The organism is Kitasatospora sp. NPDC048365 (assembly GCF_043200835.1).
GTDB lineage: Bacteria > Actinomycetota > Actinomycetes > Streptomycetales > Streptomycetaceae > Kitasatospora > Kitasatospora terrestris.
Genome location: NZ_JBICYJ010000021.1, coordinates 1 through 112640, shown reverse-complemented (window position 1 = coordinate 112640; position 112640 = coordinate 1). Strand labels below are relative to the sequence as shown.

The window sequence follows — 112640 nt, the reverse complement described above, 5'->3', positions numbered from 1 at the left end:
CACCTGGGCCAGGCCGGTCAGCCCGACCGGGACGCGGTGCCGGTCGGCGTACTCGGGGTACGCCTGGCCGAACCGCATCACGAAGTACGGGCGCTCCGGCCGGGGGCCGACCAGGCTCATGTCGCCGCACAGCACGTTCCACAGCTGCGGCAGCTCGTCCAGCGAGGTCTTGCGCAGGAAGTGGCCGACCGCGCCCATCCGGTGGTCGTGCGAGATGTTCCAGCGGGTCGCCGACTCGTGCTCGTTGCTCGGGCGCAGGGTGCGGAACTTGAGGACGGTGAAGACCTTGCCGTCCAGGCCGGTGCGCTGCTGACGGAAGAGCACCCCGGGGCCGGTGTCGAAGCGGACCGCCAGCGCGCACGCGGCCAGCACCGGGGAGATCAGCAGCAGGCCGAGCCCGGCGGCGGCGATGTCCAGCGCCCGCTTGGCCAGCCAGGTCGGGCGGCGCAGTGCCGGCCGGTCCAGTCGCAGGCAGGGGAAGCCGTAGAGGTGGTCGACCGGGAAGCGGCTGACCGAGCTGTACTCGCGCAGCGCCGGGACCAGCCACACCTGGCAGCCGAGCCTGGCGGCCAGCCGCAGCGAGGCGGCGGTCTCCGCCTCGTCGGTGGCGCCCTCGGTGGCCACCACGTGGTGGATCCGGTGCCGGCGGACCACCTTGTGCAGCGCCTCCCGGCCGCCCAGCACCGGCAGTTGACTGCCCGGCGGGAGCAGCACCGGATCCGGGTCGAGGAAGCCGACCGGGCGCATGCCGTACTCGGCGCGCTCGCTGAGCACGGCGGCGATCCGCTGGCCGAGCTGCCCCGCGCCGAGCACCAGCACCGGGCTCGGGCGGCGCCGCCGGGCCCGGCGGGCGAGGCGGTAGGTGAACCCGCGGCCGAGCAGGGTGAACAGCAGCATGCCGGCCAGCAGCGCGGCCAGTCGCAGCGCGCCGCGCGGACCGCTCGGGTCGAGGGCCGGCGAGCCGCCGTCCAGGCAGGCGCCGACGGTGACCACGACCGCGGTGGCCACCACCGCGCGGGCGGCGAGGGCCGGGAACTCGTCCAGCACGGAGAGGGTGAGCCGGCTGCGGTACAGGCCGCCGGCCAGGTTGAGCGGCACCAGGACGGGCAGCAGCAGGGCGGCGGCGGCCAGCGGGTGGGCGGCGGCGGGCGCGGTCAGCGCGGCCGCACCGGCGGCGGCCGCCACGTCCGCGGCGACCAGGCCGCCGGGCAGCGCGACCCGGGAGTGCAGCCGCCTGCGGTGGCGGCCGGGGGCGGCGGCGGGCCGGGCGGGCGCGGATCCCGTCGGCCGGTCCAGTGTCGCCGTCCGACGCGGGCTCGACAGGGGTCTGCCCGGCCTCGGCACACTCTCGTGGTCAATGGTCATCAGCGCACGAACTCCCCTGCTGTGTACCCGCCGGGGCGGGACAGCCGGAGCCGGACAGGTGGTGCCGGCGCGGCGACCCCGGCCCGGTGGACGCGGTCCAGGTAAGCACCTGCTGCCGTGGTGGCGATCCGCCATTTGTCTTTCAAAATGGGAATGAAGCAGGCAAAATCAGACAGTACCGAACACTGCCGCCATTGCCGGAAGTCGACTTGCCACTTCATTCCACCCGCCCATTAATCAGACTTTCGGAAATATGGCCGCACCGTCACGGGGCGAGCATCCTCTGCCTGACAAACGATCAGAACCGCTGCGGGACACGGCTCCCACGGCTCACCGGGACCTCGGCCCGGCGCGCCAGGGCCCGGTAGAGCCCGTCCACCTGGGTGATCACGCCGCGAATATCATGATGTTCCGACACGTGTTCCCGTGCCGCCGCACCAAGTCGTTCGCACTCGATCCGGTCACCCAGGATCGCGGACATCCGTTCGGCCAGCGCCACCGGGTCACCGGGCGCGACCAGGGCCACCGGACGGTGCGCCGGCGGCAGGCACTCACGGGCCCCCGGCACATCGGTGAGGAGCACCGGGCGGGCCGCCGCCATCGCCTCCAGCGGGGCCAGCGCCATCCCCTCCCAGCGGGACGGCAGCACCACCAGGTCCGCCGCCGCCAACCACGGCCGGGGATCCGGCACGTCCCCCGCCAGCCGCACCCGGGACGGCCCCGGCAGCGCCCGGACCCGCTCCGCCACCGCCGGCGCGTCCGGCCCGCCGCCGACCAGCGCCAGCCGGGCACCCGGGATCCGGCCGACCACCCGCGGCCACGCGTCCAGCAGGACGTCCTGGCCCTTCTGCCGACACAGCCGGCCCACGCAGACCGCGAGCGGCGCGGCCTGGTCCAGGCCCAGCACCATCCGCGCGTGGCGGCGCGCGGCGGAGTCCGCGGGTGCGAAGTGGCGGACGTCCACCCCGTTCGGCACCACCTGCCAGCGGGCCTCCAGACCCGCCGCCACGCCGTCCGCGCGCTCCTGCTCGCTCACGCACAGCACGCGGTCCGCCCAGCGGGTCGCGAACCGCTCCCAGCGCAGCGAGGCCTCGGCGAGCCGGCCCTCCACGGCGGTGAAGGACCAGGCGTGCGGCTGGAAGACGGTCGGGACCGAACCGCGGGCCGCCAACCGGCCCGCCAGGCCCGCCTTCGCACTGTGCAGGTGCAGCACGTCGGGCGCGGCCCCGCGGACGATCCGGCGCAGCCGCAGCGACTCGGCGGCGGTGGACGGCCCCGGCGAGCGCTCCGCCGGCCACTCCAGCACCCGGGCGCCGGCCGCCAGCACCTCCGCCGTCAGCCGCCCGCCCGGCGGGCACGCCACCAGCACCCGGCACCCCGCCTCGCGCTGGCCCTTGACCAGGTCCACCACCACGCGGGCGACACCGCCGTCGACGGGCTGGGAGACGTGAAGGATCGTCATCTGCACCCGGCGGAGCCTAGATCCGCGTCAGTGCCGCGGGGCCCCGCGTTCACCCGTCCCGGGGAACGGGTGCACTCGCACGAGCGACAGCGGGGGCGTCGGGCGCCCCCGCGCCGCCGATCCGCGTTAGAGCTGCTCGGCCAGGTTGGCGAGCACCTGGTCGTGGATGCGGTTGAGGCCCTTCGGCGCGAAGGTGCGCTCGAAGAAGCCGCCGATGCCGCCCGCGCCGGTCCAGCTCGCCTCGACGGTGACCCTGGCCTGCGCCTCGCCGACCGCCGACACCGTCCAGGTGATCACCATCGAGGAGTTGGCGTCGGTCTCCACCAGCTTCTCCGGGCTGGGCGCGGAGACGGTGAACAGGCAGTCCCGCACCCGCTTCTCGGTCGCCTGGAGCTTCCAGTGCACCTGCGTCCCCGCGCCGGTGCCGCCGGCCCGCACCTCGTACTCGCTGTACTGCGCGGGCAGGATCTTCGGCCGGGTCCCCGTGTAGTCGGCCAGCGCCTCGTACACCCGCGCCGGCGCGGCCTGGTAGACCCGCTCGGTGGTCGCGTACACCTTGCCCATCAGTGGACTCTCCTCGCTCGTTCCTTCGGTGCCCCGTCTCGGGTCCAAGCCAACCACCGCGCCCGGACGCCGCCAAACCGGGGGCCCGGGTTGCCCGGGCCGCTCGGGCTAGAGTGGCCGGATGCTCGAAAAGGTGACCGCCGTCCGGTACGTCGACCCGCTGCGGGCGGGCGGCTCGGTGCCCGGCGTGGTGGAGACCGACGACCTGGGTACCTACGTGGTGAAGTTCACCGGTGCCGCGCAGGGCCTGAAGGCGCTGATCGCCGAGGTGATCGTCGGTGAACTGGCCCGCCGGCTCGGGCTGCGGGTGCCGCCGCTGGTCCTGGTCGACTTCGACCCGGCGGTGGCTGCGGCCGAGCCGGACCAGGAGATCCAGGACCTGCTGCGGGCCAGCCGCGGCGTCAACCTGGGCATGGACCTGCTGCCCGGCGCCCGCGACTTCCGCCCCGGCATGATCGAGGTCGCGCCGTCGGAGGCCGGCCGGATCGTCTGGCTGGACGCCCTCACCGGCAACGTCGACCGCACCGTCCACAACCCCAACCTGATGGTCTGGCACGGCCGGCTCTGGCTGATCGACAACGGCGCCGGGCTGATCTTCCACCACCGCTGGTCCGGCGCCCACGCCTCGCTGCTCAAGGCGTACGACCTCAGCGGGCACGCGCTCGGCGCGCACGGGCCGGACGTGGCCGCCGCCGACCGCGAGCTCGCACCCCGGGTGACGGCCGAACTGCTGCGCGAGGTGGTCGCGCTGGTCCCGGACGCGTGGCTGGCCGACGAGCCGGGCTTCGGCTCCCCGGACGAGGTCCGGGAGGCGTACGTGGGACACCTCGCGGCCCGCGCCGCCGGGTCCGCGCACTGGCTGCCGACCTGCTTCGCCACCCCCGAGGAGCTGCGGGCCGCCGAGGAGCGGAAGGCCGCCGCCACGCTGGCCGGCCGGCCGGCGTGGCTGAAGCAGGTGCCCAACCGGGCCGGCCTCGCCTCCGTCGAGCAGGACTGGAGCCGACACGTCGGGGATTGACCCCGGGGTGGGTCCGGCCCCGATACTCGTTCAGGTTTTCGGACGATCCGAGGGGAACGCATGCGCGGGGGCAGGGTAGCCGTGGTCGGCGGCAGCATCGCGGGATGTGCGGCGGCACTCGCCGCCCGGCGGGCGGGCGCCGCCGAGGTGGTGGTGTTCGAGCGGAGCGCCGAGCGGCTCCAGGACCGGGGCGTCGGCCTGGTCCTGCACAACGACCGGTACGCGGAGCTGGAGGCGGCCGGGCACCTGGACGCCTCCATGCCGTGGCTGCCGATGGAACGCCGCCCGTGGATCGTCCGGGACGGCGAGGACCGGGCCGGACGCACGGTCGGCGCACTGGAGTTCCCGTTCCGCGCGTACGGCTGGAGCTCGCTCTGGAGCGGCCTGCGCGACCGGCTGCCGGACGCCGTGGACCACCGGACCGGCGCCGCCGTCACGGAGGTGCTGCCCGAGCCGGACGGCGCGCGGGTGCGGCTGGCCGACGGCACCGAGGAGCGCTTCGACCTGGTGGTCGGCGCGGACGGCTACCGCTCGACGGTCCGCAGCGCCATGTACCCCGGGCTGGAGGCCGAGTACGGCGGCTACGTCGCCTGGCGCGGCACCCTGCCCGCCGCCGACCTGCCCGGGCCGGCCGACGCCTTCCCCGAGCGGGACGCGCCGACCATCGTGTACCCCGGCGGGCACATGATCATCTACCGGATCCCCGGAGCGACCGGGGTGGACGTCAACTGGGTCCTCTACGCCACGCCGCCGAGCGCGGCCGACGCCCCGCCCGGACGCGAGCTCACCGACGAACTGCGGGATTTCCAGCAGGACCTGATGGACCGGCACTTCCCGCCGTTCTGGCGCGAGACGGTGCGGCGGACGCCCGCCGAGGCGGCGTTCGTCCAGCCGATCTACGACCTGGCGGTCGAGCACGTCGCCCGGGGGCGGCTGGTGCTGCTGGGCGACGCCGCGGCGATAGCCCGGCCGCACACCGGCAGCGGCGCGATCAAGGCGCTGCAGGACGCCGCCGTGCTGGAGGAGGCGCTGCGCGCGGACGGCGACCTGGACGCGGCGCTGGCGGTGTACGACGCCAAGCGGGCGCCGGTCGGGCGGGCCATTCTCGGCCTCGGCCGGAGCCTCGGGCGGGCGCTCGTCCAGCAGACGCCGGACTGGGCCGCGCTGGACCAGGCGGCGCTGGACACGTGGTGGAACACCACGGGCGGGCAGACGGGCGGGGTGGCGCTGCTCTCGCCGGGCCGGCGGTAGCAACGGCGAAGGGCGCGGGGACCGCGGCTCCCGGCCGGACCCACGAGAGTGGGTGGCCGGTCGCGCAGGTCCCCGCGCCCCTGGTGGGCAGGGTCAGCGGACGGCCTTGGCGGCGTTGATGATGCCCGCGCCGTAGAAGCCGTTGTAGGCGGTGATGCCCTCACAGGTGGCCTTGAAGGCCCCGTCGCCGCTCGGGTCGAAGCTCGCCGGGCAGGCGTGGGCGTCCGCCTGGGCCATCAGCAGGGCGCGCAGCACGTCCGGCCCGGCCCACGGGTGGGTGGAGGCGAGCAGCGCGGCGACGCCGGCGGCGTGCGGGGAGGCCATCGAGGTGCCCTGCATGTAGGCGTAGCCGCCGCGCACAGTGGAGAGGATCCGGCCGTTCTGGTCCGGGGTGTCCGGGATCTGGTAGCGGCGGTCGCCGCCGGGGGCGGCCACGGTCGCCTTGCCCAGCCCGTAGCTGGAGTAGTAGGACTTGTCGCCCTTCACCCCCACCGAGGTGGTGACCACGACGCCGGGCAGCTCGGTCGGCAGCGACAGGCAGTCGTTGTTGATCTGCCGCTCGACCGGGGTGGTGTCGTCGGGGCTGGAGGTGTCGGTGGTCTTGTGGGCGAGGTCGTAGTTCTCGTTGCCCGCCGCGGCAACGTTGAGCACGCCGCCCTGCCGGGAGAACTCCACCGCGCGCCGGACGCCGGTCATCACGGCGGCCTGGTCGGGGTCGTTGGCGCAGTTGAACAGCCACGGGTCGATGTAGTAGCTGTTGTTGGTCACGTTGAAGTGGTGCTGGCCGGCCCAGACGAAGCCGCAGATCGCGTACTCGGGGTAGATGAAGCCGCCGTCGTCGACGACCTTCACCGCGGCGATCCGCACGTTCGGCGCGATGCCCTCGATGCCCTTGCCGTTCTTGGCGGCGGCGATCGTCCCGGCGACGTGCGTGCCGTGGTCGCTGCTGGTGGGCTGCCAGGCGGCCCAGGTCTGGTCCGCCTTGCCGCTGAGGCAGGAGGCGGAGAGCGCGGGGTCCACGTTGGCCGCGAGCTCCTCGTGGGTCGCGTCGACGCCCGAGTCGAGCACGCCGACCACGACGTTGCGGCTGCCGAGGGAGGTCTGGTGGGCGCGGTCGACGCCGATCTGGCGCATGTCCCACTGGTTGGCCCAGAGCGGTTCGCTACCGTCGGACGGTGCGGCGGCGGGGGTGGCGACCCGTTCGACCGCGGAGTCCATCTCGGTGGCGAGGATGCCCTTGGTCCGGCTGGCGCCGACCGACTGCACCGCGTTGGACTTGCGCAGGGTCGCGGCGAAGCCGGGGTCGTCCGAGCGGGCGATCACGACGCCGATCTGCTCGTACGAGGCGACGACGGTGCCGCCCGCGGCGGCGATCTCGCGCTCGGTCTTCTGGACCTGGCCGTGGTTGGCCTTGGTGTTGACCACGTAGCTGAGCAGTGGCCCGGCCGCCTGGGCGCCCTGGGGGGCCGCCGCGGCGGTGCCGGCCGGCAGGGCGACGGCGCCGGCGGTGGCGAGCGCGAGGCAGGCCGCCGCGATCCGGGTCCGGCGTATCCGAGGAACACTCATAGGGGTTGACCCTCCCGAGTCTCGTCGTGCGTCCCGGTGTGGTGACAGGGACACGTGAGTTGATCGGACGCTAGTGAACGCGCGTTATCCGCCGCAAGGGTCGTGCACACGTTTTCGACACATGGACGGGTGCCCGGTCCGCTGTCAGGCCGGACCGGGCACCCGGGTCTATCTGATGGGACATCAGCCCCCGAAGAGCTCACCGTAGGTCGCCATCGCGGTGGCGATGTCGGCCTGCGCCCAGAAGCGGTGGTAGGTGAAGACCGGCGCCGCGCCGCCGTCCAGGTAGGCCTGGACCTTGGCGAAGGCGGGGTCGTTCTTGTACCAGGAGCGGATGGACAGGAAGGTGGACGCGGAGCTGATCGGGTCGCCGTTCGGCATCGTCCCGGTCCAGCCGGACGGCACGGACAGCGAGTCCTTGAACCGGCTGTAGTCCGTGCGGGTCTCCGGAATGGAGATGCCCAGCGCGTCCTGGTTGTTGCCCCACATGCCGTCGAGCAGCTTCTGCGCGGCCGTCTTCGCCGCGGCGTTGCCGGACTTGGCGGCGTAGTAGGAGAGCAGCTTGGCGTAGGAGCCGGCCACGCCCACGTCCTGGGTGTAGTCGACCACCGACACGTGCAGGCCGGTGTTGCCGCCCGGCGTGGTCGCGTTCCAGGTGTCCGGCTTGCCGCTCCAGGCGAGCGTGGACGGGATCTGGTAGCTGCCGTCGGCGTTGAAGGTGGTCTTGGACAGCGCCCAGGTCACCCACTTGTCCAGGACGGCCTTGGCCCGGGTGTCGCCGCTGGCGTAGTAGTACTCGGCGACCCGCTCCAGGCCCCAGGCCTGGAAGCCGAACCACTGGTTGGACGGCGGGTCGTGGTAGACCGGCGCCTCGTCGTAGTACATGCCGTAGAAGGTCGGGGTGCCGGCCGGCGGGGTGGCGTAGCTGCCGTCCCAGCTGTTGGTGGCACCGCCCGCGATCGCGCCCTCACTGGACTGCAGCCACTGCACGAACTCGACCTGGCGGCCCAGGCTGGTGGTCCAGTCGGCCTTGCCGGTGGCCGACTTGGGCGCCATCGTGGCGTCGTTGACCAGGGCGTAGGCGGCCATCGGGTTCTGGTAGCCGCCGTGCGCGGCGCTGTCGCCGATCCGCCAGGCCCAGCCGGCGCTCGTGTCGGTGGCGCCGCCCCAGGCGTAGTACCAGGACAGCAGGTAGTGCGAGGAGTCCTTGCCGGTGCCCGCGGCGCAGGTGGAGGCACCGACGCAGTTGCCGACCTTCTTGAAGTACTTGTCGAACATCGCGTACCGCAGGTAGTCGCCCATCTTGCCCGCCTTGGCGACGGTGGTGGCGACCTGCGAGCCGTTGCCCTGCGCCTTGGCCCAGGTGTCGGCCCAGTACGCGGCCTGGATGGCGCGCGCGTCGGCGTCCGGCGCGTCGGTGTACTTCCACTGCTTGGCGTAGGAGCTGTCCTTGATGAACAGGTCCAGGTAGCCGTTCTTGCCGCCGTAGACCATCTTGTCGCAGGTGGGCTGCGGGATGGTCTCCCACACCGACTCCTGCGCGCCGCGCTGGTAGGTGTTGATGTAGGACGGGCCGGTGTCGCTCGGGCCGGCCTCGCACTTGCCGGGCGAGTTGCCGTAGCCGTAGACGTTGTCGACGTCCTGCAGCCAGTGCATGCCGTAGATGTCGTCGGTGCCGTAGGCGCTCTTCAGCTCGCCGGCGATCGGGTCCTGGCCGGCGGTGACCGAGGTGTCCAGGGCGGCCGGGTAGTCGCTGGGCAGCGGCCGCTCGGGCGCGTAGGTGGCCGGCTTGGAGGCGTTGTAGAAGGAGTTGGTCGGCTGGTCGGCGTGGGTGGGGATCATGTAGGTCTCCATGAGCGTCCACGCCGCGTTGAACTTCGACCAGTCCTTGGTCACGCGTCCGTACTGCGCCTCCAGCCACAGCAGGTAGCTGTACGCCTCGGAGGTGGTCTCGTGGCCCTGGTCGGGGGCCTCGACCAGCAGGGTCTCCACCGAGTGGTAGGGGATGCCCTCCGGCGAGAAGTAGCCGTTCGCCGGGTCCTTGATCTTGTTGTAGAGCTGCAGGAAGCGGTCGTTGTACACGCCGGTGCCCGCGGCCAGCTCGGTCACCGACACGCTGGAGGCGGTGTAGCCGGTGGCGGAGGAGGTGAAGGTCGCCGAGCCGGTCGAGCTCGCGTCCGCGGTGAGCGTGACGGTCTGCGGGGTCGACCAGTTCGCCGGGGTGAAGGTCAGCGTGGCGCCGCCGGTGACGCTCAGGCCGGTGTTGCCTGCCGAACGGGCGGTGGTGACGGTCACGTTGGCGGCGGGCTGGGAGGACAGCTTCAGGGTGAAGGTGCCGGTCTTTCCCTGGGTGACCGACAGGCTCACCGGGGTCGCGGTGATCTGCGGCCCGGCGGCGACCGTGATGCCCGCGGGGGTGGACTCGCTGGAGGCGCCGAGGCTGTCGTACGCCTTGGCGTAGATCGAGTGGCTGCCGGACGCGGCGCCGGTCCAACTGAAGCTGTACGGCGCGGTGGTGGCGGTGCCGATCAGCGTGGTGTTGTCGTAGAACTCGACCTTGGAGACGGTCGCGCCGTCGCTGGTGGTCGCCGTGGCGGTCAGCGGAACGGTCGCGCCGGCGGCGTAACTCGCGCCCGCGGCGGGGCTGGTGAGCACGGTGACCGGCGCCGCGTGGGCACCGGTGCAGGCGGTGCCGTTCACCGAGAACGCGGTCGGCTTGGCGTTGGTGCCGCTGTACGCGAAGTTGGCCCCGGCGGAGACCGAACCACCGGCCGCGACGGTCCCGTTGTACGCGGCGTTGGTGACCGAGACGTTCTTGCCGGACTGCGACCAGGTGCCGTTCCAGCCGGTACCGGACAGCGTCTGGTTGCCGGTGTAGGCGTACGCGAGCGTCCAGCCGTTGATCGCGGCGGTGCCCTTGTTGTTGATCGCGACGTTGGCGGTGAAGCCGCTGCCCCAGTCGTTGACCGAGTAGTCGACGGTGCACTGCAGGGCGGCGGCGGAGGCCGGAACGGCGACCGCGGTGGTGAGTCCGGTGGCCAACAGGGCCAGCGCGGCGGTCAGCGCGGAGACGCGCGGTGGGGACATGACGGCTCCAGTCGGGTGGGGTGTGGGGGAACCGGAACTGTGGGAGCGCTCCCAAATATCGGGAGGCGGCCAGCGGCTGTCAAGAGATTGTGCAGGACTCGGTGTTGGCAACTCCCTTGAGCGTGGCTATGGTTCGGGGCGGGCCTGTGGGAGCGCGCCCATTTTTGCCACTTCGAGGAGCGGGACATGTCCCTCCGCACCACCGCCCTGGCGACCGGAGCAGCGCTCGCCGTCGCCGCCGCGGCCACCCTGTCGTTCTCCGGGGCCGGCGCCGCCTCGGCCGCCACCACCGCCTGTACCGTCGACTACTCGGTCAACGACTGGGGCAGCGGCTTCACCGCCAACGTCAAGATCAACAACCTCGGCACCAGCGCCCTCAACGGCTGGACGCTGACCTACAGCTACACCGGCAACCAGACCCTCTCCGGCACCGGCTGGAACGGCACCTGGTCGCAGTCCGGCAAGAACGTCACCGTGGTCAACGCCGCCTACAACGGCACGGTCGCGGCCGGCGGCTCGGTCTCGGCCGGCGCCAACTTCGCCTACAGCGGCAGCAACGCGGCCCCGACCGCGTTCGCGGTCAACGGCGCCGCCTGCACCGGCGCGCCGGTCTCGCCGACGCCCTCCCCCTCCGCGTCCGTGTCGACCTCGCCGTCCCCCAGCGCGTCGAGCTCGCCGCCGCCCAGCGCGTCGACCTCGCCGTCCCCGTCGCCCTCGGGCTCGACCACCACCCCGCCGCCGAGCGGCGCCGCGCCCGCGCTGCACGTGGCGGGCAACTCCCTGGTGAACGACGCCGGTTCGCAGGTGGTGCTGCACGGCATCAACCGCTCGGGCACCGAGTTCATGTGCGTCCAGGGCTACGGCTTCTTCGACGGCCCGACCGACGCGGCGGCGATCGCCGCGATCAAGAGCTGGAAGGGCGTCAACGCCGTCCGTATCCCGCTCAACGAGGACTGCTGGGTCGGCACCTCCAACGTCAAGCCCGAGTACGCGGGCGCCAACTACCGTGCGGCGATGAAGACCTGGGTGGACGCGGTACGCACCGCCGGACTCACCCCGATCGTCGAGATGCACTGGAGCCGCGGCCAGTACACCGGCAACTCCTCGGGCTGCGCGGACGTCAACGCCACCTGCCAGAAGCCGATGCCGGGCGCCAACGCGGTGCCGTTCTGGAGCTCCGTCGCGGACACCTTCAAGGGCGACAACGCGGTGGTGTTCGACCTGTTCAACGAGCCCTACCCGGACCGCGCCGAGTCCTCGATCGCCCAGGCCTGGCTGTGCTGGCGCGACGGCAGCTGCCCGGGCATCCCGTACCAGGTCAGCGGCATGCAGAAGCTGGTCGACACGGTGCGGGCCACCGGCGCGAAGAACGTGATCCTGCTCGGCGGCCTGGCGTACTCCAACGACCTCGGCCAGTGGCTGGCCCACAAGCCGACCGACCCGACCGGCAACCTGGGCGCGGCCTTCCACGTGTACAACTTCAACACCTGCTCCAGCGTCTCCTGCTTCGACTCCACGCTCTCCCCGGTGGCCGCGCAGGTGCCGCTGATGCTCGGCGAGATCGGCGAGAACGACTGCGCCCACGGCTTCATCGACCAGGTGATGGCCTGGGCCGACGCGAAGAAGCTCTCCTACCTGGGCTGGACCTGGAACACCTGGAACTGCGGCTCCGGCCCGTCGCTGATCAGCTCGTACGACGGCACGCCGACCTCGTTCGGCGCCGGCCTGAAGGACCACCTGGCGACCCTGGGCTGATCCCCCGCACGAGATGGCCGGTTGTGGTCACAACCGGTAGAGGCGGCGGGCGTTGGCCCCGGACGTCCGGCGGGTGATCCGGCCGGCGTCCGCCGCCGTGCACGCGCCGTCCTGCTGCCACCCGGCCAGCAGGACGGCCAGCGCGTGCCGGAACTGCGCCGCGCCGGCCAGGTACAGCTCGGGCAGGCCGTACGCGTCGGTGGAGAACAGCACCTGGTCGAACGGGGCCACCTCCAGCACCTCGCCGAGCACGGCGGCCGCCCGGGCGCCGGTGTGCGACAGGGTCAGCCCGACGTCCACGGACACGTGCGGGAAGCAGTGCGCCAGCCACGCCGCCGTGCGGTGGTACGGGTAGCAGTGCAGCAGCACCACCGGCACGCCGCGCGGCCCGGCGGCCCGCAGGAAGTCGGCCAGCAGCGCCGGGTCGCCGTCGGCCGGGCGCAGGTCCGGATCGCCGAAGCCGGTGTGGAACTGGATCGGCAGCCCGCAGTCCAGCGCCGTCCACAGCAGGTGCCGGCCGAGCACCGGGTCGGCGAGGCGGGTGCGCGGGCCGCGCAGCCACTCCCCCGCCGCGCGCAGCACCTCGGCGGCGGACGGCGGTTCGGGCGGGACGGCGAGGCCCGAGCGGTACGCCAGCACCGACTTGAACGCGACCGCGCCGCCCGCGACCGCGCCGTGCAGCGCCTCGGCGGTGGCCGCCAGCCAGCCGGCCGGGTCGGCGGCGTCCCGCGCGGTGCGCTCGGCCACCGACTCCAGGCGGACCACCTCCCGGACCTGCGCGCCCGCCGCGGCGCCGAGGTCGGCGAGGGGGAGCAGCGGCCGGCCGCCCGCCGCGGTCAGTCCGGTATCGACCAGCAGCGTGTCCAGCCCCGCGGCGCGCAGCAAGGTGCCCGCCGGGTCCGGGAGTTCGCGGCGGCGGGCCAGGTAGTCGGCCGGCTCGGCGAGCGCGGGCAGCCCGAGCGCCGGTGCGCACCAGCGGCGGACGGCCAGGCCGATCGAGCTCTCCCAGCGGGAGGTCCCGGGCGCGGGCGGGAGGTCCGACTCGGTGAGCAGGGCGGCGAACGCCGCGCCGTCGAGGTCGCCGGCGAGCACGCTGTGGCAGTGCTGGTCGATCATCGCTCGGCCGCGCCGGTCAGTAGCGCCAGCGGGTGGCGTCGATGATCTCCTCGGGGGTGCGGCCCTCGAAGAGCTCGCTCTCCGCCTCGCGGACGGCGAGCACCGCCGCGTGCAGCTGGGGGCCCATGGCCTCGCGCAGCACCTCGGAGTCGCGCAGCGCGGCCGCGGCCTCGGCGAGCGTGGCGGGCAGCCGCTCCACCCCGTCGGCCGTCGCGGGGTCGCCGGGCACCTCGGGCGGCAGCCGCAGCGCCCGGTCCAGCCCGGACAGCCCGGCGGCCAGCACCCCGCCGACCGCCAGGTACGGGTTGGCGGCGGCGTCGAAGCACTTGACCTCGGCGTTCGCCTGCTCGCCCGTCGAGCCGGTGATCAGCCGCAGCGCCGCCTCCCGGTTCTCCAGCCCCCAGCACCGGTACGGCCCGGACCAGCGGGCGGGGACCAGGCGCAGGTAGCTGGCCGCGGACGGCGCGCCGAGCGCCAGCAGCGCGGGCAGCTCGGCGAGGACGCCCGCCAGGAACGCCTCCGCCTCCCGGGTCAGCCCGTGCGGGCCGAGGCCGCCGTGGCCGAGGTTGCGGCCGTCGCGCCACAGGCTGAGGTGCAGGTGCCCGCCGTTGCCGACGCCGAACGGGGTGACCGCCGGGGCGAAGGTCGCCCGCAGGCCGTGGCGTTCGGAGACGGCGAGGACGGTGTGCCGGACCAGCAGCGCCAGATCGGCGGCCTCCACCGGGCCGGCGGCGGCGACCGACACCTCGAACTGGCCGGTGGCGTACTCGGGATGGATCTGCAGCACGTGCGTGTGCTGCTCCTGCAGAGCGCGCACCACGTCCCGCAGGTAGTCGGAGGCGCCGATCAGCCGCCGCATCCCGTACGCGGGGCCGGCGCCCGCCCCGGTGCCGCCCTCGGCACACACCACCCACTCCACCTCGAAGCCGGCCCGCACGGCGAGCCCCCGGCTCTCCAGCCCGGCCGCCGTGCGGGCGGCGAACAGCCGCTGGCAGCCGGGGTGCGGCGTGCCGTCCTGCGCGTACCGGTCCACCGGCGCCCAGGCCCAGCCGGGCTGCGCGGCCAGCCGGGTCAGCCGGTCGAGGTCCGGCACCAGCCGCAGGTCGCCGACCGGGCCGCCGCCGGGCGCCATCGCGTCGTCGACCAGGAAGTGGTCGAAGCACGGCGACGCACCGACGCCCCACTGGGCCGCGTGCTCCAGCTGCCGGACCGGCACCGCCTTCACCCGCCCCACGCCGGCGTTGTCCACCCACCCGAGCGCGACCGCGTCGACGCCCTCCGCCTCGATCCGGGTCGCCGCCACCCGCGCCCGCGAGGCCCGCTCCGCACGGTCCCGACTGCTCGTCATGCCGCCCATCCTCCCGCCGCCGCGGGCCGTCGTCCGTACCCGGCCGGCCAGGTTCACCCGATCAGGGGCGGCCCGCCCACCCGCCCGCTACCGCCGCTCCACCGGGATCCACAGCTCGGCCGTCATCTCGCCCTCCACCGGCGCGGGCCGGACGGTGAGCAGCTCCGGGCCGGGGCGGCTCGCGTACGGGTTGGACGGGAACCACTGGGTGAAGACGTCCCGCCACAGGTACTGCAGGGCCTGCGGGTACGGCCCGGTGTTCTCGAACACCGCCCAGGTTCCCGCGTCGACGGCCAGCGCGTCCAGCCCCTCGGGGGCCGGGGCGGAGGTCACCGCGGCGTGGTAGTAGTCGAGTTCGACCCCTTCCTCGCGGCTGTCGGCGAGGTGCACGACCGCCGAGAGGACGCCGGCGGGCTGCTGGTCGCCGAGCGCGGCGATCCGCCGCAGGGTCTCCGGGTCGATGCTGCGGATCAGCGCGGCAATGTGCGGGTTCTCCCCGAGGTGGACCAGCGGGACGCGGGCCCGCCGTCCGACCACCCGGAACTCCTGCTTCTCCACGATCCGGTACCGCATGGTGGTGCTCCCTTCGACGGTGAGGCGGAAGGAGAGCCGGGGCTGCGCGGTGAGCGCGGCGCCGGTCCGGCGGGCCTCCCCCGGCCCGACGCCGTGCACGCTGCGGAACGCCCGCCCGAACGCCTCGGCCGAGCCGTAGCCGTACCGCACCGCGATGTCGAGCAGGGTCCGCTCCCCCGCGAGCACCTCCGCCCCGGCGACGGTCATCCGGCGCCGGCGCAGGTACTCCGACAGCGGCATCCCGGCCAGCGCCGAGAACAGCCGCCGCAGGTGGTACTCGGAGGTCAGCGCGATCCGCGCGAGCTCGGCGGGGTCGACGTGCCCGTCCAGGCGCGAGTCGATGTGCTCCATCACCTGGTTCAGCCGGTCGAGCACCCGGGCTCCTTCCCTTGTTCTGTGGTCACCACCGTAGGAACGGGCGGCCTCCGTCGACCCGATCATCCGTGCCCGCTTCGATCGGGTGTGCAGCAGTACGCCGACCGACTTGGCAGAGTGTGACTCAGGTCACACCCGTCGGAGAAATTCCGGGGACAGACTCCCCGTTTACCCGTATGTTCGTAGAAGCGGGGAGACATTCCCCGGAAGCCTGGAAGGGAGGCCCGCCGTGAGCACCATCGTCAGCACCGCCCCGGCGCCCAAGCAGCGTGCGGACGCCACCCGCAACCGGGCCCGGATCATCACCGCGGCGCGCGAGGCGTTCGTCGAGTACGGCGCGCTGGCGCCGCTGGACGAGATCGCCCGCCGCGCCGGCGTCGGCAACGCGACGCTCTACCGGAACTTCGCGGACCGGACCACGCTGATCCACCAGGTCGCCCTCTCGGTCATCGCCCGGGTCGTCGACCACGCCGAGGCGGCCGTCGCCGAGGAGCCGGACTCCTTCGCCGCGCTCAGCCGCTTCGTGCACGCCGCCGCCGACGAGCGGATCGGCGCGCTGTGCCCGCTCCTCTCCGGCGCCGTCGACCACGACGACCCCGAACTGGAGGCCTCCCGGGTCCGCCTGGAGCGCGCCACCAACGACCTGATCGCCCACGCCCACGCCGACGGCCTGCTCCGCACCGACGTCGGCGCCGGGGACGTGGTCATCGCGATCACCCAGCTCACCCGACCGCTTCCCGGCACCGACTGCGTCGGCCTGGACCAGTTCGTCCACCGCCACCTGCAGCTGTTCCTGGACGGGCTGCGGAACCCCGCGCCGTCCGTGCTGCCCGGCCGTGCCGCCACCCTGGAGGACCTCAAGCAGCGCGCCTGACGGCTCCTCCGCCCCACACTTCCCGATCTTCGTACGCTCTCGCACAGACAACGGGGTACCCCCATGCCTGAAAACGCCCTCCAGCCCGATCCGAACCGCTGGAAAGCGCTGATCTTCATCGGTCTCGCCCAGCTGATGGTCGTCCTCGACGCGACCGTCGTGAACATCGCCCTCCCCCGGGCCCAGGCCGACCTCGGCATCTCCGACGGCAACCGCCAGTGGGTGATCACCGCGTACGCCCTGGCCTTCGGTGGTCTGCTGCTGTTCGGTGGCCGGATCGCGGACCTGTGGGGCCGCCGCCGGACCTTCCTGGTCGGCCTCGGCGGCTTCGCCCTGGCTTCCGCGCTCGGCGGCGCCGCCGCCAACACCTCGATGCTGCTCGGCGCCCGCGCCCTGCAGGGCGTCTTCGGCGCGCTGCTCGCCCCGGCCGCCCTCTCGCTGCTCGCCGTGATGTTCACCGACGGCAAGGAGCGCGCCAAGGCGTTCGGCATCTACGGCGCCATCGCCGGCGGTGGCGGCGCGATCGGCCTGATCCTCGGCGGGCTGCTCACCGAGTACCTGAACTGGCGCTGGACCTTCTACGTCAACATCCCGTTCGCCGTCGTCGCCATCGCCGGCGCGATCCTGGTGATCCGCGAGCCCGCCGTGGGCCGCAACAGCAGCAAGCTCGACATCCCCGGCGTGCTGCTGGTCACCTCCGGCCTGGTCTCGCTGGTGTACGCCTTCACCCGCGCCGAGTCCGACGGCTGGACCTCCGGCACCACCATCGGCCTGTTCCTCGCCGCCGCCGTGCTGCTCGTCGCGTTCGTCTTCGTCGAGAGCCGGGTCAAGGCGCCGCTGCTGCCGCTGCGCGTCGTCCTCAACCGCAACCGCGGTGGCGTCTACCTGTCGCTCGGCCTCGCCGTGATCGGCATGTTCGGCCTGTTCCTCTTCCTGACCTACTACCTGCAGGTCGTCCTCCACTACTCGCCGGTCACCACCGGCCTGGCCTTCCTGCCGATGGTCGCCGGCATGATCACCGGCTCCACCCAGATCGGCGCCCGGCTGATGACCCGGATGCCCGCGCGCTACCTGATGGCGCCCGGCTTCCTGGTCGCCTCGCTCGGCATGCTGATCCTCACCCAGATCGACCTCGACACCTCGTACTGGGCGCTCCTCCCGGGCCTGATCCTGATGGGCCTCGGCATGGGCACCGCGTTCATGCCCGCCATGAGCCTGGCCACCTACGGCGTCGAGCCCAAGGACGCCGGTGTCGCCTCCGCCATGGTCAACACCTCGCAGCAGGTCGGCGGCGCGATCGGCACCGCCCTGCTCAACACCATCGCCACCAGCGCCACCACCACCTACCTGGCCGCGCACCACACCGGCCCGCAGCAGCTGGTCCAGGCGCAGGGCATGGTGCACGGCTTCTCCACCGCGATCTACTGGTCCTTCGGGATCCTGATCCTGGCCGGCGTGGTCGCCTTCACCTTCATCAACGCCGGCCGCCCCGAGCCCCACACCGTCGCCGAGGGCAACGTCGAGGACGCCGTCCCCGTCATGGCCCACTGACACCGTCCGGCACCCGACAGCCCCCGCCCGCACCCCGCGGCCGGGGGCTGTCGCCGTCCCCGAGCACCGGCAGCTCCTCGCCGGCCGACGGCTCCCGGTCCTCGATCAGCCAGAACAGGTAGCCGCGCAGGTCGTCCTCCAGCCCGTCCTCCAGGTACGCGGCGTACTCGTCCGCCTCGCCGTTCTGCCCGGCGATCCACTCCCGGACCCGCCCCCGGCCGGCCCACCACTCCCGCACCAGCTCAGGCGTCCAGTGCTCGTCGCCGTTCCAGCAGTACCCGTCCATCGGCTCCAGCGCGCCCGCCTCCAGCAGCGCCTCCACCTCGGCAGGGGTGTGCGGCTGCCGGAAGACGAAGTCCGCGCCCGCCTCGTCCGGCAGCACGCTCTCGGGCGCCACCCCGGGCCCGGACCCGCCGGTCAGGGTCTCCGTGCAGTACACCGGCCCCGGCACGTTCAACCAGTGCCGCTCGCTCCAGGCCCCGGTCTCGTCCAGCCGGACCGACGCCCGCGCGTACGGCAGCGGATCCCAGTAGGCCAGACCCTCCGGACGCTCCGGCAACACCCGCGGCACCGCGTCCGCCGGACCGGCCGGCTCCCGCAGGACGAGCCACACTCCCACGACCAGGCCGAGCAGCGCATTGCCGATCAGCGCGACCATCACATGCTCGAACATGCCGTGAACCCTAACGGCCCGCCGGAATCGTCCGGCGGGCCGCGTCCCGGCGGTTCAGCGAGCGAAGTCCTTCAGTTCGTCCGTGTCGAGCGTGATGTTGACGGGCTCGGGCAGGACGACCGTGTGGCCGTAGGACAGGGTCACGACGGACCGGTAGCGACCGTCCTCCGGCTCGCTGTGGACGGTGATCGCGTCGGCGTCGCGGTCAACCAGGAGATAGACCGGGATGGCGCTCTGCGCGTACGCCACCGGCTTCTCCACCCGGTCACGCCGGTCGGTGTCCGGGTCGAACGAGGTGATCTCGACGACCATCAGCACACCACTCGGATCGGACCACTCGCCCTGCCCGGCAAACGTTCGCCGGGGTACGAGCGAACCGTCCGGCCTGGCCAGGCCGCTCCGGTAGGTCTCCACGCGGAGGCCCTGCTCGGGGTGGAGTCGAAGGTCCGGGCGCTGCTGGAGGCACCGCTCCAGGAGCCACATGATGATTTCGCCGTGGTCGCCGTCGGGCACCGGCTTGACTCCGACCCTGCCGTTGATGAACTCGAGGGTGACGTCTTCGCGTTCAGCGGTTATGGCGATGGCTTCGAACGCTTCGAGGGTCATCTGGGGCCGGTCGGTGGTCATGACTGCCATGGTGTCCTCCTTGCGGTGCTGAGGCCACCGTACGAGCTAGGCCCGGCGCTCGTGGCGGGATCGGGCGCGGTCGTGGGCGGCGCGCAGGAGCTCGTGGAGGGCGCCCGAGGTGCGCGGGCCCGGGTTGGTGACGGCGAGCCAGCCGCCGTAGACGGGGTGGGCGAGGACGGTGTCGTCCGGTCCCTCGGTCGGGTGGTCGGCCGCGTCCCTGCCGGCGGCGATGTTGACGCGGAAGGCACCGGGACGGTCGAGGCGGGAGGCGGTGTCACCCGGGTAGTCCTTGGTGACGACGGTGGCGAACGGCTGGCCCTTCGGGAGGACGCCGTCGGGGGCGTAGTAGAGGAAGACGTCGCCCCAGGCGATCTCGGGCGAGCCGTCGCCGGGGGCGGGGCGGAGGGTGAGCACGCCGTCGAGTCCGGCGGTGAAGGCGATGATGTCGTCCAGGGTCATGTGTTCCAGCGTTCCATTGAAGTGGTTGTGGAGACTTCTGCGCGGCGGACCGGGGAGAACAGGGTGTCGGGTCTCAAGACGGTGGATGTGGCGCGGCGCGCGGGCTGCTCGGTGCAGCAGGTGCGCAACCTGGAGCGGGACGGGGTGCTGCCGCCGGTCGCGCGGACGGCGAGCGGGTACCGGGTGTACGCCGAGGCGCACGTGGCGGCGGCGCTGGCGTACCGGCTGCTGGCGGCGGGCGCCGGGCCGGCGAAGGGGCGGGCGATCGTTCGGGCGGCGCACGGCGACACCCACCAGGCCCCGGCCCTGCTGGACGCGGCGCACGCCCGGCTGCACGCCGAGCGCACCGGCCTGGCCCGGGCGGTGGAGGCGGCACGGGCGATCGCGGGCGAGCCGATCGCGGAGGTCCGGGCCTCGGACGCGCTGACGGTGTCGGAGCTGGCGGCGGCGCTGGGCGTGCGGACGTCGACGCTGCGGCACTGGGAGGGCGAGGGGCTGGTCACCGCGGAGCGTGCCGGGCCGCGCCGGGCCCGCCGCTACTCCCCGGCCCAGGTGCGGGACGCCCGGGTGGTCCACCAGCTGCGGCTGGCCGGGTACCGGATCGGGCCGCTGCGCGCGCTGGTGCCGGAGCTGCTGCGCTCGCCCGGGGAGCTGGCCTCGGTGCTGGCGGCCCGGGAGGCGGCGCTCGCCGCGCGGTCCCGTGCGCTGCTGGACGGCGCGGCCGCGCTCTCGGCCGTGCTGGCGGCCGGCGACGAGGGCGGCGACGCGTAAGGAAAAGCGTGTCGTGTCTGACAGCACGCACCCTTCCTACCCGCCAGTAACTCGGCTACAGTGACCGCACGCACCACCGCCGGGCCTCGGGAGCCGCACCGGCGGGATGCGCGGCCGCGTCATCCGCGAGCCGCCCGGGTGCTTCCTCCCTTCATGCGCAGTACGTCAGCGCCGCTTCCTCGTTCCTGAGTTTCCGAGCGCCTGAGCACCACGGCACACCCGCAGCACGGCCGGAGCGGACCGGCCCTGCGGGCTGCCGCGCACCGTCATCACTTCATGTCCGCGCCGTCGGACCCTCCCTCCGTACCGCCATGCCCGGTACGGGGGCGCGCGCGGGCCCATGACCTCAAGGAGTCTGGACAATGGAGCGTCCCTTCCCCACTGTCGCCGTCGTCGGCCTCGGCACCATGGGTGCCGGGATCGCGGTCGCCGTGGCCCGCAGCGGCCGCCGGGTGATCGGCATCGAGGCCGGCCCGGACCAGGCGGCCCGCGCGCTGGCCCGGATCGAGGAGGCGACCGCCCGCGCCGTGGAGCGCGAGCGGCTGACCGCGGAGATGCGTACCGCGCTGCTGGCGCTGATCCAGGTCGGTCACGACCTGGGCCGGGCGGCCGAGGCCGACCTGGTGATCGAGGAGGTCCCGGAGCAGCTGGAGCTGAAGCGGGAGATCTTCGCCGAGCTGGACCGGATCTGCCCGCCGGAGACGGTGCTGGCGACCGGTACCACCGCGCTCAGCGTGACCCGGATCGCCGCCGCGACGGCCCGCCCGGAGCGGGTGCTGGGCGTGCACTTCTTCAACCCGGTGCACAGCATGAAGCTGGTCGAGGTGGTCCGGACCGTCCTGACGTCGCCGCAGGCGGCCGAGGACGTCGCGGAGTTCGCGCGCAGCCTGGGCAAGGAGCCGGTGGCCGCGGGCGACCGGCCGGGCTTCATCGTCAACGGCCTGCTGTTCGCGTACCTGAACCAGGCGGCGGCGATGTTCGAGTCGCGGTACGCGACCCGGGAGGACATCGACGCGGCGATGCGGCTGGGCTGCGGCCTGCCGATGGGCCCGCTGGCGCTGCTGGACCTGATCGGCATCGACACCGCGCGCACCGTGCTGGAGGCGATGTACGAGCAGTCGAAGGACCGCCTGCACGCCCCGGCGCCGATCCTGGGCCAGCTGGTGGCGGCGGGCCTGCTGGGCCGCAAGTCCGGCCGGGGCTTCTACACGTACGAGGCGCCGGGCTCGTCCAAGGTGGTCGCCGAGTCGGCCGCCGCCGGTTCGAACCGCCCGGCGGGCCGCGAGGTGCGCACGGTGGGCGTCTGCGGCAGCGGCACGATGGCGACCGGCATCGTCGAGGTCTTCGCGAAGGCCGGCTACACGGTGTTCCTGGCGGCCCGCAGCCAGGAGAAGGCGGACGCCGCCAAGGCGCAGCTGGCGAAGTCGCTGGAGCGCTCGGTGGCCAAGGGCCGGCTGAGCGCCGAGGCCCGGGACGCGGCGCTGGCGCTGGTCACCCCGACCGGCAGCTACACCGACCTGGCCGAGGTCGACCTGGTGGTCGAGGCGGTGGCGGAGGACCTGGGCGTCAAGCGCGAGCTGTTCGCCGCCCTCGACAAGATCGTCCGTCCGGGCGCGGTGCTGGCCACCACGACGTCCAGCCTGCCGGTGATCAGCTGCGCGACCGCGACCTCGCGGCCGCAGGACGTGATCGGCATGCACTTCTTCAACCCGGCCCCGGCGATGAAGCTGGTGGAGGTGGTCTCCACGGTGCTGACCGCCGAGGACGTCACCTCGACCGTGCTGGAGCTGTGCGCCAAGGTGAAGAAGCACCCGGTGGAGTGCGGCGACCGGGCCGGCTTCATCGTCAACGCGCTGCTCTTCCCGTACCTGAACGACGCGGTGCGGATGCTGCAGGAGCACTACGCGACGGTGGACGACATCGACACCGCGATGAAGCTCGGCTGCGGCTACCCGATGGGCCCGTTCGAGCTGCTGGACGTGGTCGGCCTGGACGTGTCGCTGACCATCGAGCAGGTGCTGCACCAGGAGTTCCGCGAGCCGGGCCTGGCCGCCGCCCCGCTGCTGGAGCACCTGGTGGCGGCCGGCTGCCTGGGCCGCAAGAGCGGTCGCGGTTTCCGCGACCACGCACGGCGATGACCGGGCGCCCGGTGAACTCCCCGTCGGGCCCCACCCCGACGGGGGCCGCGGCCGCGGCCGGCGCGGCCAGGGGGCCGTGGGGCAGCGGCCCGGTGTCGGCCCGCTGGCCGCGTCCGGCGGCGGTGCCGCCGTCCGCTCCCGTCCGCAGGGCGGCCAGGCCTGCGGCGACCGCGCCGGGTGCGTGTAGCGTTCCGAACATGGATCGCCAGACGTCACCCTCCGCGCAGCAGCCGGCCGCCTCCCGCCCGGACCAGGGCCGGGCGGCGGAGGCCGGAGCCGGCAGCCGGCGGGCCGCGGCGCAGCGGCAGCAGATGCGCCAGGACCTCGCGGCGGCGGCGATGGAGCTGTTCGCCACCCAGGGGTACGAGGAGACGACGGTCGATCAGATCGCGGCCGCCGCCGGGGTGGCCCGGCGGACCTTCTTCCGGTACTTCCGCTCGAAGGAGGAGGCGATCTTCCCGGACCACGACGACACCCTGGTCCGGGTGGCCGACCTGCTGGCCAGCGCGGAGGCGGAGGAGCACCCGCTGGACGTGGTGTGCCGGGGCATCAAGGAGGTGCTGCGGATGTACGCCGAGACGCCGGGCGTCTCGGTGGCCCGCTACCAGCTGATCCGCCAGGTGCCGGCGCTGCGCGAGCGGGAGATCGCGGTGGTGGCCCGCTACGAGCGGCTGTTCACCCGGTACCTGCTGGGCCGGTTCGACGCGGCGGAGGAGACCCCGCCGGGTTGGCAGCGCGGCGGGGACGACGACTCGATGCTGGCCGAGGTGTCGGCGGCGGCGGTGGTCGCGGCCCACAACCACGTGCTGCGGCGCTGGCTGCGGGCGGGCGGGCACGGGGACGTGGAGGCGCAGCTGGACCACTCCTTCGACGTGATCCGCGGGACCTTCTGGCCGACCCCGCCGAGCGGTGCGCGACGCCGTGGCACTCCCGTGGCACCCGGTGCCATTGGTGACGCTGTGTCGTCGGAGGAGGTGGCAGCGGTGAGCGCACTCAGTGCCAGTCCGAGTGGTGAGGTACTCATCACAGTCGCCCGGACGGACGCACCGCTGGAGCTGGTCGTGGACTCGATCAAGGCGGCGCTGAGCGGCTCGCAGGCCTAGCGACGAAGGGCATTTCCGCACTTCACAGCGGATTCGAAGGCCCGCCCCCGGGTTTCGGGGACGGGCCTTCGGCATGTCCGGGCCACTGTGGTCCACGGCACTCGAATCGCTGACACCCGGTGTCTTTACGAGTGGCACAGGGTGCCACTACCTTGTTGTCACCGGTCGCGGCGCCGCGGCTCCCCACCTCGGCGCGCCGTGTCCGGCGTCCCCACACCTCGGGGGCGATCGAGCTCGTCAGCAGTCGGCGACACACCAGCAGTCGTCACCGCACACCCCACCCAGACCCTCAGCGAAGCCGGTGTCCGCTCCCGGCTCCCCCAGACGCCCTGTGACCCTCGCACAGGTACGCCTTCGGAGGCAGCCATGCAGGAAATTCTCGACGCGATCATCAGCAGCGACGCCACGTCGGCTGACTTCGCCAACATCGCGCTGCCCGAGTCCTACCGGGCCGTGACGCTCCACAAGGACGAGGAGCAGATGTTCGCCGGCCTCGACAGCCGCGACAAGGACCCCCGCAAGTCGCTCCACCTGGACGAGGTGGCGCTGCCGGAGCTCGGCCCGGGCGAGGCCCTGGTCGCCGTCATGGCGAGCTCGGTCAACTACAACACCGTGTGGAGCTCGATCTACGAGCCGGTCTCCACCTTCGGCTTCCTGGAGCGCTACGGCCGCCTGTCGCCGCTGACCAAGCGTCACGACCTGCCGTACCACGTCCTCGGCTCCGACCTCGCGGGCGTCGTCCTGCGCACCGGCGCCGGCGTCAACGCCTGGAAGCCGGGCGACGAGGTCGTCGCGCACTGCCTCTCGGTCGAGCTGGAGTCCCCGGACGGCCACAACGACACGATGATGGACCCGGAGCAGCGCATCTGGGGCTTCGAGACCAACTTCGGCGGCCTGGCCCAGATCGCCCTGGTGAAGACCAACCAGCTGCTGCCCAAGCCCAAGCACCTCACCTGGGAGGAGGCCGCCTCCCCGGGCCTGGTCAACTCCACCGCGTACCGCCAGCTGGTGTCGCAGAACGGCGCCGGCATGAAGCAGGGCGACAACGTGCTGATCTGGGGCGCCAGCGGCGGCCTCGGCTCGTACGCCACCCAGTACGCGCTGGCCGGCGGCGCCACCCCGATCTGCGTGGTCTCCAGCGAGTCCAAGGCCGAGATCTGCCGCGCCATGGGCGCCGAGGCGATCATCGACCGCTCCGCCGAGGGCTACAAGTTCTGGAAGGACGAGAACAACCAGGACCCGCGCGAGTGGAAGCGCCTGGGCTCCAAGATCCGCGAGTTCACCGGCGGCGAGGACGTGGACATCGTCTTCGAGCACCCGGGCCGCGAGACCTTCGGCGCCTCGGTGTACGTCACCCGCAAGGGCGGCACCATCGTCACCTGCGCCTCCACCTCCGGCTTCATGCACCAGTACGACAACCGCTACCTGTGGATGTCGCTGAAGCGCATCGTCGGCTCGCACTTCGCCAACTACCGCGAGGCGTTCGAGGCCAACCGCCTGGTCGCCAAGGGCAAGATCCACCCGACCCTGTCCAAGGTCTACTCCCTGGAGGAGACCGGCCAGGCCGCCCTCGACGTGCACCACAACAAGCACCAGGGCAAGGTCGGCGTGCTCTGCCTGGCGCCCGAGGAGGGCATGGGCGTGCGCGACCACGAGCTGCGCGCCAAGCACCTGCCGGCGATCAACCGCTTCCGGGACATCTGATGGCCGACCGGGACCGCCCCTGGCTGATGCGCACGTACGCCGGGCACTCCACCGCGAGCGACTCCAACGCGCTCTACCGGCGGAACCTGGCGAAGGGTCAGACCGGCCTGTCGGTCGCCTTCGACCTGCCCACCCAGACCGGCTACGACTCGGACCACGTGCTGGCCCGGGGCGAGGTCGGCCGGGTCGGCGTCCCGGTCGGGCACGTCGGCGACATGCGCACCCTGTTCGACGGCATCCCGCTCGAGCAGACCAACACCTCGATGACGATCAACGCCACCGCGATGTGGCTGCTGGCGCTCTACCAGGTGGTCGCCGAGGAGCAGGGCGCGGACATCGCCAAGCTCACCGGCACCACCCAGAACGACATCGTCAAGGAGTACCTCTCCCGCGGCACGCACGTCTTCCCGCCGGGGCCGTCGGTGCGGCTGATCACCGACATGATCGCCTACACGGTCGGCAACATCCCGAAGTGGAACCCGATCAACATCTGCAGCTACCACCTGCAGGAGGCCGGGGCCACCCCGGTCCAGGAGATCGCGTACTCGATGTGCACCGCGATCGCCGTCCTCGACGCCGTCCGCGACTCCGGCCAGGTGCCGGCCGAGCGGATGGGCGAGGTGGTCGCCCGCATCTCCTTCTTCGTGAACGCGGGCGTCCGCTTCGTCGAGGAGATGTGCAAGATGCGCGCCTTCAACCTGCTCTGGGAGAAGGTCACCCGCGAGCGGTACGGCATCGAGGACGCCAAGCAGCGGCGCTTCCGCTACGGCGTGCAGGTCAACTCGCTCGGCCTGACCGAGGCGCAGCCGGAGAACAACGTCCAGCGGATCGTGCTGGAGATGCTCGCCGTCACGCTGTCCAAGGACGCCCGCGCCCGCGCCGTCCAGCTGCCCGCGTGGAACGAGGCCCTCGGCCTGCCGCGCCCGTGGGACCAGCAGTGGTCGCTGCGCATCCAGCAGGTGCTGGCCTACGAGTCGGACCTGCTGGAGTACGGCGACATCTTCAACGGCTCGCACGTGGTCGAGGCCAAGACCCGGGAGCTGCTGGAGGGCGCCGAGGCGGAGATCGCCAAGGTGCTGGAGATGGGCGGGGTCATCCCGGCCGTCGAGTCCGGCTACCTCAAGTCCAACCTGGTCGCCTCGCACGCCGAGCGCCGGGCCCGGATCGAGGCCGGCCAGGACAAGATCGTCGGCGTCAACTGCTTCGACACCACCGAGGAGAGCCCGCTCACGGCCAACCTCGACGACGCGATCATGGTCGTCGACCCGGCCTCCGAGCGCTCGGTGCTCGCCTCGCTGGAGAAGTGGCGCGGCGAGCGCGACGAGGCCGCCGCCCAGCAGGCGCTGGAGGACCTCAAGCGGGTTGCCGCGACCGACGAGAACCTGATGGCCGCCACCCTGGCCTGTGCCCGGGCCGGCGTGACCACCGGCGAGTGGTCCTTCGCGCTGCGCGCGGTGTTCGGCGAGTACCGCGCCCCCACCGGGGTCGGCGGCGCGCCGGTCGCGGTGGCGTCCGAGCCGGGCGGCGAGCTGGCCCAGGTCCGCGAGGCGGTCGCCGCGACCGCCGCCGAGCTCGGGTGCGGCAAGCTGCGCCTGCTGGTCGGCAAGCCGGGCCTGGACGGCCACTCCAACGGCGCCGAGCAGATCGCCGTACGGGCCCGCGACGCCGGGTTCGAGGTGGTCTACCAGGGCATCAGGCTGACCCCCGAGCAGATCGTGTCCGCCGCCGTCGCGGAGGACGTGCACTGCGTGGGCCTGTCGATCCTCTCCGGCGCCCATCCGGAGCTTGTGCCGGACGTCATACAGCGCCTGCGCCGTGCCGGGGTGGAGGATGTGCCAGTGATCGTCGGAGGCATCATCCCCGCCGCGGACGCCGAGACCCTCAAGGCCGGCGGGGTCGCCGCGGTCTTCACCCCGAAGGACTTCGGCATCACCACCATCATCGGCCGGATCGTGGACGAGATCCGGCTCGCCAACAGGCTCCAGCCTTGGGCCGCGACCACGACCAGCGCGACCAGCTGACCCGGAAGGAACCCCACCGCACATGACCGTCAACCGCCTGCGGCCCCGCCGTTCCTGCCTCGCCGTACCGGGCAGCAACCCGCGCTTCCTGGAGAAGGCCCAGGGCCTGCCCGCCGACCAGGTCTTCCTCGACCTGGAGGACGCCTGCGCCCCGCTGGTCAAGGAGAGCGCCCGCCACAACATCGTGGACGCGCTGAACAACGGCGACTGGGGCAAGAAGACCAAGGTCGTCCGGGTCAACGACTGGACCACCCACTGGACCTACCGCGACGTGATCACCGTCGTCGAGGGCGCCGGCCCGAACCTCGACTGCATCATGCTGCCGAAGGTCCAGGACGCCCAGCAGGTCAAGGCGCTCGACCTGCTGCTCACCCAGATCGAGAAGACCATGGGCTTCGAGGTCGGCAAGATCGGCATCGAGGCGCAGATCGAGAACGCCAAGGGCCTGATCAACGTCGACGCGATCGCCGAGGCCTCGCCCCGGCTGGAGACCATCATCTTCGGCCCGGCCGACTTCATGGCCTCGATCAACATGAAGTCCCTGGTGGTCGGCGAGCAGCCGCCCGGCTACGACGCCGACGCGTACCACTACATCCTGATGCGCATCCTGATGGCCGCCCGCGCCAACGACCTGCAGGCGATCGACGGCCCCTACCTGCAGATCCGCAACGCCGAGGGCTACAAGGCGGTCGCCCGCCGCGCCGCCGCGCTCGGCTTCGACGGCAAGTGGGTGCTGCACCCGGACCAGGTCGCCGCCGCGAACGAGATCTTCTCGCCCTCGCAGGAGGACTACGACCACGCCGAGCTGATCCTCGACGCGTACGACTGGTGCACCTCCGAGGCGGGCGGGTTCAAGGGCTCGGCGATGCTCGGCGACGAGATGATCGACGAGGCCAGCCGCAAGATGGCCCTGGTCGTCGCCGGCAAGGGCCGCGCCGCCGGCATGGAGCGCACCACCAAGTTCGAGATCCCGGAGAGCTGAGCCATGCAGTTCGGACGCACCTACGAGGAGTTCGAGGTCGGGGCGGTCTACAAGCACTGGCCCGGGAAGACGGTCACCGAGTACGACGACCACCTCTTCTGCCTGCTCACCATGAACCACCACCCGCTGCACATGGACGCCAACTACGCGACCACCACCGTGCAGGGCCAGAACGTCGTGGTCGGCAACTACATCTACTCGCTGCTGCTCGGCATGTCCGTCGAGGACGTGTCCGGCAAGGCGCTCGCCAACCTGGAGATCGAGTCGCTGCGCCACATCGCGCCGACCTTCCACGGCGACACCATCTACGGCGAGACCACGGTCCTCGACAAGAACATGACCTCGAAGCCGGACCGCGGCATCGTCTACGTCGAGACCAAGGGCTACAAGCAGGACGGCACGGTCGTCTGCATCTTCCGCCGCAAGGTGATGGTGCCGACCGAGCAGTACCTCAAGGAGCGCGGCGGTGACCAGCCCGGTCGCCCCGAGCCCCTCGCGTAACACCCCTCAGGACCCCGGACGGGCAGGCCGCCGTCATCGGCCGACCCCGAACCCGGCCCACGGGGGCTCCACGGAAGTCACGCTTCGTGGAGCCCCCGCCACTCCTCCACCCTCATGCCTTTAGACAAGGGAGCCGCGCGATGGGACGCCTCGCACAGACCGACGGCCTGACCGAGATCCAGCGGGACATCCTCGCCACCGTGCGGGACTTCGTCGACAAGGAGATCATCCCGGTCGCGACCGAGCTGGAGCACAAGGACGAGTACCCGACCGCCATCGTCGAGGGCATGAAGCAGCTCGGCCTGTTCGGTCTGACCATCCCCGAGGAGTTCGGCGGCCTGGGCGAGTCCCTGCTGACCTACGCCCTGGTGGTCGAGGAGATCGCCCGCGGCTGGATGTCGGTCTCCGGCATCGTCAACACCCACTTCATCGTGGCGCACATGATCAACGCGCACGGCACCCAGGAGCAGAAGGACTACTTCCTGCCGAAGATGGCCGCCGGCGAGCTGCGCGGCGCCTTCTCGATGTCCGAGCCGGCCCTCGGCTCCGACGTCTCGGCGATCTCCACCAAGGGCGTCAAGGACGGCGAGTTCTACGTCCTCAACGGCCAGAAGATGTGGCTGACCAACGGCGGCACCTCCAGCGTGGTCGCGGTGCTCTGCAAGACCGACGAGGGCGGCAACTCCCCGTACAAGAACATGACCACCTTCCTGATCGAGAAGACCCCGGGCTTCGGGCCGAACGAGACCGTTCCCGGCCTGACCGTGCCCGGCAAGATCGAGAAGATGGGCTACAAGGGCGTCGACACCACCGAGCTGGTGCTGCAGGACGTCCGCATCCCGGCGAACCGCATCCTCGGCGGCGTCCCGGGCAAGGGCTTCTACCAGATGATGGACGGCGTCGAGGTCGGCCGGGTCAACGTCGCGGCCCGCGGCTGCGGCGTCGCCCGCCGCGCCTTCGAGCTGGGCATCGCCTACGCCCAGCAGCGCACCACCTTCGGCAAGAAGATCGCCGAGCACCAGGCGATCCAGTTCAAGCTCGCCGAGATGGCCACCAAGGTCGAGGCCGCCCACCAGATGATGGTGATGGCCGCCCGCAAGAAGGACAGCGGCGAGCGCAACGACCTCGAGGCCGGCATGGCCAAGTACCTCGCCTCCGAGTACTGCAAGGAGGTCGTCGAGGACTCCTTCCGGATCCACGGCGGCTACGGCTTCTCCAAGGAGTACGAGATCGAGCGCCTCTACCGCGAGGCCCCGATGCTGCTGATCGGTGAAGGTACGGCGGAGATCCAGAAGATGATCGTCGGACGCCGCCTGCTCGAGGAGTACAAGCTCGCCGAGTAGGTGACTCTCCGTAACGACTCGGTGGGGCGTGCGGGCCACGCCGGGTCGCCGCCGGATTCGCAGCGGCCTGGTCAGCCGCGGGGGGTCGATTCCGGTGGTGAGAAAGCGGCCGCAGGGCGCATATCAGCAGGTAAGCGCCCTGCGGCCGCTTCCGCACACCCTCGTGCGACCCCCCGTGCGCCTGAGACGTGGGTCACCCGGGCCCTTCGACCTCTTGGGGAACCGCACCGACCCCGGTTACGGTCGTACACATAGCAGAGGCACACCGGCACAGCCAGGCACAGTTCCACAAGCAGGCGGCTTGCCCACCTACCGCCTGGTCCCGATAGCATCCACCGGGACAGCACAGCCGTCCCCATATCACTCGATCCCCGCGGTGGCCTCCGTCCAGTGGCCGATGAACACCCGCGACTAAAGGTCCTCGATGCCCCTCAGCCCGTCCCCTCACACCTCCGCCCAGGGTCTCGGCCCCGACGGTCGGCGACCCCGCGTGACCATCGCGCGCGGCGCCACCCCGTGGTTCGTGCCCACGCTGGCCACCGCCGCCGTGACGACCGCCCTCACCCGGCGTTCCGGCAAGTGGGCGCTGGCGGCCGTTCCCGCCTGCGCGCTGAGCGCGGGCATGCTGTGGTTCTTCCGTGACCCGGAGCGTGAGATCGGCACCGGCACGGTGATCTCTCCGGCCGACGGTGTGGTCCAGTCCATCGACGAGTGGCCGGACGGCCGCACCCGCGTCGCCATCTTCATGAGCCCGCTCAACGTCCACGTCAACCGCGCGCCGCTGGCCGGCACCGTGACGTCCGTCGAGCACGTCGCCGGCGGCTTCGTCCCGGCGTTCAACAAGGACAGCGACCAGAACGAGCGGGTCGTCTGGCACTTCGACACCGAGCTCGGCGACATCGAGATGGTGCAGATCGCGGGGGCCGTGGCCCGTCGCATCGTGCCGTACGTGGACGCCGGCACCAAGGTCGAGCAGGGCGAGCGGGTCGGCCTGATCCGCTTCGGCTCCCGCGTCGACACCTACCTGCCGGCCGGCGTCGAGGTTGGCGTCCAGGTCGGCCAGAAGACCACAGCCGGGGTGACGCGCCTTGACCGTGACTGATCCTGAGACCCTTGTCGGCCTGGGCGACGAGGAGGAGACCGAACTGCGCCGCCGCCGTTGGGCGCGCGACCGCGAGCTCCGTGCTCCCCGCTCGCCGCAGCACCTGTCCACCGCCGACTTCCTGACCCTGGGCAACGCCGTCTGCGGCTTCCTGGCGATCTACTCGATCACCACCGGGATCCTGATGCCGCACCTGACCGGCGAGTCCGCCGCCCCGGTCAAGCACAGCGCCGCCACCGCGGTGACGCTGCTGCTGATCGGCGCGATGTGCGACCTCTTCGACGGGCTGGTGGCGCGCAAGCTGCGCTCCTCCGCGCTCGGCGCGGAGCTGGACAACCTCGCCGACCTGATCAGCTTCGGTATCGCGCCGGCGTACTTCGTCGCGGTCTGGGGCATCGTCTCCCCCGGCTCCGACCAGCGCCTGTCCGCGCTGATCGCGCTGACCGTGCTGCTCGCGGTGGTGCTGCGGCTGGCCCGGTTCTCGGCCGTCAAGATGCGGCCGGGGATCTTCCAGGGCATGCCCTGCCCGATGGGCGCGATGACCGTGATCGCGATCGTGCTGCTCGACCCGCCGTTCGTGCCGGGTCTGCTGATGATCTCCGGCGTGGCGTACCTGATGGTCAGCCGCATCGAGTACCCGAAGCCGCAGGGCCTGCTGGCCACCGCCACGCTGGCCTGGATCGTCGTCTCGATCGGCTGCCTCGCCTCCTGGGCGGCGGGCCTGCCGGGCGGCGACACGCTGATGCACATCGGCGCGGTCGCGCAGATCACCCTGGCGGCCATGGCGCCGCTGCTGGTGATCCGCCGCAAGGTCGGCCAGAAGGTCGGCGACGTGCGGGCGAAGCGCGCCGCTTCGAAGTAAGGCACGCAAAGACCGAGGGCGCGAAGAACATCGTTCTTCGCGCCCTCGGTCTTTGCGTTGCCTACTTGACGACGCTGAAGGCGCTGCGGCGCGCCGCGCGGGCGACCGCCGGGTCCGGGTGGACACCGGCGACGGCGGTCAGGACGGACGCGGCGCGGGGGTGGCCGGACTGGCGGGCCCGGTTGAAGAGCCGGACCGGCTCGCCCGCCGAGGCGCCCTCGACGTGGCCGACCAGCAGCGCGGTGTCCCCGTGGTCCAGGACGGCGGCGGCGGTGTCCACCCAGAGCCAGGCGGCGTCCTCCGCGCCCAGCACGTCGGCGGGGGACACTCCCCCCTCGTCCAGCTGTTCGGCGAGCCACAGCAGGGCGTAGGGCCGCAGCACGGCCTCCTCCACGGCGCCGCGGACGGCCTGCTCGGCCGTCCCGCCGGCGACCCGCAGCGCCTCGAAGGCCAGACCGCGCACCAGCGCGTCCTCGCCGCGGGCCGCGTCCAGCAGCTCGGCGACCGCCCGGTCGACCGGGCGGGCCGCCACCCAGGCGCGGAACTCGGCCCGGGCCGGGCCCGGGGAGTACGCGGCGCAGGCCTCCAGCAGCTCGGGCGCGCTCTGCTCGATGTGCCCGGCCGCGGTCTGCGCGACGGTGCAGATCTCCTCCAGCTTGGCGCGCACCGCCCAGTGGCCGAGCGGGGAGAGCTCGGCGGCCTCGTCGGCCCGGCCGAGGGCGCCGACGGCGGCGAGGCCGTCCAGCATCCAGTCCAGGACCGCGGCGACGTCGGAGGGGACGTACGGGACGTCGATCTGCGGCTCGCGGCAGGTGCCGCGGACCGCGGAGACCGCGGAGGCGGCGTGCGGGACGGGCGAGAGCAGGGAGACGCCGGAGACGTGCCGGCGCTCGTCCAGGCCGCGGCGCAGCATCTCCAGCAGCTCGCTGTCGGGGACCGGGCCGTCGACCAGGTGCAGGAAGGAGAGCAGCTGCGGGGCGAGGTCCACGGCCTGCCCGGCGAGCTGGGCGAAGACGCCGCGCAGCGCGGCGGGCGGGACGGGCGCGAGCAGGGTCCAGGCGTCGAACAGCGCCGACCAGCCGCGGATCACCGCCTCGTCGTCGCGCTCCCAGGCGTGCAGGCGCCAGCCGGGGCCGGCGCCGCCGTCGCGGAGCTCGACCAGGCCGACCAGCAGGGCCTGTCCCCAGGCCTTGGCGGCGGCGCCGACCGTCATCGCGAGGGCGCGGCCGGCCGCGCGGGCGTCGTCGGGGAGGAGTTCGCCGCGCTTGTCGACGTGCTCCAGCTCGCCGGCCCAGCGGGCGACGCGCACGGCGTCGACCAGCATCCGGCGGGCGAGCGGGGCGAGCTCGGCGGGGGCGGGGAAGCCGTCCGGCACCGGCACCCGGCCGCGGCCGGGCTTGGGGGGGACGCGGCGGCGGACGGCACCGGCACCCGGGGCGCCCGGGGCGGCGCCGTCGGCCCGGTTGGCCGTGCCAGGCAGACGGGTCACCGTCGCACCGCTGCTGAGCGGCTGGTGCGAGGCATCACGGTCGCGCGGGTTCCGAGACGTCACGCCGTGCAGTCTTCCCCGTGCACCGGCCTTCTGTCACATCGGATGCCGCACCGTCTCGGGCCGCCGGGCGACGGGCGGCCCGCAGACCGGGCAGAGCAGGGCGAACCGGGCCGGTGCGTACGCTGACCTGGCATGTCCGGATCAGCTCAGAGCAGCGGGGTGAGGAAGCGCCGGAGCGCCTCGGTGTACCGGTCCGGGTCGGCGTTCCACAGCGCCGCGTGCTCCCCGTCCGGGACGGGCTGCAGGCTCACCAGGTCCTCGCGCCGCGCGGCCAGCCGCCGGGCGGCGGCGAACGGCGCGATCGAGTCGGAGGGGCTGTGCAGCAGCAGGGTCGGCGCGTGCAGGTCGCCGCCGGCGGCGAGCCGGGCGAAGCCCGCCAGGTCCACGCCGGTGCGGCCCCGGGCGGCCAGCGCGCCGAGCTCGGCCAGCGCGGCCGGGATGCCCGCCCGGACGGCCTCCCGGCGGACCGAGGCGTCCCAGTCGAGCACCGGGGAGTCCAGCACCAGCCCGCCGATCCGGTCCGCCCAGGCCGAGCGGGCCGCCGTCTGCAGCGCCATGGTCGCGCCCAGCGACCAGCCGTACAGCACCACCCGGCCGGCGCCCCGGTCCAGCGCGTACCGCACGGCCGACTCCACGTCGCGCCACTCGCTCTCGCCGAAGTGGCTCATGCCGTCGGGCGAGGGCGGCGCGCCCGCGTCGCCGCGGTGGGTCACGGTGAGGGTCGGCAGCCGCAGGCCGTGCAGCAGCGGGAGCACCGGCAGCGCCTGGCTCCGGTCGGCGCCCGGGCCGTGCACCAGGACCACCCAGGTGCCGCGGATGCCCGCGGTGTGCCAGGCCGGCATCGGGCCGAGCTCGCCGGTCACGGCGGTGTCGGTGAAGTCCAGGCCGAGCGCGGTGCGCGGGTCGCCGAGGTGGACCCGGGGGGTGAGGTGGACCTCGGTGCCGACCGTGAGGGTGCCGCTGTCCGCGCGCTCCAGCCGGCGGGAGACGCTCTGCACGTCGGTGGAGAGGATCTCGCCGACCACCGCGTGGCCGCCGTCGGCCCACTCCAGGGCGTAGTGGCCGGGGCGGACCGACTCCGGGCTGCGGGTGATGGTGACCCGGCCCGCGCCGAGGTCGTGGACGCGCAGCGACGCGGGGCCGGTCGGTCCGGCGGGGGCGGGCCTGACGACCCGGTCGGAGACCTTGCGCCCGAGCAGCAGGACCGCCGCTCCCGTTCCGACGGCAGCGGCGGCCACGATCGCGGCGGTTCCCCAACGCATAGCGCTCCCCGGTGGGACGGAGGTGGACTGAGTACGGTCACCAGTCCACCCCGTTCGGCGGTGCGCGGCCAGCGGGGGCGGCCGTTGGGGCGTCAGCGGCCCTCCAGCAGCTCCCAGAAGCGGGTCGCCGGCGGCACCTTCGGCGGGGGCGGCGCGGTGGCGCCCCAGTGGGTGGGGACGAGGTACTCGTTCTGCAGGGCCGCCAGCGCGGCCTCCAGCCGGCCGGGCTCGGCCGGGACGATCCGGGCGACCGCGGACAGCTGGGCCTGCCAGCGGCCGTCCACGGCCTGCTTGAGGCGCTGCTCCAGCTCGGCGGTCCGGTCGGTGACCTGCACCAGCTGGCGCAGGCCGAGCCGCAGGGCCTGGGCCAGCGCCCAGGTCTGGTCCTCGTCGCCGCTCCAGGTCCCGGTCTCCTCGGCCTTCCGGTAGGCGGCCAGGGAGATGCCGATCCGCCGGGCGGTCTGCTCCTGCCCGAGCTCCCGGGCCACCCGGTGGTCCCGCAGCGTGGCGGGCGGCACGCCCATCAGGCTGGCGGGCGGGCACCACAGGGCCCGTGCGAGGGCGATGAACTCCTCCTCGGTGGGCCGGATCTGGCCGCTCTCCCAGCCGAGCACGTGGCCGGGCAGCAGGCGGACGCCGTGGGCCGCCATGCCCTCGGCGACCTGGTCCGGGGTCAGGCCGAGGCCGGCGCGGTGCGCACGGGCGGCGGCCGGGGAGAACGGCACCGGGGCGGGGGCGGGCGGCTGTCGACGTCGCATGGCCCGAACGTACGGGCGCCACCGTCGGGCGACCCAGCCGCTGAAGACACGAAGCGCAGGTCACCGCCCCTGCCGGGAACTGGACGATCGTACGGACGCGGGGGGTGCGAACCGGCCGCCTACTCGGAGGTAGTGACGGCGGGTCGGTGTGACCGACCCCTCCGCGGGCTTGGTTGACTGCCGGTCCGACAGCGTGATGGGATCCTTGGGCCATTACGGAGGCATGCAGAGGAAGCCGGTGCGAGTCCGGCGCGGTCCCGCCACTGTCACCGGGGCGCGATGCGCGACCCCGGGAGCCACGACACTCTCGCCTCCGCTCTCGTCGATCCAGGGCGCGGACCCTGAGTGAGGACACGCGCGCATGCGGGCTGCCCCGTACGTGCTGGGCGCCGTCGCGGGCTATCTCGCGGACGCGCGGCTCGGCGATCCCCGGCGCGGCCATCCGGTCGCCCTGTTCGGCGGTGCCGCGTCCCGCCTGGAGCGGGCGCTGTGGCGCGACCACCGGGGAGCCGGCGCGCTCTACACCGCCGCCTGCGTGGGGACGGTCGCGGCCGGCGCGCTGGCCGCCGAGCGGGCCCTGCGGCACCGGCCGGTCGGCCGGGCGGCACTGGCGGCGGGGGCGGCGTTCACGGTGCTCGGCGGGACCTCGCTGACCCGGGAGGCGCGGACCGTCGGCCGGGCCCTGGAGGCGGGTGACCTCGCGGCGGCCCGGGAGCGGCTGCCGCACCTGTGCGGCCGGGACCCGAGCGCGCTGGACGGGCAGCAGATCGCCCGCGCGGTGGTCGAGTCGGTGGCCGAGAACACCGCGGACGCGGTGGTCAACGCCCTGGTCTGGGGCGCGGTCGCGGGCGCGCCGGGCCTGCTGGCGTTCCGGGCGGTCAACACGCTGGACGCGATGGTCGGTCACAAGTCGCCGCGGCACCGCCGGTTCGGCTGGGCCTCCGCCCGCCTGGACGACGTCGCGGGCTGGCCGGGCGCCCGGCTGACCGCGCTGCTGACGGTCGCGGCCGCGCCGTCCCCGGCCGGCGCGTGGCGGGTCTGGCGGCGCGACGGCTCCTCGCACCCGAGCCCGAACGCGGGCCAGGCGGAGTCGGCGTTCGCGGGCGGGCTGGGCGTCCGCCTCGGCGGCACCCTGACGTACGGCACCCGGGTCGAGCACCGGCCGGTGCTCGGCGGGGAGTTGCGGCCGGTGGCGGTCGCGGACATCGAACGGGCCTGCCGGCTGTCCCGGCGGGTCGGCGCTCTGGCGCTGGCGGTCACGGTCGGCGCGCGGGCGCTGCTGAAGGGAGGCGGGCGTGGGTAACGCCCTGCTGGTCGCGGGAACGACCTCGGACGCGGGCAAGAGCGTGGTCACGGCGGGCATCTGCCGCTGGCTGGCCCGGCAGGGCGTGCGGGTGGCCCCGTTCAAGGCACAGAACATGTCGCTGAACTCCTTCGTCACCGCCGACGGCGCGGAGATCGGCCGGGCGCAGGCCATGCAGGCGCAGGCCGCCCGGGTCGAGCCGGAGGCGGCGATGAACCCGGTGCTGCTCAAGCCCGGCGCGGACGCCCGCAGCCAGGTGGTGCTGCTCGGCAGGCCGGTCGCCGAGGTCGGCGCGCTGGACTACCGGGAGCGCAAGCCGTACCTGCTGGAGCGCTCGCTGGAGTGCCTGGCCGACCTGCGCAGCCGGTACGAGGTGGTGATCTGCGAGGGCGCCGGTTCGCCCGCCGAGATCAACCTGCGGGACCGGGACATCGCCAACATGGGTCTGGCCACGGCGGCGAAGCTGCCGGTGGTGGTGGTCGGCGACATCGACCGCGGCGGCGTCTTCGCCGCGATGTACGGGACGCTGGCGCTGCTCTCCGCACAGGACCAGGCGCTGGTGGCGGGCTGGTTCGTCAACAAGTTCCGCGGCGACGCGCGGCTGCTGGCGCCCGGCCTGGAGATGCTGCGCGAGCTGACCGGCCGTCCGGTGCTGGGCACGCTGCCGATGCTGAGCGGCCTGTGGCTGGACGCCGAGGACTCGCTGGACCTCACCACCGTGGTGGCGTCCGGCGCGAGCGCCGGACCGGTCGGCGCGGACGTGCTGCGGGTGGCCGTGGTGCGCTTCCCGCGGCTGTCGAACTTCACCGACCTGGACGCGCTGGCGCAGGAACCGGGCGTGCTGGTCCGCTGGGCGACCCGCCCCGAGGAGCTGGCCGACGCCGACCTGGTGGTGCTGCCCGGCACCCGGGCCACCGTCGCGGACCTGGCGTGGCTGCGCGAGCGCGGCATGGAGGCGCCGCTCAAGGCGCGGGCGGCGGCCGGACGGCCGGTGCTCGGCGTGTGCGGCGGCTACCAGATGCTCGGCCGGGAGATCGTCGACGAGGTGGAGTCCAGGACCGGCGGCGCCGAGGGCCTCGGCCTGCTGCCGACCCGGGTGGTCTTCGGCCGGGAGAAGGTGCTGGCCCGTCCGGTCGGCGAGGCGTACGGGGAGCGGGTCGAGGGGTACGAGATCCACCACGGCGTGGTGACGGTCGACGACTCGGCGGAGGAGGCGTTCCTGGACGGGTGCCGGGTGGGCGCGGTGTGGGGCACGACCTGGCACGGGGCGCTGGAGAACGACGGCTTCCGCCGGGCGTTCCTGCGCGAGGTGGCGGCCGTCTCCGGCCGGGCGTTCGTGCCCGCGCCGGACATCTCCTTCGCCGCCGCCCGCGAGGAGCGCCTCGACCGCCTCGGCGACCTGATCGAGGAGCACGCGGACACCGACGCGCTGTGGAAGCTGATCGAGGGCGGAGCGCCGGCCGGAATGCCGTTCGTGCCGCCAGGAGCCATTGGGGAGTCCGGCAAGTGACCGACGTCCGTTACCCGTTCACCGCGATCGTCGGAATGTCCGACCTGCGGCTGGGCCTACTGCTCAACGCCGTCTCCCCCGCCGTCGGCGGCGTGCTGGTGCGCGGCGAGAAGGGCACCGCGAAGTCCACCATGGTGCGCGCGCTGGCCGGCCTGCTGCCGGAGATCGCCACCGTGCCCGGCTGCCGCTTCGCCTGCGACCCCGCCGCGCCCGACCCGCAGTGCCCCGACGGCCCGCACGACGCGGCCGACGCCGACCTGCGGCCCGCCCAGCTGGTCGAACTGCCGGTCGGCGTCTCCGAGGACCGCGTGGTCGGCTCGCTCGACCTGGAACGCGCGCTCGCCGAGGGCGTCAAGGCGTACGAGCCCGGCCTGCTGGCCAAGGCGCACCGCGGCGTGCTGTACATCGACGAGGTCAACCTGCTCCAGGACCACCTGGTCGACCTGCTGCTGGACGCGGCCGCGATGGGCCGCTCGTACGTCGAGCGCGAGGGCGTCTCGGTGCGGCACGCGGCCCGGTTCCTGCTGGTCGGCACGATGAACCCGGAGGAGGGCGAGCTGCGGCCGCAGCTGCTCGACCGCTTCGGCCTCACCGTGGAGATCGCCGCCACCCGGGACGCCGCCGAGCGCGCCGAGGTGGTCCGCCGCCGGCTCGCCTACGACGCCGACCCGGCCGGCTTCGCCGCGCGGTTCGCAGTGGAGGAGCGGGAATTGGCACAGCGGATCACCGCCGCCCGCGAACTGCTGCCCTCGGTCGAGCTGACCGACGGCGCGCTGCGGCAGATCACCGCGGTCTGCGCCGCGTTCGAGGTGGACGGGCTGCGCGCGGACATCGTGATGGCCCGCACCGCCGTCGCGCTGGCCGCCTGGGCGGGCCGCACCGAGGTGCTGGAGGAGGACGTCCGCAAGGCCGCGCAGCTGGCACTGCCGCACCGGCGGCGGCGCAACCCCTTCGACGCGCCCGGCCTGGACGAGGAGCAGCTGGACCGCACGCTCGCCGAGCACGCCCCCGAGCCCGAGGAGCCGGAGGAAGGCCCCGAGGACGACGGCCCCGGCGACGGCGGCCCCGGGCCCGACGGCGGTGGCCCGGACGGCGGCGCCCCCGAGCCCTCGGACGCCCCGGACGGCTCCGCCGCGGCCGACCCGACCGCACCCACCGAGCCCTCCGCCCCCGGGGACGCCGTGCCGCCGCAGGGACCGGGCGCCGCTCCCAAGGAGACCGCCCCGGTCGCCGCCGGCGACCCGTACCGGACCCGGCTGTTCAAGGTCGACGGCACCGGACGCGGCGCACAGGGCCGCCGCTCCCCCGCCGAGACGGACGCCGGGCACACCATCCGCGCCCGCCGCCCGCAGGGCCGGCTCGCCCGCCTGCACCTGAGCGCCACCCTGCAGGCCGCCGCCCCGCACCAGGTGGCGCGCGGACGCGACGCCCGGGCCCTGGTGCTGCACAAGGACGACTTCCGCGAGCAGGTGCGGCGGGGCAGGGAGTCCAACCTGGTGCTGTTCGTGGTGGACGCCTCCGGTTCGATGGCGGCCCGGCAGCGGATGACCGCCGTCAAGGGCGCCGTGCTCTCCCTGCTGATGGACGCCTACCAGCGCCGCGACAAGATCGGCATGGTGACCTTCCGCGGCACCGGCGCCGACCTGGCGCTCCCGCCCACCTCCTCGGTGGAGGTCGGCGCCGCCCGCCTGGAACAGCTGCCCACCGGCGGGCGCACCCCGCTCGCCGCCGGGCTGCTGCGCGCCCACGAGGTGCTGCGGATCGAGCGGATGCGCGACCCGAACCGCCGCCCGCTGCTGGTCGTCGTCACCGACGGCCGGGCCACCGGCGGCCGCGACGCCCTCGCGCAGTCCCAGCGGGCGGCCGGGCTGCTCGCCGCCCAGGGCATCGCCTCCGTGGTGCTGGACTGCGAGTCCGGCCCGGTCCGGCTCGGCCTCGCCCGCACCCTGGCCGGCCACCTCGGCGCCACCGCCGTCACCCTGGACGAGCTGCGCGCCGAGGGCGTCGCCTCGCTCGTCCGCGACTCCCGCTCCGCCTCCTCCCGTTCCGCCTCCTCCCACTCCTCCGCTCCGCGAAAGGCGGCCTGATCCGCTATGCCCAAGGGTGTTGCCGAGAACGTCCCCGACGACGGCCTGACGACCCGCCAGCGCCGCACGCTGCCGATCACCGCCGTGCACACCGGCCCCGGCAAGGGCAAGTCCACCGCCGCCTTCGGGATGGCGCTGCGGGCCTGGAACCAGGGCTGGCCGGTCGGGGTGTTCCAGTTCGTCAAGTCCGCCAAGTGGAAGGTCGGCGAGGAGAACGCGCTGCGCGTGCTCGGCGCCTCCGGCGAGGGCGGCACCGTCGACTGGCACAAGATGGGCTCCGGCTGGTCCTGGATCCAGCGCACCAGCGAGGCCGAGATGTCCAGCGAGGAAGCCGCCAAGGAGGGCTGGGAGCAGGTCAAGCGCGACCTCGCCGCCGAGACCTACCGCTTCTACGTGCTCGACGAGTTCACCTACCCGATGCACTGGGGGTGGATCGACGCCGACGAGGTCGTCGCCGTCCTCAAGGACCGCCCCGGCAGCCAGCACGTGGTGATCACCGGCCGGTACGCGCCCGAGGCGCTCACCGACTACGCCGACCTGGTCACCGAGATGACCAAGGTCAAGCACCCCATGGACGCCGGCCGCAAGGGCCAGCGCGGTATCGAGTGGTAGTTCGTTGAACCCGTTGAGCAGCATCCCCCGCCTCGTGATCGCCGCGCCCTCCTCCGGCGCGGGCAAGACCACCGTCGCCACCGGCCTGATGGCGGCCCTCCGATCACGCGGACTGAAGGTCTCGCCGCACAAGGTCGGCCCGGACTACATCGACCCCGGCTACCACGCGCTGGCCGCCGGCCGGCCCGGCCGCAACCTCGACTCCTACATGTGCGGGACCGAGCGGATCGCCCCGCTCTTCCTGCACGGCGCCGCCGGCGCCGACGTCGCGGTGGTCGAAGGGGTCATGGGCCTGTACGACGGAGCCGCCGGGCAGGGCGAGTTGGCGTCCACCGCACAGGTCGCCAAGCTGCTCAGGGCCCCCGTGGTGCTGGTCGTCGACGCCTCCTCGCAGTCCCGCTCGGTCGCCGCCCTCGTCCACGGCTTCGCCTCCTGGGACCCGGAGGTGCGCCTCGCCGGCGTCATCCTCAACCGGGTCGCCTCCGACCGGCACGAACACCTGCTGCGCGAAGCCCTGGAGGAAGGCTCCGGGGTGCCCGTGCTCGGCGCCGTCCGCCGCGCCGAACAGGTCGCCACCCCCTCCCGCCACCTCGGCCTGATCCCCGCCGTCGAACGCTCCGCCGAAGCCCTCCGCGCCGTCACCGACATGGGCGAACTCATCGCCGCCTCCGTCGACCTGGACGCCGTCCTCGCCCTCGCCCGCACCGCGCCCCCGCTCGCCGCCGAGCCCTGGGACCCGGCCACCGAGGTCGAACCGCCCACCGGCCCCCGGCCCCGGATCGCCCTCGCCGGCGGCGCGGCATTCTCCTTCTCCTACGCCGAGAACGCCGAACTGCTCACCGCCGCCGGCGCCGACGTCGTCACCTTCGACCCGCTGCGCGACACCGAACTGCCCGCCGACACCGCCGCGTTGGTGATCGGCGGCGGCTTCCCCGAACTCTACGTCGGCGAACTCAGCGAGAACGCGCCCCTGCGCACAGCCATCGCCGAACTCGCCCGCTCCGGCGCGCCGGTGGTCGCCGAATGCGCCGGACTCCTCTACCTGGGCCAGGAGTTGGACGGAAAACCGATGTGCGGCGTACTCGACACCGCGGCCCGGATGAGCGGCCGGCTCACCCTCGGCTACCGCGAGGCCGTCGCCCTCACCGACAGCCCGCTCGCCGCCACCGGCACCCGGGTACGCGGCCACGAGTTCCACCGCACCGTCACCGACCCCGGCGCCGGCGACCACCCCGCCTGGGGCTGGCGCACCCCCACCGGCCCCGTCACCGAGGGCTTCACCCAGGGCGCGGTCCACGCCTCCTACCTCCACCTCCACTGGGCCAGCACCCCCCACACCGCCACCCGCCTCGTCCGAGCGGCGGCCGAGCGGCTCTGAGCCCTGCCCGCCGAGGCTCAGGCGGGCTTGGGGGCCTCGCCGGTGGTGGGGTGGGCGGTCTCCGAGTCGTAGAGGTCGGTGGTGGCGAGGCCGAGGGCGGCGCGGGCGGCCTTGGCCTTGGCGCCGCCGACGTGGCGGGAGGCCTCGACCAGTTCGTTCTCGATGGCGGCGGCGTCCTTGGCGGTGCGGGCGGCCTCCAGGTGCTTCTTCATCTCGCGGCACTCGGCGATCAGGTCGGCCACCGGCTGCTTGGCGGAGGAGCTCCAGCTGACCCCTTCGAGCTTGGCGATCTCGATGGTGACCGCGTCGGAGACGTTGTCGGCCCAGCGGCGGTAGCCGTCGGGGTCGTCGGCGACCTCCTCCTCGTCGGGGCCGTTCGCCCAGACCCGGTTGAACGGGTTGACCGCGGAGAGGTAGCCGACCTGCTCGGCGTTGAGGTTCAGCCGGTCGTTGCGCAGCGAGCCGGTGGTCGGGCCGTTGTCGTCGACGAAGAAGCAGACCGCGCGGTTGCCGCCGGTGCGCTTCCAGTTGCGCTCGTCGGGGTAAAAGTAGTGGACGGAGACGGTGGAGGGGATGGCCCAGCTGTCCATGGCGTAGTCGTCCTGCTTGCGGTCGCACTCCAGGTCGGCGCCGGAGGTCACCCAGTTGTCGCCCGGGTAGTCGGCCGTGCCGTTGAGGGTGAAGGTCCAGTACACCTCGCCGTAGTGCCGCTGGCTGCAGGGGACGATGCGGACCGAGACGCCGGTGGTGCTGCCGGTGCGGTCGAAGCACTCGCCGCTGTCCAGGTCGAAGGCGCTCTGCGGGCCTGCCGACCGGGTCGAGGGCGGGAACGCGTCCGGGTTGCGGCTGTCCTCGACGATCGCGGCGCCGACCCCGATGGCGATCAGGACCGCCCAGATCGAGGACAGCACGATGCCCGCGACCGCCAGGCCCTTGCCGCGCTGGCCGGTGCGCTTGATCGCGCCGAGCGCGGCGATGCCGAAGCCGATACCGCCGAGGAAGAGCAGGCAGGCGAAGCCGAAGACGCCCATCACGAAGGAGGTGATCGCGTAGCCGTTCCAGCCCGGGTCGAGGGGCTGCTGCCAACCGCCCGGGTAGCCGGGGTAGCCCGGGTACGGCTGCGGCTGGCCGCCCGCCCACGGGTTCAGGGGCGGGGGCGGGGTGCCGGGGCCGCCGACCTGGTAGGGCGGGTACGCCGGGGCGCCGCCGGGGTAGGCCGGGGCGGACGCCTGCGGGTAGGCGTCGTACGGGGAGGCGTCGTACGGGGAGGGCGGGGTCGTGCCGAACGGCGACGGGGCCGGATCGGGGAACGACGGCGTCGGCGCGGCCCAGTCGGCCGCGGGGGGCGTCGGGTCGGCCGGAGGAGTCGGGTCCGCGGACGGGACCGGGGTCGGGTCCGCGGGCGGGGCGGGCGACGGCTCCGCGGGCGGGGTCGGCTCCGGGTCGGGCAGCATGGCGGGTCCCCCCTGGTACGGAACAGTTCGTCGGCTGCGCGAATATAGCCGGTCCTCCTCCGGGTCAACCAATGGATAGCGGAGCGTTCATTGCATGCAATGCATGCAGTGCATACGATGGCGTCCATGCAGACCGAGACGGCGCACGCCCGCCTGCGCGAGCTGATCCTGGACGGCGGGTACCCGCCGGGTGCCCGGCTGACCGAGCTGGAGGTCGCGGCCACGCTGGAGATGAGCCGCACCCCGGTCCGGGAGGCGTTCCGGGCGCTCGCCGCCGACGGGCTGGTGGAGGCCGCCGGGCGGGGTGTCCGGGTGGTCGCGCTGGACACGGAGGCGCTGGAGCACAGCTACCGGGTCCGGGCCGCGCTGGAGGGGCTGGCCGCCGAGCTCGCCGCCGAGCGGCAGCGCGCCGGCCGGCTCGCCCCCGCCGACCTGGACGACCTGGACGCGCTCGCCGACCGCACCCACCGGGCCACCGCCGAGGGCCGGCTCACCGAGGCGGTCCGGCTCAACCGCCGCTTCCACCGGCGGATCGCCGAGCTGGCCGCCAACCCGATCGCCCTGCACACCCTGGACCGGCTGTGGGACCGGCTGCAGGTCTCCACCCGCACCTCGCTGACCCCGCCGGGCCGTACCGGACTGGTCGACGACCAGCACCGCGAGCTGCTCGCCGCGATCCGTGCCGGCGACCCGGCCGCCGCCCAGGCGGCGGCCCGCCGGCACGTCCTGGACACCGGCACCGCGCACCGCACCACCGCAGCATCGACCAACGACGACTCGGAGTGACCGCCATGCCCAAGCCGCACCACTACGACGTCCGCGTCACCTGGACCGGCAACACCGGTACCGGGACCGACAGTTACCGCAGCTACGAGCGGGCGCACGACATCACCGCGGCCGGTGTCCCGCCGATCCTCGGCAGCGCCGACCCGACCTTCCGCGGCGACCCGGCCCGGTGGAACCCCGAGCAGCTGCTGCTCGCGGCGCTCTCCCAGTGCCACATGATGTCGTACCTGCACCAGTGCGCCGTGAACGGCGTGGTGGTCACCTCGTACGTGGACGACGCCGCCGCGACGATGGTGGTCGCGGGCGGCGGCGGGCACTTCACCGAGGCGGTGCTGCGGCCGCGCATCGAGATCGCCGAGGAGTCGATGCGCGAGCGCGCGCTCGCGCTGCACGGCCCGGCCCGGGACGCCTGCTTCATCGCCGCCTCGGTCAACTTCCCGGTGCACCACGAGCCTTCGATCACCGTGGCGGGCACCGCCTGACCCCGGCCGGGCCCGGTCGCGACCGGGCCCGGCCGGGGTCAGCCCAGGTCGCGGCGGGCCAGTCCGGCCAGGCCGGCGGCGGCCAGGGCGGCGGCGAGCGCGGTCAGCCAGAGCAGCGGCGTCGCGCTCAGTGGGCCGCCCGGCAGGTGCGGGGTGTGGGTGAACGGCGAGAGGTCGAGCACCCGGGCGTCCAGGCGCAGGATCGGACCGAGCCAGGCGATCAGGACGAAGCCGCCCAGTACGCCCCAGCCCGCCGCGGTCCACTGCGGCAGCAGGCCGTACAGGGCCAGCGCCGCGGCCGCGGTCAGCCACACCGCCGGGAGCTGCGCCAGCGCCGCGCCCAGCAGCCGCAGCGGCTCACCGCCGACGACGGCCCGGACGGACAGCCCGGCGGACAGCCCGGCGACCGCCAGCAGCACGGCCGTGCCGAGCAGCGGGAAGAGCAGGTGCCCGGCGGCCCAGCGCAGCCGGGAGACCGCACCGGCCAGCACCGGTTCGGCCCGGCCCCCGACCTCCTCGGCGCGCAGCCGCAGCACCGCCTGGACGGCGTAGCCCGCCGCGACCAGGCCGAACAGGTTGACGATCGAGGCGAGGTAGGCGTCCAGCGCCTCCTGGCGTCCACCCAGCCTGGCCATCAGGTCGGCGAGCTGGTCGTTCCCGGCGACCAGGTCGACCACGCCCTTCGCCACCCCGCCGAACACCGCGCCGGCCAGGGCGAAGCCCGCGCACCAGCCCAGCAGCGCCCCGCGCTGCAGTCGGCGGGCCAGCGCGGCCTGGCCGTCCAGGCCCGGCGCCGCGGCCGCCGGTCCGGGGCGCTGCGGGAGCAGCCCGGCGCCGAGGTCGCGGCGGTCGGCGAGGGCGTACGCGGCGGCGGTCAGTGCCGCGGTCAGCGCGAGCGGGAGGGCCAGCACCCACCAGCGGTCGCCGCCGTACGGGCGCAGCTGCTCGGCCCAGCCGATCGGGGACAGCCAGCTCGCCCAGGAGGCGGCGGAGTCGGCGTCCCCGATCGCGCGCAGGGCGAAGGCAGCGCCGAGTGCGGCGCCGGCGAGGCCGTTGGCGGCCCGCCCGGTCGCGGTGAGCTGGGCGGCGAGCGCGGCGACGGCCCCGAAGACCAGTCCGGTCGCGGCCAGCGCGAGGCCGAACGCGACGGCGCCGGAAGGACGTTGGCCGGCCGCGAGCAGTCCGAGGGCGACCAGGGCGGCCACCGCGAGGTCGGCGATCAGCGCCGCCAGCAGGGCGGCGGTCAGCGGGGCCCGGCGGCCGACCGCGCCGGCGCCGATCAGCTCCAGCCGGCCGTCCTCCTCCTCGGCCCGGGTGTGCCGGACCACCAGCAGCGCCGACATCAGACCGGCGAGCACCGCGCCGAAGACGCCCATCCGCCAGGCGGTCAGCCCGCCGACGCTGCCCGCGTCGAACACCGGCCCGTACAGGGCGCGCAGCGAGCCGTTGGCGGTGATGCCCGCGGCGAAGGTGCGGCGGGCCTGCTCGGTGCCGTACAGCGAGCGGAAGGAGAAGGCGGTGGAGACCGCCATCGCGGCGAGGGCGTAGACCCAGAGCGGCAGGGCGATCCGGTCCCGGCGCAGCGCGAGGCGGAGCAGGGTGCCGGTACCCGCCGTGCCGTTCACCGGGCCACCGCCGCGGGGGCGGCGGGCTCGTAGTGGCGCAGGAACAGCTCCTCCAGGGTGGGCGGGCGGCTGGTCAGGCTGCGCACCCCGGCGGCGGTCAGCGCCCGCAGCAGCTCGTCGAGCCGGTCGGCGTCGACCTGGCAGCTGAGCCGGGCCCCGTCGGCCAGGGCCTCGGTGCGGACGTCGTGGGCGAACGGCAACGGCGGCGGGGCGGTGGCGAGTTCGGCGACGACGGCGGTCCGGGTGAGGTGCCGCAGCTCGGTCAGGGTGCCGGTCTCGACGGTGCGGCCCGCCCGGACGATGGACACCCGGTCGCACAGCGCCTCGACCTCGGTCAGCAGGTGGCTGGAGAGCAGGACGGTCGCGCCGCGCTCCGTGGCCTCCCGGACGCAGTCGCGGAACACCTCCTCCATCAGCGGGTCCAGGCCGGAGGTCGGCTCGTCCAGGATCAGCAGCTCGGCGTCGGCCGCGAAGGCCGCCACCAGCGCGACCTTCTGCCGGTTGCCCTTGGAGTAGGCGCGGCCCTTCTTGGTGGGGTCGAGCTCGAAGCGGTCCAGCAGCTCGGCGCGCCGGGCCGGGGACGGCTCCCGTACCCCGCGCACGCGCAGCAGCAGGTCGACCGCCTCGCCGCCGGTCAGGTTGCGCCACAGGGTGACGTCGCCGGGCACGTACGCCAGGCGCCGGTGCAGGGCGACCGCGTCGCGCCAGGGGTCGCCGCCGAGCAGGGAGGCCCGGCCGGCGTCGACGCGCAGCAGGCCGAGCAGGGCGCGGATGGTGGTGGACTTGCCCGCGCCGTTCGGCCCGAGGAAGCCGTGGACCTCGCCCCGGGCGACGGTCAGGTCGAGCCCGTCGAGCGCACGCGTCCGGCCGAAGGTCTTCACCAGGCCGGTCACCGAGATGGCGGTCGTCATGGCACGACCGTACTCTTGGTTCACAGATTCGTGAAGTTGCTGAAATCCGTGGATCTTGCGAAGCCGCCGATAGGATGCCGGGACGGCGGTGGCAGGAGGAACGGCAGTGGGAGGCGCGGCGGTGCAGCGGGACGAGGCGGCGGTGGACGGGTTCATCGAGCGCTTCGCGGGCGTCCTCACCGACGCCGGCTTCCCCCGGATGCCCGCCCGGATCTTCACCGCCCTGCTCGCCGCCGACACCGGGCGCCTGACCGCCGCGGAGCTCGCCGACCGCCTCCGGGTCAGCCCCGCCGCGGTCTCCGGCGCGGTCCGGTACCTCACCCAGGTCAACCTGGTCAGCCGCGAGCGCGAAGCCGGCTCCCGGCGGGACCGCTACCGGGTGCACGAGAACGCCTGGTACGAGGCGACCGTCAGCCGCGACCAGGCGCTCACCCGGTGGGAGGGCAGCCTGCGCGAGGGCATCGAGGTGCTCGGCCCCGGGACGCCCGCCGGCGCCCGGCTCGCCGAGTCGCTGGCCTTCTTCGCCTTCCTGCGCGAGGAGTTGCCGCAACTGCTGGAGCGCTGGCGCGAGCGCCGCGAGGACCTGCTCGGCGGCCCCTGAGGCCCGCCGGCCCGCCCCCCGCCGGCGCTACCAGGTGGCCCAGGGCTCGGGCTTCGAGCGGGGCGGGGCGGGCGGCGGCGGCACCGAGCGGTCGGCGAGCTGCGCGGCCGCGACGAGGTCGGCCACCCGCCGGGGATCGGCCAGGCCGGTGAGCGAGTGGCCGCCCCGCTCGGCCAGCGGGTCGCTGCCCCGGCGGCGCACCGTCGGCCCGGGCACGACCGGCTCCAGCAGCACCCGGCCGTCCAGCACCACCGGCGGGCCGAGCCGCGCCAGCTCGGTGGCCCGGACCAGGACGCCGCCCGCCCAGGTGAGCACCCGGCGGTCCGTCACCACATAGTGGGTGCGGGTCAGCTGCCGACGCCGGCGCCCCGGCACCACCACCGTCGGCCCGAGTCCCGCGAAGCCCGCGAGCAGGGCCGTGAACAGGAGGAACGGCCCCGGAGCGGTCGTGCCGAACAGCAGGATCGCCACCCCGGCGACCACCCCGGCCGCCGCCGCCCACACCTCCGCCTCGCCGTACCACCAGCGCAGCCGCAGCGGACGCGCCACCAGCAGCGGCCGCTCCCCGGACGCCAGGGTCAGCCCCGGGGGCAGCTCGACCCCGGCGGGCGACGGGACCGGCTGACGCGCCGACAGGTCGCGGCGGGCGTCGAGCAGGATCCGCTGCGCGGCCTGCGGATCGGCCAGCCCGCCCAGCACCGGCCAGGCGGGGCCCAGGTGGCGGCCCGCCCCGGCCGGGGCGAACGACAGCGCGTCACCGACCACCACCGGGTCGGGCAGCCGGTCGAGCCACCAGGAGCGGACCTGCGTCCCGGTCACGGCCACCAGGCGGCTGTCGGTGATCCGGTACGACTCGGTGCCGCCCGGGAACACCGCGCGCACCATCGGCATCAGCGAGATCAACGAGGCCACCGCGAACACGCTCAGCCCGAGCCTGGCCTGCCCCGGCAACGGACCCGACAGCACGAGGACGGCGAACCCCACCGCACCGGCACACGCGAGCACCAGGGGCACCGCCCGCGCCCACCGGCGACGCGCCGCACCCGCCTGCCGCGGCGCACCGGCCCACAGCACCCGCTCCCCCGCCAGCAGCACATCGGGCTCCATCGCGACCCTCCCTGATCGAACGAACGGCCCATGATGGCACCGCCGCCCGACCGCCACCAGGGTTCGGCGCCGCGCGCCGGACGGCGCTCAGCGCAGGTAGGCGGGGGCCACGGCGGAGACCGTGAGGGTGGCGGGGGCTCCGGTGCCGTCGGCCGGGACGGTCCAGAGGTCGGCGCCGTACTCGCCGGGCAGGGAGTAGACCAGCGTCGCGCCGTCGGCCCACAGGGCCTGGTCGTCGATGTTGCGCTGCTCGGCGGTGGCGGTCTCGGTCATGGTGGCGAGGTCGAGGACGTACAGCCGCCAGGGCGCGTCCGGGGAGGCGTCGGCGACGCGCTTCTTGTAGGCGACCCGGGTGCCGTCCGGCGAGAGCGAGGGGCACTCCACGTTCTGGTGCAGCGTGGTGAGGGTGCGCGCGGCGAGGTCGCCCTGGACGAGGTAGGTCTGCCCGCCGGTGGCGACGGTGGCGTAGAACCGGTTGTCGTCGGCGAAGGTGACGCCCCAGATGTTGACGTCGGAGGCCCGGTACGGGTGGCCGTCCTTGACCACGGCGAAGGTCTCCAGGTTGTCCTCGAGGTGCCAGTCGCGGGTGTCGACGATCGCGGTGCGGGTGGAGAAGTCGGTGCCGGCGTAGGAGTCGCCGCTGACGAAGACGGTCCAGGCGGCGAGGTGGCCGGAGGGCGAGACCCGGGCGCGGGTCGGGATGCCGGCGGCGGGGAAGGCGTGCTTCTCGCGCAGGTGGTCGTCGAGGACGACGGTGCGGTAGGTGTCCTCCAGGGCGCCGTGCTCGGCCTGCAGGCAGATGCCGGTGCCGGCGGCGGCGTGGAAGCGCAGGCACTTGAGGCCGGAGGAGGTGCGCGGCGCGTCCGGGTGGTCGGCGGGAACGGTGGTGATCTCGTCGCGGTGCGGGCCCCAGGCCAGGTTGCGGAAGACCAGTTGCCCGTGGCCCGGGTCGAGGTCGACGGCGCCGGGGTGGACCGGCGGACCGCCGGCCTGCTCCTGGTCCTTCTTGCCGCTGCGGTCCGCGGCGTACAGGACGGCTCCGGTGCCGACGCCGCCGAGCAGGACGACGGCGAGCAGCAGGGTGAGCAGGCGGGCGGTGCGTGTCATGCGGTGGACACCTCGTCGTCGGTGCGGAGGAAACGGGTGGCGACCAGGGCGCTGACGGTGAGTGCGCCGGCGGCGATCGCGAGGGCGGTGCTGCCGCCGAGGGAGGCCCACAGGGCGCCGAAGGCGAGCGAGCAGGCGAACCGGGCGAGCGCCTGGCCGGTGCCGACCAGGGCCTGTCCGGCGCCCTGGTGCTCGGCGGGGACGGTGCCGGCGGTGGCGGCGGCGAGGACGCCGTCGGTGGCGGCGTAGAAGGTGCCGTGCAGCAGCAGGATCACCGGGATCAGCCCGGTCCCGGGCGCGGCGAGGACCAGCGCGTAGCCGCCCAGCAGGGCGCCGTGGCCGGCCAGGAAGAGCACCCGGCGGCCGATCCGGTCGGCGAGCAGGCCCATCGGCACGGCGAGCAGCAGGAAGACCGCGGCGGTGCCCAGCGGCAGCAGCGGGAACAGGTGCGAGGACAGCCCGAGCCGGCGCTGGATCAGCAGGTAGAGGAAGGCGTCGCTGACGGTGGTCAGGCCGAGCAGCACGGCGCACAGGGTGAGCCGGCGCAGCGCGGGCAGCCGCAGCAGGACCAGCGAGTCGCGCAGGCTCGGCCGGACGGCCGGCGCCTCCTCGCGGGCCCGGCCGGGTACGAAGAGGACCAGCAGCAGCACGCCGAGCAGCGCGATGCAGCCGCTGACGGCGAAGACCGCGTCGTAGCCGTCCACGGTGGCGCGCAGGATCGCGAAGGCGACCAGCGGGCCGATCAGGGCGCCGGTGGTGTCCATCGCGCGGTGCACGCCGAAGGCGCGGCCGCGGTGCTCGGGGGCGGTGGCGAGGGAGATCAGCGCGTCGCGGGGTGCGGTGCGCAGGCCCTTGCCGGTGCGGTCGACGGCCAGCACGGCGCCGATCAGCGGGAGGGTGTGGGCCAGGAGGAGGAGCGGCTTGCAGACGGCGGACAGGCCGTAGCCGAAGCCGGCGACCAGCTTGTGGCCGCGCCCGCCGCGGTCGGCGAGGTGCCCGCCGAGCAGCCGGACCAGGGCGGCGGCGCCGTTGTTGATGCCGTCCAGCAGGCCGAAGCCGAGCGGGGAGAGGCCGAGACCGGCGACCACGTACAGCGGCAGCACCGCGCTGACCATCTCCGAGGAGACGTCGGTGACCAGGCTGACCGCGCCGAGGGCGACGACGGTGCCGGGGACCGCGGCGGCGCGCCGCCCCGGACGGGTGTCCGGGGCAGCGGCCGTGGTGCTGCGGCGCTTGGAATCACGAGCGTCCGCGAGGTACATCCGGCGTCAGTTCCAGATGCCGGTGATGTCGGAGGCGGTGGCGGCGTTGCCCGCGTGGGCGGACAGGCCGGCCAGGTCCTCCAGGGTGCGCAGCACGTTGTAGTGGTTGTAGGTGGTGGCGGTGGAGCTGCCCGGGGTCACGTGCTGACCGTAGAAGACGGTGGGGATGCGGTTGCCGGACAGCCGGTTGTCCTCGTCGAAGGTGACGACCAGCATCGAGTTGTGGGTCTGCGCCCAGGTGGCGTACGCGCCCAGCTTGTTCTTGATCCAGGTGTCGCCGGTGCCGACCGAGCAGTCGTGCATGTCGTTGCACAGGTCGGGCACCACGAAGGAGACCTTCGGCAGGGTGGTGAAGTCGGTCGGGAACTGCGTCATGGTCTTGGCGGTGCTGGTCGGCACGTTGTTGAAGCCGAACCACGGGTTGTGCTTCTGCGCGTACTTGCCGCTGGAGCAGACGGTCGAGCCCTGCGACGGCAGGCCCTCGTTGTAGCTGCCCCAGGTCTTGCCGGCGGCAATCAGCTCGGAGCCGAGGTTCGGCGCGGACATCGAGCCGACGGAGACGCAGCTGTCGTCGGTGCGGCCCTGGTTGGAGCCGGAGAACAGCATGTAGTAGTTCGGCTCCGACGGGTGGGTCAGGCCGTACGACTGGGTGAGGTTGGCGCCACCCGCCTTGAGGGTGTTGTTGATGTACGGGGCGCTGGAGCTGCCGATCACCTGGGTGTAGGCGTGGTTCTCCATCACCACGACCACGATGTGGTCGGGGGTCGGCAGGGTCGCGGCGTGGGCGGCGGTGCCGGTGGCGGCCCAGATACCGAGCGAGCCGGCGGCGAGCGCGACCGAGCTGGCGATCGCGGTGAGGGTGCGCTTGGCGCGCTTGGGGGCCTGAACGGCGGTCATTGCTGTCCTCCTGGCGAGGGAAGGTGACAGTGCGTGGTGGAGCGGCCGTAACCCTAGGGGCGGGCCGGTGGACGCGTCCCGACCGGAAGAGTGAAGAGCGGGCGAACGGTCGTGGCACTCCGGTTACGGGCGGGTGACCGGCGGTAACACAGGTCACAGCCGCCCCGATTGACCTGCTCAGCACGCCCGTGGTGGGATCGACGGGCCCTCGGGGCGCGGTGCGGAAGGAAGATCGGGTGGAGCTGCGGGTGGCCGTCGGCGTCGGCGCACGCCGGGGCACGGACGGCGCGGAGGTGCTCCGGCTGATCGACACCGTGCTCACCTCGGCGGGCCTGCGACGCGACGCGGTCGCACTGCTCGCCACCCTGGACGCCAAGACCGCCGAACCCGGACTGCTCGCCGCCGCCCGCGCGTTGGGCGTCCCGCTGACCGGCTTCCCGGCCGAACGGCTGGCCGCCGTCCCCGTCCCCGGACACTCCCCCACCGCGCTCGCCGCCGTCGGCACCCCGAGCGTCGCCGAGGCCGCCGCGCTCGCCGCCGCCCTCGCCACCTCGCCCGGCAGCCGCCTGCTGGCCGGAAAGCACACCTCGGCGAACGCCACCGCCGCCCTGGCCGGCCCCCTCGTGACAGGAGAGCCCACGTGACCGCCGAACCCGACCTGCGCCACCACGGCGACGCCGAGGTCCGCACCCCCGGCCTGGTCGACCTCGCGGTGAACGTCCGCACCGGCACCCCGCCCGAGTGGCTGCGTGACCGGCTCGCCGCCACCCTCGGCGACCTCGCCGCCTACCCCGACCCCGCCGCCGCCCGCGCCGCCGTCGCCGCCCGGCACCGCCGGCCCGTCGACGAGGTGCTGCTCACCTCCGGCGCGGCCGAGGCGTTCGTCCTGCTCGCCCGGGTGCTGCGACCGCGCCGCGCGACCGTGGTGCACCCGCAGTTCACCGAACCGGAAGCGGCCCTGCGGGACGCCGGGCACACCGTCCACCGGGTCGTCCTCGACGCCGCCGACGGCTTCCGGCTCACCCCCGGCGCGGTACCCGACGAAGCCGACCTGGTGGTGATCGGCAACCCCACCAACCCCACCTCGGTGCTCCACCCCGCCGAGGCCGTCGCCGCACTGGCCCGGCCCGGCCGGACCCTGGTCGTCGACGAGGCGTTCATGGACGCCGTCCCCGGCGAACCCGCCTCACTCGCCGAGACCCGCGACCTGCCCGGGCAGGTCGTCGTCCTGCGCAGCCTCACCAAGACCTGGGGACTCGCCGGACTCCGGATCGGCTACGTCCTCGGCCCGGCCGCGCTGATCGCCGAACTCGCCGCCGCCCAGCCGCTCTGGCCCGTCTCCACCCCCGCGCTGGCCGCCGCCGAGGCCTGCAGCACCCCCGCGGCACTCGCCGAGGCCGAGGACGCCGCCCGGCTCACCGCCGCCCACCGCGAGCACCTGCTCAAGGGCCTTGCCGACGTCCCCGGCGCCCGGGTGCACGGCGAACCGGCCGCCTCCTTCGTCCTGCTCCGGCTCCCCGACGCCGCCGAGGTCCGCCTCCGGCTGCGCGACGCCGGCTACGCCGTCCGCCGCGGCGACACCTTCCCCGGCCTCGGCCCCGACTGGCTGCGCATCGCCGTCCGCGACGAACCGACCACCGACCGCTTCCTGACCGCCCTCGCCGCAGCCGTCAGCCCGGCGTGACCGTCCCGCCCGGGCCCGGGGCGGCGCCCCCCGCGAGTTCGGCGGCCCAGGTGGTGAGGGTGGCGAAGTCGGCGGGGCGCAGGCCGTGGCGGTGGTCGACGATCAGGACCCGGGCGGGGGCCGGGTGGTGGGCCGCCAGCCAGGCGGCGTCGTGCGGCTCGGCCTCGTCGTCGACCCAGACCAGCGGGCGCCCGCCCGCCCACGCGGACAGCTGGCGGGTCTTCCAGTGCAGGCCGTCCGGGTCGCCGTGGAACATCGACTCCCATTCGATCGCCGGGAGTTCGGGCAGGCCGATGAACGGGCCGATGCCGGTGTTCGCCTCGGAGCGCCACGCGGTGCACCAGACCAGGTCGTAGGGGAGGGCGAGCAGGGCCGGCCCGTGCGAGGGATTCAGCCACATCTGCTCCGGCTCCGACGGGTCACCGCGCATCCACGAGGCCCGCGGCACCTGGTGCGAGCGGTAACCCCGCGGCCGGAACAACGCCCGCCCGCTGAACGGCCGCAGCGGCCCGTCCACGTCGAGCAGCAGCAGCGGTCGCCCGTCCGGCATCTCCGACTCCCCCTCTACCGGCCCTGCTCGGCGGCCCAGTCGGCCAGCAGGGCGAAGTCCCGGTCCCGCAGTCCGGTGCCCGGGTCGATCGTCAGCAGCAGTGCCGTGCCGTCGTGGTGCCGCTCCACCCAGGCGCCGTCTGCGGCGGTGATCTGGTCGTCCACCCAGGCGAAGGGGCGGCCGGCCACCCAGTCGGTGATCGCCGGGGTCTTCCAGAAGACGCCGCCGTCCGGCTCGGGCCGCGGCTCCGGCCAGCCGATCACCGGCAGCTCGGGGAGGCCCAGCACCGGGCCGATGAACTCGTTCGCCTCGTGCTGCCAGGTGGTCGCCCAGACCAGGTCGAAGGGCAGCTCCCGCAGCGCCCGGCCGTGGTCCGGGTTGAGCCACACCCGCAGCGGTTTGACCTGCTTGTGGGGCATCCCGTTGGCACTCATCCAGTACCGCATGTCGGCGACCCAGGTCGGCGGCGACATCCGGTACGTGGTGTACCCGGCCGGGCGCCTGGTGCGCTTCGCCGCGAACGGGTTGAGCGGCCCGTCCACATCGATCAACAACAGCGGCCGCATCCCGGCCCCTCCCCCCGGTCGGTGTCCCTCGGAGGTTACCGGGAGACCGGAGGGAGCGGGCCGAATTTACGGCTCGGGTTGCCGGATCAAGCCGTGCACATCGCCACGAATCCACCGAACTTATCAATCATCATGGGTAGTTGACGAACATTCAGTGCGGAGTTAGCGTGGCCCACTGCACCAAGCCTCCTGATACCGCCGAGGGCCGACTCGACGCCCTGCGTCACATTCCGGGGAATTACCGGAATTCACACCCTCCACTTGAGAGGATTCCCGTGCGAACGCTTTTGATCGGAATATCTGCAGTATCCCTGCTGGCCGTTCCGTTGGCCGGTGTCTCCCACGCCGGCACATCCGGAGCGGACGGTCGGACCGCCGACACGGCACCACACAACGGTCCGGGCCCCGAGGTCCTCCGCCGCCAGGCCGGGCTCGACCGCCTCGCCGATCTGATCGAAGCCGGCATCACGCACGGCGAGTCGCACCACGACCGCGGAAGCGGCTTCGCCGGCAGCCTTGTCGACGCCGATGCAGGTCGGCTGACGGTCTATTGGAAGGGTGACGTGCCCGGCCGGGTTAGGGCCGCGGCAAAGACCGCGCCGAAGGGCCTCAAGGTCGAGTTCAAGTCCGCCCCCTACTCCGCCGCCGAGCTGGAAGCGGCTCGGGACAGGCTCTCGGCGGCCGGAGCGACGTCGGCTCCGCTGACGTCCGTCGCGACGTTGCCGACCGGCGCAGGCCTCGACGTCACCTATGCCCCGGCCGCGGGTTCCTCGCTCTCCGCGGCAGCGGAGAACTCCTCCGGCATCGTCGCCGAGGTCGAACGGGTTGCCCAGGTGCCGATCACCGCGTCCGTCGCTCGGGACGCCGACGCCCTGTCCCGGCACGACGACTGGTCGCCCTGGTTCGCCGGAGCCGAGCTGAACACTCCCAGCCACTCGTTCTGCTCGTCGGGGTTCGCCGGCTGGAAGGGCGGCCGCCAGGTCCTTCTCACGGCGTCCCACTGCGGAACGTCCGGTACGTTCGCCGACGGCACGGGCGAGGTCGTCGGCTGGGCGACCGACTACAGCCTCAACTACGACACCACCTTCATCGAGCTGAACGGCGACGGCGGGAACGGCTACTACGACGGCCGCTGGGACGACACCAACGGGTACTACAAGCATGTCTCGTCCTGGGGGCTGAGCCGGGCCGGTGACTACGTCTGCACCTCCGGCGCCATGTCCGGGGTCAAGTGCAACATCAAGGTGAAGTACGCCGGCGTCGAGTCCGTCATCGGTGGGATCAAGCGCTACAACGTGGTCCAGGCCATGCGCACCGACACGAGCACCCATGCCGCCGCGCAGGGCGACAGCGGCGGTCCCGTCGTCACCAGCGCCGACGGAACCTACGGCTTCGACATGCAGGCCCGCGGAGTGATCTCCGGCTCCTGGGGCGGTGTGGTCGTCTGCCCGCTCTTCGGCGTCGACATCGCCGGGGAGACCACCTGCTACGAGGGCGTGCAGTACATCGGCCTGTACTACCTCGTGAACAATCTCGGATTCAGCGTCAACACCTGACCGCCCGATACGTGGTGCGCGGCACACCGCGGTGGCCGCGCACCGCGTTATCGTTCACGCAAGGACCCGCACGCGCACCGATGGTGCCCGGAACCCGGCGAGGAGCAGGGGTGCGACGTCAGATCGGTCTCTTCCTGATCGCGGTGGCCGCTGTCGGATGCGGTTCGGCGGCGCCGACCGGCGGCGGGGCGCCGCCACCGCTGCCGGCGTTCAGCGCCGCGCCGGGGGACACGGCGGCCCAGATCATGCTGACCACCGGCGAGGGGTTCGTCGTCTGTTCGGCGGGCCCTCACGGGGACGGCCGGTACGAGGTACAGGTCTGCGGCGACGCGGCGAAGGCCACCGCGGTCCTCGACGACCGGTTCCCGGGGAAGGCGATCATCGTCCCGCACGGCGTGGGCGGCGAGGACGCGAGATCCCCGCAGAACCAGGTTCTCCAGTGGTGGGTGGGCAACGTCAAGGACAGCCGCTTCACCGTCGTCGACAGCAGGTTCGTCGACGGGCAGCGCCTGTCCGTGGGCGTGAGCGGCGATCCGGACGCGGCACGCGACGTGTTCGGCCGCGCGTTCCCGGGACGGGTGGCGGAGGTCCGCACCGCGGTCGAAGGGGTCGCGCTGTAGGGCCGCTAGCGTCGCGCGGGCTGCCGGGCGCGGGCGGCGGCGATGCGCTGGACGGCGCTCGGGTGGGTGGCGAAGAGCAACTGGAGCAGGCGCGGCGGGTCGACGTCGGAGACGTTGGCGACCGCGAGGCGGCGTTGCATGGCGATGAACTGCGCCGGGTCGTCGGTGAGTTCCAGGGCGTGGCGGTCGGCGCGGGCCTCGATCCGACGGCTCACCGCGGCCTGCGCCGGGCCGGAGGCGGCGCCGATCAGGGCCGCGCAGGCGGCCAGCAGGGGCAGCGAACGCGGGTCGGCCGCGTCGGTGGCGCCGGCCGCGTCCAGCAGCGGCTGCCAGGCCGTGAGCAGGCCGAGCAGGACGACCGCGACGGCCGCGCCCAGCGCGCCGAGGACGGTGCCGGTGAGCACGTCCCGGTGCTTCACGTGGCCGAGCTCGTGCGCGACGACCAGCTCCACCTCGCGCGGCTCGGCGGTGGACAGCAGGGTGTCGTAGGCGACGATCCGCCGGGTCGCGCCGAAGCCGGAGACGTACGCGTTGAGCGCGGTGGTCCGGCGGGAGGCGTCGGCGACCAGCACGGTGCGCACCCGGATCGCGTCGCGCTCCGCCAACTCCAGCAGCGCGGTGCGCAGTTCGCCGTCCGGCATCGGGGTGAAGCGGTTGAAGACCGGTTCGACGAGCAGCGGGTGGAGGAAGGACAGCGCCACCGTCAGCAGCGCCGCCAGCCCCGCGGCCGGCCACCACCAGCCGTCCGGGGAACGGTCGGTGAGCGCGTACAGGCCGAACACCACCGGCAGCGCCAGCAGCAGGGTCAGCAGCAGCCCGCGCAGCGCGTCCACCGCCCACCCCGACCAGCCCTGGGTGACCAGCCCGAACTCCCGCCGGACCACCCGCACCCGGGCGTTGAACGGCAGCACCAGCAGCTGCCCGAGCAGCACCAGCGCCGCCGTGCCGGCCAGCACCTGCGCGGTCCGCGAGCCACCGAACAGCCCGCCCGCCCACGTGACCAGCCCCGCCCCGGCGGGCGTCAGGCCCAGCACCAGCGTCAGCCCCAGGCCCACCACCCGCCCGGCCAGCACCCACGGCACCTGCCGGCGCCGCAGCGCACGCCCCCGGGCGATCTCCTCCGACGTGAAGTCCTCGCGCACGCCCCAACCCTACGCGCGGCACCGGCTCCCGGGGTCGGTGGCGGCCCCGCGAAATCCGGAGGCGGACCGCGGCGGCCGGTTCGTACGATGGCGGGATGTCCGATGCGCAGCAGCTCGCCGAAGCCCTCAGCACCTTCCGCCGCGACTTCGCCCGGCGGCAGGCCGCCCGCGTGGTCGAGGCGGCCGGCGGGTTCGCCGTGCTGGACGAGGAGTTCAGCGGCTCGTACGAGCACAACCAGCTGTACGTCGAGCGGGCGGACGACCCCGCCGCCCTCGCCGGACTCGCCGACGAGCTCCTCGGCGGCCTGCGGCACCGCCGGATCGCCGTCCGCGACGGCGCGCTGGCCGAGGCCGCCGCGCCCGCGCTGCTCGCCGCCGGTTACACGCACGACGTCGAGTTGCTGATGGTGCACCGCGGACCGCTGCCCGCCGGTGCCGGCCGGGTGGACGAGGTCGGCATCGCCGAACTGCGGCCCGCCGAGCTGGAGCAGTGGCGGCGCTGGCTGCCGGACAGCCCCGACGCCGTCCTGGAGCAGCTGGTCGGCCGGCGGAAGCGGCGCCTCGACGGGGCGGACTCGGTACGGACCCTCGCGGCGCGGGACGAGGACGGCGAGATCGGCGCCTGGGCCGACCTGTACGTCGACCGCGCGAGCGGCCTGGCGCAGATCGAGGACCTCGCCACCGCGGAGCCCCGGCGCGGCCGCGGTCTCGGCGACGCGGTCCTCGCCGCCGCGCTGCACCGCGCCGCGGCCGCCCCCGGCCACCGGCTGACCTTCCTGGTCGCGGACGCCGCGGACTGGCCCCAGCACTGGTACGCCCGCCGCGGTTTCACCCCGATCGGCCGCACCCACGCCTTCACCCGCAGCTGACCCCGGCCGCTCCGCGCGGTGGCCCTTGCGGGCCGAACCGCGGCTGACCCCGGGCCGGAGGGCGGGAACGCGGAAACGTCCGCCGCCTCCGGGGAGGCGACGGACGTTTCGCGGTTGCTCGGGGTCGAGCCGGATCAGACCTGGCCGGCCTTCTCCAGGGCCTCGCAGCAGGTGTTGACCAGGAGGCGGGTCACGACGTACGGGTCGACGTTCGCGTTCGGGCGACGGTCCTCGATGTAGCCCTTCTGCTCCACCTCGACCTGCCACGGGATGCGGACCGAGGCGCCGCGGTTGGACACGCCGTAGGAGTAGACGTTCCACGGGGCGGTCTCGTGCTTGCCGGTCAGGCGGGACTGGATGTCGTCACCGTACTGGTTGACGTGCTCCAGGACCTTCTCCTGGGAGGCGCCGAGCGACTCGCAGGCGGTGATGATGGCGTCGTAGCCCTCGCGCATCGCCTTGGTGGAGAAGTTGGTGTGGGCACCCGCACCGTTCCAGTCGCCACGGGCCGGCTTGGCGTCCAGGGTGGCGTCGATGCCGAACTCCTCGGCGGTGCGGTAGAGCAGGTAGCGGGCGATCCACAGGTCGTCCGAGACGGTCAGCGCGTCGACCGGGCCGATCTGGAACTCCCACTGGCCGGGCATGACCTCGGCGTTGATGCCGCAGATCGCGAGGCCCGCGTCGATGCAGCGGTCGAGGTGCAGCTCGACGATCTCGCGGCCGAAGACCTCCTCGGCGCCGACGCCGCAGTAGTAGCCGCCCTGCGGGGCCGGGTAGCCGCCCTCCGGGAAGCCGAGCGGGCGGGAGCCCTTGAAGAAGGTGTACTCCTGCTCGATGCCGAAGATCGACTCCTGGGCGGAGTACTGCTCGGCGACCGGGCGGAGCAGCGCGCGGGTGTTGGTCTCGTGCGGGGTGCCGTCGATCTCGAAGACCTCGCACAGCACCAGGATGTTGTCACCACCGCGGATCGGGTCCTTGACGACCTTCACCGGCTCGAGCACACGGTCCGAGGCGTGACCCTCGGCCTGGTTGGTCGACGAGCCGTCGAAGCCCCAGGTGGGGATCTTGTCCGCGTTCGGCAGCACCCGAGTCTTGGAACGGAGCTTCGCGGTCGGCTTGGTGCCGTCGATCCAGATGTACTCGGCCTTGATTGCCATTGCGGTGAACCTCACTGCTTGGGTGGTGGGTGCCCGCGTAGCGTTGCAAGCCGCCGTTTCCCGGTTGTTCCTCCTATGTAACGCCCGTGTGAACCGACTCTCCGCAGCGGCACGTTCACCGTCGGAGAGTGCCAGTCCCGCCATGCGGACACGTCCGTGAGACGGGCCCGCCGGGCGGGTGGCCGGTCCGGGCGCGGATCAGTGCCGGCGGGCGTGCGCGGCCCGGCGGCGGCGCGTCATCCACAGGGCCGCGCCCCCGGCCACCAGGAGCGTCGCGCCACCGGCGAGCAGCGGGACGGTACCGCTCGCGCCGGTGGACGCCAGCTCCCCTCCCCCGCCCTGCGCGGGGATGACCCGGGCCGCCGCCGTGCCGCCGGAGGTCGGACTGGGCGCGGCGGAGGACGGGGCGCTCGCCGGGACCGGCTTCTCGCAGCTCACCGAGGCGACGGTGATCCGGCCGTCCACCTTGGCGACGTTCAGGTTGAGCGGGTTCAGCTTCACCTGGACCTCCAGTGCGGAGGCGGCGGCCGTGCTGGTGGTGGTCGACTTCTTGGAGAACTCCACCTCCACCGAGCCGATGGCGGGCAGGTCCACCCGGGTCGGCGAGTTCAGCCCGACCGCGACCGGGCGGCCCAGCACCGTCACCTTGGCCGGGGCGACCACCTTGGCGGTCGGCGGGCCGTCCACCGGGCAGGACGCCTCCGCGCTGAGCGCCTCCAGGCCGAGCAGGGTGGTCAGCGGCATGCCCGGGGCGTGCAGGTCGGCGCCGACCAGCTTCACCGAGGCGGTGGCGCCCTTGTCGTCCGCCCTGGTCACGGACTGGCCGACCTGCGCCTTCACCAGGGTCACCGGACGGTTCTGGTCCACCCCCTCGACCTTGGCGGTGAGCATCGCGTCGTTGCGCTGCGCGGGCGTCTGCACCTTGTTGAGCGCGACGTTCACCGGGACGTCGACGGTGTTGAGCAGCGTGACGTCCAGGTCCAGCTCCGCGGTGACGGCGGACGCCCGGCCGGGCTTGCCGGGCGTGCCGGACTCGCCGGTCGCGAACGCGGCGGGCAGCGGCAGGGCGACGGTCAGCACGGCGGTGGCCAGCGACGCGGCCGCGACGGTCCGGGCAGCGGAAGAAGACATGGCGGTACCCCCCACAGGTGGCGATTGGCAGAGCGCGCCTCGTCCTCACCCGGCGTGCTCACGACACGGGGAAGGGGCTTGCGCTCTCGACTGCCGACAGTCTTCTCGAACAATCCGTCACACAGGCAACACAGAGCGTCAGTTCACCCTTACGGGTGAGTAGCTCCGTGCCCCGCCGCTACGGCAGGCGCCAGTCGACGGGCTCGGCGCTCTGGCGGGCCAGCAGGTCGTTCGCCCTGCTGAACGGCCGTGACCCGAAGAAGCCGCGGTCCGCCGACATCGGGCTCGGGTGCGCCGACTCGATGGCCGGCACCTGCCCCAGCAAGGGGCGCAGGTTACGGGCGTCACGCCCCCACAGGATCGCCACCAGCGGGCCGCCGCGCTCCACCAGCGCCCGGATCGCCTGCTCGGTGACCTCCTCCCAGCCCTTGCCCCGGTGGGCGGCCGGCTTCCCCGGCGCGGTGGTCAGCGCCCGGTTGAGCAGCAGCACGCCCTGCCGCGTCCACGGGGTGAGATCGCCGTTGGACGGCGGCGGGAAGCCGAGGTCGCGGCCGTACTCCTGGAAGATGTTGATCAGGCTGCCCGGCAGCGGCCGCACCTGGGGCGCCACCGAGAAGCTCAGGCCCACCGCGTGACCCGGCGTCGGGTACGGGTCCTGACCGACGATCAGCACCCGCACCTCGTCGAACGGCTGCTGGAACGCCCGCAGCACCTGCGGGCCCGGCGGCACGTACGTCCGCCCCGCCGCGAGCTCCGCCCGCAGGAAGTCGCCCATGGCGGCGACCCGCCCGGCCACCGGCTCCAGGGCCTTCGCCCAGCCGGGCTCTACGATCTCGTGAAGGGGACGCGCTGCCATGGGCTCACCCTATCGGCCGACGGTGTCAGGGCGTGACCGGTCGGCCGCGCAGCACCACGGCCCGCGGGGCGGCCAGCACCCGGACGTCCGCGCGCGGGTCCGCCTCGTACACCACCAGGTCCGCCGGGGCCCCCTCGGTCAGGCCCTCGCGGCCCAGCCAGGCGCGGGCCGACCAGCTGGCCGCACCGACCGCCTCGACCGGCGTCAGGCCGGCCTTCACCAGTTCGGCGACCTCGTCGGCGACCAGGCCGTGGGCGAGCGAACCGCCCGCGTCGGTGCCCACGTACACCGGGATGCCGGCGTCGTGCGCGGCGCCGACCGTGTCGTAGCGGCGCTCGTGCAGCCGCCGCATGTGCGCCGACCAGGCGGGGAACCTCTCCTCGCCGCCCGCCGCCAGCTTCGGGAAGGTCGCGATGTTCACCAGGGTCGGGACGATCGCCACCCCGCGCTCGGCGAACTGCGGGATCAACTCCTCGGTCAGACCGGTCGCGTGCTCCACGCAGTCGATGCCGGCGGCCAGCAGGTCGGGCAGCGACTCGGCGGCGAAGCAGTGCGCGGTGACCCGCGCGCCCTCGGCGTGCGCGGCGGCGATCGCCTCGCGCAGCGCGTCGCCCGGCCAGCAGGCGGCGAGGTCGCCGCGCTCGCGGTCGATCCAGTCGCCGACCAGCTTCACCCAGCCGTCGCCGCGCCGGGCCTCGGCGGTGACGTACGCGGCCAGGTCGCCGGGCTCGATCTCGTGCGCGTAGTTGCGGATGTACCGGCGGGTGCGGGCGATGTGCCGGCCGGCCCGGATGATCCGGGGCAGGTCCTCGCGGTCGTCGATCCATCGGGTGTCGGCGGCGGACCCGGCGTCGCGGATCAGCAGCGTCCCGGCGTCGCGGTCGGTCAGCGCCTGCTTCTCGCTGGTCGCCTCGTCCACCGCGCCGTGGGCGTCCAGCCCGACGTGGCAGTGCGCGTCCACCAGCCCGGGCAGCACCCACCCGTCGACCGTCCGCACGTCATCGGCCCCGGCCGGCCGGTCGTACGTCACCCGCCCGCCGACCACCCACAGCTCGTCCCGGACCTCCTCCGGCCCGACCAGCACCCGACCCCTGACATGCAGCACCGCACCGTCTGTCATGCCCGCACTCTACCCACGGCCCGGCGGGCGGTGAGCGGGAGGATCGCGGCGGTGGCGAGGGCGTAGCAGGTGAGGACGGCGGCGAAGGGGAGCAACGGGTCGCGGGTGTAGAGGAGGGCGGCGAGCCAGCCGGAGGGGATGGCGGCGAGGGCGGTGGCGCTCTGGATCGCGGAGGAGAGGGTGGCCCGGTCGGCGGGCGGGATGGCGGTGACCACCAGGGCGTCGCGGTAGGACTCCAGCAGGAACGGGCCGGCCGCGGTGAGGGCGGTGGCGAGCAGCAGGGCGGGGGTTCCCGCGCCGGGAACGGCGAGGAAGGCGGCCCAGCCGGCGACGCCCAGCAGCAGGCCGTGCAGGACGTTGCCGCTCATCGGGCGGTGCCGGCGGCGCGGCATCACCCACCGGTAGCAGGCGAACGCGGCGAGCGCCCCGAGCGCGGGCTGGAGGGCGATCAGCCCGGTGGCGAGGTGGAGCTCGTCGGCGAGGTAGACCACCTGGAAGAGAGTGAACTGCACGGCCAGGTTGGTGAGCAGGACGACGGCGACGACCGGCCACAACTCCCGGGCGGAGAAGAGGAGTCGAAGGCCCCGGCCGAGTCCGGCGGGGGCCTCGGCGGCCTGGCGTCCGGCCGCGGTCTCGGTGGTGAGGCGGTGGCGGACCAGGAACAGGACGGTCATCGAGATCCCGCCGAGCAGGTAGACGGCGCGCAGCGCGGGCAGGGTGCCCCAGTGCGCCATGGCGGCGCCGGCCAGCGGGGTGAGCAGGCCGGCGGCCATCACCACGAGTTTGATCGCGGCGAAGATCCGGGGTCGCTGGTGCTCGTCGGCGTCCTCGGTGACCAGCAGGAAGAAGGAGAGGTTGACCACCCGGCCGAGGGCGGAGCACAGGCCGGCCAGCAGGAACAGCCAGAACCCGTCCGCGAAGGCCCAGAGGAACATCGGCAGCGACCAGGAGAGCAGGTCGAAGAGCAGGGTGGTGCGCCGCCGGCCGAGCCGGTCGGTGACGGCGCCGGCGGCGAGCTGGGCGAGGAAGCCGAGCCAGAGCGCGGCGGAGGCGACGGCGCCGATCTGCCAGGTGGTGAGGCCGGCCTCCTTCTGGAAGAGCGTGGCGTAGTAGAGCGTGACGGTGCCGGGGACGGCCCAGAGCGGTTCCAGCAGGACCGAGTTGCGGGCGTTGCGCGGCAGGTCGGCGAGGAGTCGGGGGCGCACGCTTCCTCCGGTGGGGGTGACGGCGGGGGCGCGCCCGCCCGCGTCGCAGGGGCGGGCGGACGCGCCGGTCGGGATCAGCGGTGGTTCAGCCAGGCCATCGCACTGGTCGGCTTGTTGGTGTAGTCGAAGAGCGCCTGGTTCTCCCAGGCGTCGGCGGAGGTGGCGTCGGTCGGGTCCCAGCCGTTGCCGGCCACGGCGGTCCAGGTCGGTTCCCAGTAGAAGACGCCCAGGCCCTTGCCGTTCGGGACGGCCTCGACGACGTTCATCACGTCGCGCAGGTTGGCGGCCTGCCCGGCCTGGGTGGCGGGGTAGCCGGCGACCAGCTGGCTGCTGTACGCGACGTTGTTCTCCAGGGAGTCGTTGTTGGCCAGGGTGAACGCGTACGCGGTCTCGGCGACGAACACCTGCTTGCCGTACCGGGACGCCATGTCGTCCAGGGTGGTCTGCAGGTCGCTGAGCGCGCCGTGCCAGTAGCCGTAGTAGGAGAGGCCGATCAGGTCGAACGGGACCCCGCGGGCGACGGCGTTGTCGTAGAAGGTGCGGGCGCCGGCGTCGTCGCCGCCGTTGGCCAGGTGCAGGGCGACCTTGGTGGAGCTGCTGACCGCCTTGGCGGCGTTGGCGCCCTGGGTGAGCAGCGCGGCGAGGTTGCCCCAGTTGGAGGTGGAGCCCTCGGACCACAGGATGCCGGCGTTGATCTCGTTGCCGATCTGCACCATGTCGGCGGTGGTGCCCTGGGCCTTCAGGGCGTTGAGCACGTCGTAGGTGTGGTTGTAGACCGCCGACTTGAGCTGGTCGAGGGTGTAGCCGGACCAGGCGGCGGGCTTGTTCTGCTTGCCCGGGTCGGCCCAGCTGTCGGAGTAGTGGAAGTCGATCAGCAGGCCCATGCCGAGGGCCTTGGCGCGCTGCGCCATGGTCAGCACCCGGGCCTTGTTGTTGTAGCCGTCGGCGGGGTTCACCCACACCTTGAGGCGGACGTAGTCGGCGCCGTTCGCCTTGAGGATGCTCAGGGCGTCGCCGGTGGTGCCGTTGGCGTACTTGTAGGTGCCGCCGTAGTCCTCGCTCTTCTTCAGCGTGGAGACGTCCACGCCGCGGGCGGTGACGCCGGTGGTGCCGGAGGTGAAGGCGAGGTCGTCGACATTGAGCCAGTTCCCGGCGTTGGCGTCGGAGTTGATGCTGACGGTGCACTGGGCGCCGGTGACCTTGACCGAGGTGACCAGGTGGATCCAGGCGCCGTTGGGGGTGGGGGGCAGGTCGGTGCGCTGCTCGGTGGAGCCGCAGTTGCGCAGCGCCAGGTAGGCGGAGTTCTGGCCGCCGCTGGAGCGGACCCAGGCGCTGAGCGTGTACGTGCCGTTGGTCAGGCCGGAGAGGTACTGGTAGGTCTCCACCTTGTAGGCGGTGGACGCCCAGTGGGTGAGCCGGTAGGAGCCGGTGTGCCCGCCGGCCTCGGTGTAGGAGGCGCTGTTCTGGCCGGCGGCGGAGTAGGTGGACCAGCCGGTGGGGGTGGCGGTCGCGGTGCCGTCGGTCTCGAAGCCGGCGTTGGTGAGCGTGCTCGCCGCGTTGGCCGTGGTGGGCAGGGCGGCGGCGGTGGTGGTGAGCAGGAGCGTGGCGGCGGCGCCGACGAGGGCGCGCTTGGTTCCCTGGTGCATCGTCGTCCTTGGCGATGAGGCCCGGGCCCGTCGAGGTGCTGCTGGGGGGCGGGCCCGAGGGGTGGGGGTGGGGGTGGGGCCGCGAGGGTGGGGCGGTGGGGGTGCCTCGGGGGCAGGTTGGGGCACCCCCACCGGGACCGGCGGGCCGGTCGGCCGGCCGGTCGGTGCCTGTCGGGAGCCGACCCTCAACGGCTCCTGACAGGGGTTCAGAGGTGGACGACCCGGGTGGTGTTGCCGGGGACGTCCAGGTGGCCGCTCACCGGGGTGCCGGTGAGGAGTTCGGTGCCGCTGCCGGGCAGTGGGACGCGGGCGGCGGCGGCGGTGTGGTTGATCGCGAAGAGGTACCGGCCGTGCTCGCCGGTCCGCTCCACCACCTCGACGTCGCGCGGCAGTTCGGGGGTGGTCAGGCCGGCGTCGGCGATCGCCCGGCCGAGCACGGTGTCCAGGTGGGTGCCGTTCAGGCGGCTGGAGACGTACCAGGCGCGGCCGCCGCCGAGGGCGTGCCGGGTGACGGCGGGGTGTCCGGCGGCGGGGCCGTCGGCGTACGTCCACACCGGGTCGGCGCCGCGCGGCACCACGAACTCGGACCAGCCGTCGCCGGTCAACTCCGGCCCATCGCCGACCAGTCGAACCTGCTGGTCGGCGCGCAGCGGGGCGAACTCCTCGACCGTGAGGCCGAGGACGTCGCGCAGCGCGCCGGGGTGCGGTCCGGCGTGCACGGCGTCGTGCTCGTCGACGATGCCGGAGAAGTAGGAGACGGCGAGGGTGCCGCCCTCGCGGACGTACTCGGTGAGGTTGATCCCGGCGGCCTCGGTGGTGAGGTAGAGGGCGGGGACCAGGACCAGCGGGTAGCGGCTGAGGTCGGACTCGGGGTGGGCGAAGTCCACGGTGAGGTGGCGGTCGTACGCGGCGGCGTACCAGGCGTCGGCGCGCTCGCGGGCGTCGAGCTCGACGCTGGGGCGCCACTCCAGCTTCTGCGCCCACCAGGACTGCCAGTCCCACAGGATCGCCGCGTCGGCCTCGACCCGGCTGCCGCGGACCGCGCCGAGAGAGCCCAACGAGGCGCCCAGGGCGACGACTTCGCGCCAGATCCGGCTGTCGGTTCCGGCGTGCGGCAGCATCGCGGAGTGGAACTTCTCGGCGCCGTACCGGGAGGCCCGCCACTGGAAGAACATGGCTCCGTCGGAGCCGCGCGCCACGTGGGCGAGGCTGTTGCGGGCCATCTCGCCGGGCTGCTTGACCAGGTTGCGCGGCTGCCAGTTCACCGCGCCGGTGGAGTGCTCCAGCAGCAGCCAGGGCCGGCCGCCGGCCACCGAGCGGGTGAGGTCGGCGGACATCGCGAGGTTGACGTGGTTCCGCTCCGCCTCGGCGACCAGGTAGTGGTCGTTGGTGACCAGGTCGACCTCGCGGCCCCAGGCCCAGTAGTCCAGGGACTCGCACTGGGAGAGCGCGGTCATGAAGTTGGTGGTGACCGGGATGCCGGGGGCGAGGCGGTGCAGGATGTCCCGCTCGCGCTTGAAGTTCTCCAGGATGGTGTCGCTGGTGAACCGCGCGAAGTCCAACTGCTGGGCCGGGTTGCAGGCGGTGGGGGTGAGCCGGGGCGGCCGGATGTCGTCCCAGCGGTTGTAGTGCTGGCCCCAGAAGGCCGTCCCCCAGGCCTCGTTGAGCTCCTTGAGGGTGGTGTACCGGGCGGCCAGCCACTGCCGGAAGTCCTCCGCGGAGGCCTCGCAGTAGCAGGCGCTGACCGGCACGCCGTACTCGTTGTGGACGTGCCAGAGCGCGAGTGCCGGGTGGCTACCGTAGCGCCGCCCGAGCTGTTCGGTGATCGAGGCCGCCGCCTGCCGGTACGCCGGTGAACTGTGGCAGATCGCGCCGCGGCCGCCGAACTCGTACCGGACGCCCTCGCGGCCGACCGGCAGCGCCTCGGGGTGCTCGCGGTAGAACCAGGCGGGCGGGACGACGGTGGGGGTGCCGAGGTCGACCCGGATGCCGTTCTCGTGCAGCAGGTCGAGCAGGCGGTCGAGCCAGCCGAAGTCGTACACGCCGCGCTCGGTCTCCAGCAGCGCCCAGGAGAAGATCCCGACGCTGACCATGGTGACGCCGGCCTCGCGCATCAGGCGGACGTCCTCCTGCCAGACGTGCTCCGGCCACTGCTCGGGGTTGTAGTCCCCGCCGTAGGCGAGCTGGTCCAGCCCGACCGGCCAGTGGTGTGCCATGGATGCTCCAGGATCAACGCGGTGTGAACGTGCACAGCGGCTGACCGCTGTGTTGCGCCTAGATAACCGTAAGGCTGCGGGGATTGACAAGTGTCATCCGGATTTCCGTACTGTGAACGTGCACAGCCGCTGGTCCAGGGGGCGGACCAGCTTCTCCCTCACCCCCCACCTTGCCTCTGCCGTGATCCTCGGGAGGATCCATGCACCGCCGCATCGTCGCCGCCGCCGCAGTCGCACTCACCGGAGTGCTCGCCCTGTCCGCCTGTTCCAGCAGCGGATCCGGCTCGGACGCCAAGGCCGCCTCCGGCCCGGTGACCCTGAACTTCTGGTCCTGGGCGCCGAACATGGACAAGGTCGCCGCGGTCTGGAACGCGTCGCACCCGGACATCCAGATCAACGTCCTCAAGCAGGCCGGCGGCGACGACCTGGTCACCAAGGTGATCACCGCCGCGAAGGCCGGCAACGCACCCGACCTGATCCAGACCGAGTACCAGGCGCTGCCCACCCTGGTCTCCAACGACGTGCTGGCCGACGTGGCGAAGCAGGCCGGCTCCGTCAAGGACAGGTTCGCCGACGGCGTCTGGAAGCAGGTCACCCTCGGCACCGACGCGGTCTACGCGATCCCGCAGGACTCCGCGCCGCTCGCCTTCTACTACCGCCAGGACCTCTTCCAGCAGTACGGCCTGAAGGTGCCCACCACCTGGGCCGAGTTCGCCGACGCCGCGCACCAGCTGAAGGCCAAGGACCCGGCCAAGTCGCTGACCACCTTCTCCTCCAACGACTCCGGTCTGTTCGCGGGCCTGGCCCAGCAGGCCGGCGCGAAGTGGTGGACCAGCTCCGGCGACACCTGGAAGGTGGCCATCGACGACACCGCCACCAAGAAGGTCGCAGACTTCTGGGGCGGCCTGGTCAAGGACGGCTCGGTCGACAACCAGCCGATGTACACCCCGGCCTGGAGCAAGGCGCTGAACGAGGGCACCCAGATCGCCTGGGTCTCCGCCGTCTGGGCGCCCGGCGTGCTGGAGAGCTCCGCCCCCGACACCAAGGGCAAGTGGGCGATGGCCCCGCTGCCGCAGTGGAACGCCGGCGAGAACGCGACCGGCAGCTGGGGCGGTTCGAGCACCGGCATCACCACCGGCGCGGTCAAGGCCGGCCACGCCGACGCCGCCGCGAAGTTCGCCACCTGGCTGAACACCGACCCCGCCGCCGTCGCCGCCCTGGTCAAGGAGGTCAACATCTACCCGGCCGCCACCGCCGCCCAGGCCACCCTGACCACCGCCCCGGCGTTCTTCCCGAACCAGGCCGACTTCTACGCCAAGGCCGCCGAGATCGCCAAGGGCACCGCCCCGGCCGCCTGGGGCCCCAACGTGAACGTCGCCTACTCCGCCTTCAAGGACGCCTTCGGCCAGGCCTCCCAGGCCAAGAGCGACTTCGCCCCGGCGCTGACCGCCATGCAGACCGCCACCGTCGACGACATGAAGAAGAACGGCTTCAAGCTGGCCGGCTGACGCCCGCCCCCACCCGGGGCCGCCCCCCGCGGCCCCGGGTCCTTCCCCGTCCCGACCATCAAGGACTGCCATGGCCTCCCCCTCCACCAGGCCTCCGCGGCGGCTCGCGCCCTACGGCTTCCTCGCCCCGGCCACCCTGCTCTTCGCCCTGTTCTTCGCCCTGCCCATCGGCTACGCCGTCTACCTCTCCTTCCGCGCCGTCCGGGTCAAGGGCCTCGGCCTCGGCTCGCACGCCCGCCAGGAGGTGTGGGCCGGCCTCTCCAACTACAGCTCCGCGCTCGCCGACTCCGAACTGCTGGCCGGCTCCGGCCGGGTCCTGCTGTACGGCGCACTGCTGGTGCCCACCATGCTGGGCCTCGCCCTGTTCTTCGCCCTGCTGCTGGACGTCCCCCGGGTGCGCTTCTCCGCCTTCTCCCGGCTGGTGATCTTCCTGCCGTACGCGGTCCCCGGCATCGTCGCCTCGCTGCTCTGGGGCTTCCTCTACCTGCCGACCGTCAGCCCCGGCTACTTCCTGCTCACCCAGGCCGGGATGAGCGGCCCGGACCTGCTGCACGGCAACGGCCTCTACCTGGCGATGGCCAACATCGCGGTCTGGGGCGGCACCGGCTTCAACATGATCGTCATCTACACCTCGCTGCGCGCCCTGCCCGTCGAGGTCTACGAGGCCGCCCGGCTGGACGGCTGCTCCGAGCTGCAGATCGCCCTGCGGATCAAGATCCCGATGGTGGCGCCCTCGCTGGTGCTCACCTTCTTCTTCTCGATGATCGCCACGCTCCAGGTCTTCGCCGAGCCGATGACCCTCAAGCCGCTGACCAACTCGATGACCTCCACCTGGTCGCCGCTGATGAAGGTGTACCGCGACGCCTTCGTCAACGGGAACATCTTCTCCGCCGCGGCCACCTCCGTGGTGATCGCCCTGGCCACCCTGGTCCTGTCCTTCGGCTTCCTCAAGCTGGTCAACAAGCGCGCCGACGGAGGCAGCTGAGATGAGCACCACCACCCTCGGCACCCGCCGAACCGCACCCGCCCCCGGCACCGTCCCCGGCAACCCGACCGCCCCGCCGCGCCGCCGCGCCGCCTGGGTGCCCACCCTGCTCCTGCTGCTCGGCGCGCTCTACTGCCTGGTCCCGATCGTCTGGGTGGTCACCGCCGCGACCAAGAGCCGCGCCGAGCTGTTCACCACCTTCACCTACGCCCCCGGCACCGGCTTCCTCGACAACCTCGCCGAGCTGTCCGGCTACCGCGGCGGCGTCTACTGGCAGTGGATGGCCAACTCCGCGCTCTACGCGGGCGTCGGCGCCCTGCTCTCCGCCGCCGTCTCCGGCCTCACCGGCTACGCGCTCGCCAAGTACCGCTTCCGCGGCCGCGACACCGTCTTCAACGTGCTGCTGGCCGGGGTGCTGATGCCGCCGATCACGCTGGCCGTTCCGCAGTACCTGCTGATGGCCAAGGCCGGCCTCGCCGACACCCACTGGTCGGTGCTGCTGCCCAGCATCCTCAGCCCGTACGGCATCTACCTGGCCCGGATCTACGCCGAGGCCGCCATCCCCGACGAGGTGGTCGAGGCCGCCCGGGTCGACGGCGCCAAGGACCTCCGGCTGTTCCGCTCGGTCGCGCTGCCGATGATGGTGCCCGGCCTGGTCACCGTCTTCCTCTTCCAGTTCGTCGCGATCTGGAACAACTTCCTGCTGCCGTACATCATGCTCGGCGACGACCACAAGTTCCCGGTCACCGTCGGCCTGTACTCGCTGCTCGCCCAGGGCGCCAACGAGCCCGCCCTCTACACCCTGGTGATCACCGGCGCGCTGCTCTCGGTGATACCGCTGATCGCGCTGTTCCTGGGACTCCAGCGGTACTGGCGTGTCGATCTGCTCTCCGGGGCCGTAAAGTCCTGACTGTCCACCAGCACAATCTGTTGAGGATCCACCCATGACGGAACCCGCTCCCCGGCGCACCAACCGGACCAAGCGGCCGCCGACGATCCACGACGTCGCCGCCGAGGCGGGCGTCTCCCGAGGCACCGTCTCCCGCGTCCTCCAGGGCGGCCACAACGTCTCGCCCGCCGCCCTGGAGTCCGTGAACGCCGCCATCCGCAAGCTCGGCTACGTGGTCAACCGGGCCGCCCGCAGCCTGGTCACCCAGCGCTCCGGCTCGGTCGCCTTCCTGCTCACCGAACCGCAGGAGCGCTTCTTCGAGGACCCCAACTTCACCACCCTGCTGCGCGGCTGCACCACCGCACTCGCCGAGCACGACATCCCGCTGATCCTGATGACCGCCGGCAACGAGCCGGAGCGCCGCCGGGTCACCCGCTACCTGGCCGCCGGCCACGTGGACGGCGTCCTGCTGGTCTCCTCGCACAGCGGCAACCCCATGCTGGAACACCTGCGCGAGGCCGAACTCCCGGTCGTCTTCTGCGGCAAGCCGCTCGGCCAGCGCGGCCGGATCCCGTACGTCGCGGCCGACGACCGCGAGGGCGCCAAGGACATGGTCCGCCACCTGCTGGACACCGGCCGCCGCCGGGTCGCCACCATCGCCGGCCCGCAGGACACCCCCGGCGGCGTCGAACGCCTCTACGGCTACCGCGAGGTCCTGCAGGAGTACGGCACCCCCGTCGACGAGGGCCTGATCGCCGTCGGCGACTACAGCCGGGCCGGCGGCGAGGCCGCGATGGCCGAACTCCTGGAGCGCGCCCCCGACCTGGACGCCGTCTTCGTCGCCTCCGACCTGATGGCCACCGGCGCCCTCGCCGCCCTCGACCGGGCCGGGCGCAGCGTCCCCGGCGACGTCGCCGTCGGCGGCTTCGACGACTCCCCCGCCGCCCTCGCCGCCCGCCCGCCGCTGACGACCATAAGGCAGCCCTGGGACCGGATCAGCGAACAGATGGTCCGCCTGCTGCTGGCCCGGATCGCCGGCGAGGAACCGGCGACCGTCATCCTCCCCACCGAGCTGATCGTCCGCGACTCCGCCTGATCTTCGACCGCACACCGACCGCTGTTCACCTGCCTGCCGCCTGGTGGACGGGTGGCGTGGGTTTGCTGAGCCCTCCGAGAAAGTTGGCTGTACAACTCAGCTAGGGGTGTGCCGATGAGCCCGTCTCCGTACTGGCTGCGCGACAACTGTCCGTGTGCCGAGTGCCGCGACCCGCGCAGTGGGCAGAAGCTGTTCCGGATCGGCGACCTGCCGGACGGGTTGGCCGTCCTGGAGTCGGAGGAGGACGCGGACGGGCTGCGGGTGGTCTGGTCCGACGGGCACCGCTCGGCCTATCCGGCGGACTTCCTCGACGCGGCGGGCGACGACGGCGACGGCCGGACCGAGCAGGGCAAGCGGCTGTGGGTCGCCGCCGACTTCGCCCGCGGGCTGCCGGAGGCCGAGTGGTCCGCCTACCTGGCCTCCACCGAGGAGCGGATCGCGGTACTGGCCGCGATCCGGCGGTCCGGGTTCGCGCTGCTGCGCGGCGTACCCGCGGTCGAGGGCCAAGTGCTCGACGTCGCCCGCAGCTTCGGGTACGTCCGGGAGACCAACTACGGCGAGCTCTTCGACGTCCGGGTCGAACCCGACCCCACCAACCTCGCCTTCACCTCCACCGCGATCGCCCCGCACACCGACAACCCGTACCGCGATCCGGTGCCGACCGTGCAACTGCTGCACTGCCTGCACAGCGAGGCCGTCGGCGGCGACTCCGGGCTGGTGGACGGCTTCCGGGCGGCGGCGCTGCTCCGCGAGGAGTCGCCGGAGGACTTCGCCGTGCTGACCCGCACCCCCGTGCCGTTCGTCTACCGCGACCGGCAGACCGAACTGCGCGCCGAACGGCCGCTGATCGACGTGGACGGGCGCGGCCGGATCCGCGAGGTGCGGTTCAACAACCGCTCGATCGCCACCCTGCGCGGGCTCACCGACCGCGAGCTGGACGCCTTCTACGCCGCGTACCGGCGGTTCGCCGCGATCACCCTGCGACCCGAGCTGCAGCTCACCTTCCGGCTCGCCCCCGGCGACTGCGTGGTCTTCGACAACACCCGGCTGCTGCACGCCCGCACCGCCTTCGAGCAGGAAGGCCGCCGGCACCTCCAGGGCTGCTACGCCGACCTGGACTCGCTCGCCTCGCAGCTCGCCGTGCTGGAGCGTCGGGCCGCCGCGCTGGACACCCTTGAGCAGCTGTTCGAGGGCGAGGGCGCCGGCGAGTACCTCGGCGAGGCCGTCACCATGGCGCAGCACATGCTCCAGGCGGGCGCCCTGGCCCGGGCCGCGGGCGCGCCCGACCACCTGGTCGCCGCCGCGCTGCTGCACGACGTCGGACACTTCCACGGGTCCGGCCTGAAGCTGATGCAGGGCGAGGACAACCGGCACAGCCACACCGGCGCCGACTGGCTCGCCCGATGGTTCGGCCCCGCCGTCACCGAGCCGGTCCGGCTGCACGTCGCCGCCAAGCGCTACCTCTGCGCGACGGAGCCCGGCTACCGCGAACGCCTCTCCGAGGCCTCCGAGTTCACCCTCCAGGTGCAGGGCGGCCCGATGACCGGCGCCGAGGCGGAGCGGTTCGCCGCCCACCCCGGCGCGCAGGACGCGGTCGCCGTCCGCCGCTGGGACGAGCAGGCGAAGGACCCCGCGATGGAGACGCCGCCGTTCGCCCGCTTCCGCCCGATCCTGGCCCGACTGATGGGGTGAACAAGCAGGGGCGGCGCTCTGTCAGTCGTTGTCGCGCGCGTGGCGCGAGAGCGCCGAGGACGCCAGCGAGTTGTGGATGGAGAACGCCACCGTGCCGGGCAGGTAGCGGTCCTGGGACCATTCCACCGGGGTGCCGGTCGGGTCCGTGGTGCGACGCTTCTCGCGGAGCAGCGGGCTGCCCCGCCGGCACCCGAGCAGGCGGGCGTCGTCCGCGTTGGCGGCGACCACGTCGATGGTGTGGTCGGCGTCGGTGAACAGGATGCCGTGCTCGCGCAGCGGCTCGGTGTGCGAAACGACGTCCGGCGGCAGTTCGGCGACGACCTCGCCGACGCGCGGCGGGTAGACGGTCCGCTCGACCATCACGGGCGTGCCGGAGAGGGTGCGCAGGCGCAGCGTCACGTACACCTCGGTGCCGGGCTCCAGCCGGAGCTGCTCGCGCTCGGCGGCGTCGGCGGGGCGCTTGATGAGCGATTCGAGCCGGCCGCCGGGCTCCTCGCCCATGGAGCGGGCCCAGTGGGTGAAGCTGAGCAGTTCGGAGAAGCTCTGGACGCGGGCGGTACCGAGCACGACGCGTCGGGTGCCGCGCCGGGAGGTGACCAGGCCGTCGGCGCGCAGCATCGCGAGGGCCTGCCGGACGGTGCCCCGGGAGACGCCGTACTGCTCGGCCAGGGCGCCCTCGGCGGGCAGCCGTCCGGCGTCGCCGAACGTGCCGGAGGTGATCGCTTCGCGCAGGTCGGCGGCCACCTTGCGGTAGAGCGAGCCGGCGGCGCGGTCCTGGTCGAGTGCCACGTGCGTCAAGTTCCCTCTCCTGGGGCGGAGTCCGTGCGGGGCGATCGCGCGGACACGACCGACTCTAGTCCCTGTGACCGAAGCGGAACGGTACCGGATGCCACCGTTCCCGCAGCCGCCCCCTGTACTGGGCCATCCGTTCACCTTCCCGTCACCGGGCTCGGGCGTACTTACCCCCGGCAGCCAAGTTGGCTGGCCAACTTGGCTCAGCCGAGCAGCTGACCCGCACCTTCGCGAACCCTTCTGCTCCACTTCTTCCAGGAGACCCTCCCGTGACCGTGCACCACCCCCGCGCCGCGGCCATCGCGGCCGTGCTGACCGTCGCCGCGCTGTCCCTCTCCGCCTGTGGTTCCGCCGGCTCGACCAAGTCCGGCGACGCCGCCCAGGGCGGTGCCAAGGACGCGAAGACCGCCACCTCGGCTGCCGACTTCGGTGGTATGGACAAGCTGGTCGAGGCCGCCAAGAAGGAGGGGAAGCTGCACGTCATCACGCTCCCCCGGGACTGGGCCAACTACGGCAAGATCATGGACTCGTTCAAGGCCAAGTACGGCATCGAGATCGAGGACGAGAACCCGGACGGCTCCTCGCAGGACGAGATCAACGCGATCAAGTCCCGCCAGGGCCAGGACCGTGCGCCGGACGTCGTCGACCTGGGCTCCGCCTTCGCCCTGTCGGCCGCCAAGGAGGGCCTGCTGGCCCCCTACAAGGTCGCCACCTTCGCCGGCATCGCCGACACCATGAAGGACCCGAACGGCCTGCGGGTGAACGACTACGGCGGCTACATCTCGATCGGCTGCGACGCCAAGAAGGTCGCCAACTGCCCGAAGACCTTCGCCGACCTGCTGAAGCCGGAGTACAAGGGCCAGGTCGCGCTGAACGGCAACCCGACCAAGTCGGGCTCGGCCTTCGGCGGCGTCTACGCGGCGGCGCTGGCCAACGGCGGCAGCCTGGACAACGTCCAGCCCGGTATCGACTTCTTCGCCAAGCTGAAGCAGTCCGGCAACTTCAACCCGGTCGAGTCGACCCCGGCCACCGTCGAGAAGGGCGAGACCCCGATCTCGATCGACTGGTCGTACCTGAACGCCGGCTACACCGACGAGTTCAAGACCAAGGGCATCGACTGGAAGGTCTCCGTCCCCTCGGACGGCTCCTACGCCCAGTTCTACAACCAGGGCATCAACAAGGACGCCCCGCACCCGGCGGCCGCCCGCCTGTGGCAGGAGTACCTGTTCAGCGCCGAGGGCCAGAACCTGTTCCTGGGCGGCTACGCCACCCCGGCGCTGTTCGACGCCATGAAGAAGGACGGCACCCTGGACGCGGCCGCCGCGGCCAAGCTGCCGGTCGTGGAGAAGCCCTTCACCACCTTCCCCACCTCGGAGCAGATCGACGCGGCGAAGAAGGTCGTCACCGCGAACTGGACCAAGGCGATCGCGGGCTGATCACCGACATGACCACGGCTCCCACCCCGGTGCCGACCCCGGCCGCCACTGACTCCAGTGGCGGCCCGGGGGCCTCCCGCACCGCTTCCTCCCCCACCCCGGCCGGGCGCGTCCCGGCCGCCCGCCGCGGCCTGCGCGGCGGGTCCTGGCTGGCCACCGTGCCGCTGCTGGCGTTCTTCGCGATCGGCTTCGGCCTCCCGGCGGTCGCCATCCTGACCGGCGCGTTCACCGTCTCCAGCGACGCGGAGACCGGCGGCGGCGACTTCACCACCGCGAACCTCACCGAGTCGGTGCAGGGCGCGTACTGGACGGCGCTGCTGTCCAGCCTGAAGCTCTCCGCGCTGACCGCGCTGATCGGCACCGTCGTCGGCGTCCCGATCGCCCAGGCGGTGGTGACCTCCCGGTTCCGGATGCTGCGCGAGGCGGTGCTGACCGCCTCCGGCGTGCTCGCCAACTTCGGCGGCCTGCCGCTCGCCTTCGCGTTCGTCGCCACCCTCGGCAACGCCGGCGAGCTGACCAAGCTGTTCCACCTCACCGACCACGGCTGGTCGCTGTACAGCTTCACCGGCCTGACCATCGCGTACCTGTACTTCCTGGTGCCGCTGATGGTGCTCACCATCACCCCGGCCCTGGACGGCCTGCGGGTGCAGTGGCGCGAGGCGGCGCAGAACAACCGGGCCACCACCCTGCAGTACTGGCGGCACGTCGCGCTGCCGATCCTCTTCCCCTCGCTGCTCGGCGGGTACGTGCTGCTGTTCGGCAGCGCCTTCGCCGCGTACGCCACCGCCGCGGCGATGGTCGGCGCCACCGTGCCGCTGATCAGCCGGCAGATCGCCGACGCGCTCTCCGGCAACGTGCTGGTCGGCCAGGGCAACCTGGCGCTGGCGCTCAGCCTCGACATGATCATCGTGGCGATCCTGGTGATGGCCGTGTACCTGCCCCTCCAGCGCCGGAGTGCCCGATGGCTCAGCTGATCTCACGTCTGCGCGTGTGGCGCGGCGCCGTCCTGCTGCTGGCCGGGATCTACTTCCTGGTCCCGATGGCGGCCTCGGTCTGGTTCTCGGTCAACGACGTCAACGGCATCGACTTCGACGCCTACACCGGCCTGCTGAGTGCTCCCGGCTTCACCGAGAGCCTGGTGCTGACCCTGGAGCTGGCCGCCGTCACCGTGGTGGTGCTGCTCCTGCTGCTGGTCCCCGCGATGATCGCGGTCCGGCTCGGCTCGCCGAGGCTGCGCCCGGTCCTCGAAGTGGTGTGCACCCTGCCGCTGGTCGTCCCGCCGGTCGCGCTGACCGCCGGCCTGATCGGCGTGCTGCGCTGGGGCCCGGACTACCTGATGGACACGCCGTTCTTCCAGACGATGGTCTTCGTCCAGCAGCCGGAGTTCCCGCTGGTGCTGGTGATCGCGTACGTGCTGATGTCGCTGCCGCTCGCCTACCGCGCGCTGGACGCCGGTCTGCGCGCGGTGGACGTCCGCACCCTGGTCGAGGCGGCCCGCAACTGCGGTGCGAGCTGGCCCCGCGCGGTGTTCTCGGTGATCCTGCCGAACCTGCGCGGCGCCCTGCTGAACGCCTCCTTCCTCACCCTGGCCCTGGTGCTCGGCGAGTTCACCGCCGCCTCCATCCTCGGCTACCAGCCCTTCTCGGTCTGGATCTACTCGGTCGGCAACAGCCAGGGCCAGATGTCCGTCGCGGTGTCCGTGCTCAGCCTGCTGATCACCTGGGTGCTGCTGCTCCTGCTGGCCGCCGCCGGGCGCGAGCGCCGCAACACCGCCGCTTCCTGACACCACGACCGGAGACACCGACCCCCATGAGCACCGCCACCCTCGCGAAGACCGCGACCAGCGCCACCGTCGAGTTCCGCGCCCTGCGCCGCACCTTCGGCGCCACCACCGCGCTGGACGGCCTGGACCTGACCGTCAACCCGGGCGAACTGCTCGCCCTGCTCGGCCCGTCCGGCTGCGGCAAGACCACCGCGCTGCGGATCCTGGCCGGCTTCGAGTCGCACGACTCCGGCCAGGTCCTGGTCGACGGCGAGGACGTCACGAAGATCCCCGCGCACAAGCGCGACGCCGGCATGGTCTTCCAGTCCTACAGCCTCTTCCCGCACCTCACCGCGATCGACAACGTCGCGTTCGGCCTGCGGATGCGCGGCACCGGCAAGGCCGAGCGCCGCCGGCGCGCCCAGGAGCTGCTGGAGCTGGTCGGCCTGCCGCAGCGCGCCGAGCACTACCCGCACCAGATGTCCGGCGGCCAGCAGCAGCGCATCGCGCTCGCCCGCGCGCTCGCCCTGCAGCCGCGGGTGCTGCTGCTGGACGAGCCGCTGTCCGCGCTGGACGCCAAGGTCCGGCTCAACCTGCGCGAGGAGATCCGGCGGCTCCAGCAGGAGTTGGGGATCACCACCCTGTTCGTCACGCACGACCAGGAGGAGGCGCTGTCGATGGCCGACCGGGTCGCCGTCCTGCGGGGCGGCCGCCTGGAGCAGTGCGCCTCGCCGAACGAGCTGTACGCCCGGCCCGCCACCGCGTTCGTGGCCGAGTTCGTCGGCACCATGAGCCGGATCCCGTGCGAGCGTGCCGACGGCCACGCGGTCACCGTCCTCGGCCGCCGCCACCCGGTCGACGGCACGCTGCCCGCCGACGGCGGGCTGCACGTCCTGGTCCGCCCCGAGAACGTGCTCCTCACGCCCTCGGCGCACGGCCCCGCGCAGGTGGTCGCCGCGTCCTTCCTCGGTGCGGTCACCCGGCTCACCGTCCGGCTCGCCGACGGCACCGAGATCAAGGCCGACCTGCCCACCGAGACCGCCGGCGCCCTCCCGCTCGGCTCCACCGCCGAGCTCGGCCTGCCCGACCGCCCGGTCCTGGTCGACCGGCGCTAGCCCCCCGGGGGCCCGGAGCTCTGCCACCGGCAGCTCCGGGCCCCTCTCCGTTCACCTTCTCTTCGCTCGTAAGGTACCGCCATGCCTGAAACCATCCCCGCCGCCGTCCTGTTCGACATGGACGGCACCCTCGTCGACACCGAGCACCTCTGGTGGCAGGCGGCCGCCGAGCTCGCCGCCGAGCTCGACCTCACCCTGACCGACGCCGACCTCCCCGAGGTGCTGGGCCGCGCCGTCGAGCACACCGCCGCCCACCTGCACCGCACCAGCAACACCAGCCGCCCCGAGGCCGAACTGGTCGACCGCCTGAACGACTCCTTCACCGCCAAGGTCGCCGCCGACGTCGTCCCGCGCCCCGGCGCCCTCGCCCTGCTCACCGAGCTGCGCGACGCCGCCGTGCCCACCGCGCTGGTCTCCGCGTCCCCGCGCCGGGTGGTCGACCTGGTCCTGGACACCCTCGGCACCCACTGGTTCACCACCACGCTCGCCGCCGAGGACACCCCGGCCACCAAGCCCGACCCGGCCCCGTACCTCGCCGCCGCCGCCCGCCTCGGCCTCGACCCCGCCACCTGCGTCGCCGTCGAGGACACCCCGACCGGTGTCGCCTCCGCGCACGCCGCCGGCTGCGCCGTGCTCGCCGTCCCGTCGACCGTGCCGATCCCCGCGACCGACCGCGTCACCCTGCTCGACAGCCTCGAACACGCCGACCTGCCACTGCTCGCCCGGCTCGTCGCCTGATGCCGTACGTCCTGCTCGCCCTCGCCATCGCCGCCGAGGTCTGCGCCACCAGCATGCTCAAGCTCACCGACGGCTTCTCCCGCCTGTGGCCCAGCCTCGGCGTGGCCCTCGGCTACGTGCTCTCCTTCCTGCTGCTCGGCCGCGCCCTCAAGCACATCCCCGTGTCGGTCGCGTACGCCGTCTGGTCGGGGGTCGGCACCGCCGCCGTCGCCGCGATCGGCGCCACCCTCTTCGGCGAGACGCTCGGCCGCCTCCAGTGGCTCGGCATCGCCGTCGTCATCGTCGGGGTCGTCCTGATCAACCTGCGCTCCAGCCACTGAGCCGCCGGCCGGCCCGGCCGGTCAGCCCAGCCCGGCCCGCAGCGCGTCGACCCGGCCCACCGCCGCCTCGAACTGCGCCCGCTCCAGGGTGCCGTCGCGCAGCCCGGCGGCCAGCGCGGCGGCGGCCTCGTCGCCCTGCTGCACGCTCCTCGCCGAGCAGAGCAGCAGGTCCACGCCCGCCCCCGCCGCGCCGGCCGCCCGGGCGCCGGTGGTGCCGTACGCGTTCAGCGCCTGCGCCTCCAGCGCGTCGCTGACGGTCACCCCGGTGTACCCGACCCGCCCGCGCAGCTCGCCTTGGACGACCGTCGGCGACATCCCGGCCGGCCGGCTGCCGTCCAGCGCGGGGTAGACGGCCCAGGAGAGCATCACCAGCTTCACCCCGGCCGCGATCGCCGCCCGGTACGGCACCTCGTCGACGCCCCGCAGCCGGGCCGTCCCGGCGGTCAGCACCACCGGCCCCTCGTCGGTGTTCGCCCCGGCGGGCGCCGTCCCGAGCCCGGGGAAGTGCTTGGCGGTCGCCGCCACGCCCACGCCCTGCTGCGCCTTGATGAAGGCGGCCCCCAGCCGCCCGACCACCGTGGGGTTGCTGCTGTAGGAGCGTCCGAGCGCGTCGGAGAAGTCGCCGGCCTGCGTGTAGACGTCGAGCACGGGCGCCAGGTTGACGTTCAGCCCGTACGAGGCGAGGTTCCGGCCGGCCGCCTCGCCGGTCGCCGCCGCCTCCGCGGTCGGGCGCGCCGAACCGGCCACCTCCTTCGCCGACTTCTCGGGCGCGCCGGGCAGCCGCCGGACCTTCCCGCCCTCCTGATCGGTCATCAGCAGCAGCGGCCGCTGCACCGGGCTCTCCCGCTGCGCCTGCCGCAGCCGCTCCACCGCGGCCCGGAAGGCGTCCGGGTCGCCGACGTTCTCGGTGAAGAAGATGACCCCGGCGACCCGGCCCTGCCGGATCCGCGCGAGCAGCGCGTCCGGCGGCACCGTCCCGGGGTACGAGTACACCACCCGCCGCCCGGCCAGCTCCTCGGCCGCGACCGTCGGGCTCGGGGTGGGCGAGGGCGTCGGCGCGGGCGTCGGCGAGGGCTCCTGCGTCGGAGTCGGGGACGGGGTCGGCGTCGGGGAGGGCGACGGCGACGCCGGCTCGGGGGTCGACGGCGTGCCCGACCCTCCGGAGCCCGACGAGCAGCCCACCAGCAGCAACGGGACCAGACAGGCCACCACCCACCGCGAGGACACCGATTCCCCTTCCGCCGTGCCGACCCCGACCCCGACCCCCAGCGTAGGTCGCACACCTGCCTCCGGGAACGGCACGACCCGCCCGCGCACCCGAGTGGGCGCGGGCGGGTCGGCCCCGTCGGACGCGGCGTCAGCCGAGCAGCAGCCCGGGCAGCTCGGCGATCGAACCGAGCACGTGGGTGGCGCCGTCGGCCCGCAGCCGCTCCTCGCGGTGGGCGCCGGTGAGCACGCCGGCCACCACCGCGGCGCCCGCCCGGGTGCCGGTGAGCATGTCGTAGCCGGTGTCGCCGACGACGGCCATCTCGTGGACGGAGTCGGTGCCGGTGCGCAGCAGCGCGGTGAGGGCGAGGTCGGGGTAGGGGCGGCCGCGGCCGGCCTCGGCGGGGCAGAGGGTGAGGTCGGCGATGCCGTGCCAGTCGAGGGCGGTGAGGATGCGGTCCTGGGTGGAGCGGGAGAACCCGGTGGTCAGGACGGTCTTGCAGCCGGCGGTGCGCAGCCGCTCGATGGCCTCGGCGGCACCCGGCAGGGCGGCGCACAGGCCGCCGTCGACCAGCTCGTGGTAGGCGGCCTCGAAGGCGAGGTTGGCCTGCTGGGCCTTCTCCTCCTCGCCGAAGAGGTGCCGGAAGACGGAGATCTTGGACTCGCCCATGGTGGCGCGGACGTGCTCGGCCATACGGGCGTGCTCGGGGGTGCCGGGCTCGACGCCGAGGGCGCCGGCGGCCGCGTCGAAGGCGCGCTCGACCAGTCCGTCGTCGGCGACCGTGGTCCCGGCCATGTCCAGGACGACCAGCTTCACATCAACAGGGTTCATGCGGACAGCCTCCGGCCGCCAGGTGTCCGCAGGTCGTCCAACCAGCGGCCGGGAAGTGAATCACCCGCAAAGTTGTACAGCCAACATGGCCACCCTGGCGGTCATCTCAGCACCTGGGCCCGCAGGTAGTTGCGCCGCCCGAACTGCGGCTCGTCCACCGCCGTGAGCTCCTCCACCTGGAAGCGGTACAGCGCGGCCGCGCCGCCGCCGGCCAGGAACTGCTCGCGGACCTCCGGATCCTGCGCGAAGCCCGGGTACCGGCTCTGATAGGCCTCCAGCGCCGCCTCCGCCTGCCGTCCCCACGCCTCGCCCGCACCACCGGTCAGCTGGATGCCGCGCAGCTGCTCGCCGAAGACCGGCGGCGGCAGGAAGACGGTCGCGGCGGCCCGCGCCTCCTCGGCGAGGTTGAGGCTGTGCCGGGTGGAGCGCTCGCTGACGAAGTACAGCACCAGGTCGGTGTCGTACGCGAAGAAGGCCAGGTTGGCGTGCGGGCCGCGCTCGGGTCCTGCGGTGGCGAGGGTCAGCACCATGCTCTCCGACAGGATGCCCTCGACCCCCTTCGCGAGCTCCTCCGCGGGCCAGTCGCCCTGGGTGACGTCGAGGCGGTACGGCATGGGGCTTCCTTCCGCAGTGCACGTGCGTGGCGGCCAGGCTCACATGCTCTCCCCCGCCGCCGACGCGCACAAGAGGCCCCCGGGGCGCACGCCGCACCAGGTCACCGGGCGAGCACGGTTGACCAGCGCAAAACCGTCCAGTGTGCCTCGGATCCGCACCCCGGTTCGACTTCTTTCCGTCCCGCACCGCACCCGCGGCAACTGGCCGTACCCTGTCAGCCAGCGGCGGCGGAACGCTCGGACGGAGGGGTGGAATTGCAGCGGAGCTCACGGCCGGCGCCGAGGCGGCTGCGCCCGCTCTCCGGCAACGCCCTGGCCAGGGTGCACGAACGCGCGATGGGCGGCGACGCCGCCCCGGACGACCTGCGCCCCGAGATCGGCGACTCCTGGGAACGGCTGCGCCGGATCGGCCTCGACCCCGAACTCGGCCGCAACGTCCGCCGGGTGGGGCCCGCCGAGCTGGAGCACATGCGCCGCGAGAACAGCCTGGACGAGGTCCTGCCGATGCTCCGCTCCACCCTGCTGGCCGGCGACGGCACCCCGCTGGTGCTGGCCATCGCCGGTCCGCGCGGCCACGTGCTCTGGCTGGACGGCGACCGGCCGCTGCTGCGCGACGCCGACCAGATCGGGTTCGAGGAGGGCGCCCGCTGGATCGAGGACGAGGTCGGCACCAACGGCATCGGGATGGCGGTGCGCACCGCCCGCCCGGCCCGGGTCCACTCGGCCGAGCACTACCTGCGCAGCCACCACTCCTGGACGTGCATCGCCGCCCCGATCCGCGACCCGCGCACCGGCCGGCTGGCCGGCGTGGTCAACCTCAGCGGCCCCGCCCACAACGGCGCCCCGTACCTGCGCCAGCTGACCCTGGCCGCCGGCCGGCTGGCCGAGGCCGAACTGCGCGCCCGGCACCTGGAGTCGCTGCACCGGCTGCGGACCGTCGCCGGTCCGCTGCTGGCCCGCTTCGACGGGCCCGCGCTGGTGGTCGACGGCGCGGGCTGGACCGCCGCCGCGGTCGGCCTGCCCACCGTCCCCCGGCTCGCCCTGCCGACCGGGCCGCCGGCGATCGGCCCCGGCGGCACCCGGTGGCTGCCCGAGATCGGCGAGTGCGTGATCGAACCGCTCGCCGACGGCTGGCTGATCCGGCCCACCGGCGGCCCCGCCGCCGAGGTCGCCGAGCAGACCGAGGGCGCCCGGATCCGGCTCGACCTCAGCCGCCCGGACCGGCCGGAGCTGCACGTCACCGGCGCCGCCGGCGACTGGTCGTACCTGCCGAGCCCGCGCCACGCGGAGCTCCTGCTGCTGCTCGCCGTGCACCGCGACGGCCTCTCCGCCGCCCGGCTCGCCGAGGCGCTGTTCGCCGACCCGGCGCGCACCGTCACCGTGCGCGCCGAACTCTCCCGGCTGCGCCGACGGCTGGGCGGGCTGCTCGACCACCGGCCCTACCGGTTCGCGGCCGCCGCCGAGGTCACCGTGGCCGGGCCCGCCGAACCCTTCGACCTGCTGCCCGGCTCCACCGCGCCCGCGATCCGCGACCTGCGCACCGCCCTGGCCGCCGGCACCCACCGCCTGCCCGACGGCCGGTAGCCGAGCGGCTCAGGCGCCGTCCAGCAGCGCCGCGAGCTCGGCGTCGGTCGGCAGCAGGGCCGACTCCTCGTCCTCCGAGACGCACGCGTAGGTCTGCTTCAGCCACGCCCGCACCTGCGGCTTCGACACCTCCAGCAGCGCGCTGCCGTGCGGCGACTCCAGCGCGATGTGCAGCGTGGAGCCGTGGCAGGGGCAGTACGCGGGCCACAGCTTGATGTCGCCCTGGCCGCTCAGCGAGTCCAGCCCGTCCCGCAGCAGTTCACGTGAGAAGACCCAGTCCGCCTCGTCGGGACGGCCCAGGTGGAAGGTCAGTCGCACCTCGTACGGACGGCAGGCGTCGTACCGGAAGCGGGTGCGCACCTCTCCCACCAGGTCCTGCTCCAGTGCGATCCGCAGCGTCAGGACCTCCTCGACCACCGCCGGGGGTGCGGTGCGCCGGCTCTGTTCGCCGCCCGTGGGGGTGGCGGCGAGAGGCTGGTCTGGCGAGGCGGACAGCGGGTCGCACGGCATGACGATCTCTCCGAGGCGGCTGGGTACCGGATCAGCGTGCGCCACCGTTCGGAAAGCGGCAAGGGTTGCAGGGGGTTGCAACCCTCCGGACGGCCGGACATCTCCTCAACTTCCGTACCGCTGACCGCACTCGAATTCACACACCCGTTTCGTCCCGGGTCTGGCGGTCCGTCCGCACGCCGCTGGTAGTCTCCTTCGAACACTGTCAGGAAGGGGAGCCGGGTGGCGCTCCGCGAGCACTCCGCGGCGGTCCACGGCGCCGCACGGAACGGACGGCACGGCCGGCCCAAGCCGTTCGGCGGCCGGTTGCGGCTGCCGACCCTGCGCTTCTCCGGCGCGGCCATGGCGATGTCCACCGTGGTCGGGATCAGCCTGGTCACCACCTGGCTGCTCAACGAGCAGCAGCAGGTCGGCCGGCGTCCGGGCGTCTCGGTCGGTGCCAGCCCGCCGGTGCCCAGCGCGGACGCCGACACCACCGCCACCCCGTCCGCCCCCGCCGAGCCGGACCGCTCCGCCGTCTCCGGCAGCGGCACCGCCACGCCCTCGCTCCGGCCGACCGCCACGCCCACGCCGTCCCACCCGGCCGTCCACCCGGTGCGGGCCTCCGGCACGCCGCTCGCGGCCGGCGGCGGCGTCCCGCCGACCCTGGCCGCGCCGTCCACCAGCCCGAGCGGCTCCCCGACCGGCGCTCCGCCGTCGGCGTCCGTGCCGCCGTCTCCGCCGGCCGTCCCGCAGCCGATCGCCTCCGGGTCCGCCGCCCCGGCCATGTCCGGCCGCGCCGGCCTGGAGTTCCTGGGCCGCTCCGGCACCCGGCACACCCTGCGGCTGACCGTCAACGAGCCGCTGGCCGCCCTGCAGGTCGAGTTCCGGCTCCGCCGCCCGGACGCCCTGCCCGGCACCACCCCGGCCACCGACCTGCCCGGCGCGGTGGTCACCGTCGCCCTCGACCGCGACACCCTGGTCTACCGCTTCACCGTCCCCCCGGACACCGCGCTGCCGGCCGGCACCCACACCTTCTCGATCACCGGCGCCGTCCCGGCCCCGGACCCGACCGCCCCGGCCGAGACCTGGACGGCCTCCGCCTTCGCCCTCACCACCCCGCACGCGGTCACCGCGCGGGGGGCGTTCCTCTAGGGCGTCCCTCCCTGACCGGCCGGGGCGACCCCCCGGCCGGCCCGCAGGCCCCGGTCAGGCCTCCCTGACCCGCTGCGCGCGCCGCAGGTCGTCCAGTTCGTCGCCGATCACCCGGCGCAGCGCCGGCGTCAGCCCGTCGGCCCGCAGGCACTCCTCGGCCAGCCGCACCGTCTCCGCGGTCGCGTACCCGCGCGGGAACAGGAAGTGCCCGAGCATCCGCACCACCGCGTCGCCGCGCCGGGCCGCGCCGAGCAGCTCGGCGAAGTACCGCCGGACGTACTCCTGCTGCTGCTCCTCCGCGCCCGAGCGCCAGAAGCCCTCGGCGGTCGCCCGGATCAGGTGGTTGGACAGCTCCCCGTCGGTGAACATCGCCTGCCAGGCCCGCGCCTTCGCGTCCGGCTCCGGCCGGGCGGCCCGGGCCCTCGCCGCGCCGACCTCCGCCTCCGTGCCGGGGTCGCGGGCCAGCTCGGCGCCGAACTCCGGCTCGCCGGCCCGGCCCCGCGCGGCCAGCCGGGCCAGCGCCACCCAGCGCAGCTCGGGGCTCAGCGAGACCCCTCCCGGCAGTCCGTCTCCGGCCAACCAGGCCTGCAGTTCGGCGAGTTCGGCCTCGCCGACCGAGCTCTCCAGGGCCCCGCGCAGCGCGGCCTGGCGCAGGTTCGGCGTGACGTCCGCGCCGAACAGCAGCGACCGGGCCGCCCCGGCCACCACCGCGAGCCCGGCGGCCCGCCGCTCCGGCGCCAGGTAGCGGCCCGCCACGTCGTTCACCGCGAAGGCGAGCACCGCCTCCACGGTCGACACGACGGTCTCCCCGCCCAGGTGCCGCTCCACCAGGCGCAGGTACTCGGCGGGGGCGAGCTCGCCGTCCCGGACCAGGTCCCGGGCGTGGTCCCAGAGCAGGGCCCGGGTCAGCCCGTCCTCCACCTGGGCCAGCGACTCGGTGACGACCTGCCACGAGGCCTCGTCCAGCCGGATCTTCGCCCAGGTCAGGTCGCCGTGGTTGGGGACGACCAGCTCCGGCTGGTCCTCGACCAGCGCGGGGACGAGCACCCGTCCGCCGGCGGGCACCTCCACGGCCGGCGCGCCGGGCCAGGCCCGCAGGTACGGCTCGACCATGGCGTACCCGCCGACCCCGACCAGGTGCGGCCGGCTGCCCTCGTTCACCACCGCGACCGACCGGACCTTCGCGCCGTCCCGCTCGACCTCGACCCGCAGGGTGTCGACGCCGCTGGTGCGCAGCCACTGCTCCGCCCACCCGTGGACGTCCTTCCCGCTGGCCTCGCCGAGCGCCGCGAGGAAGTCGGCCAGCTCGGCGTTCCCGTACCGGTGCCGGGCGAAGTACGCGTTGATGCCGGCGAAGAACGCCTCGTCGCCCAGCCAGGCCACCAGCTGCCGCAGCACCGAGGCGCCCTTGGCGTACGAGATCCCGTCGAAGTTGACGACCGCCTCGGCGACGCTGCGGGTGCCGTTGCCGGCCACCGGGTGGGTGGAGCCGCGCTGGTCGGCGTCGTACCCCCAGGCCTTGCGGCGGGCCGCGAAGCCGACCCACGCGAGGGTGAACCGGGTCGACTCGGCGGCCACCCGGTAGCCGAGCATCTCGGCGAACGACTCGTTCAGCCACAGGTCGTCCCACCACTTCATGGTGACCAGGTCGCCGAACCACATGTGCGCCATCTCGTGGCAGATCACCATCGCGCGGGACTCGCGGTCGGCGTCCGTCGGCGTCGACCGGAAGAGCATCTCGTCGCGGAAGACCACGCAGCCGGGGTTCTCCATCGCGCCCCAGTTGAACTCGGGCATGAAGGCCTGGTGGTACTCGCCGAACGGGTAGCGCTCCTCGAACAGCTCGTGCAGCCGGTCGAAGGACGCCCGGGTCACCTCGAAGAGCTCGTCGGCCTCCCGCTCCAGCTCGGCCGCGAGCGAGCGGCGCGCGTGCAGGCCCAGCGGGATGCCGTCGTGCTCGCCGGCCACCGAGTGCAGCGGGCCCGCGACGACGGTGAAGAGGTACGTGGAGATCGGCTTCGTCTCGGCGAACTCCCGCCGGCCCTCCTCCCCGGGCCCGGCCGGGGCGCCGTTGGCGAACGCCTTCCAGCCCTGCGGGAGCGTCACGCCCAGTCGGATCGGCGCCTTCAGGTCCGGCTGGTCGAAGCAGGCGAACACCTTGGGCGCCAGGTCCGGCGCGCAGCTCGCGTACAGGTAGACCTCGCCGTCCGCCGGGTCGGTGTAGCGGTGCAGGCCCTCGGCGGTGCGCGAGTAGCGCATGTCCGCCTCGACCAGCAGCTCGTTCTCCGCCGCCAGGCCGGGCAGGGCGAGCCGGTTGCCGTCCAGGTCGGCGGGGTCCAGCGGCCGGCCGTTGAGCACGGCCCGGCGCAGCTCGACCGGTTCCAGGTCGACGAAGCTGTCGCTGCCCGGCTCGGCGCAGCCGAACCTGATCACGGTGGTGGAGCCGAACACGTCGGGGCCCCGGGTGACGTCCAGGTCGATCGTGTAGGAGCGGACGTCGAGCAGGCTGGCACGAAGGATCGCTTCGGTACGTTGCAGAGCTGGCATGCCTGCATGCTCACCCGGGCCCCGGGCAGTGGCAAGGTCTTTCCGCTCGCGGCGTACCGTCAGGTCACATGCCGTCAGGGCGTGCGGCGGGCTAGTGTGCAACCAGGGGCGCGCCGGGCGCGTCCGACAGCGTGTACCGGTCGAGGAGGAGCACGTGACGACGGTCCTGACCCAGGGCGGCAACGCGCCGCTTTCGGCGTCCCGGGTGACGGTCGAGGTGACCGCGCCCAAGCAGCTGGACGTCTCCGGGCTGCTGCTGACGGAGGCGGGCAAGGTCCGCTCGGACGCCGACTTCGTCTTCTTCAACGAGCCCACCGGCCCCGGCGTCACGCACCGTCCCGGTGGCGGCGCGACGCCCGACGCGATCACCGTGGACACCACCGCGGTGCCCGCCGAGATCAGCAAGATCGTGGTGACGGCGAGCCTGGACGACGCCGGCGCGACCTTCGCCGGCACCGAGCCCACCGCCACCGTCCGCGACGCGGACAGCGGCCAGGTGCTGATCACCTTCACCCCGCCGCGACTCAGCCGGGAGACCGCCCTGGTGGTGGTCGAGGTGTACCGGCGCGGCAGCGAGTGGAAGGTCCGCGCGGTGGGCCAGGGCTACGCCGACGGCCTGGCCGGCATCGCCACCGACTTCGGCGTCAACGTCGACGACTCCCCGGCGCCCGCCGCCCCGGCCGCCCCCGTCGCGGCCCCGGTCACCGGCGCCCCGACCCCGCCGCCGATGCCGTCCGCGGCACCGTCCAGCGGCAAGATCACCCTCGACAAGGGCCGGGTCAACCTGGTCAAGGGCGGCTCGGTCTCACTGGAGAAGGCCGGCAAGCCGTTCCTCGCCGCGGTCCGGATGGGCCTCGGCTGGGAGCCGGCCGCGCGCGGCCGCAACGTCGACCTGGACGCCTCGGTGATCGCCTTCGACGCCCAGCGCAAGAAGGTCGACACCGCCTGGTTCATGAAGCTGTCCATCTTCAACGGCGCGATCGCCCACTCCGGCGACAACCTGACCGGCGCCGGCGCGGGCGACGACGAGTCGATCACCGTCCACCTGGACGGCATCCCGCCCGAGGTCTGCGGCCTGGTCTTCGTCGTCAACTCCTTCTCCGGGCAGAAGTTCACCGACGTCACCAACGCCTACTGCCGGCTGCTCGACGCCTCCACCAACGACGAGCTGGTCCGCTTCGACCTCACCCACGCCGAGCCGCGCACCGGGGTCGCGATGTGCAAGCTGGTCCGCCAGTTCTCCGGCGAGTGGGTGATGACCGCCCTCGGCGAGTACGTCGACGCCAAGACCGCCCGTGCCATGGTCAAGCCCGCCGCCGCCATGCTCTGACGACGATCGGAAATCTTCCTGAACGAGGACAAGGTCCGCGAGGCGTAATCCACATCGGCGGCCGCGGCACGGGCGGCCTCGGCTGGGCCCTCGTCCGCTGGAACGACGGCGCGCGACCGGCCGCGAACCTGACCGACGGACCACGGCAACCCGAGTTCGTCACCATGGCCCGCGACGGTCACGCCTCCTGCGGTGTGACGACGGAGGAGTACGACATCCGGCTGGTCCGCTCCGGCCCGAAATCCTGAGCCGACGTGCGAAGGCCGCCGGCCGTCCTGTGGGACGGGCCGGCGGCCTCGGTGCACCCCTGCCAGGGTGGGCTCCAGGGCGGACTCAGCCGCGGGTGGCCATCGCGCGCAGGAAGAAGGTCAGGTTGGCCGGGCGCTCGGCCAGGCGGCGCATGAAGTAGCCGTACCACTCCTGCCCGTACGGCAGGTAGACCCGCATGGTGTTGCCGGCCTCCGCCAGGCGCAGCTGCTCCTCGGGCCGGATGCCGTAGAGCATCTGGTACTCGAAGGAGCCGGCGTCGCGCTTGTTCCAGTCGGCCAGCTGGCCGGCGATCTTGATCATGTTGGGGTCGTGCGAGGCGACCATCGGGTAGCCCTGGCCGGCCATCAGGACCTTGAGGGCCCGCACGTACGCCAGGTCGACGTCCTTCTTGCCCTGGAAGGCAACCGACTCGGGCTCCTTGTAGGCGCCCTTGCAGATCCGTACCCGGGAGCCCTCGGACGCGAAGTCCTTGCAGTCGGCCTCGGTGCGGCGCAGGTAGGCCTGGAGCACGACGCCGAGCCACGGGTAGTCGGCGCGCAGCTCGCGGGCGATCGACAGGGTGGAGTCGGTGGTGGTGTGGTCCTCCATGTCGAGGGTGACCGTGGTGCCGGCGTCCGCGGCGGCGGCGCAGATCCGGCGGGCGTTCTCCAGGGCGATCTTCTCGCCGTCCACCGGCAGGAACTGGCCGACGGCCGAGAGCTTGACCGAGACCTCGGCGCCGGCGGCGAGGCCGGTGTCCTTGAGGGCGGCGAGCAGGTGCTCGTAGGCCAGGGCGGTGTCGGCGGCCTGGTCGGCGTCCTTGGTGTCCTCGCCGAGGTGGTCCAGGGTGACCTTGCGGCCGGTGGCGACGAGCTCGTCGGTGGCGGCGACGGCCTGTTCGAGGCGCTCGCCGGCGACGAACCGGTCGACTATGGCGTGGGTCGGCGGGAACTTCTCGATCACGGTGCGCGCCTTGGGGGAGCGCGACGCGGCGAGGAGGGCGGAACGGAGCATCTTGACTCCTGGAGATGGTTCAGCAGGGGGAGAAGACGGGCGGCGGCGCGGGGGTGGTGCGCCGCCGCCCGGTGAGGAGGCGTCAGCCCATGTGCGGGTAGCGGTAGTCCGTCGGCGGGACGAACGTCTCCTTGATGGAGCGGGTGGAGGTCCAGCGCATCAGGTTCTGCTTGGCGCCGGCCTTGTCGTTGGTGCCGGAGGCGCGGCCGCCGCCGAAGGGCTGCTGGCCGACGACGGCGCCGGTGGGCTTGTCGTTGATGTAGAAGTTGCCGGCGGCGTTGCGCAGCACGTGCATGGCGTGCTGCACGGCCTCGCGGTCCTGGGCGATGATCGAGCCGGTCAGACCGTACGAGGAGGCCGACTCCATCTGCGCCAGCATCTCGTCGTAGTTCTCGTCCTGGTAGACGTGCACGGCGAGGATCGGGCCGAAGTACTCGTCGCGGAAGTACTCGCTCGCCGGGTCCTCGCAGACCAGCACGGTCGGGCGGACGAAGTAGCCGACCGAGTCGTCGTAGCTGCCGCCGGCCAGGATCTCGACCTTCGGGTCGGCCTTGGCTCGGTCGATCGCGGCCTTGTTCTTGGCGAAGGACCGCTCGTCGATGACGGCGCCCATGAAGTTGGCCAGGTCGCTGACGTCGCCCATGGTGAGCCACTCGACCTCGTCGCGGAAGTCGTCCTTCAGCTCGGCCCAGAGCGAGGCCGGGACGTAGGCGCGGGAGAGCGCCGAGCACTTCTGGCCCTGGAACTCGAAGGCGCCGCGGGTCATCGCGGTCTTCAGCACGGCCTTGTCGGCGGTCGGGTGGGCGACCAGGAAGTCCTTGCCGCCGGTCTCGCCGACGATCCGCGGGTAGGTGCGGTAGCCGGCGATGTTCTCGCCCACGGTGCGCCACAGGTGCTGGAAGGTGGCGGTGGAGCCGGTGAAGTGGATGCCGGCCAGCGCGGGGTGCTTGAGGGCGACCTCGGAGACGGCCAGGCCGTCGCCGGTCACCATGTTGATGACGCCCTTGGGCAGGCCGGCGGCCTCCAGCAGCTGCATCAGCAGGTGCGCGGAGTACTGCTGGGTGGGGGACGGCTTCCAGATCACCACGTTGCCCATCAGGGCGGGCGCGGTGGGCAGGTTGCCCGCGATGGCGGTGAAGTTGAACGGGGTGATCGCGTAGACGAAGCCCTCGAGCGGGCGGTGGTCGCTGCGGTTCCACACGCCGTCAGAGGAGATCGGCTGCTCGGCGATGATCTGCCGGGCGAAGTGCACGTTGAAGCGCAGGAAGTCGACCAGCTCGCAGGGGGTGTCGATCTCGGCCTGCTGGGCGGTCTTGGACTGGCCGAGCATGGTGGCGGCGGCCAGGGTCTCGCGCCAGGGGCCGGCCAGCAGGTCGGCGGCGCGCAGGAAGATCGCGGCGCGGGAGTCGAAGGAGAGCGCCTGCCAGGCCGGGGCGGCGGCCAGGGCAGCGTCGATGGCGTCGCGCGCGTCGTCCTGGGTGGCGTTGCGCAGCGTGCCGAGTCGAGCCGCGTGGTTGTGCGGCTGGACGACGTGGATCTCGGAGCCGGCGCCCATCCGGCGCTCTCCGTTGATCGTCATGGTCAGCTGGATCGGCTCCTGGCCGCCCAGCTCCTTCAGCTTCGCCTCCAGCCGGGCCCGTTCCGGGCTGCCGGGGGCGTAGCTGTGGACCGGCTCGTTCACCGGCGCGGGGACCTGGGTCACAGCATCCATGGCGCACGCTCTCCTTCTCGTCATGGGGGTCGGCGAGGGTCGCACGCCGGCCATGAAGAAACGCTATTCCCCGGGACCCGGCCGCCTTGTTGGCCGCGCCGCCAAAGTCCCCCGAATACCGTTGTCGGCCCGGACGAAGGGATCACGGGGCGGTCACGGCGGCCGGTGCTGTCCGCCCGGCTAAACTCGGCCCCACGGACTTGTCCGCCCGGATGAAGCCGCCCGGACGAAGGTGACCCGACCGATGCGCGCCGCCCCGACCGCCACCGGCATCCCGCTGCGCCAGCTGCTGATGTCGCTCGGCGAACCGCTGGTGGAGCTGCAGGCGGCCCCCGCCGGGCTGGACGTGCCGGTCCGGGACGTGGCGATCCTCGACCCGGAGGACCCGCCGGCCGCCGCCCCCGGCGAGCTGGTCCTCGCGATCGGCGCCCGCGGCCGCGCCGCGCTCCCCGCCCTGCGGGCCGCCGGGAAGGCCCGCGCCGCCGCCGTCGCCGTGAAGCTCGACTCCCCCGGCCAGGCCGACGCGCTGCGCGAGGCCGCCACCGAGGCGGGCGTGGCCCTGCTCTCGGTCCGCCGCGAGACCCGCTGGGAGCACCTCGACCTGCTGGCCCGCACCATCATCGCCGGGCCGGACACCCCGGACGCCCCGGACTTCAACGCGGGCGACCTGTTCTCGCTGACCCAGACCGTCGCCGTGCTCACCGGCGGCATCGTCTCCATCGAGGACGCCTCCAGCCGGGTCCTCGCCTACTCCCGCTCCTCCGGCTCCGACGAGGTGGACGAGCTGCGCCGGCAGTCCATCCTCGGCTGGCAGGGCCCGGAGCCGTACCTGGCCAAGCTCCGCGAGTGGGGCGTCTTCCAGCACCTGCGCAGCTCGGACGGCGTGATCGAGATCGACGCCCACCCCGAGCTGGGGATCCGCCGCCGGCTGGCGATCGGCATCCGGGCCGGCGCCCAGCCGCTCGGTGCGATCTGGGTGCAGGAGGGCTCGCAGCCGTTCGCGCCGCTCGCCGAGCAGGCCCTGGTCGGCGCCGCCCGGGTGGCCGCGGCGCAGCTGATCCGGCGCCGCCGCGAGCTGTCCGCGGACGTCCGGCTGACCCGGACGCTGCTCACCGGCCTGCTGGAGGGCTCCACCGGCCCGCAGTCGCTGGCCACCCACCTCGGCCTGGACCTGCGCCGCCCCGCCACCGTCCTGGCGTACACCACCGGCGCCGGCGAGGCCGGTTCCGACCTCGAACTGACCCGCGCCGAGGTGACCGGCCTGATCTCGGTGCACACCGCCGCCCGGCACCGCGGCGCGCTGCTCGCCCCGATCGAGAACCGGGTGTACGTGCTGCTCCCCGAGCTGCCGCCCGGCCTGCCGATCGCCACCCTGCGCAGCTGGGCGCAGGAGGTGGTGGAGGCGGCCCGCGAGCACCTGGGCGTGCCGCTGCGGGCGGCGATCGGCTCGACCGTCGAGGGCCTGGCCGAGGTCCGGTCCTCCCGGGCGCAGGCCGACCGGATCCTCGACGCGATGGGCCGCGGCGGGGTCGTGCCGGATGTCGCCGCGCTGATCGACGTGCAGGCCGAGGTCCTGGTCAGCGAGGTGCTGGCGCTGCTCCAGGAGCGCTCGGAGCTGCGCGACCCGCGGCTGTCGGCGCTCGCCGAGTACGACCGGCGGCACGGCACCCGGCTCGCCGAGTCGGTGCTGGCCTGGCTGGACGCGCTCGGCGAGGTCCGGGTGGCCGCGGACGCCCTCCACATCCACCCGAACACCCTGCGCTACCGGGTCCGCCGCGCCGAGCAGCTCACCGGCATCGACCTGGCGCAGCCGCAGCAGCGGCTCCTGGCCATGCTGCAGCTGCGCCTGGCCGAGTAACGGGCCGTCAGCGGCCGCAGCGGTGCCAGGGGCCGGTGATCGCCAGCATGATGCCCGGGTCCTGGATGTTGGCGAACAGCGTGTGCCCGTCGTGCGAGAAGGTCACGCCGGTGAACTCGCTGAACTCCGGCGCGTCCGCGGTGCCCAGGTTGAGCTCGTTGCGGGCCAGCGCGTAGGTGCGGCCGTCCTCGGTGGTGCCGAACAGGTGCTGCTGGCCCTCGCCGTCCTCGGCGATGATCAGGCCGCCGTGCGGGGAGACGGTGATGTTGTCCGGGCCGTCGAAGTTGCCCCGGTCGGCCCACACGTCGGGGTTGACGCCGAGGATCACCTTGAGCGTCAGGGTGCGCCGCGCCGGGCTGTAGAACCACACCTGCCCGTCGTGCTGCAGCGGCGACTCCTCGCGGGCGTAGGAGGAGACGAAGTACACGCCCTCGTCGCCCCACCACATGCCCTCCAGCTTGCGGGCCCGGGTGATCTCGCCGTCCTTGAACTGCTTGCGGACCGGGGTGGTCTGGGCGTCGCGCTCGGGCACCTTGACCCAGTCCACGCCGTAGACGGTGCCCGGCTGGGTGGCCCGGGAGAGGTCGTCGACGAGCTTGCCCTGCTTGTCGAAGACCTTGAAGGCCTCCAGCACGCCGGCGTCGTCGGCGAGGGTGCGCAGCTTGCCCTTGCCGTGCTTGAAGCCGGCCGGCGGGGTCCAGCGGAACAGCAGGCCGTTGGGCTTGGACGCGTCCTCGGTGAGGTAGACGTGACCGCGGCGCTCGTCGACCACGACGGCCTCGTGGGCGTACCGGCCGAAGGCCTTGATCGGCTTCGGGTCGCGGTTGGCCTCCTGGTCGTAGGGGTCGACCTCGAAGATGTAGCCGTGGTCCTTGGTCATGCCGTTCTGGCCGGCCTTGTCCTCGGTCTCCTCGCCGGACAGCCAGGTACCCCACGGGGTGGCGCCGCCGGCGCAGTTGGTGGAGGTGCCGGCGATGCCGACCCACTCGGTGACCTGCTTGCCGCCCTTGCGGACCTCGACGACGGTGCAGCCGCCGGCCGCGGCCGGGTCGTAGACGTGGCCCTCCAGCAGCGGCACCGGGTACTTCCAGTTGGCCCGCGGGCCCTTGAGCTCGTGGTTGTTGACCAGCACGGTGCCGCCGTGGCGGCCCTTGAACGCGGCGGTGCCGTCGTGGTTGCTGGGGGTGGACTCGCCGGTGTCCAGGGTGGTGCGGCCGGAGTAGGTGACGATCTCGTACCGGAAGCCCTTGGGCAGCGCCAGGATGCCGTCCGGGTCGGGGACCAGCGGGCCGTAGCCGAGCGCGGTGGACGCGCCCTGGGCCGCCGCGGCCTCGCCGCCCGCCGGGGCGGCGATCGCGCCCGGCGCGGTGGCCAGCACCTCGGCGCTGCCGGCGATCAGCACGCCGGCGCCGAGCAGGGTCGAGCGGTTGACGAAGTCCCGGCGGGACAGCTCCATGGCGGGTCGCTCCTGGGAAGAGGGGATGCAGGTGGCGGCCAGACTCCGCGTGCCGGGTGAACCGTGCGTGAAGCCGACACGTCGTCAGCGTGCCGATTGCCCGACCGTATTGCCCCGACCATTCCCCTCCATGACGAGCCCTTTACCCGCCCGCTCAGTGCTGGGTACGCTCGATCCGCCACTGCTCCCAGGCCGTCAGCCAGGCGTCCTCGCCGCCGCCGGGCAGCTGGTCGCCGCCGGACCACATCCGCTCCCAGGCGCGCTGCGCCGGCAGGCTCGGCACCTCGCTGGCGAACACGGTGTAGCGCACGACCTCCTCCACGGCCGCCAGCCCCTCGGGCGTGCCGATCAGCCACTCGGTGTGCTGGGCCAGCCGGGTCAGGTGGTTGACCATGGCGGCGACCGCCTCGGTCGCCTCGTCGCGGTCCTCCGAGGCCAGCCGCATCTGCTGGCGCACCGCCGCCTCCCAGCGCAGCGCCTTCGCCTCCCCGCGCAGCCGCCGCGGCAGCCGCTGCGCCCGGCCGACCCGCAGCTGGGCCTCCATCGCCACCGCCTCGGCCACGCTGTGCTCGACCACCTCGCGGTGCGCCTCCAGGCCGGTGGCCGGCGGCAGCACCCGCTCCTCGATCGGGACGTTCCGGGAGCGCTGGCGCAGCGAGAGCTGGCGCAGCAGCGCGGTGCGGCCGGTGATGTAGCGCTCGAAGTCGTCGACCCGGCGCAGCTCGACCCCGCCGGGGTCGACGCCCCGGCCGGTCACCGTCACCGTGATGCCGTCCACCCGCAGCCGCCCGGCCCACACCGCGCCGGCCGGGCCGTCCGCCCGCCGGTCCTCGTGGATCTGCACCGCCCGCGGCTCGCCGTCCACCGTGATCCACTCGCGCAGCGCGCGCACCCGGCCGGGGCCGTCGCCCTCGTCGATGTCGAGCTGCTCGTAGACCCGGTCGCGCTCGTCCTCGACCACTTCCTCCAGCTCCGGCAGCGGGCCGCCGCGCTCGGCGCCGGGCCGGTAGGTGCGCACCGTCACGTACGGGCCGTCGACCGAGCTCCAGTCGCCCGAGCGGACCTCCACCCAGCCGAGCTCGCCGTTGAACACCTCGTACTCGGCGAGCGCGTCGACCGGCTCCACACCGGTCGGTGCACTCCAGCCGTCGTGCGCCCCCACCGCGTGGCCCGCGCCCCCCGGGGCGCCCGGCACGCCGGCGTCGACCGCGAACACCGGGAAGCCCGCGTCCGCCAGCACCTCGCGGTGGTGCGCCTCGTGGTCGGCGTAGTAGTCCTCGGGGTCCTGGGGCCTGCTCGTGCGCTGCCTCGTCATTCCTCGCCGCACCCCCGGGTACTCGCCTCGCTGTGGTCCTCCCGGCCCGGCTGGCCGGCCCCTCCGCCACCACCACCCGCACCGCGTCCGCCCCACGATACGGCCCCGGCACCTGCTGGGCCATCAGCTTCCCCCGTACGGTTGCCGGATGCCGCCCGCCGCCGCGCCACCGCGCGCCTGTCACCGCCCTTGCCTACGCTGGCCGGCATGACCGAGACCGCGGGCTTCCCCGCACGCATCAGCATCGTCACCCTCGGGGTGACCGACCTCGCGCGCAGCTCCGCCTTCTACGAGGCGCTCGGCTGGCAGCGCTCCTCCGCCTCCAGCCCGGAGATCGTCTGGTTCCGCACCGCGGACTCCGTGCTCGGCCTCTTCCCCACCGAGGAGCTGGCGGCCGACGCCGGGGTCCCGGCCGACGAGGGCGAGCCGACCTTCCGGGGCGTCACCCTCGCCGTCAACCTGGAGTCCACGGAGGCCGTCGACACCGCCCTCGCCGTCGCCGTCGACGCCGGCGCCACCGTGGTCAAGCCGCCCAAGCCCACCAGCTGGGGCGGCTACTCCGGCTACTTCGAGGACCCGGACGGCCACCTATGGGAGCTGGCCCACAACCCGTTCTTCCCTTTCACCGCCTCGGGCCAGCTCGACCTGCCCTGACGGGCGCCCGCGGGGGGCGCTCCGCTACTGGTCCGTCCCCTGCCGGCTCCTCGCCTTGAAGGCGGCCTTCCGGGCCTCCTTGGCCACCGTCCGGTCGATGTGCAGCTCGCCGATCGTCTCCAGCACGTCCGCCGTGTACGGGTGCGGAACCCGCCACAGCTCGCCGAAGTAGCTGGCCGGGTTGTCCGTCACCGGCAGCTCCGCCACCAGCCGGCGCAGGCGCACCGCGTCGCCGCCGCCGCCGGCCAGCATCACCGCCGCGAACGAGTCGACCATCCGCCACAGCGCCACCGGCCGCTCCGGCGCGTCGACCTCGACGCCGTGCTCGCGCAGCCACTCCCGGGCCAGCCCGCCCAGCTCCGGGTCGTCCACCACCTCGCGGGCGGCGTCCACCGCCGGGTCGCCGATGTCCGTCAGCATGCTCGCCATCAGGTAGCGCCGGACCGGGCCGCCCGCGTCCCGCCCCCGGGCGGCGGCCAGCAGCTCGCGCACGCCGGCGGTCGGCTCCCGCCGGGCCAGCCAGAGCTGCACCTCCCGCTCGGGCATGGTGTTGGGGCTGTCCAGCAGGCCCTGCAGCAGGGCCGCGCCGTCGCCCTCGGCCAGGTCGCCGATCAGCGGCGCGTCGTACCCCTCCTCCAGCAGCCACTGGCGGATCGCGTACTGCCCGAGCGGGGTCAGCCGCGCCGTGCCGAACCGGGCGGCGTCCTCGTCGGTCAGCGGCTCGTCCCGCTCCGCCTCCTCGGCGGGCGCGCCCCCGTCCTCCGCGTCCTCCTCCTCGAACAGGTCCGGGTCGATCGGCCGGTGCTCCAGCAGGCCGAGCTCGGCCAGGTCGCCGAGCATCGGGTCGAGCGCCACCATCACGTCCGTGATGTCGCCGAGCATCCCCTCGTCCGGCTCCTCGCCGTCGGGGACGACCAGCAGCGCCGCCAGCACCCCGAGCGGCACCGTCTCGGCGCCCGGCTCGGCGAACGCCGTGGTCTCGTACAGCACCTGCAGGGCCTCGTCGAGCAGCTCCGCCGCGGAGTCCCGGGCGTCCTCGACGTCGGCGAGGCCGTCCTCGTCGGCGTCCTCCCGGCCGGCGTCGCCGTCCGGGTCGACCGAGTCGGCCTCCGCGGCCAGCTCGCGGACCAGGGTCGCGGCCTCAAGCCACAGCTCCAGCACCGTCTCCGGGTCGCGCTGCTCGACCGCCTCCAGGTCGGGGCCGGGGATGGCGACGTGCGTGCCCTCCGCCGTCGTCCCGGTCTCCACCAGGTCCAGGTCGCAGGCGAGCGCCCACGCCCGCAGCGCCTCCACCACCGCGTCCCCGTCGACCGGCCCCTCCTCTGGCGCCAGGCCGAGCAGCCGGGCCGCCGCCTCCCGGTCGTCGCCGGTCAGGTCGCCGTGCTCGTCCACCGAGCGGTGCGGGGCCGTCCAGCGGGCCAGCCGGACCACCCGGTCGATCAGCGGCACGGCCAGCGCGGCGGCGACCAGCTCCTCCTCCGGCGGCAGGGAGATCGGCGGGACCAGGACCGCGACGTCGTCCAGCTCCTCGTCGCCGCCGTTCTGCGCGCCGTACAGGTCGGCCAGGTCGAAGTCGGCCGGCAGCAGGCCCTCGCGCGGCTCGCCGCCGTCCTCGGAGGACGGGTGGTCAGAAGTGAAACGGCTGCGTCCGGGCATCGTTGCGAGCTCTCCCGTGGTCGCTGTGGGCACCTGGTGGGCGCCGCGTGGGTCCGGCCGGCGGACCGGGTGGGCGACCGGTCCGGGACCGAGGCGTAATCGGTCCATCGACCCAGCGTATCGGCCGCGGGCCGCCCCCGCCCGACCTGAGGGGTGCGCGTCACACCCCGCGCGCGCCGGTCCGGCCCCGCGGACCACGTATCCTTCGGTAGGCACCTGCGCACACCCCGCGCCCGCCGTCCCCGGGGCAACGAGGCCCCGGACCCCTTCCGTACGCACATCCCCGCCCCACCCGGGCGCTGTCGCCGTGCCGCCACCCCAGGCCCCGGCCTGCCCCGGTGGTGCCCGGCCACAGGAGACCCCTGCCATGGCGGACCTCTCCCCCGCCGGCTCCGGACTGACCACGGTTCAGTACGCCGGACGCCGACTGTCGGAGGCCCTGCTCCCGCTGGAACTGGCACCGCGCCAGCAGCTCCAGCTCTCCGCGATCAGCCGCTGGAACGCGCTGCGCGGCATCCGCGTCGGCCTGGTCGCCGGCGCCCTCCTGCTCCTGCTGATCGGCGCCAACCTGGCCACCCCGATCTACCCGGTCCTCCAGCAGCAGCTCGGCCTGACCGCGCTGGACACCACCGTCCTGTTCACGGTGTACGTGTTCGCGCTGGTGCCGGTGCTCGCCGCGGTCGGCCACTGGTCCGACCACCTCGGCCGCCGCGCGATGATCCTGCCCGCCGTCGCCCTGGCCGCCGCCGGCGACGCGGTCTTCGCCACCGCCGGCAGCTTCTGGCAGCTCGCCGCCGGACGCGCCGTCCAGGGCGTCGCCGTCGGCCTCTCCACCGGCGCCGCCGGTGCCGCCCTCGGCGACCTGCTGCCCGACCGCCCCACCCTGGCCGCCAAGCTCACCCTGGCCTGCTCGGCCGGCGGCGTGGCCCTCGGCCCGATCGCCGGCGCCGCCCTCTCCGGCGGCGAACACCCGCTGCTCACCCCGTTCCTGGTGCACGCGGTCGCCCTGCTGGTGCTCTGCGTGCCGCTGGCGCTCGTCCACCCCCGGATGCCCGGCTCGCTCCGCCCGCCGACCTCCCCGCCGCGCATCACCACCCCCGCGCACCTGCGCCCGCAGCGCCTGCGGCTGCCCCGCACCGGCCGCCGCGAGTTCCTGCTCGCCGCCGGCGCCGGCTTCGTCTCGTACGGCGTCTTCGGCGTCTACCTGGCGCTCGCCCCGGCGTTCTCCTCCTCGCTGCTGCACACCACCTCGCACCTGACCGGCGCCGTGGTCGCGGCCCTGCTGCTGGGATCCTCCGCCGCCGCCCAGCTGCTCGTCCCGCCGACCGCCGACCGGCTGGTCATCGCCCTCGGCATGACCGGCCTCGCGGCCGGCCTCGGCCTGGTGGTCGCCGCCCAGTACACCGGGACGCCCGCGCTGCTCTTCATCGGCAGCGTCCTCGGCGGCGTCTGCCAGGGCGTCGCCTTCCGCTCGCTGTTCACCACCGCCGTCGCCGCGATGGACCCGGCCCGCCGCGGCAGCGAGCTCTCCACCCTCTGGGTGGTCGTCTACCTCGGCTCCTCCGCCCCCATCATCGCCGTCGGCGCCCTCACCCAGCGCTACGGCCTGCTCCCCGCCGTCAGCGGCTTCGCCTCCGTCGCCGCCCTCGCCTGCCTCGCCCTGGCCGCCGCCACCCTGACCACCCGCCACCGGCGCGGCCCGCAGGCGTCCTGAGAGCACGTCCGGCGATTCCCGTCGGATCAGCAGGGACGCTCCCCCGGCCGGAGGCCGGGGGAACGTCGGCGACCGATGAGGAGCCGCCGAGGTACGCGCTCCGGCGGGGGCGTCGAACGGGCCTCAGAACTTCCAGGCCATCGTCGGGTTGGCGGAGCAGGTCCACTGCTGGACGGTGGCGCCGTCGGTCTTCTGGGAGTTCTCGACCTCCAGGCACTTGCCGCTGTTGCGGTTGACCAGCTGGCGGTTGCCGGTGCCGCGGATCTCCCAGTGCTGGGCGGCGGAGCCGTTGCAGGTCCACTGCTGGGCGTGCACGCCGTCGGCGGTTCCTCCGCCGGTCGGCTGGAGGCACTTGCCGCTGTTGACGTTGCGGATCTCCCAGCTGTCGCCGACCCAGTGCAGGATCCACTGCATGGTGGGGTTGGCGGAGTAGGTCCACTGCTGGGCCCGGCCGCCGTCGGCGGTGACGGAGTTCTCGATCTCCAGCGCCTTGCCGCTGTTGGCGTTGAGGATGCCGCCGCGGATGTCGGCGGGCGGCGGTGCGGCAGTGGTCGCCGGGGCGGTCGGCTGCGCGACGGTGGCGGAGGCGGAGGGCTTCGCCCCGGCGGTGGCCGACGCACTGCGCGAGGCGCTCGCGGAGGCGGACGCCGAAGCGGTGGCGGAGGCCGGGGTCGAGGCGGAGGCGGAGCCCGTCCCGGACGGGGAGGGCTGCTCCGGGGCCGGCCGGGCGGCTTCGGCGGTGCCGGACGGGCCCGCCCCGGCGGCGGTGCCGGACGTCGGCCCGCCGCCGCCGGAGAGGCCGACCGCGACGGCCGAGACCGCGCCGACGGCGAGCACCGCGCCGCCCACCGCGGCCCCGACCCGCAGACGCCTGCGCCGTACCGTCTCGCGTTCGTTCTGCTCGGCCAGCGCCGCCCAGTCCGGCTCGCCGTTCCCCGCCCCGTAGATCATGGACCGGGATTGTAGTACCGGGCCGGAACGCGCCGAGGGGCGCGGGATGACCCGCGCCCCTCGGCGATGAAACGGCAGCTGCCTCAGACGTTGAAGCCCAGCGCGCGCAGCTGGTCGCGGCCCTCGTCGGTGATCTTGTCCGGGCCCCACGGCGGCATCCAGACCCAGTTCAGCCGCAGGTCCTTGACCAGGCCGTCGGTGGCGGTGCGGGCCTGGTCCTCGATGACGTCGGTGAGCGGGCAGGCCGCCGAGGTGAGCGTCATGTCGACGGTGGCGACGTCGCCCTCGTCGATGTGGATGCCGTAGATCAGGCCGAGGTTGACCACGTCGATGCCCAGCTCGGGGTCGACGACGTCCATCAGGGCCTCGCGGAGGTCCTCGACGGACACCGTGCCCACGCTGGTGAAGCCGACGGCGGACTCCTCCGCCGTTTCGGCCCCGGTCTCCGGGGTGTCACTCATCAGTTCAGTCCGTTTCAGTCGTTGATGGCGGGCTGCTGGCCGAGCGCCTTGGCGGTGGCGTCCTTCCAGGCCATCCAGCTCAGCAGGGCGCACTTGACCCGGGCCGGGTACTTGGAGACGCCGGCGAACGCGACGGCGTCCTCCAGCACCTCCTCGTCGCCCTCCTGCTGGCCCTTGCTCTGCATGAGCTCCAGGAAGGCCTCCTGGACGGCCTGCGCGTCGCCGACGGTCTTGCCGACCACGAGGTCGTTCAGCACCGAGGCGCTGGCCTGGCTGATCGAGCAGCCCTGCGACTCGTAGGAGACGTCGGCGACCACGGCGCCGTCGAGCCGCACCCGCAGGGTGATCTCGTCACCGCAGGTCGGGTTGACGTGGTGGACCTCGGCGTCGCCGTCCCGCAGCCCCTTGCCGTGGGGGTTGCGGTAGTGGTCCAGGATGATCTCCTGGTACATCGAGTCGAGCTTCATGCCGTCACCTCACCTCAGCCGAAGAAGTTGCGGACGTGGTGCAGGCCGTCGATGAGCGCGTCCACCTCGGCCGGCGTCGAGTACAGGTAGAACGACGCCCGGGTGGTCGCCGGAATTCCGTACCGGAGGCAGACCGGCCGCGCGCAGTGGTGGCCGACGCGCACGGCGATGCCCTGCTCGTCGAGGACCTGGCCCACGTCGTGCGGGTGGATGTCGCCGAGCGTGAAGGAGATCGCCGCGCCGCGGTCGACGGCCGTGCGCGGGCCGATGATCCGCAGGTCGGGCACCTCGGCCAGGCGCTCGATCGCGTACTCGGTGATCGCGTGCTCGTGGGCCGCGATGCGGTCCATGCCGATCGCCGACAGGTAGTCGACGGCCGCGCCGAGGCCGACCGCCTGGGCGATCGGCGGGGTGCCGGCCTCGAACTTGTGCGGCGCGGGGGCGTAGGTGGACGAGCCCATGGTGACGGTCTCGATCATCTCGCCGCCGCCGAGGAACGGCGGGAGGTCCTCCAGCAGCTCCTGGCGGCCCCAGAGCACGCCGATGCCGGTCGGCGCCAGCATCTTGTGCCCGGTGAAGGCGACGAAGTCGGCCTCCAGCGCCTGCACGTCCAGCACCATGTGCGGGGCGGCCTGCGAGGCGTCGATGCAGACCAGCGCGCCGACCGACTGGGCCTTGCGGACGATGGTCTCGATCGGGTTGACGGTGCCGAGCAGGTTGGACACCAGGGTGACCGAGACCACCTTGGTCTGCTCGGTGATCAGCTCGTCGATGTTGGACAGGTCGAGCCGGCCCTCGTCGGTGAGCCCGAACCACTTCAGCTTGGCGCCGGTGCGCTGCGCGAGCAGCTGCCACGGCACGATGTTGGAGTGGTGCTCCATCTCGGTGATGACGATCTCCGCGTCCGCGTCCACGCGGTACGGCTCGTCGGCCCAGCCGAGCATGTTGGCGACCAGGTTGAGCGACTCCGAGGCGTTCTTGGTGAAGATCACCTCGTCCCGGCTGGGCGCGTTGACGAACGCCGCGACCTTGTCGCGGGCGCCCTCGTACAGCGCCGTGGCCTCCTCGGCGAGCACGTGCACGCCGCGGTGGACGTTGGCGTTGTGCCGCTCGTAGTAGGCGTTGAGGGCTTCGAGCACCTGGCGGGGCTTCTGCGAGGTGGCCGCGTTGTCCAGGTAGACCAGCGGCTTGTCGTCGTGCAGCAGCCGCTGGAGGACCGGGAAGTCCTTGCGGATCGCGTCGGTGTCGAGCAGACCGGGCAGGCCGGTCGTCAGGTTCGTCACTCGGAAGCGCCGCCCTTCACGTAGCTCTCGTAGCCCTCTTCCTCCAGCTTGTCGGCGAGCTCGGCGCCGCCGGACTCGACGATCTTGCCGCCCGCGAAGACGTGCACGTGGTCGGGCTTGATGTAGCGCAGGATGCGGGTGTAGTGGGTCACCAGCAGGGTGCCGACCTCGCCGCTCTCGCGGACCCGGTTGATGCCCTCGGAGACGATCCGCAGCGCGTCGACGTCGAGGCCGGAGTCGGTCTCGTCGAGGATCGCGATCTTCGGCTTGAGGAGCTCCAGCTGGAGGATCTCGTGGCGCTTCTTCTCGCCGCCGGAGAAGCCCTCGTTGACGTTGCGCTCGGCGAACGCCGGGTCCATGTGCAGGGCGGCCATCGCCTCCTTGACCTCCTTGACCCACAGCCGCAGCTTGGGGGCCTCGCCGCGGACGGCGGTGGCGGCGGTGCGCAGGAAGTTGGAGACCGAGACGCCCGGGACCTCGACCGGGTACTGCATGGCCAGGAAGACGCCGGCGCGGGCGCGCTCGTCGACCGACATCTCCAGCACGTCCTCGCCGTCGAGCAGGACCGAGCCGCCGGTGACGGTGTACTTCGGGTGACCGGCCAGCGAGTAGGCGAGGGTCGACTTGCCGGAGCCGTTGGGGCCCATGATGGCGTGGGTCTCGCCCTGCTTCACGGTCAGGTCGACGCCCTTCAGGATCTCCCGGGGGCCGTTCTCGGCCTCGACGGAGACGTGCAGGTCGCGGATTTCAAGGGTGGCCATATGTACTCAGGACTCCTGGTTGACGGAGACGAGCACATCGTCCCCTTCGATCTTTACGGGGTAGACAGCGACCGGCTTGGTGGCGGGCAGCCCGGACGGCTTGCCGGTGCGGAGGTCGAAGCTGGAGCCGTGCAGCCAGCACTCGATCATGCAGTCCTCGACCTCGCCCTCGGAGAGGGAGACGTTGGCGTGCGAGCAGATGTCGTTGACGGCGAAGACGCCCTCGTCGGTCCGCACGACCGCCACCGGGACGCCGTTGAGCTCGACGCGCTTCGGGACGTCCTCCTGGAGCACGCTCAGCGAGCAGGCACGGAGGTACGTCATGCGACGGTCTCCTGCAGCTCGGCCTCGATCTTCTCCATCAGGCGGTCCTGGATCTCGGCGACACCGATCTGCTGGACCAGCTCGGCGAAGAAGCCGCGCACCACCAGGCGGCGGGCCTCGTCGGCCGGGATGCCGCGGGACTGCAGGTAGAACAGCTGCTCGTCGTCGAAGCGGCCGGTCGCCGAGGCGTGGCCGGCACCGGCGATCTCACCGGTCTCGATCTCCAGGTTGGGGATCGAGTCGACCCGGGCGCCGTCGGTGAGCACCAGGTTGCGGTTGAGCTCGTAGGTGTCGGTGCCCTCGGCCGCCGCCCGGATCAGCACGTCGCCGACCCAGACCGCGTGCGCGTCCTGGCCCTGCAGCGCGCCCTTGTAGGCGACGTTGGAGCGGCAGTGCGGGGTGTCGTGGTCGATCACCAGGCGGTGCTCGAGGTGCTGACCGGCGTCGGCGAAGTACAGGCCGAACAGCTCGGCCTCGCCGCCGGGGGCCGCGTAGTTGACCCGCGGGTGGAGGCGCACCAGGTCGCCGCCGAAGGTCACCACGACCGACTTGAAGGAGGCGTCCCGGCCGACCAGCGCGTTGTGCTGGGCGACGTGGACGGCCTCGCGCTCCCAGTCCTGCACCGAGACGAAGGTCAGCTTCGCGCCGTCGCCGACCAGCAGCTCGACGTTGGCGGCGCGGGTGCCGGTGCCGGTGTGGTTCAGCACCACGACCGCCTCGGCGAACGGCTTGACGTCGACCACCACGTGGGCGAAGTTGACGCCGCCCTCGCCGTGCACGTCGATCCTGACCGGCTCGGTCAGCACCGCGTCCTTGGGGACGGTGACCACCAGGGCCTGGTCGAAGGCGGAGAACGCCTGCGCGGCGACACGGTCCACCGGGGTGCCGGCCTTGCCCAGGCGGGCGTCGTCGCGGCCGACGGTCTCGGCGGTGACGCCCTCCGGCAGGCCGAGCTCGATCTTGTCCTCGCCGCGGGCGGACTCGGCAGCGGAGCCGTCGTGCAGACCGCCGAGGCGGTGCAGCGGGGTGAACCGCCAGTCCTCCTCGCGGCCGTGCGGCACCGGGAAGTCGTTCACGTCGTACGAGGGCTTGACCGCGACGCGGGCGTCGATCGGCTGCTGCACGGTGGGCCGGCCGGTGCCCGGACCGGCCAGCTGCGCGCCGGCACCGGCCGTGCCGACCTCGATCGACCCGGCAGTGGTGGCACCGGTGGTGTTCTGAACCTCAGCCATGGCTGTTCGTGTTGCTCTCTTCCTCGGAAATCAGTGGACGGGGGCGGGCCGGGGCGTCAGCCGACCGAACCCTCCATCTGCAGCTCGATCAGCCGGTTGAGCTCCAGGGCGTACTCCATCGGCAGCTCGCGCGCGATCGGCTCGACGAAGCCGCGCACGATCATCGCCATCGCCTCGAACTCGGTCATGCCGCGGCTCATCAGGTAGAAGAGCTGGTCCTCGGAGACCTTGGAGACGGTCGCCTCGTGGCCCATCGACACGTCGTCCTCGCGGACGTCCACGTACGGGTAGGTGTCCGAGCGGGAGACGGTGTCCACCAGCAGCGCGTCGCACAGCACGTTGGACTTGGCGCCCTTGGAGCCCTCGCCGATCTCGATCAGACCGCGGTACGAGGTCCGGCCGCCGCCGCGCGCCACCGACTTGGAGACGATGTTCGAGGAGGTGTTCGGCGCCATGTGGACCATCTTCGCGCCGGCGTCCTGGTGCTGGCCCTCGCCCGCGAAGGCGATCGACAGGGTCTCGCCCTTGGCGTGCTCACCCATCAGGTAGACCGCCGGGTACTTCATGGTGACCTTGGAACCGATGTTGCCGTCGATCCACTCCATGGTCGCGCCCTCGTACGCCACGGCGCGCTTGGTGACCAGGTTGTAGACGTTGTTCGACCAGTTCTGGATGGTCGTGTAGCGGCAGCGGCCGCCCTTCTTGACGATGATCTCCACGACCGCGGAGTGCAGCGAGTCCGAGGAGTAGATCGGCGCGGTGCAGCCCTCGACGTAGTGGACGTAGGCGTCCTCGTCGACGATGATCAGCGTCCGCTCGAACTGGCCCATGTTCTCGGTGTTGATCCGGAAGTAGGCCTGCAGCGGGATGTCGACGTGCACGCCCTTCGGCACGTAGATGAACGAGCCGCCGGACCACACCGCGGTGTTCAGCGCGGCGAACTTGTTGTCGCCGGCCGGGATGACGGTGCCGAAGTACTCCTTGAAGAGCTCCGGGTGCTCCTTCAGCGCGGTGTCGGTGTCCAGGAAGATGACGCCCTGCTCCTCCAGGTCCTCGCGGATCTGGTGGTAGACGACCTCCGACTCGTACTGCGCGGCGACACCGGCGACCAGGCGCTGCTTCTCCGCCTCCGGGATGCCGAGCCGGTCGTAGGTCGCCTTGATGTCGGCGGGCAGGTCCTCCCAGGACGCGGCCTGCTTCTCGGTCGAGCGCACGAAGTACTTGATGTTGTCGAAGTCGATGCCCGACAGGTCGGAGCCCCAGGTCGGCATGGGCTTCTTGCCGAAGAGCTTCAGGCCCTTGAGACGCAGGTTGAGCATCCACTCGGACTCGGACTTCTTCGCCGAGATGTCGCGGACCACGTCCTCGCTCAGGCCGCGCTTGGCGGCGGAGCCGGCCACGTCCGAGTCGGCCCAGCCGTACTCGTAGTTGCCCAGGCCTTCGAGCTCGGGGTGTGCGATGTCAGTCATGCGAGGTTCCTCCGCGCGGACGAGCCGTTTTCATTGGGGGACGTACCGGCAGTCGGCACTGCACCGGGCCCCTTGGCGGGGGACGGTGCGGCACCGGATGCCGGCACATACGTGGTGCAGACCCCGTCGCCGTGGGCGATGGTGGCCAGCCGTTGCACATGGGTGCCCAGGAGCTGCGAGAAGACCTCGGTCTCCGCCTCGCAGAGCTGCGGGAACTGCTCGGCGATGTGCGCGACCGGGCAGTGGTGCTGGCAGAGCTGGGCGCCCGCCAGAGCCGTCGTGGCGGCCGCGGACGGCACTCGCCGCACCGTGGCAGCGTACCCGTCGGCGCTCAGCGCCTCGGCGAGCGCCTCGGCGCGCCGGTCGGCCCCGGCCTGCTCGACGGTGGTCAGGTACTTCTGGCCCTGCTTGGCGAAGCGGGCCCGGGCGAAGGCGGCGACCGCCTCCTCGCCCGCCGTGCCGCCGCCGACCGCCTCCGAGATCCAGCGCAGCGCGTCGGCCGCGAGCTGGTCGTACGCCTGGTAGAAGGCGTCCCGGCCGGACTCGGTCAGGGCGAACACCTTGGCCGGACGGCCTCGGCCCCGGCTGCCGTAGACCCGCTGCTCACGGGACTCGACCAGGCCGGCGGCGGCCAGCGAGTCCAGGTGGCGGCGGACCGCGGCGGCGGTCAGGCCCAGGCGGCTGGCCAGGTCGGCGGCCGAGGACGGCCCGTGGTCCAGGATCGAACGGGCGACCCGGTCCCGCGTCGCCCGGTGGCCCTCCAGCAGGACCTCCGCCGCCGTCGCGGGCACGGCACAGCCGGGGCCCGACTCGGGCTCCCCGTTCTGTGCGGTGTGCTCGCGCATGTTTTTCACAACACGATTGTTGCGTAATTACTTCCGCAGAGACAAGCCGTGACCCACGCCTCACCGGTGGCCTCCATCACGCAGGCAAGCCTTACCTGGGGGCCGCCGTGAGCTGCTCCTACACTCGCCGGTATGCATGCAGACCCCGCCGTCGAGGTGACCGGACTGGTCAAGCGGTACGGCTCCAAGGCGGCCGTGGACGGCCTCGACCTCACCATCGCGCGGGGCAGCGTCACCGCCGTCCTCGGGCCCAACGGCGCAGGCAAGACCACCACGATCGAGACCTGCGAGGGCTACCGCCGCCCCGACGCGGGCACCGTCCGCGTGCTCGGCCTCGACCCGGTCGCGGACGCCGCGGCACTCAAGCCCCGGATCGGCGTGATGCTCCAGTCCGGAGGCGTGTACGCGGGAGCGCGCGCCGTCGAGATGCTCCGCCACACCGCCAAGCTCTACGCCGACCCGCTGGACGTCCCTTCGCTGGTCGAACGCCTGGGCCTGGAATCCTGCGGCCGCACCACCTACCGACGGCTCTCCGGCGGCCAGCAGCAGCGCCTCGCACTCGCCATGGCCGTGGTCGGCCGCCCCGAACTCGTCTTCCTCGACGAACCCACCGCCGGCCTCGACCCGCAGGCCCGCCGCGCCACCTGGGACCTGATCGCCGACCTCCGCCGCGACGGCGTCACCGTGGTCCTCACCACACACCACATGGACGAGGCCGAACACCTCGCCGACGACGTCGCCGTCGTCGACCGCGGCCGGGTCATCGCCCACGGCAGCGTCGACGCCCTCCGCGGCACCGACTCCGCCCTGCGCTTCGACGGCCCCGCCGGGCTCGACCTCGAAACCCTCCGGGGGCTCCTCCCCGACGGCGCCACCGCCCAGGAGACCGCCCCCGGCTCCTACCGCGTCGACACCGCGATGGACCCCCGACTGCTCGCCACCGTCACCACCTGGTGCGCCGACGCCGGCGTGATGCCCGACCGGCTCGCCGTCCAGCGCCGCAGCCTCGAAGACGTCTTCCTCGACCTGACCGGACGGGAACTCCGATGACCGACTTCGCCCCGCGGCCCGGCGCCGCCCCCGTCCCCCGGATGCTGCTCGCGCAGACCGCCCTGGAGACCAGGATGCTGCTGCGCAACGGCGAGCAGCTGCTGCTCACCGTGGTCATCCCCACCGTGCTGCTGGTGCTCTTCTCCACCGTCGACGTGGTCGCCGTGGACGGCCCCGGCAAGCGCGTCGACTTCCTCGCGCCCGGGCTGCTCGCCCTCGCCGTGATGTCCACCGCCTTCACCGGCCAGGCCATCGCCACCGGCTTCGAACGCCGCTACGGCGTGCTCAAGCGGCTCGGCGCCACGCCGCTCCCCCGCTGGGCGCTGCTCACCGCCAAGACCGGCTGCGTCCTGGTGACCGAGGCGCTGCAGGTCGCCCTGCTCACCGCCATCGCCCTCGCCCTCGGCTGGACCCCGCACGGCAACCCGCTCGCCGTCGCCGCCCTGCTGGTCCTCGGCACCGCCGCCTTCTCCGGCCTCGGCCTGCTGATGGCCGGCACCCTCCGCGCCGAGGCCACCCTCGCCGGGGCGAACCTGGTCTTCGTCCTCCTGCTGCTCGCCGGCGGCGTGGTGATCCCGCTCTCCAAGTTCCCGAGCGCCGTGCAGCCCGTCCTGGAGCTCCTCCCGATCGCCGCCCTCTCCGACGGCCTTCGGTCCGTCCTCCAGTACGGCGCCGGCATCCCCTGGTCCGACCTGGGCATCCTGGCCGTCTGGTCCGTCCTGGGACTCGCGGCGGCGGCCAAGTTCTTCCGCTGGGAGTAACTCCCTACGTCGACAGGGGGGGGGGGGGGGGGGGGGGGGGGGGGGGGGGGGGGGGGGGGGGGGCGGGGGGCGGGGGGGGGGGGGGCGCGCGCGCGCCCCCCCCCCCCCCGCCAGCG

At 73.4% G+C, this 112640-nt stretch carries 98 protein-coding genes and 1 riboswitch (1 of these 99 running past the window's edge); of the genes, 47 read left to right on the top strand and 51 right to left on the bottom strand.

The features are described from left to right. From ACGFX4_RS22205 to ACGFX4_RS22195, 3 genes are all read right to left on the bottom strand, one after another. Positions 1–1365, bottom strand: the 5' portion of a protein-coding gene (locus tag ACGFX4_RS22205; protein ID WP_393077039.1) for a sugar transferase. 138 nt of this gene lie to the left of the window's left edge; the window shows 1365 of its 1503 coding nt (coding positions 1–1365); the start codon lies at positions 1363–1365; the stop codon falls past the left edge of the window. Positions 1366–1663: 298 nt separating this feature from the next. Next, the gene (locus ACGFX4_RS22200; RefSeq protein ID WP_393077037.1) at positions 1664–2827 is read right to left on the bottom strand and encodes a glycosyltransferase; all 1164 of its coding nucleotides are present in this window, start codon (positions 2825–2827) and stop codon (positions 1664–1666) included. 126 nt (positions 2828–2953) lie between these two features. Continuing rightward, positions 2954–3391: an SRPBCC family protein gene (locus ACGFX4_RS22195; RefSeq protein ID WP_393077034.1), complete on the bottom strand. Its 438-nt coding sequence runs from the start codon at positions 3389–3391 to the stop codon at positions 2954–2956. A gap of 121 nt (positions 3392–3512) precedes the next feature. Here ACGFX4_RS22195 and ACGFX4_RS22190 point away from each other — a divergent pair, with 121 nt between their 5' ends. Together ACGFX4_RS22190 and ACGFX4_RS22185 are read left to right on the top strand one after the other, a co-directional pair. Beyond that, the gene (locus ACGFX4_RS22190; protein WP_393077032.1) at positions 3513–4409 is read left to right on the top strand and encodes a HipA family kinase; all 897 of its coding nucleotides are present in this window, start codon (positions 3513–3515) and stop codon (positions 4407–4409) included. Between the two features lie 60 nt (positions 4410–4469). Continuing rightward, the gene (locus ACGFX4_RS22185) at positions 4470–5660 is read left to right on the top strand and encodes an FAD-dependent monooxygenase (protein ID WP_393077029.1); all 1191 of its coding nucleotides are present in this window, start codon (positions 4470–4472) and stop codon (positions 5658–5660) included. 93 nt (positions 5661–5753) lie between these two features. On the opposite strand, the gene ACGFX4_RS22180 is transcribed toward ACGFX4_RS22185, so the two are convergent. After that, positions 5754–7226, bottom strand: coding sequence for a S8 family serine peptidase (locus ACGFX4_RS22180; RefSeq protein ID WP_393077026.1), 1473 nt, complete (start codon positions 7224–7226; stop codon positions 5754–5756). Between the two features lie 183 nt (positions 7227–7409). Then, the gene (locus ACGFX4_RS22175) at positions 7410–10313 is read right to left on the bottom strand and encodes a glycoside hydrolase family 48 protein (protein ID WP_393077023.1); all 2904 of its coding nucleotides are present in this window, start codon (positions 10311–10313) and stop codon (positions 7410–7412) included. 186 nt (positions 10314–10499) lie between these two features. Between ACGFX4_RS22175 and ACGFX4_RS22170 the strand changes: the two genes are divergently transcribed. Beyond that, positions 10500–12068, top strand: a complete 1569-nt coding sequence (locus tag ACGFX4_RS22170) for a cellulase family glycosylhydrolase (protein ID WP_393077021.1) — start codon at positions 10500–10502, stop codon at positions 12066–12068. Between the two features lie 27 nt (positions 12069–12095). On the opposite strand, the gene ACGFX4_RS22165 is transcribed toward ACGFX4_RS22170, so the two are convergent. From ACGFX4_RS22165 to ACGFX4_RS22155, 3 genes are all read right to left on the bottom strand, one after another. Beyond that, a complete protein-coding gene (locus tag ACGFX4_RS22165) occupies positions 12096–13184 on the bottom strand; it encodes an amidohydrolase family protein (RefSeq protein WP_393077019.1) in 1089 nt (362 codons plus the stop codon). 16 nt (positions 13185–13200) lie between these two features. Beyond that, positions 13201–14532: a glutamine synthetase gene (locus ACGFX4_RS22160; RefSeq protein ID WP_393077016.1), complete on the bottom strand. Its 1332-nt coding sequence runs from the start codon at positions 14530–14532 to the stop codon at positions 13201–13203. Positions 14533–14619: 87 nt separating this feature from the next. After that, positions 14620–15480, bottom strand: coding sequence for a GyrI-like domain-containing protein (locus ACGFX4_RS22155; protein WP_393077014.1), 861 nt, complete (start codon positions 15478–15480; stop codon positions 14620–14622). A gap of 238 nt (positions 15481–15718) precedes the next feature. On the opposite strand from ACGFX4_RS22155, the gene ACGFX4_RS22150 reads away from it, so the two are divergent. Next, complete coding sequence (locus ACGFX4_RS22150; RefSeq protein ID WP_393077135.1) at positions 15719–16354, top strand: TetR/AcrR family transcriptional regulator; 636 nt, start codon at positions 15719–15721, stop codon at positions 16352–16354. Positions 16355–16417: 63 nt separating this feature from the next. Further along, positions 16418–17905 carry an MFS transporter gene (locus ACGFX4_RS22145; protein ID WP_393077011.1) on the top strand — a complete coding sequence of 496 codons (1488 nt, stop codon included), beginning with the start codon at positions 16418–16420 and terminating at the stop codon, positions 17903–17905. Here the strand turns inward: ACGFX4_RS22145 and ACGFX4_RS22140 are convergent. Genes ACGFX4_RS22140 through ACGFX4_RS22130 form a run of 3 tightly spaced genes read right to left on the bottom strand, consistent with a single transcriptional unit; the run spans position 17892 to position 19664 of the window. Next, entirely contained in the window at positions 17892–18578 is a 687-nt protein-coding gene (locus tag ACGFX4_RS22140; protein ID WP_393077008.1) for a hypothetical protein, read from the bottom strand. The genes ACGFX4_RS22145 and ACGFX4_RS22140 overlap by 14 nt on opposite strands. A gap of 54 nt (positions 18579–18632) precedes the next feature. Further along, on the bottom strand, positions 18633–19214 hold the full coding sequence (locus ACGFX4_RS22135; RefSeq protein WP_393077006.1) for a Uma2 family endonuclease: 582 nt from the start codon (positions 19212–19214) through the stop codon (positions 18633–18635). 36 nt (positions 19215–19250) lie between these two features. Further along, the gene (locus tag ACGFX4_RS22130) at positions 19251–19664 is read right to left on the bottom strand and encodes a DUF6194 family protein (RefSeq protein ID WP_393077004.1); all 414 of its coding nucleotides are present in this window, start codon (positions 19662–19664) and stop codon (positions 19251–19253) included. Between the two features lie 63 nt (positions 19665–19727). Between ACGFX4_RS22130 and ACGFX4_RS22125 the strand changes: the two genes are divergently transcribed. The 10 genes from ACGFX4_RS22125 to ACGFX4_RS22080 all read left to right on the top strand — a co-directional run bounded on the left by ACGFX4_RS22125 (position 19728) and on the right by ACGFX4_RS22080 (position 32191). Next, positions 19728–20435, top strand: a complete 708-nt coding sequence (locus ACGFX4_RS22125; protein ID WP_393077002.1) for a MerR family transcriptional regulator — start codon at positions 19728–19730, stop codon at positions 20433–20435. Between the two features lie 362 nt (positions 20436–20797). Beyond that, on the top strand, positions 20798–22573 hold the full coding sequence (locus ACGFX4_RS22120) for a 3-hydroxyacyl-CoA dehydrogenase family protein (protein ID WP_393077000.1): 1776 nt from the start codon (positions 20798–20800) through the stop codon (positions 22571–22573). Between the two features lie 197 nt (positions 22574–22770). Next, the gene (locus tag ACGFX4_RS22115) at positions 22771–23676 is read left to right on the top strand and encodes a TetR family transcriptional regulator (RefSeq protein WP_393076997.1); all 906 of its coding nucleotides are present in this window, start codon (positions 22771–22773) and stop codon (positions 23674–23676) included. Positions 23677–24042: 366 nt separating this feature from the next. Continuing rightward, positions 24043–25380, top strand: a complete 1338-nt coding sequence (gene ccrA / locus ACGFX4_RS22110; RefSeq protein WP_393076993.1) for a crotonyl-CoA carboxylase/reductase — start codon at positions 24043–24045, stop codon at positions 25378–25380. Beyond that, entirely contained in the window at positions 25380–27401 is a 2022-nt protein-coding gene (locus ACGFX4_RS22105; RefSeq protein ID WP_393076991.1) for a protein meaA, read from the top strand. The genes ccrA and ACGFX4_RS22105 overlap by 1 nt, the downstream gene beginning before the upstream one ends. A 22-nt stretch (positions 27402–27423) precedes the next feature. Further along, positions 27424–28383 carry an HpcH/HpaI aldolase/citrate lyase family protein gene (locus ACGFX4_RS22100; RefSeq protein ID WP_393076989.1) on the top strand — a complete coding sequence of 320 codons (960 nt, stop codon included), beginning with the start codon at positions 27424–27426 and terminating at the stop codon, positions 28381–28383. Between the two features lie 3 nt (positions 28384–28386). Beyond that, positions 28387–28884 (top strand): MaoC family dehydratase, encoded by a 498-nt coding sequence (locus ACGFX4_RS22095; protein ID WP_354642791.1) that lies wholly within the window; start codon positions 28387–28389, stop codon positions 28882–28884. 140 nt (positions 28885–29024) lie between these two features. Further along, complete coding sequence (locus ACGFX4_RS22090; RefSeq protein ID WP_393076986.1) at positions 29025–30227, top strand: acyl-CoA dehydrogenase family protein; 1203 nt, start codon at positions 29025–29027, stop codon at positions 30225–30227. Between the two features lie 424 nt (positions 30228–30651). Continuing rightward, complete coding sequence (locus tag ACGFX4_RS22085; protein WP_393076984.1) at positions 30652–31329, top strand: phosphatidylserine decarboxylase; 678 nt, start codon at positions 30652–30654, stop codon at positions 31327–31329. Further along, positions 31316–32191: a CDP-alcohol phosphatidyltransferase family protein gene (locus ACGFX4_RS22080; protein WP_393076981.1), complete on the top strand. Its 876-nt coding sequence runs from the start codon at positions 31316–31318 to the stop codon at positions 32189–32191. The genes ACGFX4_RS22085 and ACGFX4_RS22080 overlap by 14 nt, the downstream gene beginning before the upstream one ends. 61 nt (positions 32192–32252) lie before the next feature. Here the strand turns inward: ACGFX4_RS22080 and ACGFX4_RS22075 are convergent, their stop codons facing one another. The 3 genes from ACGFX4_RS22075 to ACGFX4_RS22065 all read right to left on the bottom strand — a co-directional run bounded on the left by ACGFX4_RS22075 (position 32253) and on the right by ACGFX4_RS22065 (position 35763). After that, positions 32253–33743 (bottom strand): hypothetical protein, encoded by a 1491-nt coding sequence (locus ACGFX4_RS22075; protein ID WP_393076979.1) that lies wholly within the window; start codon positions 33741–33743, stop codon positions 32253–32255. A gap of 146 nt (positions 33744–33889) precedes the next feature. Next, positions 33890–35005 (bottom strand): alpha/beta hydrolase, encoded by a 1116-nt coding sequence (locus ACGFX4_RS22070; RefSeq protein WP_393076977.1) that lies wholly within the window; start codon positions 35003–35005, stop codon positions 33890–33892. 92 nt (positions 35006–35097) lie between these two features. After that, complete coding sequence (locus tag ACGFX4_RS22065; RefSeq protein ID WP_393076974.1) at positions 35098–35763, bottom strand: transcriptional regulator; 666 nt, start codon at positions 35761–35763, stop codon at positions 35098–35100. A gap of 188 nt (positions 35764–35951) precedes the next feature. Continuing rightward, a riboswitch (cobalamin riboswitch) is annotated at positions 35952–36091 on the top strand. Between the two features lie 33 nt (positions 36092–36124). Here ACGFX4_RS22065 and ACGFX4_RS22060 point away from each other — a divergent pair. Genes ACGFX4_RS22060 through ACGFX4_RS22040 form a run of 5 tightly spaced genes read left to right on the top strand, consistent with a single transcriptional unit; the run spans position 36125 to position 42653 of the window. After that, positions 36125–37066 (top strand): cobalamin biosynthesis protein, encoded by a 942-nt coding sequence (locus ACGFX4_RS22060; protein ID WP_393076972.1) that lies wholly within the window; start codon positions 36125–36127, stop codon positions 37064–37066. Continuing rightward, positions 37059–38576 (top strand): cobyric acid synthase, encoded by a 1518-nt coding sequence (locus ACGFX4_RS22055; RefSeq protein WP_393076969.1) that lies wholly within the window; start codon positions 37059–37061, stop codon positions 38574–38576. The genes ACGFX4_RS22060 and ACGFX4_RS22055 overlap by 8 nt, the downstream gene beginning before the upstream one ends. Before the next feature lie 35 nt (positions 38577–38611). After that, complete coding sequence (locus ACGFX4_RS22050; protein WP_393077132.1) at positions 38612–40663, top strand: putative cobaltochelatase; 2052 nt, start codon at positions 38612–38614, stop codon at positions 40661–40663. A gap of 6 nt (positions 40664–40669) precedes the next feature. Further along, positions 40670–41275: a cob(I)yrinic acid a,c-diamide adenosyltransferase gene (gene cobO, locus ACGFX4_RS22045; RefSeq protein WP_345699482.1), complete on the top strand. Its 606-nt coding sequence runs from the start codon at positions 40670–40672 to the stop codon at positions 41273–41275. A 13-nt stretch (positions 41276–41288) separates the two neighbouring features. Beyond that, positions 41289–42653: a cobyrinate a,c-diamide synthase gene (locus ACGFX4_RS22040; RefSeq protein WP_393076967.1), complete on the top strand. Its 1365-nt coding sequence runs from the start codon at positions 41289–41291 to the stop codon at positions 42651–42653. Between the two features lie 17 nt (positions 42654–42670). Here the strand turns inward: ACGFX4_RS22040 and ACGFX4_RS22035 are convergent, their stop codons facing one another. Then, on the bottom strand, positions 42671–44107 hold the full coding sequence (locus ACGFX4_RS22035) for a DUF4190 domain-containing protein (protein WP_393076965.1): 1437 nt from the start codon (positions 44105–44107) through the stop codon (positions 42671–42673). Positions 44108–44233: 126 nt separating this feature from the next. On the opposite strand from ACGFX4_RS22035, the gene ACGFX4_RS22030 reads away from it, so the two are divergent. Next, on the top strand, positions 44234–44893 hold the full coding sequence (locus ACGFX4_RS22030) for a GntR family transcriptional regulator (RefSeq protein ID WP_393076963.1): 660 nt from the start codon (positions 44234–44236) through the stop codon (positions 44891–44893). 5 nt (positions 44894–44898) lie between these two features. Further along, positions 44899–45375: an OsmC family protein gene (locus ACGFX4_RS22025; protein ID WP_345699476.1), complete on the top strand. Its 477-nt coding sequence runs from the start codon at positions 44899–44901 to the stop codon at positions 45373–45375. A gap of 38 nt (positions 45376–45413) precedes the next feature. Here ACGFX4_RS22025 and ACGFX4_RS22020 read toward each other — a convergent pair whose 3' ends face one another. Together ACGFX4_RS22020 and ACGFX4_RS22015 are read right to left on the bottom strand one after the other, a co-directional pair. Further along, entirely contained in the window at positions 45414–47000 is a 1587-nt protein-coding gene (locus tag ACGFX4_RS22020; RefSeq protein ID WP_393076960.1) for an ABC transporter permease, read from the bottom strand. Then, positions 46997–47911 (bottom strand): ATP-binding cassette domain-containing protein, encoded by a 915-nt coding sequence (locus tag ACGFX4_RS22015; RefSeq protein WP_393076957.1) that lies wholly within the window; start codon positions 47909–47911, stop codon positions 46997–46999. The genes ACGFX4_RS22020 and ACGFX4_RS22015 overlap by 4 nt, the downstream gene beginning before the upstream one ends. A gap of 106 nt (positions 47912–48017) precedes the next feature. Here ACGFX4_RS22015 and ACGFX4_RS22010 point away from each other — a divergent pair, with 106 nt between their 5' ends. After that, a complete protein-coding gene (locus tag ACGFX4_RS22010; RefSeq protein WP_393076955.1) occupies positions 48018–48512 on the top strand; it encodes a GbsR/MarR family transcriptional regulator in 495 nt (164 codons plus the stop codon). Between the two features lie 27 nt (positions 48513–48539). On the opposite strand, the gene ACGFX4_RS22005 is transcribed toward ACGFX4_RS22010, so the two are convergent. From ACGFX4_RS22005 to ACGFX4_RS21990, 4 genes are all read right to left on the bottom strand, one after another. Continuing rightward, complete coding sequence (locus ACGFX4_RS22005) at positions 48540–49619, bottom strand: hypothetical protein (RefSeq protein ID WP_393076952.1); 1080 nt, start codon at positions 49617–49619, stop codon at positions 48540–48542. Positions 49620–49706: 87 nt separating this feature from the next. Beyond that, the gene (locus ACGFX4_RS22000; RefSeq protein ID WP_393076950.1) at positions 49707–50726 is read right to left on the bottom strand and encodes a TolB family protein; all 1020 of its coding nucleotides are present in this window, start codon (positions 50724–50726) and stop codon (positions 49707–49709) included. Then, complete coding sequence (locus ACGFX4_RS21995; RefSeq protein WP_393076948.1) at positions 50723–51988, bottom strand: MFS transporter; 1266 nt, start codon at positions 51986–51988, stop codon at positions 50723–50725. Before ACGFX4_RS21995 ends, ACGFX4_RS22000 begins: the two co-directional genes overlap by 4 nt. 6 nt (positions 51989–51994) lie before the next feature. Beyond that, positions 51995–52885: an alkaline phosphatase family protein gene (locus ACGFX4_RS21990; protein ID WP_393076945.1), complete on the bottom strand. Its 891-nt coding sequence runs from the start codon at positions 52883–52885 to the stop codon at positions 51995–51997. A 236-nt stretch (positions 52886–53121) separates the two neighbouring features. On the opposite strand from ACGFX4_RS21990, the gene ACGFX4_RS21985 reads away from it, so the two are divergent. Beyond that, positions 53122–53529 (top strand): cobalamin biosynthesis protein, encoded by a 408-nt coding sequence (locus ACGFX4_RS21985; RefSeq protein ID WP_393076943.1) that lies wholly within the window; start codon positions 53122–53124, stop codon positions 53527–53529. After that, positions 53526–54569 (top strand): Rv2231c family pyridoxal phosphate-dependent protein CobC, encoded by a 1044-nt coding sequence (gene cobC / locus ACGFX4_RS21980; RefSeq protein ID WP_393076940.1) that lies wholly within the window; start codon positions 53526–53528, stop codon positions 54567–54569. The genes ACGFX4_RS21985 and cobC overlap by 4 nt, the downstream gene beginning before the upstream one ends. Here the strand turns inward: cobC and ACGFX4_RS21975 are convergent. Together ACGFX4_RS21975 and ACGFX4_RS21970 are read right to left on the bottom strand one after the other, a co-directional pair. Beyond that, a complete protein-coding gene (locus tag ACGFX4_RS21975) occupies positions 54556–55119 on the bottom strand; it encodes a hypothetical protein (protein ID WP_393076937.1) in 564 nt (187 codons plus the stop codon). The genes cobC and ACGFX4_RS21975 overlap by 14 nt on opposite strands. A 14-nt stretch (positions 55120–55133) precedes the next feature. Further along, positions 55134–55685, bottom strand: coding sequence for an HAD domain-containing protein (locus tag ACGFX4_RS21970; RefSeq protein WP_393076935.1), 552 nt, complete (start codon positions 55683–55685; stop codon positions 55134–55136). Positions 55686–55960: 275 nt separating this feature from the next. On the opposite strand from ACGFX4_RS21970, the gene ACGFX4_RS21965 reads away from it, so the two are divergent. Both ACGFX4_RS21965 and ACGFX4_RS21960 read left to right on the top strand, forming a co-directional pair. Continuing rightward, on the top strand, positions 55961–57241 hold the full coding sequence (locus tag ACGFX4_RS21965) for a hypothetical protein (RefSeq protein ID WP_393076933.1): 1281 nt from the start codon (positions 55961–55963) through the stop codon (positions 57239–57241). Positions 57242–57351: 110 nt separating this feature from the next. Continuing rightward, a complete protein-coding gene (locus ACGFX4_RS21960; protein ID WP_393076931.1) occupies positions 57352–57861 on the top strand; it encodes a hypothetical protein in 510 nt (169 codons plus the stop codon). Positions 57862–57866: 5 nt separating this feature from the next. On the opposite strand, the gene ACGFX4_RS21955 is transcribed toward ACGFX4_RS21960, so the two are convergent. Next, positions 57867–59003 (bottom strand): M48 family metallopeptidase, encoded by a 1137-nt coding sequence (locus ACGFX4_RS21955; RefSeq protein ID WP_393076929.1) that lies wholly within the window; start codon positions 59001–59003, stop codon positions 57867–57869. A gap of 95 nt (positions 59004–59098) precedes the next feature. Between ACGFX4_RS21955 and ACGFX4_RS21950 the strand changes: the two genes are divergently transcribed. Beyond that, positions 59099–59872 carry a GNAT family N-acetyltransferase gene (locus ACGFX4_RS21950; protein WP_393076927.1) on the top strand — a complete coding sequence of 258 codons (774 nt, stop codon included), beginning with the start codon at positions 59099–59101 and terminating at the stop codon, positions 59870–59872. Positions 59873–60006: 134 nt separating this feature from the next. On the opposite strand, the gene glnII is transcribed toward ACGFX4_RS21950, so the two are convergent. From glnII to ACGFX4_RS21915, 7 genes are all read right to left on the bottom strand, one after another. Beyond that, on the bottom strand, positions 60007–61029 hold the full coding sequence (gene glnII, locus ACGFX4_RS21945) for a glutamine synthetase GlnII (protein WP_393076925.1): 1023 nt from the start codon (positions 61027–61029) through the stop codon (positions 60007–60009). Between the two features lie 198 nt (positions 61030–61227). Further along, the gene (locus tag ACGFX4_RS21940) at positions 61228–62160 is read right to left on the bottom strand and encodes an SCO1860 family LAETG-anchored protein (protein WP_393076923.1); all 933 of its coding nucleotides are present in this window, start codon (positions 62158–62160) and stop codon (positions 61228–61230) included. A 178-nt stretch (positions 62161–62338) separates the two neighbouring features. Continuing rightward, positions 62339–63016: a uracil-DNA glycosylase gene (locus tag ACGFX4_RS21935; protein ID WP_393076921.1), complete on the bottom strand. Its 678-nt coding sequence runs from the start codon at positions 63014–63016 to the stop codon at positions 62339–62341. Positions 63017–63041: 25 nt separating this feature from the next. Next, entirely contained in the window at positions 63042–64136 is a 1095-nt protein-coding gene (locus ACGFX4_RS21930; RefSeq protein ID WP_393076919.1) for an amidohydrolase family protein, read from the bottom strand. Continuing rightward, entirely contained in the window at positions 64133–65341 is a 1209-nt protein-coding gene (locus ACGFX4_RS21925) for an MFS transporter (protein WP_393076917.1), read from the bottom strand. The genes ACGFX4_RS21930 and ACGFX4_RS21925 overlap by 4 nt, the downstream gene beginning before the upstream one ends. A 74-nt stretch (positions 65342–65415) precedes the next feature. Next, positions 65416–66987, bottom strand: a complete 1572-nt coding sequence (locus tag ACGFX4_RS21920) for an arabinogalactan endo-beta-1,4-galactanase (protein WP_393076915.1) — start codon at positions 66985–66987, stop codon at positions 65416–65418. Between the two features lie 206 nt (positions 66988–67193). Next, entirely contained in the window at positions 67194–69203 is a 2010-nt protein-coding gene (locus ACGFX4_RS21915; RefSeq protein WP_393076913.1) for a beta-galactosidase, read from the bottom strand. Between the two features lie 200 nt (positions 69204–69403). Between ACGFX4_RS21915 and ACGFX4_RS21910 the strand changes: the two genes are divergently transcribed. From ACGFX4_RS21910 to ACGFX4_RS21890, 5 genes are all read left to right on the top strand, one after another. Then, positions 69404–70711 carry an ABC transporter substrate-binding protein gene (locus tag ACGFX4_RS21910; protein ID WP_393076911.1) on the top strand — a complete coding sequence of 436 codons (1308 nt, stop codon included), beginning with the start codon at positions 69404–69406 and terminating at the stop codon, positions 70709–70711. A gap of 70 nt (positions 70712–70781) precedes the next feature. Next, complete coding sequence (locus tag ACGFX4_RS21905; RefSeq protein WP_393076909.1) at positions 70782–71696, top strand: carbohydrate ABC transporter permease; 915 nt, start codon at positions 70782–70784, stop codon at positions 71694–71696. A 1-nt stretch (position 71697) separates the two neighbouring features. Continuing rightward, positions 71698–72606, top strand: a complete 909-nt coding sequence (locus ACGFX4_RS21900) for a carbohydrate ABC transporter permease (protein WP_393076906.1) — start codon at positions 71698–71700, stop codon at positions 72604–72606. Between the two features lie 34 nt (positions 72607–72640). After that, on the top strand, positions 72641–73681 hold the full coding sequence (locus ACGFX4_RS21895; protein ID WP_393076903.1) for a LacI family DNA-binding transcriptional regulator: 1041 nt from the start codon (positions 72641–72643) through the stop codon (positions 73679–73681). A 114-nt stretch (positions 73682–73795) separates the two neighbouring features. After that, positions 73796–75373, top strand: a complete 1578-nt coding sequence (locus ACGFX4_RS21890; RefSeq protein ID WP_393076901.1) for a phosphonate degradation HD-domain oxygenase — start codon at positions 73796–73798, stop codon at positions 75371–75373. 21 nt (positions 75374–75394) lie between these two features. On the opposite strand, the gene ACGFX4_RS21885 is transcribed toward ACGFX4_RS21890, so the two are convergent. Continuing rightward, positions 75395–76162 (bottom strand): GntR family transcriptional regulator, encoded by a 768-nt coding sequence (locus tag ACGFX4_RS21885; RefSeq protein WP_345702001.1) that lies wholly within the window; start codon positions 76160–76162, stop codon positions 75395–75397. A 272-nt stretch (positions 76163–76434) separates the two neighbouring features. Between ACGFX4_RS21885 and ACGFX4_RS21880 the strand changes: the two genes are divergently transcribed. From ACGFX4_RS21880 to ACGFX4_RS21855, 6 genes are all read left to right on the top strand, one after another. Continuing rightward, a complete protein-coding gene (locus ACGFX4_RS21880) occupies positions 76435–77601 on the top strand; it encodes an ABC transporter substrate-binding protein (protein WP_393076899.1) in 1167 nt (388 codons plus the stop codon). 8 nt (positions 77602–77609) lie between these two features. Beyond that, the gene (locus ACGFX4_RS21875) at positions 77610–78575 is read left to right on the top strand and encodes an ABC transporter permease (RefSeq protein ID WP_393076896.1); all 966 of its coding nucleotides are present in this window, start codon (positions 77610–77612) and stop codon (positions 78573–78575) included. Continuing rightward, positions 78563–79384 carry an ABC transporter permease gene (locus tag ACGFX4_RS21870; RefSeq protein WP_393076894.1) on the top strand — a complete coding sequence of 274 codons (822 nt, stop codon included), beginning with the start codon at positions 78563–78565 and terminating at the stop codon, positions 79382–79384. Before ACGFX4_RS21875 ends, ACGFX4_RS21870 begins: the two co-directional genes overlap by 13 nt. A 26-nt stretch (positions 79385–79410) precedes the next feature. Continuing rightward, positions 79411–80478 carry an ABC transporter ATP-binding protein gene (locus tag ACGFX4_RS21865; protein WP_393076892.1) on the top strand — a complete coding sequence of 356 codons (1068 nt, stop codon included), beginning with the start codon at positions 79411–79413 and terminating at the stop codon, positions 80476–80478. A gap of 81 nt (positions 80479–80559) precedes the next feature. After that, a complete protein-coding gene (locus ACGFX4_RS21860; protein ID WP_393076889.1) occupies positions 80560–81216 on the top strand; it encodes an HAD family hydrolase in 657 nt (218 codons plus the stop codon). Then, a complete protein-coding gene (locus ACGFX4_RS21855; protein ID WP_393076887.1) occupies positions 81216–81536 on the top strand; it encodes a DMT family transporter in 321 nt (106 codons plus the stop codon). Before ACGFX4_RS21860 ends, ACGFX4_RS21855 begins: the two co-directional genes overlap by 1 nt. A 21-nt stretch (positions 81537–81557) precedes the next feature. On the opposite strand, the gene ACGFX4_RS21850 is transcribed toward ACGFX4_RS21855, so the two are convergent. The 3 genes from ACGFX4_RS21850 to ACGFX4_RS21840 form a co-directional block, all read right to left on the bottom strand. After that, positions 81558–82763 carry a glycoside hydrolase family 3 N-terminal domain-containing protein gene (locus ACGFX4_RS21850; protein ID WP_393076884.1) on the bottom strand — a complete coding sequence of 402 codons (1206 nt, stop codon included), beginning with the start codon at positions 82761–82763 and terminating at the stop codon, positions 81558–81560. A gap of 130 nt (positions 82764–82893) precedes the next feature. Further along, positions 82894–83574, bottom strand: a complete 681-nt coding sequence (locus ACGFX4_RS21845) for a phosphonatase-like hydrolase (protein WP_393076881.1) — start codon at positions 83572–83574, stop codon at positions 82894–82896. A gap of 101 nt (positions 83575–83675) precedes the next feature. Then, positions 83676–84188: a pyridoxamine 5'-phosphate oxidase family protein gene (locus ACGFX4_RS21840; protein ID WP_393076878.1), complete on the bottom strand. Its 513-nt coding sequence runs from the start codon at positions 84186–84188 to the stop codon at positions 83676–83678. Between the two features lie 249 nt (positions 84189–84437). Between ACGFX4_RS21840 and ACGFX4_RS21835 the strand changes: the two genes are divergently transcribed. After that, positions 84438–85772, top strand: a complete 1335-nt coding sequence (locus ACGFX4_RS21835; protein ID WP_393076876.1) for a GAF domain-containing protein — start codon at positions 84438–84440, stop codon at positions 85770–85772. Between the two features lie 9 nt (positions 85773–85781). Here the strand turns inward: ACGFX4_RS21835 and ACGFX4_RS21830 are convergent, their stop codons facing one another. Next, complete coding sequence (locus ACGFX4_RS21830) at positions 85782–86282, bottom strand: SsgA family sporulation/cell division regulator (protein ID WP_393076873.1); 501 nt, start codon at positions 86280–86282, stop codon at positions 85782–85784. Between the two features lie 222 nt (positions 86283–86504). On the opposite strand from ACGFX4_RS21830, the gene ACGFX4_RS21825 reads away from it, so the two are divergent. Next, positions 86505–87416, top strand: a complete 912-nt coding sequence (locus ACGFX4_RS21825; protein WP_393076870.1) for a hypothetical protein — start codon at positions 86505–86507, stop codon at positions 87414–87416. Positions 87417–87470: 54 nt separating this feature from the next. Here the strand turns inward: ACGFX4_RS21825 and pepN are convergent, their stop codons facing one another. Next, positions 87471–89963, bottom strand: coding sequence for an aminopeptidase N (gene pepN, locus ACGFX4_RS21820; protein WP_393076868.1), 2493 nt, complete (start codon positions 89961–89963; stop codon positions 87471–87473). A 166-nt stretch (positions 89964–90129) separates the two neighbouring features. Between pepN and ACGFX4_RS21815 the strand changes: the two genes are divergently transcribed. Beyond that, the gene (locus tag ACGFX4_RS21815; RefSeq protein WP_393077128.1) at positions 90130–91293 is read left to right on the top strand and encodes a TerD family protein; all 1164 of its coding nucleotides are present in this window, start codon (positions 90130–90132) and stop codon (positions 91291–91293) included. A gap of 333 nt (positions 91294–91626) precedes the next feature. On the opposite strand, the gene ACGFX4_RS21810 is transcribed toward ACGFX4_RS21815, so the two are convergent. Both ACGFX4_RS21810 and pruA read right to left on the bottom strand, forming a co-directional pair. After that, the gene (locus ACGFX4_RS21810) at positions 91627–92556 is read right to left on the bottom strand and encodes a proline dehydrogenase family protein (protein WP_393076865.1); all 930 of its coding nucleotides are present in this window, start codon (positions 92554–92556) and stop codon (positions 91627–91629) included. An 82-nt stretch (positions 92557–92638) separates the two neighbouring features. Next, the gene (gene pruA, locus ACGFX4_RS21805) at positions 92639–94267 is read right to left on the bottom strand and encodes an L-glutamate gamma-semialdehyde dehydrogenase (protein ID WP_393076863.1); all 1629 of its coding nucleotides are present in this window, start codon (positions 94265–94267) and stop codon (positions 92639–92641) included. Positions 94268–94511: 244 nt separating this feature from the next. Here pruA and ACGFX4_RS21800 point away from each other — a divergent pair, with 244 nt between their 5' ends. After that, positions 94512–96125 (top strand): PucR family transcriptional regulator, encoded by a 1614-nt coding sequence (locus ACGFX4_RS21800; RefSeq protein WP_393076860.1) that lies wholly within the window; start codon positions 94512–94514, stop codon positions 96123–96125. A 7-nt stretch (positions 96126–96132) separates the two neighbouring features. Here the strand turns inward: ACGFX4_RS21800 and ACGFX4_RS21795 are convergent, their stop codons facing one another. Then, positions 96133–97581: an alkaline phosphatase PhoX gene (locus ACGFX4_RS21795; RefSeq protein WP_393076858.1), complete on the bottom strand. Its 1449-nt coding sequence runs from the start codon at positions 97579–97581 to the stop codon at positions 96133–96135. A gap of 154 nt (positions 97582–97735) precedes the next feature. Next, positions 97736–98896 carry a hypothetical protein gene (locus ACGFX4_RS21790; RefSeq protein ID WP_393076855.1) on the bottom strand — a complete coding sequence of 387 codons (1161 nt, stop codon included), beginning with the start codon at positions 98894–98896 and terminating at the stop codon, positions 97736–97738. Between the two features lie 207 nt (positions 98897–99103). Between ACGFX4_RS21790 and ACGFX4_RS21785 the strand changes: the two genes are divergently transcribed. Beyond that, a complete protein-coding gene (locus ACGFX4_RS21785) occupies positions 99104–99550 on the top strand; it encodes a VOC family protein (RefSeq protein ID WP_393076852.1) in 447 nt (148 codons plus the stop codon). Positions 99551–99574: 24 nt separating this feature from the next. Here the strand turns inward: ACGFX4_RS21785 and ACGFX4_RS21780 are convergent, their stop codons facing one another. Next, the gene (locus ACGFX4_RS21780; RefSeq protein ID WP_393076850.1) at positions 99575–101206 is read right to left on the bottom strand and encodes a hypothetical protein; all 1632 of its coding nucleotides are present in this window, start codon (positions 101204–101206) and stop codon (positions 99575–99577) included. Between the two features lie 367 nt (positions 101207–101573). On the opposite strand from ACGFX4_RS21780, the gene ACGFX4_RS21775 reads away from it, so the two are divergent. After that, positions 101574–102920: an MFS transporter gene (locus ACGFX4_RS21775; RefSeq protein ID WP_393076847.1), complete on the top strand. Its 1347-nt coding sequence runs from the start codon at positions 101574–101576 to the stop codon at positions 102918–102920. Between the two features lie 123 nt (positions 102921–103043). Here the strand turns inward: ACGFX4_RS21775 and ACGFX4_RS21770 are convergent, their stop codons facing one another. The 9 genes from ACGFX4_RS21770 to ACGFX4_RS21730 form a co-directional block, all read right to left on the bottom strand. Then, entirely contained in the window at positions 103044–103871 is an 828-nt protein-coding gene (locus ACGFX4_RS21770) for an RICIN domain-containing protein (protein WP_393076844.1), read from the bottom strand. Positions 103872–103954: 83 nt separating this feature from the next. Beyond that, entirely contained in the window at positions 103955–104332 is a 378-nt protein-coding gene (locus tag ACGFX4_RS21765; RefSeq protein WP_393076841.1) for a metal-sulfur cluster assembly factor, read from the bottom strand. Between the two features lie 14 nt (positions 104333–104346). Continuing rightward, complete coding sequence (gene sufU / locus ACGFX4_RS21760; protein ID WP_393076838.1) at positions 104347–104799, bottom strand: Fe-S cluster assembly sulfur transfer protein SufU; 453 nt, start codon at positions 104797–104799, stop codon at positions 104347–104349. 14 nt (positions 104800–104813) lie between these two features. Next, the gene (locus ACGFX4_RS21755) at positions 104814–106073 is read right to left on the bottom strand and encodes a cysteine desulfurase (protein WP_393077125.1); all 1260 of its coding nucleotides are present in this window, start codon (positions 106071–106073) and stop codon (positions 104814–104816) included. Positions 106074–106078: 5 nt separating this feature from the next. Further along, positions 106079–106843 carry a Fe-S cluster assembly ATPase SufC gene (gene sufC / locus ACGFX4_RS21750; protein WP_345699424.1) on the bottom strand — a complete coding sequence of 255 codons (765 nt, stop codon included), beginning with the start codon at positions 106841–106843 and terminating at the stop codon, positions 106079–106081. Between the two features lie 6 nt (positions 106844–106849). After that, positions 106850–107167 carry a non-heme iron oxygenase ferredoxin subunit gene (locus ACGFX4_RS21745; protein ID WP_393076835.1) on the bottom strand — a complete coding sequence of 106 codons (318 nt, stop codon included), beginning with the start codon at positions 107165–107167 and terminating at the stop codon, positions 106850–106852. Continuing rightward, positions 107164–108399, bottom strand: a complete 1236-nt coding sequence (gene sufD / locus ACGFX4_RS21740) for a Fe-S cluster assembly protein SufD (protein ID WP_393076832.1) — start codon at positions 108397–108399, stop codon at positions 107164–107166. Before sufD ends, ACGFX4_RS21745 begins: the two co-directional genes overlap by 4 nt. Positions 108400–108455: 56 nt before the next feature. Further along, entirely contained in the window at positions 108456–109868 is a 1413-nt protein-coding gene (sufB, locus tag ACGFX4_RS21735; RefSeq protein ID WP_393076829.1) for a Fe-S cluster assembly protein SufB, read from the bottom strand. Further along, positions 109865–110713 carry a helix-turn-helix transcriptional regulator gene (locus ACGFX4_RS21730; RefSeq protein WP_393076826.1) on the bottom strand — a complete coding sequence of 283 codons (849 nt, stop codon included), beginning with the start codon at positions 110711–110713 and terminating at the stop codon, positions 109865–109867. The genes sufB and ACGFX4_RS21730 overlap by 4 nt, the downstream gene beginning before the upstream one ends. 132 nt (positions 110714–110845) lie before the next feature. Here ACGFX4_RS21730 and ACGFX4_RS21725 point away from each other — a divergent pair, with 132 nt between their 5' ends. Both ACGFX4_RS21725 and ACGFX4_RS21720 read left to right on the top strand, forming a co-directional pair. Beyond that, complete coding sequence (locus tag ACGFX4_RS21725; RefSeq protein ID WP_393076823.1) at positions 110846–111763, top strand: ABC transporter ATP-binding protein; 918 nt, start codon at positions 110846–110848, stop codon at positions 111761–111763. Beyond that, positions 111760–112524 (top strand): ABC transporter permease, encoded by a 765-nt coding sequence (locus tag ACGFX4_RS21720; RefSeq protein WP_393076820.1) that lies wholly within the window; start codon positions 111760–111762, stop codon positions 112522–112524. The genes ACGFX4_RS21725 and ACGFX4_RS21720 overlap by 4 nt, the downstream gene beginning before the upstream one ends. Positions 112525–112640 lie beyond the last annotated feature (116 nt).

Excerpts from the sequence above, each read along its gene's own strand:
- ACGFX4_RS22200 (WP_393077037.1), bottom strand. The coding sequence starts at position 2,827 with ATGACGATCCTTCACGTCTCCCAGCCCGTCGACGGCGGTGTCGCCCGC.
- ACGFX4_RS22195 (WP_393077034.1), bottom strand. The coding sequence starts at position 3,391 with ATGGGCAAGGTGTACGCGACCACCGAGCGGGTCTACCAGGCCGCGCCG.
- ACGFX4_RS22190 (WP_393077032.1), top strand. The coding sequence starts at position 3,513 with ATGCTCGAAAAGGTGACCGCCGTCCGGTACGTCGACCCGCTGCGGGCG.
- ACGFX4_RS22185 (WP_393077029.1), top strand. The coding sequence starts at position 4,470 with ATGCGCGGGGGCAGGGTAGCCGTGGTCGGCGGCAGCATCGCGGGATGT.
- ACGFX4_RS22180 (WP_393077026.1), bottom strand. The coding sequence starts at position 7,226 with ATGAGTGTTCCTCGGATACGCCGGACCCGGATCGCGGCGGCCTGCCTC.
- ACGFX4_RS22175 (WP_393077023.1), bottom strand. The coding sequence starts at position 10,313 with ATGTCCCCACCGCGCGTCTCCGCGCTGACCGCCGCGCTGGCCCTGTTG.
- ACGFX4_RS22170 (WP_393077021.1), top strand. The coding sequence starts at position 10,500 with ATGTCCCTCCGCACCACCGCCCTGGCGACCGGAGCAGCGCTCGCCGTC.
- ACGFX4_RS22165 (WP_393077019.1), bottom strand. The coding sequence starts at position 13,184 with ATGATCGACCAGCACTGCCACAGCGTGCTCGCCGGCGACCTCGACGGC.
- ACGFX4_RS22160 (WP_393077016.1), bottom strand. The coding sequence starts at position 14,532 with ATGACGAGCAGTCGGGACCGTGCGGAGCGGGCCTCGCGGGCGCGGGTG.
- ACGFX4_RS22145 (WP_393077011.1), top strand. The coding sequence starts at position 16,418 with ATGCCTGAAAACGCCCTCCAGCCCGATCCGAACCGCTGGAAAGCGCTG.
- ACGFX4_RS22140 (WP_393077008.1), bottom strand. The coding sequence starts at position 18,578 with ATGTTCGAGCATGTGATGGTCGCGCTGATCGGCAATGCGCTGCTCGGC.
- ACGFX4_RS22135 (WP_393077006.1), bottom strand. The coding sequence starts at position 19,214 with ATGGCAGTCATGACCACCGACCGGCCCCAGATGACCCTCGAAGCGTTC.
- ACGFX4_RS22130 (WP_393077004.1), bottom strand. The coding sequence starts at position 19,664 with ATGACCCTGGACGACATCATCGCCTTCACCGCCGGACTCGACGGCGTG.
- ACGFX4_RS22120 (WP_393077000.1), top strand. The coding sequence starts at position 20,798 with ATGGAGCGTCCCTTCCCCACTGTCGCCGTCGTCGGCCTCGGCACCATG.
- ACGFX4_RS22115 (WP_393076997.1), top strand. The coding sequence starts at position 22,771 with ATGGATCGCCAGACGTCACCCTCCGCGCAGCAGCCGGCCGCCTCCCGC.
- ccrA (WP_393076993.1), top strand. The coding sequence starts at position 24,043 with ATGCAGGAAATTCTCGACGCGATCATCAGCAGCGACGCCACGTCGGCT.
- ACGFX4_RS22105 (WP_393076991.1), top strand. The coding sequence starts at position 25,380 with ATGGCCGACCGGGACCGCCCCTGGCTGATGCGCACGTACGCCGGGCAC.
- ACGFX4_RS22100 (WP_393076989.1), top strand. The coding sequence starts at position 27,424 with ATGACCGTCAACCGCCTGCGGCCCCGCCGTTCCTGCCTCGCCGTACCG.
- ACGFX4_RS22095 (WP_354642791.1), top strand. The coding sequence starts at position 28,387 with ATGCAGTTCGGACGCACCTACGAGGAGTTCGAGGTCGGGGCGGTCTAC.
- ACGFX4_RS22090 (WP_393076986.1), top strand. The coding sequence starts at position 29,025 with ATGGGACGCCTCGCACAGACCGACGGCCTGACCGAGATCCAGCGGGAC.
- ACGFX4_RS22085 (WP_393076984.1), top strand. The coding sequence starts at position 30,652 with ATGCCCCTCAGCCCGTCCCCTCACACCTCCGCCCAGGGTCTCGGCCCC.
- ACGFX4_RS22070 (WP_393076977.1), bottom strand. The coding sequence starts at position 35,005 with ATGCGTTGGGGAACCGCCGCGATCGTGGCCGCCGCTGCCGTCGGAACG.
- ACGFX4_RS22065 (WP_393076974.1), bottom strand. The coding sequence starts at position 35,763 with ATGCGACGTCGACAGCCGCCCGCCCCCGCCCCGGTGCCGTTCTCCCCG.
- ACGFX4_RS22060 (WP_393076972.1), top strand. The coding sequence starts at position 36,125 with ATGCGGGCTGCCCCGTACGTGCTGGGCGCCGTCGCGGGCTATCTCGCG.
- ACGFX4_RS22050 (WP_393077132.1), top strand. The coding sequence starts at position 38,612 with ATGTCCGACCTGCGGCTGGGCCTACTGCTCAACGCCGTCTCCCCCGCC.
- cobO (WP_345699482.1), top strand. The coding sequence starts at position 40,670 with ATGCCCAAGGGTGTTGCCGAGAACGTCCCCGACGACGGCCTGACGACC.
- ACGFX4_RS22035 (WP_393076965.1), bottom strand. The coding sequence starts at position 44,107 with ATGCTGCCCGACCCGGAGCCGACCCCGCCCGCGGAGCCGTCGCCCGCC.
- ACGFX4_RS22030 (WP_393076963.1), top strand. The coding sequence starts at position 44,234 with ATGCAGACCGAGACGGCGCACGCCCGCCTGCGCGAGCTGATCCTGGAC.
- ACGFX4_RS22025 (WP_345699476.1), top strand. The coding sequence starts at position 44,899 with ATGCCCAAGCCGCACCACTACGACGTCCGCGTCACCTGGACCGGCAAC.
- ACGFX4_RS22015 (WP_393076957.1), bottom strand. The coding sequence starts at position 47,911 with ATGACGACCGCCATCTCGGTGACCGGCCTGGTGAAGACCTTCGGCCGG.
- ACGFX4_RS22005 (WP_393076952.1), bottom strand. The coding sequence starts at position 49,619 with ATGGAGCCCGATGTGCTGCTGGCGGGGGAGCGGGTGCTGTGGGCCGGT.
- ACGFX4_RS22000 (WP_393076950.1), bottom strand. The coding sequence starts at position 50,726 with ATGACACGCACCGCCCGCCTGCTCACCCTGCTGCTCGCCGTCGTCCTG.
- ACGFX4_RS21995 (WP_393076948.1), bottom strand. The coding sequence starts at position 51,988 with ATGTACCTCGCGGACGCTCGTGATTCCAAGCGCCGCAGCACCACGGCC.
- ACGFX4_RS21990 (WP_393076945.1), bottom strand. The coding sequence starts at position 52,885 with ATGACCGCCGTTCAGGCCCCCAAGCGCGCCAAGCGCACCCTCACCGCG.
- ACGFX4_RS21975 (WP_393076937.1), bottom strand. The coding sequence starts at position 55,119 with ATGCCGGACGGGCGACCGCTGCTGCTGCTCGACGTGGACGGGCCGCTG.
- ACGFX4_RS21970 (WP_393076935.1), bottom strand. The coding sequence starts at position 55,685 with ATGCGGCCGCTGTTGTTGATCGATGTGGACGGGCCGCTCAACCCGTTC.
- ACGFX4_RS21950 (WP_393076927.1), top strand. The coding sequence starts at position 59,099 with ATGTCCGATGCGCAGCAGCTCGCCGAAGCCCTCAGCACCTTCCGCCGC.
- glnII (WP_393076925.1), bottom strand. The coding sequence starts at position 61,029 with ATGGCAATCAAGGCCGAGTACATCTGGATCGACGGCACCAAGCCGACC.
- ACGFX4_RS21940 (WP_393076923.1), bottom strand. The coding sequence starts at position 62,160 with ATGTCTTCTTCCGCTGCCCGGACCGTCGCGGCCGCGTCGCTGGCCACC.
- ACGFX4_RS21935 (WP_393076921.1), bottom strand. The coding sequence starts at position 63,016 with ATGGCAGCGCGTCCCCTTCACGAGATCGTAGAGCCCGGCTGGGCGAAG.
- ACGFX4_RS21930 (WP_393076919.1), bottom strand. The coding sequence starts at position 64,136 with ATGACAGACGGTGCGGTGCTGCATGTCAGGGGTCGGGTGCTGGTCGGG.
- ACGFX4_RS21920 (WP_393076915.1), bottom strand. The coding sequence starts at position 66,987 with ATGCACCAGGGAACCAAGCGCGCCCTCGTCGGCGCCGCCGCCACGCTC.
- ACGFX4_RS21915 (WP_393076913.1), bottom strand. The coding sequence starts at position 69,203 with ATGGCACACCACTGGCCGGTCGGGCTGGACCAGCTCGCCTACGGCGGG.
- ACGFX4_RS21910 (WP_393076911.1), top strand. The coding sequence starts at position 69,404 with ATGCACCGCCGCATCGTCGCCGCCGCCGCAGTCGCACTCACCGGAGTG.
- ACGFX4_RS21905 (WP_393076909.1), top strand. The coding sequence starts at position 70,782 with ATGGCCTCCCCCTCCACCAGGCCTCCGCGGCGGCTCGCGCCCTACGGC.
- ACGFX4_RS21900 (WP_393076906.1), top strand. The coding sequence starts at position 71,698 with ATGAGCACCACCACCCTCGGCACCCGCCGAACCGCACCCGCCCCCGGC.
- ACGFX4_RS21895 (WP_393076903.1), top strand. The coding sequence starts at position 72,641 with ATGACGGAACCCGCTCCCCGGCGCACCAACCGGACCAAGCGGCCGCCG.
- ACGFX4_RS21890 (WP_393076901.1), top strand. The coding sequence starts at position 73,796 with ATGAGCCCGTCTCCGTACTGGCTGCGCGACAACTGTCCGTGTGCCGAG.
- ACGFX4_RS21875 (WP_393076896.1), top strand. The coding sequence starts at position 77,610 with ATGACCACGGCTCCCACCCCGGTGCCGACCCCGGCCGCCACTGACTCC.
- ACGFX4_RS21870 (WP_393076894.1), top strand. The coding sequence starts at position 78,563 with ATGGCTCAGCTGATCTCACGTCTGCGCGTGTGGCGCGGCGCCGTCCTG.
- ACGFX4_RS21865 (WP_393076892.1), top strand. The coding sequence starts at position 79,411 with ATGAGCACCGCCACCCTCGCGAAGACCGCGACCAGCGCCACCGTCGAG.
- ACGFX4_RS21860 (WP_393076889.1), top strand. The coding sequence starts at position 80,560 with ATGCCTGAAACCATCCCCGCCGCCGTCCTGTTCGACATGGACGGCACC.
- ACGFX4_RS21855 (WP_393076887.1), top strand. The coding sequence starts at position 81,216 with ATGCCGTACGTCCTGCTCGCCCTCGCCATCGCCGCCGAGGTCTGCGCC.
- ACGFX4_RS21845 (WP_393076881.1), bottom strand. The coding sequence starts at position 83,574 with ATGAACCCTGTTGATGTGAAGCTGGTCGTCCTGGACATGGCCGGGACC.
- ACGFX4_RS21840 (WP_393076878.1), bottom strand. The coding sequence starts at position 84,188 with ATGCCGTACCGCCTCGACGTCACCCAGGGCGACTGGCCCGCGGAGGAG.
- ACGFX4_RS21830 (WP_393076873.1), bottom strand. The coding sequence starts at position 86,282 with ATGCCGTGCGACCCGCTGTCCGCCTCGCCAGACCAGCCTCTCGCCGCC.
- pepN (WP_393076868.1), bottom strand. The coding sequence starts at position 89,963 with ATGCCAGCTCTGCAACGTACCGAAGCGATCCTTCGTGCCAGCCTGCTC.
- ACGFX4_RS21810 (WP_393076865.1), bottom strand. The coding sequence starts at position 92,556 with ATGCTCCGTTCCGCCCTCCTCGCCGCGTCGCGCTCCCCCAAGGCGCGC.
- pruA (WP_393076863.1), bottom strand. The coding sequence starts at position 94,267 with ATGGATGCTGTGACCCAGGTCCCCGCGCCGGTGAACGAGCCGGTCCAC.
- ACGFX4_RS21800 (WP_393076860.1), top strand. The coding sequence starts at position 94,512 with ATGCGCGCCGCCCCGACCGCCACCGGCATCCCGCTGCGCCAGCTGCTG.
- ACGFX4_RS21795 (WP_393076858.1), bottom strand. The coding sequence starts at position 97,581 with ATGGAGCTGTCCCGCCGGGACTTCGTCAACCGCTCGACCCTGCTCGGC.
- ACGFX4_RS21790 (WP_393076855.1), bottom strand. The coding sequence starts at position 98,896 with ATGACGAGGCAGCGCACGAGCAGGCCCCAGGACCCCGAGGACTACTAC.
- ACGFX4_RS21785 (WP_393076852.1), top strand. The coding sequence starts at position 99,104 with ATGACCGAGACCGCGGGCTTCCCCGCACGCATCAGCATCGTCACCCTC.
- ACGFX4_RS21780 (WP_393076850.1), bottom strand. The coding sequence starts at position 101,206 with ATGCCCGGACGCAGCCGTTTCACTTCTGACCACCCGTCCTCCGAGGAC.
- ACGFX4_RS21775 (WP_393076847.1), top strand. The coding sequence starts at position 101,574 with ATGGCGGACCTCTCCCCCGCCGGCTCCGGACTGACCACGGTTCAGTAC.
- ACGFX4_RS21770 (WP_393076844.1), bottom strand. The coding sequence starts at position 103,871 with ATGATCTACGGGGCGGGGAACGGCGAGCCGGACTGGGCGGCGCTGGCC.
- ACGFX4_RS21765 (WP_393076841.1), bottom strand. The coding sequence starts at position 104,332 with ATGAGTGACACCCCGGAGACCGGGGCCGAAACGGCGGAGGAGTCCGCC.
- sufU (WP_393076838.1), bottom strand. The coding sequence starts at position 104,799 with ATGAAGCTCGACTCGATGTACCAGGAGATCATCCTGGACCACTACCGC.
- sufC (WP_345699424.1), bottom strand. The coding sequence starts at position 106,843 with ATGGCCACCCTTGAAATCCGCGACCTGCACGTCTCCGTCGAGGCCGAG.
- ACGFX4_RS21745 (WP_393076835.1), bottom strand. The coding sequence starts at position 107,167 with ATGACGTACCTCCGTGCCTGCTCGCTGAGCGTGCTCCAGGAGGACGTC.
- sufD (WP_393076832.1), bottom strand. The coding sequence starts at position 108,399 with ATGGCTGAGGTTCAGAACACCACCGGTGCCACCACTGCCGGGTCGATC.
- sufB (WP_393076829.1), bottom strand. The coding sequence starts at position 109,868 with ATGACTGACATCGCACACCCCGAGCTCGAAGGCCTGGGCAACTACGAG.
- ACGFX4_RS21730 (WP_393076826.1), bottom strand. The coding sequence starts at position 110,713 with ATGCGCGAGCACACCGCACAGAACGGGGAGCCCGAGTCGGGCCCCGGC.
- ACGFX4_RS21725 (WP_393076823.1), top strand. The coding sequence starts at position 110,846 with ATGCATGCAGACCCCGCCGTCGAGGTGACCGGACTGGTCAAGCGGTAC.
- ACGFX4_RS21720 (WP_393076820.1), top strand. The coding sequence starts at position 111,760 with ATGACCGACTTCGCCCCGCGGCCCGGCGCCGCCCCCGTCCCCCGGATG.